Consider the following 114,234-nt stretch of genomic DNA (forward strand, 5'->3'; position numbering starts at 1 on the left):
ACAACGGCACGAAACGTAGGCCCGGTAAGGCGTAGCCGCCACCGGGCTTAACGACATCAGGCTTTCCCCGCTTTCGCCAGCTCCTTCACCAGCGGCAGCATCACCTTCACGACATCCCGGCTGCGGTGCTCAATCCGCTGCGGCAGCGCTTTATCAATGTGCTGCTGATTATCCAGCCGCACATCATGCCAGCTGGTCCCGTCCGGAAAGGCTTTCGATTTGCTGCGCTGCTGATAGCCATCTTTTTTGCCCAGCGCCCAGTTTGTCGCCTCGACGTAAAGCACCGGAATGCCCGCCTTATCAAACACTTCACCGTCATTACAGCAGCCTGTGCCTTTAGGATACTGCGGGTTACCGCCCGGATTTGTCGCGGCATAGACGCCATGCGTGCGGGCAAGCGCCAGCGCGCGGTCGCGGGTGAGTTTACGTACGCTGCTCGGCGTGCTCTGTCCGCTATTAAAATAGAGCTTATCCCCCACGATCAGATTATCGAGGTTAATCACCAGCAACGTATTTTTCTTCTCCTCAGCGCTCATGCGCTTAAGGAGATTCTCAGCGCCGAGTTTTCCTTCTTCTTCGCCGCTGGTCGCAACAAAGCGAATGCTGTATTTCGTCGGAATATTCTTCAGGCGTTCGGCCAGCTCAAGCATCACGCCCAGACCCGCCGCATTGTCATCCAGTCCCTGAAGCGTCAGCCCGCCGAGGTTATTATCGACATCGGCGTCGCTCAACGGCGTGTAGGTATCAAGGTGCGCCATAATAATAATCTGCTCAGCCGCCTTTCCTTCGTGCGCCGCAATGACCGTGCTGCCGGTTACGTTATGCCAGTTTTGCGTTTTATTGCGTGTGGTATAGATGTAGCGGCTGTGGAAAGCGCGAATGTCGCTCTCATAGCCCATATCCGCAAATTGCTGACGGATATAGTCTGCTGAGAGCATCTCGGCTGGGGTTCCGGTCATACGGCCCGGAAAGACCGTCGCAATATGCCGCGCCTGCATACTGGCTATTTCACCGTAAGATTGATTTTTTGCCTGAGCCGGAAGGATAAAGCAAACGCCGAGCGCCAGGGCAACGAATCGGTGGCGCATTGCGGAAAACATAGTGAGTCCTTAAAAACAGAGCAAAATTTTAACCCGCATAGTATGAAACTGTGATCGGGTAGACACAATTTGAATTGCTCCTAAATGCCCGAAATTTCGCGTGTTAAGCACTTTTTGATATTTGCTTTTCCACGGCGTTATTCCATTGAGTAACTACTCATTCCAATTCGTAATTTCATTCGATCTAAGCCGCCCCCTATAGTCCCTTTATTCGTGGTTGTTAGTGAGTTGTTGCCTGTGGACTATCTCCCCCTTTTTGCTGCCTTAAAAGACCGACCGGTACTGGTTGTCGGGACGGGTGAAATTGCCGATCGCAAAATCGCCTTCCTGCAACGCGCCGGGGCGCAGGTGCAGATTGTTGCAGAGGCGGATTTTGAAGAGTCTCAGATCGACAGCGTGGTGCTGGTGATTGCGGCAACCGAAGATCGGGCGCTCAACCGCCGCATCTCCGACGCAGCCCAGGCCCGTCACCGTCTGGTGAACGTGGTAGACGACCAGCCGTTATGTTCATTTATCTTCCCGTCGATTGTCGACCGCTCGCCGTTGCTGGTGGCGATCTCCTCCGGCGGCACCGCCCCGGTGCTGGCGCGCGTGCTGCGGGAAAAAATCGAAGCGCTGCTGCCGACCAGCCTCGGACGCATGGCGGAGAAGGCCAGCTACTGGCGCAACCACCTGAAAACGCGTCTGACCAGCGTGACGGAACGCCGTCGCTTCTGGGAGCGTGTGTTTCGCGGCCGCTTTGCCAGCCTGATGCAGGCCGGTAACGAGACGGCGGCGCAACAAATTCTCGAAGACGAACTGGATAACCCCGGCAGTACGGGCGGGGAGATCATTCTGGTGGGCGCCGGGCCGGGCGATGCCGGGCTGCTCACGCTGCGTGGCCTCCAGGTTCTTCAGGATGCGGATGTCGTGTTCTATGACCACCTGGTCACCGACGGTATTCGCGAGCTGATCCGCCGTGACGCGGAGCAAATTTGCGTCGGCAAACGTGCCGGCGAGCACTCCGTGCCCCAGCACGACACCAACCAGATGCTGATTGCCGCTGCGAAAGCGGGCAAGACCGTGGTGCGCCTGAAAGGGGGCGACCCGTTTATCTTCGGTCGTGGTGGCGAGGAGTTGCAGGCGGCAGCCGAAGCGGGCGTTCCGTTTCAGGTGGTCCCAGGCATTACGGCGGCGTCTGCCGTTACGGCCTACGCCGGTATTCCGCTGACCCATCGCGATTACGCTCAGAGCGTGACCTTTGTGACCGGGCACTATAAAGCCGACAGCACGCCGTTTGACTGGTCGCATCTCGCCCAGAGCCGACAAACGCTGGCGATTTATATGGGCACGATGAAAGCGGCAGACATCAGCGAACAGCTTATTCAGCACGGTCGCGATGCGACGACGCCGGTAGCGGTGATCTCCCGCGGGACACGCGTCGATCAGCATGTCGCCATCGGCACCTTACAAGACCTTGCAACCCTGGCGAAAGACGCCCCAATGCCCGCCCTGATCGTGGTGGGAGAAGTGGTGCAGCTGCACAGCACGCTCGCCTGGTTCCAACACACAACCGACACAGAAGGCTTTGGCGCTTCTGTTATAAATTTGGCTTAAGGAACGGTTATGGACCAAAAACGACTTACTCACCTGCGGCAGCTCGAAGCGGAAAGTATCCACATTATCCGCGAAGTGGCCGCCGAGTTTTCTAACCCGGTGATGATGTACTCCATCGGTAAAGATTCCAGCGTCATGCTGCACCTGGCGCGTAAAGCGTTTTATCCGGGTACGCTGCCGTTCCCGCTGCTGCACGTGGATACCGGCTGGAAATTCCGCGAGATGTACGAGTTTCGTGACCGTACCGCCAAAGCCTACGGCTGCGAGCTGCTGGTGCACAAAAACCCGGAAGGGGTGGCGATGGGCATCAACCCGTTCGTGCACGGCAGCGCCAAGCATACCGACATCATGAAAACCGAAGGGCTGAAGCAGGCGCTGAATAAATACGGTTTTGATGCGGCCTTCGGCGGCGCGCGCCGTGACGAAGAGAAATCCCGCGCCAAAGAGCGTATCTACTCCTTCCGCGACCGCTTCCACCGCTGGGACCCGAAAAACCAGCGTCCGGAGCTGTGGCACAACTACAACGGCCAGATCAACAAGGGCGAAAGCATTCGCGTCTTCCCGCTCTCCAACTGGACCGAGCTGGATATCTGGCAGTACATCTATCTGGAAAATATTGAGATCGTTCCGCTGTATCTGGCGGCCGAACGCCCGGTGCTGGAGCGCGACGGCATGCTGATGATGATCGACGACGATCGCATTGATTTACAGCCGGGCGAAGTGATCAAAAAACAGATGGTCCGTTTCCGCACCCTCGGCTGCTGGCCGTTAACCGGCGCGGTGGAATCCAGTGCGCAGACGCTGCCGGAGATCATCGAGGAGATGCTGGTGTCGACCACCAGTGAGCGACAGGGCCGCGTGATTGACCGCGACCAGGCAGGCTCCATGGAGCTGAAGAAACGTCAGGGTTATTTCTAAGGAGCCGCCATGAATACGACTATTGCCCAACAAATTGCCGATGAAGGCGGCGTAGAAGCTTATCTGCACGCCCAACAGTACAAAAGTCTGCTGCGTTTCCTGACCTGCGGCAGCGTCGATGACGGGAAAAGTACCCTGATTGGTCGTCTGCTGCATGACACGCGCCAGATCTACGAAGACCAGCTCTCTTCCCTGCACAATGACAGTAAACGCCACGGCACCCAGGGCGAAAAACTCGACCTGGCGCTGCTGGTGGACGGCTTGCAGGCGGAGCGCGAGCAGGGCATTACCATTGATGTCGCCTATCGCTACTTCTCTACCGAAAAGCGCAAATTTATTATCGCCGACACCCCGGGGCACGAGCAGTACACCCGTAACATGGCGACCGGCGCGTCCACCTGTGACCTGGCGATCCTGCTGATCGACGCCCGTAAAGGCGTGCTGGATCAGACTCGTCGTCACAGCTTTATCTCTACGCTGCTGGGGATCAAGCATCTGGTGGTGGCGGTGAACAAAATGGATCTGGTGGACTACAGCGAAGCGCGTTTCGACGAGATCCGCCAGAGCTACCTGACCTTTGCTGAACAGCTGCCGGGCAACCTCGATATTCGCTTTGTGCCGCTGTCGGCGCTGGAAGGGGATAACGTCGCCTCTCAGAGCGCGAACATGCCGTGGTACAGCGGCCCGACGCTGCTGGAAGTGCTGGAAACCGTTGAAATTCAGCGCGTGGTCGATACCCAGCCGATGCGCTTCCCGGTGCAGTACGTGAACCGTCCGAACCTCGATTTCCGCGGCTTCTCGGGCACGATTGCCTCCGGCGCAGTGAAGGTGGGCCAGCGCGTCAAGGTGCTGCCGTCCGGCGTGGAATCGGCCATTGCCCGAATCGTCACCTTTGATGGCGATCTGGACGAAGCCGGGGCAGGTGAAGCGGTAACCCTGGTACTGAAAGACGAAATTGATATCAGCCGCGGCGACCTGCTGGTCGACGCGCAGGAAACGCTGGCGGCGGTGCAGGGCGCATCCGTGGACGTGGTGTGGATGGCGGAACAGCCGCTGACCGCAGGCCAGAGCTATGACATTAAAATCGCCGGCAAGAAAACCCGCGCCCGCGTGGACGGCATTCAGTTCCAGGTGGACATCAACAACCTGACCCACCGTGACGTGAGCGAGCTGCCGCTGAACGGCATCGGTCTGGTGGACCTGACCTTCGACGAGCCGCTGGTGCTGGATCCGTATCAGCAGAACCCGGTGACGGGCGGGCTGATCTTTATCGACCGCCTGACGAACGTCACCGTCGGTGCCGGGATGGTGCGTGAGCCAAACGCGCAGGCTGCCGTGGCCTCTGAGTTCAGCGCGTTTGAGCTGGAGCTTAACGCGCTGGTGCGTAAGCACTTCCCGCACTGGGGCGCACGCGATCTGCTGGGAGGCAAGTAATGGCTGCCCATGATGAGAACGTCGTCTGGCATCCTCATCCGGTCACCGTCGCCCAGCGCGAACAGCTCCACGGTCACCGTGGGGTTGTGCTGTGGTTTACCGGGCTGTCTGGCTCCGGTAAATCCACGGTGGCAGGCGCGCTGGAAGAGGCGCTGCATCAGCAAGGGGTGAGCACCTACCTGCTGGACGGCGACAACGTGCGTCACGGCCTGTGCAGCGATTTAGGGTTCAGCGATGAAGACCGTAAAGAGAACATTCGTCGGGTAGGAGAGGTCGCCAGCCTGATGGCGGATGCCGGGCTGGTGGTGCTGACGGCGTTTATCTCACCGCACCGCGCCGAACGTCAGATGGTGCGCGAGCGTGTGGGGCAGAATCGCTTTATTGAAGTGTTTGTGGATACGCCGCTGGCAATCTGCGAAGCGCGCGATCCAAAAGGGCTGTACAAAAAAGCCCGCGCGGGAGAGCTGCGAAACTTCACCGGCATTGACTCGGTTTACGAAGCGCCTGAATCCCCTGAGATTCATCTGGAAGGCCAACAATTGGTAACAAATTTAGTAAGCCAATTATTAGACCTGCTCAGACGGGACGATATTATCAGATCCTGAGACGGTATCGTTCGGGAGCTGTCTTCCCGAGCGATGAGTCACGGTCACAGGATTAGCTATGCGCAACAGTGAAAACTACATGATTACCACCGGGTCGGAACCGTTAACGACCGACGACGAGACGACCTGGTCCTTCCCTGGGGCGATAGTCGGCTTCGCGTCGTGGTTACTGGCGCTGGGTATCCCGTTTTTGATCTATGGTGGTAACACCCTCTTTTTCTTCCTCTACACCTGGCCTTTCTTCCTGGCGCTGATGCCCGTTGCGGTGGTTGTGGGCGTGGCGCTGCACTCCCTTTTCAACGGCAAGCTCCTGTATAGTACGTTCATCACTATCGCCACCGTTGTGGTTATCTTTGGCCTGCTGTTTTTATGGCTGATGGGCTAACTTACGGCATAATTAAAACCCCGCAGTAGAGTCCAGCGGAAAGTTATGGGATGATGATGCCGTTTTTTCAGGGGGCAGGATGGGTAAACTAACGCTGCTGTTGCTGGCTTTGCTGGTCTGGCTGCAATATTCGCTGTGGTTCGGCAAAAACGGACTGCACGACTACAGCCGGGTGAGCGATGACGTCGCGGCACAGCAGGCTACAAACGCCAAACTTAAAGCGCGTAACGATCAACTTTTTGCTGAAATTGATGACCTCAATGGCGGCCAGGAGGCGATTGAGGAACGCGCACGCAATGAACTCAGTATGACTAAGCCGGGCGAAACGTTTTATCGCCTGGTTCCGGATGCGTCTAAACGCAATCAGGGCTCCGCACAAAACAATCGATAATCAGGCCCAGGATTACGACATGGCAGCAACTTTTTCGGACGTCTGTGCCGTGGTGCCGGCCGCAGGTTTTGGCCGGCGCATGCAGACAGAATGTCCTAAGCAGTACCTCTCAATTGGCGATAAAACGATCCTCGAGCACGCCGTGGCAGCGCTGCTGGCGCATGCCCGGGTGAAACGCGTGGTTATTGCCATCAGCCCCGGCGATGCGCGTTTTGCGCAACTCCCGCTGGCAAATCATCCTCAGATTACCGTTGTTGACGGCGGCGCCGAGCGGGCCGACTCTGTTCTGGCGGGCATTCAGGCTGCCGGGAACGCGCAGTGGGTGCTGGTGCACGATGCCGCGCGTCCCTGTCTGCATCACGACGATCTGTCACGTCTGCTGGCCCTGAGTGAAACCAGTAACGTGGGCGGCATTCTGGCCGCCCCGGTGCGTGACACCATGAAGCGTGCCGAACCGGGTAAACCGGCGATTGCCCACACCGTCGAGCGCGTCGATCTCTGGCACGCGCTGACGCCACAATTTTTTCCCCGCGAATTACTCCACGACTGCTTAACGCGTGCGCTTAAAGAAGGTGCGACCATTACGGACGAAGCCTCGGCGCTGGAGTATTGCGGTTTTCACCCAACGCTTGTTGAAGGGCGCGCTGATAATATAAAAGTGACGCGCCCGGAAGACTTACAGCTCGCGGAATTTTATCTTACCCGTACGACCCCTCAGGAGAAGGCATAATGCGTATTGGACACGGTTTTGATGTACACGCCTTTGGCGGCGTTGGCCCAATTATCATTGGCGGCGTGCGCATTCCTTACGAAAAAGGTCTGCTGGCGCATTCTGATGGCGACGTGGCGCTGCATGCGCTGACCGACGCGCTGCTGGGTGCCGCCGCGCTGGGCGACATTGGCAAACTGTTCCCGGACACCGATCCTGCTTTTAAAGGCGCAGACAGCCGCGAACTGCTGCGCGAAGCCTGGCGTCGTATTCAGGCCAAAGGCTACACCCTCGGCAACGTTGATGTGACGATCATTGCTCAGGCACCGAAGATGCTGCCGCACATCCCTCAGATGCGCGTGTTTATCGCTGAAGATCTGGGCTGCCATATGGACGACGTCAATGTCAAAGCGACTACCACGGAGAAGCTGGGCTTTACCGGTCGTGGCGAAGGCATTGCCTGTGAAGCCGTGGCGCTGCTGGTGAAGGCGGCCAAATGACGGATTTCGACAACCTGACGTATCTGCACGGTAAACCGCAGGGCAAGGGGCTGCTGAAAGCCAACCCTGAAGATTTCGTGGTAGTGGAAGATCTGGGTTTTGAGCCGGACGGCGAAGGCGAGCACATCCTGGTGCGCATTCTGAAAAACGGCTGCAACACCCGCTTCGTGGCGGACGCGCTGGCAAAATTCCTCAAAATCCACGCCCGCGAAGTGAGCTTTGCCGGTCAAAAAGATAAACATGCCGTGACCGAACAGTGGCTTTGCGCACGCGTGCCCGGCAATGCCATGCCCGATTTAAGCAAATTTGAGCTTGAGGGCTGTAAGGTACTGGAGTATGCCCGCCACAAACGCAAATTGCGTCCGGGAGCGTTGAAAGGCAACGATTTCACGCTAGTGCTGCGTGAAGTGGCCGACCGCGATGACGTTGAAAAACGCCTGAAGGCCATTACCGAACGCGGCGTGCCAAACTATTTTGGCGCACAGCGCTTTGGCATTGGTGGCAGCAACCTGCTGGGCGCGCTGCGCTGGGCGCAAAGCAGCGCGCCGGTGCGCGACAGGAATAAACGCAGTTTTTGGTTGTCGGCAGCCCGCAGTGCGTTGTTTAATCAGATTGTGAGCGAACGGCTGAAAAAACCGGACGCGAATCAAGTTGTTGTCGGCGATGCGCTACAATTAGCGGGACGCGGAAGCTGGTTTGTGGCAACGGCCGATGAGATGGCCGATGCCCAGTCGCGCGTGGACGCTAAAGCGCTGATGATTACCGCCGCCTTGCCGGGCTCAGGCGACTGGGGAACCCAGGGCGAGGCGCTGGCCGCTGAGCAGTCAGCGGTGGCGGATGCGCCAGAATTACAATCATTGCTGGTGCGGGAAAAAGTCGAGGCGGCGCGCCGTGCGATGCTCCTCTACCCGCAACAGCTGAGCTGGAACTGGTGGGATGACGTAACCGTCGAGTTACGCTTCTGGCTGCCGGCAGGTAGCTTTGCCACCAGTGTTGTCAGGGAACTTATCAACACGTCGGGTGATTATGCGAATATTGCTGAGTAACGATGACGGGATCCATGCGCCAGGTATTCAGACGCTGGCGAAACACCTCCGCGAATTTGCGGATGTGCAGGTCGTGGCTCCCGATCGTAACCGCAGTGGCGCGTCTAACTCATTGACGCTGGAGTCTTCACTTCGCACCTTTACCTTTGAGAATGGCGATATTGCCGTCCAGATGGGGACGCCGACCGATTGCGTGTTTCTGGGCGTAAATGCGCTGATGCGCCCGCGGCCGGATGTTGTGGTCTCCGGCATCAATGCCGGGCCGAATCTTGGCGATGATGTGATTTACTCCGGCACCGTGGCCGCGGCGATGGAGGGGCGTCACCTGGGGTTCCCGGCGCTGGCGGTCTCGTTAAACGGCCACACCCACTATGACACTGCCGCCGCGGTAACCTGCTCTATTCTCCGTGCGCTTGGCCGCGAGCCGCTGCGTACCGGACGTATCCTCAATATTAACGTGCCGGATCTCCCGCTGGACGAGATTAAAGGGATCCGCGTGACGCGCTGCGGCAGTCGCCATCCGGCCGATCAGGTTATTCCCCAGCAGGATCCGCGCGGCAATACCCTGTACTGGATCGGCCCGCCGGGAGATAAATGCGATGCCGGGCCAGACACCGACTTCGCTGCGGTGGATGAGGGTTACGTTTCCGTTACGCCGTTGCACGTAGATTTAACCGCTTATAGCGCGCATGATGTGGTGTCGGACTGGTTAGATCGGGTCGGAGTGAACGCGCAATGGTAAGTAAACGTGTACAAACTCTTCTGGAACAATTACGCGCACAGGGGATCGCCAACGAGCAGGTGCTGGATGCGCTTGCCCAGGTTCCCCGTGAGAAGTTTGTAGATGAGGCGTTTGAACACAAAGCGTGGGAAAACGTGGCGCTGCCCATCGGGCAAGGCCAGACGATTTCGCAGCCTTACATGGTGGCGCGTATGACGGAGCTTCTGGAGTTAACGCCAGACTCCCGGGTGCTGGAAATTGGCACCGGTTCAGGGTATCAGACCGCGATCCTGGCCCACCTTGTGCACCATGTCTGTTCCGTGGAACGGATTAAAGGCTTGCAGTGGCAGGCGCGCCGTCGCCTGAAACAGCTTGATTTACATAATGTATCGACACGCCACGGCGATGGATGGCAGGGTTGGCAGGCTCGCGCCCCGTTTGACGCCATAATAGTCACGGCCGCGCCACCTGAAATTCCCGCTGCACTTCTCTCGCAGCTGGACGAGGGCGGCATTCTAGTTTTGCCCGTCGGCGATGAGCAGCAGCTTTTAAAGCGCGTTCGTCGACGCGGCGGCGAGTTTATTATCGATACCGTGGAAGCCGTGCGCTTTGTGCCTCTGGTTAAGGGCGAGCTGGCCTGAGACTCGGATTTTTCCAGGGTTATTGAGGCAAATTCAGCGTATGGTGTGGCGCGATAGGTTCGTGCCATCACGGTTATTTTTAAGTCACTGGTAGTTAACACATTCCTGGGGGATAAATGAGCGCGGGAAGCCCAAAATTCACCATCAGCCGTGTTGCGGCATTATCACTGGTTTCGCTCTGGCTGGCAGGCTGTACAAGTTCTGACAATGCACCTGCGCCCGTCAGTTCCGTCAATGGAACCAGCGGCTCGGGTAACACGTCCAGCGGAATGTTGATTACCCCTCCGCCTAAAATGGGCACGTCCACGGCGCAGCAAACTCCGCAGATCCAGCCGGTTCAGCGTCCAGTTACGCAGCCTTCGCAGATTCAGCCAGTGGATCAGCCTGTTCAGACCGAAAATGGCCGCATAGTGTATAACCGTAAGTATGGGAACATTCCGAAAGGTAGCTATACCGGCGGCAGCACCTATACCGTGAAGCGCGGCGATACGCTGTTCTATATTGCCTGGATCACCGGGAACGATTTCCGCGATCTGGCACAGCGAAACAACGTCCAGGCCCCGTATGGTCTGGAAGTCGGGCAAACGCTTCAGGTTGGCAACGCGACGGGGACACCGCTTACGCCAGGCAACACCGTTTCAGCGGCCGACGTAACTGCGCAAAATAACAGCGTCACCCCTGCACAAAAAACCACCACGGTGGTTGCTTCACAACCTGTAATTACGTATTCTGAGGATTCAGGTGATCAGAGTGCTAACAAAATGTTGCCGAATAATAAAGGTACTGCGACTGTTGTCACAGCACCGACTACGGCACCTGTGGTTAGCTCTACTGTACCGACTGCAAGCAGTCAGAATGCCAGCTCGTCAATCACCACCTGGCGCTGGCCAACTGACGGCAAGATTATCGAGAACTTCGCTACCTCTGAGGGGGGCAACAAAGGGATCGATATCGCAGGCAGTAAAGGACAGGCAATCATCGCGACCGCAGACGGGCGCGTTGTCTATGCCGGTAACGCACTGCGCGGTTACGGTAATCTTATTATCATCAAACATAATGATGATTACCTGAGTGCCTACGCCCATAACGACAGTATGCTGGTCCGGGAACAACAAGAAGTTAAGGCGGGGCAAAAAATCGCTACCATGGGTAGCACCGGAACCAGTTCTACACGCTTGCATTTTGAAATTCGTTACAAGGGGAAATCCGTAAACCCGCTGCAATATTTACCGCAGCGATAAATTGATGGGACATGCCAGCCAGGGTGTCTCGTCCAGGGATCACGGGTAGGAGCCACCTTATGAGTCAGAATACGCTGAAAGTTCATGATTTAAATGAAGACGCGGAATTTGATGAGAACGGAGCAGAGGCTTTTGACGAAAAAGCCTTAGTAGAAGAGGAACCCAGTGATAACGATTTGGCTGAAGAAGAGCTGTTATCGCAGGGTGCCACACAGCGTGTGCTGGACGCGACTCAGCTTTACCTTGGGGAGATTGGTTACTCCCCACTGCTAACGGCCGAAGAAGAAGTCTATTTCGCACGTCGTGCTTTGCGTGGTGATGTTGCCTCGCGTCGTCGCATGATCGAAAGTAACCTGCGACTGGTCGTGAAAATTGCCCGCCGTTACGGCAATCGTGGTCTGGCTCTGCTGGATCTGATTGAAGAGGGCAACTTAGGTCTCATCCGCGCAGTTGAGAAGTTTGACCCGGAACGCGGGTTCCGTTTCTCAACCTACGCGACCTGGTGGATTCGTCAGACCATCGAACGGGCTATTATGAACCAGACCCGTACGATTCGACTGCCGATCCACATCGTCAAAGAGTTGAATGTTTATCTGCGTACCGCGCGCGAGTTGTCCCATAAACTGGACCACGAGCCAAGTGCGGAAGAGATTGCAGAGCAACTCGACAAACCGGTTGATGACGTAAGCCGTATGCTGCGTCTCAACGAGCGCATTACCTCGGTTGACACCCCGCTGGGTGGCGACTCCGAAAAAGCGCTGCTGGACATCCTGGCCGATGAAAAAGACAACGGCCCGGAAGACACCACGCAGGACGATGACATGAAACAGAGCATCGTCAAATGGTTGTTCGAACTGAACGCCAAACAGCGTGAAGTGCTGGCACGTCGTTTCGGTTTACTGGGGTATGAAGCTGCGACACTGGAAGACGTCGGCCGTGAGATTGGCCTGACCCGTGAACGTGTTCGTCAGATTCAGGTTGAAGGACTACGCCGCCTGCGTGAAATCCTGCAAGGGCAAGGTCTGAATATCGAAGCGCTGTTCCGCGAGTAAGCAACCATTCGTCAGAAAAGGCCCGTCGTGAGACGGGCCTTTTTTATGCCTTACGGCTGCGCCGTTTCGTGCAGCAAACGCCAGGTGATGTTATCCCCTTCCTGATTAAGCACTGCGGTTGACCAGCGCACGTTGACGGGCTGGCCTGGCCGGGTTTGCGTCTCCCGGTAATGGAGCACTGCGCCGTTGTCCCATGTCTGAAGCGTTGTTAACGCATCAATGTCGATCCTGAGCCCCGGTCGGGTTCCCCGCTGCGCATATAAAAATTGGGCAAGCGCGTGATGATCTAAAGGGTTGCCACTCGGTGGAACCATCAGAAAATCCGGACGGAAACGGGCGAGCAGGGCGTCCCGATCGCCTTCGCCTGCACCTAACCAGTTTTCAAGGGCGACGTGAATGTCGAGGATCTCTTGTTCGAAATGGGTCATGGTTGCTCCTGTTGCAGTTGCGCAAGTAACTGCGTGTTGTTAAGACGGTAGACGTACAGTACGGGCAGTAGGGTGATGACTGCGGCAAAAACAAACATCCCGTGCCAGGCGGCCAGCGGCGCGACATAATCCTGCATGAAGCTCAGCGCCTGCGCCAGCAGCAGAGCGCCCGCAAAAAAGCTCAACTGACGATTCAGATTCCATAGCGCGCTGGCATCGGGCATATCTTCCGGTCGCATCGTCAAAAACGCGCTGCTCTGAGCCGTACTGCTGCAAAGGCTTCCCCCCGCGCCCATCAGCGCAAACGCAACGGCAGGTAGCAGCATTGCCGGGCCGACGTTAACTAAAAGCAGAATGCCTGTCGCCTGCAAAAGGCAACCGATGACCACCAGCGGCCGGGGGCCGATACGGTTGAAATAGAGTCCTGTCGCGGTGATAGCCAAAAACGAAGCCACAGACCACGGCAGCATAAGCATGCCCGTTGCGGCGGGTGTCATATTGGCCTCGCTCTGGAGGTAATACATGCCCGTTACGTTCACGCCGATAAAAATGCCGGGTACGCACACATAGATAAGCATGGATAAGCGCAACAGCGGATCCGTCAGCAAAGACAGGTTTACTGTCCTGGTGGTGTTTATCGGCGACGGTTCTGTTTTAAGCCACGCGCAGGCCAAAGCAAAGGTGACAATGGCGACGGGCAGGGTGGCAAAAAATATCCAGCGCCAGCTGAATGTCTGAACCAGCATACCGCCCACAGCCGGTGAGCACGCGGGGGCAAGCAGTGCGATCAGCATCACCGCCGAGGAGAGTCTGGCCCGCTCATGAGGCTTAAACTGTTGCCAGGTCAGCGCCTGACCAACCGGGATCAGTAAACCCCCTCCGGCGCCCTGTACGACTCGCCAGGCAATCAGACTTTCCAGCGAAGATGAGAGACCCGCCGCAACGGAGGCCGCGCTAAAGAGAAGCAGTGAGAGCAGGATAACGCGCTTCGGCCCGACGCGGCGCGTCAGGATACTGCTGAAAGGGCTGACTAGCGTCAGCCCGGCAATGTATCCGTTACTTACCCAGGCAAGCGCGGAAGGTGTGGTATTGAAAGCACGAGCCATCGCCGGAAAGGCGATACTGGCAATAAACATGTTTATCAAATCAAGGAAAAAGCCGAGCAGAAAGACGACGGCGATTTTGCTGCGATACGTCATGGAAGTTCCTCCGGTGAGGTGGCGTATCGTATCGGCCCGCGCGTTACGGATAAACGCGACAAAGCACGATATACTGTCAACATTATTTTGACAGTTAACCAGGCAAGCGATGCTTAATTTACAGCGTACGGCGATGTTTATCGCCGTAGCGGACACCGGCAGTTTCACCGCCGCAGCGGAGGCGATGGGGCTGACAAAAGCGGTGGTCAGCTTTCATATTCGTCAGCTTGAAGAGGAGCTGGGCGTCACCCTGTTGCTGCGAACCACCCGACGCCTTACGCTGACCGAGGCGGGGAAGCTCTTTCATCAACGAAGCGTGATGCTGTTACGGGATGCAGAGCGATTGCAGGATGATGTTCGCGCCAACCACGCCGGGCTGACGGGAGAACTGCGGATCACCACCACGCCCGAATATGGCTCGCAGGTGGTGGTGCCTTTGCTGGCTGAATTTAGCCAGTTGCACCCGGACCTTCGCGTGCGGCATGTCTCGTCCTCTTTGCATGCCGATCTTATCGCCGAGCGCTTCGATGTCGCTATCCGGCTCGGCACGCTTGCAGATTCGCGCTACCACGCCGCGTTGATGACCTCCTTCACCATCCTGCCCGTGGCAACGCCAGGCTGGCTGGCAAACCATCCGGTTAACTCGCTGGAGCAGCTGGCGGAAGCGGACTGGATCATTCACGAGCGTTTAACCTCGCCGCTGCGCTGGCAGGTGAGAGGCGTTGATCGGCATCCGGTTTCCTTTGAGATCAAGAAAGCGCCGCGCCTGTATGCAGACAGCGCCCAGGCGCTGATGGCTTTTGTCCTCGCGGGATGTGGAGTGGCGCTGCTGCCGGAGTGGCTGGTGCGAAACGCACTGGATGCAGGGGAACTGGTCTCGCTGTTACCGGCGTACACGTTCGCTCAGCAGGGCATCTATGCCGTTTATCCTGATGCCCGGCATGTGCCCGCGAAAGTGCGAACATTTATTGATTTTATGCGCGTCAGGGTTACTTAATCCTGCATCATCTTTTTAATGAGCGCTGAAAATTGCTCTCTTTCCGCGCCGTTAAGGCGCCCTAAAAACGCCTCATCCACCTCATTTCCAATCGGTTTACTGCTCTCAAGCAGGGCCTCACCTTCGGCCGTCAGAAAGACAAACCGACGGCGCTTGTCCGCCGGATCGTGCTCGCGCCTGACCAGGCCGCGTGCTTCCATGCGGCTCAGCATTTCTGCCAGCGTCGCTTTGGTGCTCACCGCGACTTCAGTCAGGGCAACCTGCTCAATGCCAGGATTTTCAGCAATTGACCGCATCACCGCATACTGTGGCTTTGTCAGTTCGGGCAATGCGTGCTGCCACTGGGCGGTATGCTGTTGAAAAAGCTGACGTAGCAGGTGGAAAGCTTCTTGTCTTAACTCCATGGACACTCCGACGGAAAAATACTCCCTCTATGATAGCCGCTCTCGGGCTGAATTTTAACGCGAGAGTTTTTTAGCGATTAGTGTGATCGTATACGAACGATCTTGTCAGCAGCAGGATCAAGGCGTAGTTTAATTAATATGTTCGTACACGAACAAACTAATTGAGGTGCTGAATGAGATTGATTGTGGGAATGACGGGCGCAACGGGTGCGCCATTAGGCGTGGCGTTGTTGCTGGCGCTGCGGGAAATGCCGGAGGTGGAAACGCATCTGGTGATGTCGAAGTGGGCAAAAACCACGATTGAGCTGGAAACGCCCTTCACTGCGCATGACGTTGCTGCCCTGGCGGATGTCGTCCATAGCCCGGCCGATCAGGCTGCCACCATCTCCTCCGGCTCGTTTCGCACCGACGGCATGATCGTCATCCCGTGCAGCATGAAAACGCTGGCGGGTATCCGCGCGGGCTACGCCGAAGGGCTGGTAGGGCGTGCGGCAGACGTGGTGCTGAAAGAGGGACGCAAGCTGGTGCTGGTTCCCCGTGAGACGCCGCTCAGCACCATCCATCTCGAGAACATGCTTGCCCTTTCCCGCATGGGCGTGGCGATGGTGCCGCCTATGCCTGCGTACTACAACCACCCGCAAACCGCCGATGACATTACCCATCATATCGTGACCCGCGTTCTCGACCAGTTCGGTCTGGAGCATAAAAAAGCCCGACGCTGGGAAGGTTTGCAGGCAGCGAAACATTTTTCACAGGAGAATAAAGATGGCATTTGATGATTTGAGAAGCTTCTTGCAGGCGCTCGATGAGCAAGGGCAGCTGCTGAAAATTGAGGAAGAGGTAAACGCTGAACCGGATTTAGCGGCGGCCGCCAACGCTACCGGGCGCATTGGCGATGGCGCGCCTGCGCTGTGGTTCGATAATATTCGCGGTTTCACCGATGCCCGTGTGGTGATGAACACTATCGGCTCGTGGCAAAACCACGCTATTTCGATGGGGCTGCCGGCGAATACCCCGGTGAAAAAACAGATCGACGAGTTTATTCGTCGCTGGGACAAATTTCCCGTCGCGCCAGAGCGTCGTGCAAACCCGGCCTGGGCGCAGAACACGGTGGACGGGGAAGACATTAACCTGTTCGACATTCTGCCGCTGTTCCGCCTGAACGACGGTGACGGGGGCTTTTATCTCGATAAAGCATGCGTTGTCTCCCGCGATCCGCTCGACCCCGATCACTTCGGCAAGCAGAACGTCGGGATCTATCGTATGGAAGTGAAGGGCAAGCGTAAGCTCGGCCTGCAACCGGTGCCGATGCACGATATTGCGTTGCATCTGCATAAGGCAGAAGAGCGCGGCGAAGACCTGCCAATTGCCATTACGCTGGGTAACGATCCGATCATCACTCTGATGGGCGCCACGCCGCTGAAATACGATCAATCCGAGTATGAAATGGCCGGTGCGCTACGTGAAAGCCCGTATCCGATTGCGACGGCTCCGCTGACCGGTTTCGATGTGCCGTGGGGGTCGGAAGTGATCCTGGAAGGGGTGATTGAAGGCCGGAAACGTGAAATTGAAGGGCCCTTCGGTGAGTTTACCGGTCACTACTCCGGCGGGCGCAACATGACGGTTGTGCGTATCGACAAAGTTTCTTACCGCACTAAACCGATTTTCGAATCTCTCTACCTGGGCATGCCGTGGACCGAGATTGATTATCTGATGGGGCCCGCCACCTGCGTACCGCTCTATCAGCAGCTGAAGGCTGAATTCCCGGAAGTGCAGGCGGTAAACGCCATGTACACCCACGGTCTGCTGGCGATTATCTCCACTAAAAAGCGTTACGGCGGTTTTGCCCGTGCGGTCGGGCTCCGCGCCATGACCACGCCACACGGTCTGGGTTACGTGAAGATGGTGATTATGGTGGATGAAGATGTCGATCCGTTTAACCTGCCGCAGGTGATGTGGGCGCTGTCATCGAAGGTCAATCCGGCAGGCGATCTGGTACAGCTACCGAATATGTCTGTGCTCGAGCTTGACCCCGGCTCCAGCCCGGCGGGGATCACTGACAAGCTGATCATTGATGCCACCACCCCTGTTGCCCCGGACAACCGTGGTCACTACAGCCAGCCGGTACAGGATCTCCCTGAAACCAAAGCCTGGGTCGAAAAACTGACCGCGATGCTGGCGGCACGTCAATAAGGAGGAAAAAATGATTTGTCCACGTTGTGCCGATGAACATATTGAAGTGATGGCAACATCACCTGTGAAAGGTGTCTGGACGGTATACCAGTGTCAGCACTGTCTGTATACCTGGCGCGATACCGAACCGCTGCGCCGTACCAGCCGCGAGCATTACCCGGAAGCGTTCCGCATGACGCAGAAGGATATTGATGAGGCGCCGCAGGTGCCGACAATCCCGCCGCTGCTGTAAAAAAGCCCGGTGGCGGCTGCGCTTACCGGGCGATAATATTGTGCGGTCCTTTGCCCGGTGGCGCTACGCTTACCGGGCCTACGGGTTTTGTAGGCCGGGTAAGGCGAAGCCGCCACCCGGCAAAAAAGACCGCAGAGAACTAAACCAGACTCTTCAACCGATAAATCCACTCCAGCGCCTGTCGCGGCGTCAGGGAATCCGGGTCGAGATTTTTCAGCGCTTCCACGGCCGGAGAGGTCTCTTCCGGGACCGCCAGCAGTGACATCTGCGTACCATCTATCTGCGTCGCCGCCGCATTCGGTGACAAACTTTCCAGTTCACGCAGTTTCTGACGCGCGCGCTTGATCACCTCTTTTGGCACGCCCGCCAGCGCCGCGACGGCCAGACCATAACTCTTGCTTGCCGCGCCGTCCTGCACCGTGTGCATAAAGGCGATGGTGTCGCCGTGCTCAAGCGCATCAAGGTGGACGTTAGCCACGCCTTCCATTTTCTCTGGCAGCTGTGTCAGTTCGAAATAGTGCGTTGCGAACAGCGTCAGCGCCTTGATTTTATTTGCCAGACTTTCCGCGCACGCCCAGGCCAGGGACAGGCCGTCATAGGTGGAGGTACCGCGTCCTACTTCGTCCATCAACACCAGACTGTTCTCTGTCGCGTTATGCAGAATGTTGGCGGTTTCGGTCATCTCGACCATAAATGTAGAGCGACCGCTCGCCAGATCGTCCGCCGCACCCACACGGGTGAAGATACGGTCGATAGGGCCAATCTCAACCTTCTGCGCCGGAACGTAGCTGCCGATGTAGGCGAGCAGCGCGATAAGGGCTGTCTGGCGCATATAGGTGCTTTTACCGCCCATGTTGGGGCCGGTAATGATCAGCATTCTTCGCTGCGGTGACAGGTTCAACGGGTTGGCAATAAACGGTTCGTTCAGCACCTGCTCAACCACCGGGTGGCGGCCTTCGGTAATGCGAATGCCGGGTTTGTCAGTAAAGGTCGGACAGGTGTAATTCAGCGTATCGGCGCGCTCGGCCAGGTTTACCAGGACATCCAGCTCGGCCAGCGCAGCGGCGCTCAGTTGCAGGTCAGCCAGGTGCGGCATCAGGATGTCGAACAGCTCGTCATACAGCTGTTTCTCCAGCGCCAGCGCTTTACCTTTCGACGTGAGCACTTTGTCTTCGTACTCTTTCAGCTCGGGAATAATGTAGCGCTCGGCATTTTTCAGCGTCTGGCGGCGAACGTAGTGAATAGGTGCCAGGTGGCTCTGCCCACGGCTGATCTGGATATAGTAACCGTGTACCGCGTTGTAGCCGACTTTCAGGGTGTCGAGCCCCAGACGTTCACGCTCGCGGATTTCCAGCTTATCCAGATAATCCGTCGCGCCATCGGCCAGCGCACGCCATTCGTCCAGCTCTTCGTTATAACCTGGAGCAATAACCCCGCCATCCCGCACCAGAACAGGCGGCGCATCAATGATGGCGCGTTCCAGCAGTTCGCGAAGCTCGGTAAATTCGCCCATGGTTTCGCGCAGCTTCTGCACTGGCGCGCTGTCGATCTCTCCCAGCTGGGCGCGCAGTTCCGGCAACTGCTGGAACGCGTGGCGCATACGGGCGAGATCGCGTGGACGCGCGGTGCGCAGTGCCAGGCGCGCCAGGATACGCTCAAGATCACCCACCTGACGCAGCACCGGCTGCAAGTCGGTGTAACGATCCTGCAATGCGGCAATGGTTTGCTGGCGGCCGATCAGCGTGTCGGTATTGCGGATCGGCATATGCAGCCAGCGTTTGAGCATACGGCTGCCCATGGGGGTAACCGTGCTGTCGAGAACCGACGCCAGCGTATTTTCCATGCCGCCAGCGAGGTTCTGAGTGATCTCCAGGTTGCGGCGCGTGGCGGCATCCATGATGATGCTGTCCTGCTGACGCTCCATGGTAATGGAACGGATATGGGGCAGGGCGGTACGCTGCGTATCCTTAACGTACTGCAACAGGCAGCCTGCGGCACACAGCCCGCGCGGGGCGTTTTCTACGCCAAAGCCAATCAAATCGCGCGTGCCAAATTGCAGGTTCAGCTGCTGGCGCGCGGTATCAATTTCGAACTCCCACAGTGGACGACGACGCAGGCCGCGGCGACCTTCAATCAGCGCCGTCTCGGCGAAATCCTCTGCATAAAGCAGTTCTGCCGGATTGGTGCGCTGTAGTTCAGCCGCCATGGTTTCACGGTCAGCCGGTTCACTCAGGCGAAAACGACCGGAGCTGATATCCAGCGTGGCGTAGCCAAACCCTTTACCGTCCTGCCAGATCGCCGCCAGCAGGTTATCCTGGCGCTCCTGAAGCAGGGCCTCATCGCTGATGGTTCCCGGCGTCACGATGCGTACGACCTTGCGCTCAACGGGGCCTTTCGACGTGGCCGGGTCGCCAATTTGTTCGCAGATAGCGACAGACTCACCCTGGTTCACCAGCTTCGCCAGATAGTTTTCAACCGCGTGATGCGGGATACCTGCCATCGGGATGGGCTCGCCTGCCGACGCGCCACGTTTCGTCAGGGAAATGTCGAGCAGCTGAGACGCACGTTTCGCATCGTCATAAAAAAGCTCGTAAAAATCGCCCATACGGTAAAACAGCAAAATTTCCGGATGCTGTGCTTTCAGCTTCAGGTACTGCTGCATCATTGGGGTGTGCGCGTCGAAATTGTCGATTGTGCTCATGGAGTTATGATATCCATTTCTTTGAAAATATTACGCTTTGAGCGGCTCAATGGCCGATTGTTCCTTCTATTGTCGCATGAAAAAAAGGTGCGGCGCAGAAAAAAGTCACGACTTTACGAGGCATCTTCCACCATTAATTCAATGATGATTTTCCCGTGCTCGACGCCCACCCGAACCTGCGAGTTGGTGGTAAATCCCGCTTGCTCAAGCCAGTCGCCTTTCAGGCTCAGCGCTGCGTGTACGCTGTAGCGTTTTGGAATTTTCGTTTTACGGTCTTCATGACGTTTTCTGAAGTAACCCACTTTCAAGTGACGATAGGGTTTGGCGATCGCGATCTCTTGCATAAGCTCTCCGGTGAATGCGGTCAAAGGTGGTTATTTATGCCTGTATAAAATACCAGTAAAACGCAGCGGGGGGCGGGGTAATTCTGGAAGGGCGCTTCAGAAAATGGAATGCAATGACTGAAAATGTGCGGATAAAAGGGTATTATAAATGCACTTTATTGTTGAGGACGACGTTATGTCCGGTAAACGTATTTCACGAGAAAAAAAGACGATCGCCAGAATGATCGCCCTGTACGAAAACAGGTGTCCGCACGCCATAAAAGAAGAGGGGCACTATTCGGCGCTCAAGGCTTATGCCGATAAGCGGCTGGATAAATGCGTGTTTGGTGAGGAAAAACCTGCCTGCAAACAGTGCCCTGTGCACTGTTATCAGCCCGCCCGACGGGAAGAGATGAAGCAGGTGATGCGCTGGGCAGGGCCACGTATGTTATGGCGCCATCCGATTCTGACCATCCGTCATCTGATCGACGATCGCCGTCCGGTTCCGGAATTACCCGAAAAGTATCGGCCCAAAAAATAACCGGCTCCGCGCCGCAGTGGGCGACAAATTACGCGCAGGGCGACGTCGCCGGAATGACGGGTTAATTCAGACTCTCTTTATCGATTCCCAGACGCTTCATGCGCGAGAGCAGGGTGGTACGCTTCAGCCCCAGCCGTTGCGCCGCACCTTTCGGTCCGGCTACCACGCCGTTGGTCTCCTTCAGCACTCGCATAATGAGCTGATATTCATCTTCTCCCTCTTTCGCAAGCTCGGTTGCGGTCACGGTCGTTTCAGAGAGAGTAACCTCTGGCAGGGAGAGCTGGAGCACGTTCCCGCGCGTCAGCAGGACCGCGCGCTCAATGACGTTTTCCAGCTCGCGCACGTTCCCCGGCCACTCCATCGCCGAGAGTGTGCGTAGCGTTTCGGCAGGAATACTGTCGATATTTCGCCCCATCCGGCGGGCAATCTTCGCGGTAAAGGCTTTCACCAGCAGCGGAATATCTTCCGGGCGCTCGCGCAGCGGCGGCAGGCAGATCGGGAAGACGTTCAGGCGATAGTAAAGATCGCTGCGAAACTCGCGGTCGGCGACCATTTTTTTCAGATCGCGATTGGTGGCGGCAATCAGACGCACGTCGGTCTGGATCAGCTTGTTGCTGCCGAGGCGCTCGAACTCCTGCTCCTGCAAAACGCGAAGCAGCTTGGGCTGAAGCTCCAGCGGCATATCGCCCACTTCGTCTAGGAACAACGAGCTTTTATCCGCCAGTTCAAAACGGCCCAGCCGCTGGCTGCTGGCGCCGGTAAAGGCGCCGCGCTCGTGGCCGAACAGGTCGCTTTCCAGTAAGCCCGCAGGCATCGCCGCGCAGTTCATCTTCACCATCCGGCGGCTATTGCGGTTGCTCAGATTGTGGATCGCCCGGGCAATCAGCTCTTTCCCGGTACCGGTTTCACCGAGGATCAGCACCGTGCTGTCGCTCTGCGCCACCATTTCCACCTGCTTAAGGACGCTGTACATGGCATCGCTGCGCCCGATGATTTCGCCAAACTCGCTGTCCACGTTGTTGAGCTGCTCGGTCAGCGCCAGGTTTTCGTCCACCAGCCGCTCCTTCAGGCGGTGGATCTCCTGATAGGCGAGGGCGTTATCCAGCGCAATGGAGATACGCTCGGCGATCTGGCGCAGCAGCTTCAGGTTAGCGGTGGTAAATACGGCTTCATCGCACTGCGCCAGTTTAAGCACGCCGAGCATGGTGTTGCCGGACATCAGCGGCAGCAGGCACAGGGTCTGGATCTTGTTGCCCCAGGTGTTGAACAACATCCGCTCGTAGGGGGCTACCGGATCCTGTTCATTGAGATTGAGCAGCAGGATCTCTTTGCTTTTAAATACCCGCTCGGACAGCGTTCCCGCTTCGTCCACTTCGCTCTGCTCGTGCGCCGGGTTGGCTTCATCAAGGTAGTGGGTGGAGTAGATGTTCAGCTTGCCTTTCCGGTTGCCGCGTAGCGCAATGCTGATGGCATCGATTTTAAAATAGTGATGGATCTCTTTTGACACTTCGCTGACCAACTCATCCATGTCCAGGCGGGAGAGCACGGCGTTGGTGATGGCAACCAGAATGCGGAAGTTATCGCGCTCGCGGCTCAGCAGGTCGTAGTCCACGTTATTGGTGACGCGGCTTTGGATCTGCTCCGCGACAACGGCCACAATCTGGGTAAAGGTGTGCAGGCGTTCGTACTCCGCCTCGCTCCAGGGCTGGTCGGTATCGCGGATAAACTCGCAGCCGCCAAAAATTTGCCCTTCCACCGCCAGCGGCAGCATGCTGTAGTGGCCGAACGGGTGGTAAAGATTGCTCTCTGCCAGCTTCGGCCAGGCCTGGCGAAACTGGTCAAAATTGCAGTGCAGCGCTTCCGGGCGGGAGAGGATACGCCGCACCGGGCCGTGGGCCAGAAACGTTTCATCTTCATATTCGAAGATTTTGCCGTTATCACGCGTTGAGAAATAGCTCGCGCGGTGGGTTGCGCTATGCCAGAGCACAATGGCGGCGCTGTCCGCCAGCGCTGATTGCCTGACCAGCCGCGTCAGGGCATCGCTCAGCGCGCCGAGATCGGGCTGTTGTAAAAGTGTGCGCGTGATGTCAAACAGGCCCTGCTGTCCAAGATCGCTCATCGGTGTATACGGCATTATTGCTTTCCAATAGAAACTGGCAAAAAGAGAAATTCAGCGCTGACCGCTTTTGGCGCGGTCTAGCAAATTCGGGGTAACGGTTCAGCGTGCGGCAGATCCAGCGTGCGCTTCACGCCGTAAAGCCCGGTCAGGCGCACCCCTTTGCGCTCAACCACGTCGCCGATGATGGCCGCGTCTTTCCCTAAAGGATGCGCGCGCAGCTGTGCAAGTACGGCTTCCGCCGCCGCGCGTTCCACGCCGATCACCAGCTTGCCCTCATTGGCAAAGTTAAGCGGGTCTAGCCCTAATAGCTCGCACAGCCCGCGCACGGCGGGCTTAACGGGCAGGCCGCGCTCGGTCAGCTCAATCCCGCAGCCGCAGCTTGCCGCGAACTCGTGCACGACGGCATTCACGCCGCCCCGCGTGGCGTCGCGCAGGGCTTTTACGCCCGGCATGTCGCGCAGCGTCTGGATCAGCGGCGTGAGTACCGCGCAGTCACTGCGCAGCTCGCCATCCAGCCCCAGGCCTTCGCGCAGGTTCAGGATGGTTGCCCCGTGGCAGCCCAGCGTGCCGCTGACAATCAGCACGTCGCCTGCGCAAAGCTGCTGCGCGCTCCAGTGAATGTCGGCAGGGATCGCCCCCATCCCGGCGGTGTTGATGAAGAGCTTATCAGCCGCGCCGCGCTGTACCACCTTGGTATCCCCGGTGACGATGGCGATCCCCGCCTCGCGGGCGGTGTGCGCCATGCTGTTGACCACCGCCGTGAGCGTCTCCATCGGTAACCCTTCTTCGAGGATAAACCCGCAGGAGAGGTAGCGGGGGATCGCGCCGCTGACGGCGACGTCGTTTGCCGTGCCGCAGACGGCGAGCTTGCCGATATCGCCTCCCGGGAAGAACAGCGGGTCAATCACGTAGCTGTCGGTAGAGAACGCCAGCCTGTCACCGTGGGCGGTCAGGGCCGCGAGGTCAATACGCGCCTGATCTTCCTGCTCGGCGAGCCAGGGGTTATTAAAGGCTTCCATAAACAGCCGGTTAATCAGCTGCTGCATCGCCTGTCCACCGCTTCCGTGCGCCATTTCCACCGTGTTCATGCTTCACACTCCTGGTTGCGATAGTGATACCACGCGGCGCATGCCCCTTCGGAAGAGACCATCAGCGCGCCAAACGCGGTTTGCGGGTTACAGGCGTTGCCAAATAACGGGCAGTGATGAGGTTTGCATTTGCCGGTGAGTACGTCGCCACAGCGGGCGCGGGGATCGTCGCACACCTGCTGCGGCTGCGGGCGGAAATGCGCTTCGGCGTCGAAGGCGCGATACGTGGGCGTCAGGTGCACGCCGGATTCGGCAATCAGCCCCAGTCCGCGCCACTCGCTGTCGCCTTCGACGCTAAACACGTCGGCTATGGCCTGCTGTGCCCGTCTGTTACCTGCATCGGGCACCACGCGACGATACTGATTTTCCACCGCACTCAGGGCCGCTATTTTCTGCTCAACCAGCATGGTCACGCCTTGCAGTAGATCAAGTGGCTCGAAACCAGCCACCACTAACGGACGATTGTACTGTTCAGCGATAAAACCGTAGGCTTCTGTGCCGATCACCATGCTGACGTGGCCCGGCGCCAGAAACGCGTCGATACCGTTATCCGGCGCTTCAAGCAGGCTGCGCAGCGTGGGAATAAGCGTGATGTGCTGGCAGAAAAAGTAAAAGTTAGTGACGTTGCGGGCTTTCGCCTGCTGGAGGGTAATGGCGGTGGCGGGCATGGTGGTTTCAAAACCCAGCCCGAAAAAGACGACCTTACGCTCAGGATTAGCCATCGCCAGCGTCAGGGCATCCATCGGTGAGTAGACGATCCGCACGTCTGCGCCGCGCGCCTTCGCCTGGAGCAGCGAGCCATTTTTTCCCGGTACACGCATGGCGTCGCCAAAGGTGCAAAAAATCACACCGGGGCGGCTGGCGATGTCGATACAGCTGTCGATGCGCCCCATCGGCAGCACGCACACCGGGCAGCCGGGGCCGTGGATAAACTCGATGTTCTCCGGCAGCAGCTGGTCGAGGCCAAATTTAAAGATGGCGTGTGTGTGTCCGCCGCACACCTCCATGATCCGCAGCGGTTTTTCTTTCGTGTAGTCCAGCAGCGAGGCGCGGGTTTTCAGGCGATCGATAAGCTGCAACACCTGCTCCGGCGCGCGATATTCATCAACGTAACGCATGTGTTATCGCTCCTCGCCATACAGCAGGGCGCCCACGTCCGGCTCGACGTCAAACATATTCTGTAGCGCATCCAGCGTGTCGCGGGCTTCTTCCTCATTAATCACGCTCATGGCAAAACCCACGTGGACCAGCACCCACTGGCCGAGACGCGTTGCGCCGGTCTCATCGTGGCTGCCTACCAGCGTCAGGTCGACATCGCGCAGGATGCCGCAGACCTCCACTTTGGCCTGATTGCCGTCGAGGGAATGAATTTGTCCGGGGACGCCTATGCACATCGTTCGTTCTCCAGCCAGTTCAGCCAGGCGTCCATCCCGTCGCCGCGCGTGGCGGAAACCAGCAGGATCTCAATGTCCGGGTTCACTTCCCGGGCGTAAGCCAGGCACTTATCCACGTCGAAATTCAGGTACGGCAGCAGGTCGACCTTGTTCAGCAGCATGAGGGAGGCGGCGGCAAACATATGCGGATATTTAAGCGGCTTGTCTTCCCCTTCGGTCACCGAGAGCACCGCCACTTTATGCCGCTCGCCGAGGTCGAAGCTTGCCGGGCAGACCAGGTTGCCGACGTTTTCAATAAACAGGATACCGTTATCCGCCAGCGGCAGGCGCGGGGCGGCGTCGGCAATCATCTGCGCGTCCAGGTGGCACCCTTTCCCGGTATTGACCTGAATCGCAGGCGTACCGGTTTCGCGGATGCGCGCCGCGTCGTTTACCGTTTGCTGGTCACCTTCGATCACGGCGCAGGAGACGCGTTTATTCAGCCGTTTGAGGGTTTCGGTCAGCAGCGTGGTTTTACCGGAGCCGGGGCTGGAGACCAGGTTCAGCACCAGCTGTTCGCGCGCGGCAAAGCGGGCGCGATTGCGGGCGGCGAGCTGGTTATTCTTGTCCAGCACGTTGATCTCCACCTCCAGCATCTGGCGCTGGCTGATGCCCGGCGCGTGCGTACCCGCTTCGCCGTGGCCGTAATGGAGGTCGCCCGCGTCGGAACGCTGCGGGGCAAAGGTGATGCCGGTCAGGGCCGCCGCGGGACGCGGGGCAGGAGAAAAGGGTGCGGAGCGAAACGCGGAGTGGGGACGGTGTTCATCCCCTTCTATATACAGGTTGCCTTCAGCGCAACCGCAGGTACTACACATACATTACTCCTTCTCGATTTCGAGGCGTTGGATCTGCATACCGTCATCCGCCACGATGCGCAGCCCGCTGCTCTGGCACTGCGGACAGCGCTGTACCTTCGATGACAGCAGCGTGACGTACTGCTGACACTGCTCGCACCAGCACTCCGCCTGCTGCTCGTCGATATGCAGCTCGCACCCTTCCGCCAGCGTGCCGCGGCACACCAGCTCAAAACAGAAGGTGAGGGCGCTGGTCTCGACGCAGGAAAACGCCCCGACCTTCAGCCAGACGCCGGTGACGCGTTTCGCGTGGTTTTGCACTGCCTGCTGTTCGATAAGTTCCAGTGCCCGCTGGCAGAGGGTGATTTCGTGCATGACGCCTCCTTAATGAATTGCCCCTTCAATGCAATAACGGTGCCAGCTTGATTTGCGTTACGGCGTGACGATGTCAACGCTGTCGAAATGACACGTCGACACTGCGGCGGTGACAGTGCACATCTCTTTAAAATCCATTTAAATCAATAAATTAAAAACTGGCACGAAATCTGCTTAACAGCCGCTAACTCCATTAACCGGATACCTTTTATGACTATTTGGGAAATTAGCGAAAAAGCGGATTACATCGCGCAACGTCATCAGCAGCTCCAGGAGCAATGGCACCTGTACTGCAATTCACTGATCCAGGGGATCACGCTGTCGAAGGCCCATCTGCATCACGCCATGAGCTGTGCGGCGCAGGGGGATATGCGTTTTGTCCTGTTCGGCCACTTTACGATTTACGTCACCCTGGCGGAGACCTTCAACAGCCACACGATTGAGTACTACGTCGAGACGAAAGAGGGCGACAGGCACTGCATCGCCCGGGCGCAGCTGATGGCGGACGGCATGGTGGACGGTCACGTCAGCAACCGCGATCGCCAGCAGGTGCTGGAGCACTATCTGGAGAAAATCGCGCCGGTTTACAACGGCCTCTACGCCGCCGTTGAGCATGACAGGCCAGTCAACCTGAAACAGCTGATCGACGGAAAATCCTCCGCGAACGTGGCCTGAAAAACGAGTGTCGAGAAGTGTCGATAAGACAGTTTTTTTTCGTCAAAAATGACCATCACCAGAGGATGACCCGGTGAACCGTTTTGTAATTGCTGACTCGACGGTCTGTATTGGCTGTCGGACCTGTGAGGCGGCGTGCTCGGAAACGCACCGCCTGCACGGGCTACAGTCCATGCCGCGCCTGCGCGTCATGCGTAATGAGAAAGAGTCTGCCCCGCAGCTCTGTCACCACTGTGAAGACGCCCCGTGCGCGGGCGTCTGTCCTGTCAATGCCATCACCCGCGTTGACGGCGCGGTACAGCTGAACGAAAGCCTGTGCGTGAGCTGCAAGCTGTGCGGCATCGCCTGTCCGTTCGGTGCCATTGAGTTTTCCGGCAGCCGTCCGCTGCATATTCCGGCGAATGCTAATACTGCAAAAGCGCCGCCTGCGCCACCGGCTCCGGCACGCGTGAGTACGCTGCTGGACTGGGTGCCGGGCATTCGCGCCGTTGCGGTGAAGTGCGACCTGTGCAGCTTCGATGAGCAGGGTCCGGCCTGCGTGCGGACCTGCCCGACCCGGGCGCTGGTCCTGGTCAACATCCGCGATATCGCTCGCACCAGCAAACGCAAGCGCGAGCTGACCATCAATACCGACGTCGGCGATCTTTCGCTGCTGCGGGCGCTTAACGAGGGGGCGAAATGAACGCGATAGTTATGATGACCAGCGGCGTGGCCTGGTTTGCCGCCGCCGCTGTCCTGGCGCTGCTCCTCTCCTTCCATAAAACGCTGAGCGGGGCGATCGCCGGTATCGGCGGGGCGGTCGGCAGCCTGATGACGCTGGCGGCGGGCGGGGTTGTCCTGATCGACGGCCAGTCCGTCGACACCCTCATCCCGCTGATTCACCACGCCGTTGAGCTTACGCCGCTGAACGCCATCTGGCTGATAACCTTTGGCCTGTGCGGGCTGTTTATCAGCCTGTTTAATATCGACTGGCACCGCCATCAGCACACCAACGCCAACGGCCTGCTGGTTAACCTGTTGATGGCCGCCGCGGTCTGTACCGTTGTCGCCAGCAACCTCGGCGCGCTGGTGGTGATGGCAGAAATCATGGCCCTGTGCGGCGTGTTCCTGACCGGATGCAGCGCCTCCGGCAAGCTGTGGTTTGCGCTGGGACGTCTCGGCACGCTGCTGCTGGCGCTGGCCTGCTGGCTGGTGTGGCAGCGTTTCGGCACGCTGGATTTTGCCGCGCTTAACGGTCAGCCGCTGGGCAACGACGTCTGGCTGTTGGGCGTAGTCGGTTTTGGCCTGCTGGCCGGGATAATCCCGCTGCACGGCTGGGTGCCGCAGGCGCATGCCAATGCCTCAGCCCCGGCCGCTGCACTGTTCTCCACCGTGGTGATGAAGGTCGGTCTGTTCGGCATCCTGATGATAACCCTGACGGGCGATCAGCCGCCGCTGTGGTGGGGCGTGGCGCTGCTGATTGCGGGGATGATCACCGCGTTCGTCGGTGGCCTCTACGCGCTGATGGAGCACAACATCCAGCGTCTGCTGGCGTACCACACCCTGGAGAACATCGGGATTATCCTGCTCGGCATGGGCGCGGGCGTCACCGGGCTGGCGCTCAACCAGCCGGCGCTGATTGCCGCCGGGTTTATTGGCGGTCTGTATCACCTTATCAACCACAGTCTGTTTAAAAGCACCCTGTTCCTCGGTGCGGGCAGCGTCTGGTTCCGCACCGGGCACCGCGATATTGAAAAGCTCGGCGGGATTGGCAAAAAAATGCCCGTCATTTCGCTGGCGATGTTGGTCGGGCTGATGGCGATGGCTGCGCTGCCGCCGCTGAACGGCTTTGCCGGCGAGTGGGTGATTTACCAGTCCTTCTTCGCCCTCGGCCAGAGCGAGGCGTTTATCGGGCGTTTACTCGGCCCGCTGCTGGCGGTGGGCCTGGCGATCACCGGCGCGCTGGCGGTGATGTGTATGGCGAAGGTTTACGGCGTCACCTTCCTGGGCGCGCCGCGCACCCGCGAAGCGGAAAACGCCTGCTGCACCCCGGTACTGATGGCCACCAGCGTGGTCGCGCTGGCGCTGTGCTGCATCGCGGGCGGGGTTGCCGCGCCGTGGCTGCTGCCGCTGCTGGGCCACGCCATTCCGCTGCCGCTGGTCACGGCGCATACCGTCGTTTCCCAGCCGATGATGGCGCTGCTGCTGATTGCCGCGCCGCTCCTGCCGTTCGTGCTGATGCTGTTCTTCAGACGCGACCGTCTCGCCTCCCGCTCGCGCGGCGCGGCGTGGGCCTGCGGCTACGAACATGAGCAGTCGATGGTCATCACCGCCCACGGTTTCGCTATGCCGGTGAAGGAGAACTTTGCCGCCGTGCTGAAGCTGCGCCACTGGCTGAACCCGGTGGGCTGGGTGCCGGGCTGGCAGGGTGCCGCCGTGCCCGTACTGTTCCGCCGCCTGGCGCTGATCGAGCTGGCGGTGCTGGTGGTGATTGTCATTTCACGAGGAGCCTGACATGAGTCTGTTACTGGCAATTCTTCAGGCGCTGGTGCTGTTCGCCGCCGCGCCGCTGCTGTCGGGCATCACGCGCGTGGCGCGCGCCCGGCTGCACAACCGTCGCGGACCTGGCGTGCTCCAGGAGTACCGCGATCTCTTCAAACTGCTTTCCCGTCAGAGCGTCGCGCCGGACGCCGCAGGCTGGGTGTTCCGCCTGACGCCGTTTGTGATGGTGGGCGTGATGCTGACCATCGCCACCGCGCTGCCGGTGGTGACGGTGGGCTCGCCGCTGCCGGTGCTGGGCGATCTGATTACGCTGATCTACCTCTTCGCCATCGCGCGTTTCTTCTTTGCGATTGCGGGTCTGGATACCGGCAGCCCGTTTACGGGTATCGGCGCCAGCCGCGAAGCGATGCTCGGCGTGCTGGTTGAGCCAATTCTGCTGCTGGGGCTGTGGGTTGCCGCGCAGGTTGCAGGCTCGACCCATATCAGTTTTATCACCGACACCGTTTACCACTGGCCGGTTTCACGTTCTCTCCCGCTGGTGCTGGCGCTCTGCGCCTGCGCGTTCGCCACCTTTATCGAGATGGGCAAGCTGCCGTTCGATCTCGCGGAAGCGGAGCAGGAATTACAGGAGGGGCCGCTTACCGAATACAGCGGCTACGGCTTTGCGGTGCTGAAGTGGGGCATCAGCCTCAAGCAGCTGGTGGTGTTGCAGATGTTCGTCGGCGTTTTCTTCCCGTGGGGGCAGATGACGCACTTCTCTGCGGGCGGCCTGCTGCTGGCCGTGGTGGTGGCTGCGCTCAAGCTGATTTTCGGCGTGCTGGTGATTGCCCTGTTTGAAAACAGCATGGCGCGCCTGCGTTTTGTCGAAACGTCACGCATCACCTGGGCCGGTTTTGGTTTTGCATTTTTAGCGTTCGTCTCCTTGCTGGTGGCGTGATTAAAGAGAGTGTTTATGTCTGAAGAAAAGAAAGGTCAGCAGTATCTCGCCGCGTTGCATCAGGCTTTCCCGGGCGTGGTGCTGGAGGAGTCCTGGCAAACCAAAGACCAGATCACCGTCACCATTAAGGTGAACTATCTGCCGGAAGTGGTGGAGTTTCTCTATTACCAGCAGGGCGGCTGGCTGTCAGTGCTGTTCGGCAACGACGAGCGTCAGCTGTGTGGCAACTATGCGGTGTACTACGTGATGTCGATGGAGCAGGGGGAGAAGTGCTGGCTCACCGTGCGCGTAGAGGTCGATCCGGCTAAACCGGAATACCCCTCCGTCACGCCGCGCGTGCCTGCCGCCGTCTGGGGCGAGCGCGAAGTGCGTGACATGTATGGTCTGGTGCCGGTTGGCCTGCCTGACGAGCGTCGCCTGGTGCTGCCGGACGACTGGCCGGATGAACTCTATCCGCTGCGCAAGGACAGCATGGACTACCGCCAGCGCCCGGCCCCGACCACCGACAGCGAAACCTACGAGTTCATCAACGAGCTGGGCAGCAAGAAGAATAACGTGGTGCCGATTGGCCCGCTGCACGTTACCTCCGACGAACCGGGCCACTTCCGCCTGTTCGTCGACGGCGAGAACATTATCGACGCCGACTACCGCCTGTTCTACGTCCACCGCGGCATGGAGAAGCTGGCGGAGACCCGCATGGGCTACAACGAAGTCACGTTCCTCTCTGACCGCGTATGCGGCATCTGCGGCTTTGCCCACAGCACCGCCTACACCACCTCTGTGGAAAACGGCATGGGGATCGTGGTGCCGGAACGCGCGCAGATGATCCGCGCCATTCTGCTGGAGGTGGAGCGCCTGCACTCGCACCTGCTCAACCTCGGCCTGGCCTGCCACTTCGTCGGCTTTGACTCCGGGTTTATGCAGTTCTTCCGCGTGCGCGAGGCGTCGATGAAGATGGCGGAGATCCTTACCGGGGCGCGTAAAACCTACGGCCTGAACCTGATCGGCGGGATCCGCCGCGACCTGCTGAAAGACGACATGATCCAGACCCGCCAGCTGGCGCAGCAGATGCGGCGGGACGTGCAGGAGCTGGTGGACATGCTGCTCAGCACGCCAAACATCGAGCAGCGCACCGTGGGCATCGGCCGTCTTGACCCGGAAATCGCCCGCGACTTCAGTAACGTTGGTCCGATGGTGCGCGCCAGCGGCCACGCCCGCGATACCCGCGCCGATCACCCGTTCGTCGGCTACGGCCTGCTGCCGATGACCGTGCACAGCGAGCAGGGCTGCGACGTTATCTCCCGCCTGAAGGTGCGCATCAACGAGGTATTCACCGCGCTGAACATGATCGACTACGGCCTCGATAATCTGCCGGGCGGCCCGCTGATGGTGGAAGGCTTCACCTACATTCCAAACCGCTTTGCCCTCGGCTTTGCCGAAGCGCCGCGCGGGGACGACATCCACTGGAGCATGACCGGCGACAACCAGAAGCTCTACCGCTGGCGCTGCCGCGCGGCGACCTACGCCAACTGGCCAACCCTGCGCTACATGCTGCGCGGCAATACGGTCTCTGACGCGCCGCTGATCATCGGCAGCCTCGACCCGTGCTACTCCTGCACCGACCGCATGACCGTCGTGGACGTGCGCAAGAAGAAAAGCCAGGTGGTGCCGTACAAAGAGCTTGAGCGCTACAGCATCGAGCGTAAGAACTCGCCGCTGAAATAAGGATTCGCCATGTTTACCTTCATCAAAAAAGTGATCAAAACCGGCGCGCAGACCAGCAGTTATCCGCTGGAGCCGATCCCGGTGGATAAAAACTTTCGCGGCAAGCCGGAGCACAACCCGCAGCAGTGCATCGGCTGCGCGGCCTGCGTCAACGCCTGCCCGTCGAATGCCTTAACGGTGGAAACGGACCTGAAAACCGGCGAGCTGGCCTGGCAGTTTAACCTCGGGCGCTGCATCTTCTGCGGCCGCTGCGAGGAGGTCTGCCCGACGGTGGCCATTCGCCTGTCTCAGGAGTACGAGCTGGCGGTGTGGAAAAAAGAGGACTTCCTCCAGCAGTCGCGCTTTGCGCTGTGCAACTGCCGCGTCTGCAAGCGTCCGTTCGCCGTGCAAAAAGAGATCGACTACGCCATCGCGCTGCTGAAGCACAACGGCGACGTCCGCGCGGAGCATCACCGTGAAAGCTTCGAAACCTGCCCGGAGTGCAAGCGTCAGAAATGCCTGCTGCCGTCCGACCGTATTGATATCACCCGCCATATGAGAGAGGCCAGCTGATGGAAAACTTACTCGGCCCGCGCGACGCTAACGGCATTCCGGTGCCGATGACGGTGGACGAATCCATCGCCAGCATGAAGGCGTCGCTGCTGAAAAAAATCAAACGCTCGGCCTACGTCTACCGCGTGGACTGCGGCGGCTGCAACGGCTGCGAGATCGAGATCTTCGCCACGCTGTCACCGCTGTTTGACGCCGAGCGCTTCGGCATCAAAGTGGTGCCGTCTCCGCGCCATGCGGACATTCTGCTGTTTACCGGGGCCGTCACCCGCGCCATGCGATCCCCCGCGCTGCGCGCCTGGCAGTCCGCGCCGGACCCGAAAATCTGCATCTCGTACGGTGCCTGCGGCAACAGCGGCGGCATCTTCCACGACCTGTACTGCGTCTGGGGCGGCACCGACAAAATCGTGCCGGTGGACGTCTACATTCCGGGCTGCCCGCCGACGCCCGCCGCCACGCTGTACGGTTTTGCCATGGCGCTCGGCCTGCTGGAGCAGAAAATCCACGCCCGCGAGCCGGGCGAGCTGGACAACCAGCCAGCCACTATCCTGCACCCGGATATGGTGCAGCCGCTGCGGGTGAAGGTTGACCGCAAGGCGCGGAAACTGGCGGGCTATCGCTATGGCCGCCAGATTGCCGACGATTATCTGCGCCTGCTGAGCCAGGGCGACCATCAGGTGGCGCGCTGGCTGGAGGCGGAAAACGATCCGCGACTCAATGAGATCGTGGCGAACCTGAACAGCATCGTGGATGAGGCGCGTATCCGATGAGTGAAACGGTGGTGTTCAGCCAGCTGAGCCGTAAGTTTATTGATGAGAACGACGCCACGCCGGATGCGGCGCAGCAGGTGGTCTATTACAGTCTGGCGATTGGGCACCACCTCGGGGTGATCGACTGCCTGGAGGCGGCGCTGAGCTGCCCGTGGGCCGATTACCTGGCGTGGATCGCCACGCTGGATGAGGGCAGCACGGCGCGGCGCAAAATGGAAGGCGTGCCGAAGTACGGCGAGATCGTGATCGACGCCAACCACATCACGATGCTTGCCAACGCCTTTGACGCGGCGCTGAGCGTACAAACCCCGGTGCAGCAGGCATGGAGCAAAACGCTGCTCGGCATGCTGCACGATATTCATCAGGAGAGCGCCATCTACCTGATGGTGAGGAGATTACGTGACTGACGTTTTACTGTGTGTCGGCAACAGCATGATGGGCGACGACGGCGCGGGTCCGCTGCTGGCGGAACTGTGCGCCGCAAACCCGCCGGGCAGCTGGGTGGTGATTGACGGCGGCAGCGCGCCGGAAAACGACGTGGTGGCCATTCGCGAGCTGCGCCCGGACAGGCTGTTAATCGTTGATGCCACCGATATGGGGCTCAACCCCGGTGAGATCCGCCTGATTGACCCGGACGACATCGCCGAAATGTTTATGATGACGACGCACAATATGCCGCTGAACTACCTGGTCGATCAGATTAAAGACGACGTGGGTGAGGTGCTGTTTCTGGGGATTCAGCCGGACATTGTCGGGTTCTATTACCCGATGACGCCGCCGGTGAAAGAGGCGGTGGACGTGGTCTATTCACGGCTTGCCGGGTGGGTTGGGGATGGGGGATTTTCTCAGCTCTGAGCAGTGCCGGGTGGCGGCTTCGCCTTACCCGGCCTACCAAACCCATCCCCCTCTCCCTGTGGGAGAGGGCTGGGGTGAGGGCAACAGGCTACTCCAGATCCCCCCCGTTACTCGCAATCACCTTCTTATACCACCAGAATGATTTCTTGCGCTTGCGGTCCAGCGTGCCGTTCCCGGCGTCGTCCCGGTCGACGTACACAAACCCGTAGCGCTTGCTCATTTCCCCCGTTGAGGCCGAGACAAGGTCAATGCAGCCCCAGGTGGTGTAGCCCAGCAGCGGTACGCCGTCCTCAATCGCATCAGCCATCGCGCGAATATGCTCGCGCAGGTAGCTGATGCGGTAGTCGTCGTTGATCTCGCCGTTTTCATCAATGACGTCCTTCGCTCCAAGGCCGTTTTCCACCAGGAACAGCGGCTTCTGGTAGCGGTCATACATCATGTTCATGGTGATGCGCAGGCCGAGCGGGTCGATGCCCCAGCCCCACTCGCTCACCTGAATATGCGGGTTGCGCAGGGACTTCACGATGTTCGCCGCGCTGGTGTTTCCCGCGTTCATGTCCGCCGACGCGCAGCGCGAGGCGTAATAGCTGAACGAGACAAAGTCGACGGTGTTTTTCAGCAGTTCATCGTCGCCCGGGTCTTTCACAATCACCACGCCTTTCTCGCGGAACACGCGGGCAGAGTAAGCCGGATAGCTGCCGCGCGCCTGCACGTCGATAAAGAACAGGTTCTCGCGGTCTTTTTCCAGCGCCATCCACACGTCTTCCGGCTTGCAGGACCAGGGGTAAAAATTGCCGCCCGCCAGCATACAACCGACCTGGTTTTCCGGGTTCACCTCGTGGGCAATTTGGGTCGCCAGCGCGCTCGCCACCAGCTCGTGGTGCGCGGCCTGGTACTTCACCTGGTCCTCGTTTTCACCTTCTTCAAATACCAGCCCCGCGCCGGAGAACGGGCTGTGCAGCATGATGTTGATTTCGTTGAAGGTCAGCCAGTATTTCACCAGCCCGTTAAACGCCTCGAAGCAGGTGCGGGCGTAGCGGGCGAAGAAATCCACCATCTTACGGTTGCGCCAGGAGCCGTACTCCGTCACCAGGTGCATCGGCACGTCGAAGTGGCAGAGCGTCACCAGCGGCTCGATGTTGTACTTTTTACACTCCTCGAACACCGCGCGGTAGAAGGCAATGCCTTCCTGATTCGGCAGCGGTTCGTCGCCGTTCGGGTAGAGGCGGCTCCAGGCAATCGAGGTGCGGAACACCGTAAAGCCCATCTCCGCCATCAGGGCGATGTCTTCTTTGTAGCGATGGTAAAAATCAATCGCCTCGTGGCTCGGGTAGAATTCGTCGTCCCGCAACGAAAACCGTTTTTCCTTGCCGACTTTTACCGCCAGACGGTTTGCGCCGTGGGGGATCATGTCGACCGTCGTCAGTCCTTTGCCGCCTTCACGGTAAGCCCCTTCACTCTGGTTGGCGGCAAGCGCGCCGCCCCATAAAAATCCTTGTGGAAAAACAGACATTCTTACCTCGCTTTCAGTTTATGCTTCTGCTGCTTTGTTCTGTACCGGTGCGGTTTGCAGGGCGCGTGCTTTTTCGGCTTCGTCTTCTACCGGGATATCCTCAAACCCTAACAGCAGGGTTAGCACAAACGACAGCACTACCGCCAGACCCATCACGCCAAACACCCAGACGATGGTCATCGGGTTGGCCGGGTCGAAGAACTGCACGCTGGTAAACAGCCCCGGCGCCGCCATCGAATGGCTGGCAAGGCCTGCCATGCCTGCCACCGCGCCGCAGATAAAGCCGCTGATCAGGCTCGCAATCAGCGGACGCTTCAGGCGTACCGCTACGCCGTACAGGGCCGGTTCAGAGATCCCCGCCATGATGGCGGAGGCCGCCGCGGCCAGCGCCGTCTGGCGCAGCTCCGGATTTTTGGTTTTCCACGCCACCGCCAGCGACGAACCGCCGAGCGACAGGTTGGCGCCGATTTCCGACGGCATCACCATCCCTTCTTTGCCCGTTTCGGCAATGGTCTGGATGATGGTCGGCGTAAACACGCGGTGCATCCCGGTCATCACCAGCAGCGGCCACAGCGCGCCCATAATGGCAACGGAGAGCCAGCCCAGATAGCCGTGAATGGTGTAGACCAGCGCGGAGATGGCGCTGCCGATCCAGATCCCGAGCGGGCCAATCAGTACGATGGCGAGCGGGGCGGCAATCAGCACGATCAGCATCGGCTTGAGGAAGTTTTTGGTTACCGCCGGGGTGATGCGATCCACCCAGCGTTCGATGTACGACAGGCACCAGGTCATCACCAGCGCCGGGATAACGGTGTAGGTGTATTTCACCGCCGTCACCGGAATGAAGGCGAACTCAACGTGCTCACCCTGCGCGGCCTTGGCCATCAGCTCGATAAAGCTCGGGTGAACCAGTACGCCCGCGATAGCAATCGCCAGCGACATGTTGGTTTTGAACTTCACCGCCGCGGACGCCGCCACCATCAGCGGCAGGAAGAAGAACGCGCCATCGCCGATAACGGTCAGGATCGTCAGCGTCGGGTCGCCTTTGCCCAGCACGCCGGTCATCTCAAGGATCATCGCCAGCAGCTTGACCATCGACCCGCCGATGATCGCCGGGATCAGCGGAGACATGGTGCCGATCAGCGCGTCGAGGATCCCGGCGCCAATCCGGCGCAGCGTGAGCTTCTGTGGACCTTCCGCTACGGCAGGTTGCAGGTTAGCGGGCAGCAGGCTCACCACTTCACGGTATGCCTGGGACACGGTGTTGCCGATGATCACCTGACACTGGTTGTCGTTGCGCACCACGCCGAGCACGCCGCTGATGCTTTTCAGGCGTGCGGCGTCGGTGAGGCTTTCGTCTTTCAGGACGAAGCGCAGTCGCGTCATACAGTGGGTGACGGCGACGATGTTCTCTTTGCCGCCCAGCGCGCTAACGACGTCGGTCGCCAGCGCAGCGTAATTTTTTGCCATCGGATGTGATCCTGTTATCGTTGTGAGAAGTGTAGGAAACCGGTTTCACACAATCATCATGAGTTTCTTTTAATGAAACAAGACCACTTTTTATGCATTTTTTCGTTTCGTGATGACGATCACTCGTGGCCGTAAAAAGCGTGATAACGCCGCTGCGACAATTTTTCTGCGGTGCAGTACACTGCGCCCATCAGGTTCAGACGGAATAATAATATGACCACGATGCTGGAAGTGGCGAAGCGGGCAGGCGTATCAAAAGCGACGGTCTCCCGGGTACTGTCGGGGAACGGTTACGTCAGCCAGGAGACGAAAGACCGGGTTTTTCAGGCCATCGAAGAGAGCGGGTATCGCCCCAATCTGCTGGCGCGAAACCTGGCGACCAAACGCACCCAGACTCTGGGGCTGGTGGTGACGAACACCCTGTACCATGGGGTCTACTTTAGCGAGCTGCTGTTTAACGCCGCGCGGATGACGGAAGAGAAGGGGCGTCAGCTGATCCTGGCGGACGGTAAGCACAGCGCCGAAGAGGAGCGCGAGGCGATCCAGTACCTGCTCGACATGCGCTGCGACGCGGTAATCATATATCCGCGTTTTCTGAGCGTGGAAGCGCTGGACGAGATCATTGAGAAATGCGAGCAGCCGATCATGGTGCTCAACCGCCGTTTGCGGAAAAACAGCAGTCACAGCGTCTGGTCCGATCATAAAGCGTCGTGTCAGGACGCAGTATCGCAGCTGATCGCGAAAGGCCACCGGGAGATTGCGTTTATCACCGGTTCGCTGGATTCCCCCACCGGGGTGGAGCGTCTTTCCGGCTACAAGGACGCGCTGGCGCAGCACGGGATTGCAGTTCGCGACGCGCTGATCGCCGAAGGGAAGTGGAACCCGGCCAGCGGCGCGGCGGCGGTCTCTCAGTTGCTCACCTGCGGCGAAACGTTTACCGCGCTGGTGGCGAGTAACGACGATATGGCGATTGGCGCCATCAGGCAGCTGCACGAGAGCGGCGTCGCCACGCCGGGCGCAGTGTCCGTCATCGGCTTTGACGACGTGGCAATCGCGCCCTATATCGTGCCGTCCCTCTCCAGCGTGCGTATTCCGGTAACGGAGATGATTCAGGAGACCATCAGCCGTATGATTTTCATGCTCGACGGCGGTGAGTTTAAGCCTCAGCAAACCTTCTCCGGCGAGCTTATCCTGCGCGACTCCGTCATTGACGGCCCGCATCGCTGACGTCGACATCTGTCATCGTCACTAATGACGATGACAGATCCTTCTCTTTTAAATTTCCCTATAAAATCAATGCATTAAATATTGGCACGGTTTATGAATAGCTTCGCGCATAACAGTTATGCCGGAGAAGCAGATGAACCGTTTTATTATGGCCGATGCCAGCAAATGCATTGGTTGCCGTACCTGTGAAGTGGCGTGCGTGGTGTCCCATCAGGCAGAGCAGGATTGCGCCTCTCTCACCCCTGATACCTTCCTGCCGCGCATCCACGTCATTAAAGGCGTGAATATTTCTACCGCCGCTATCTGTCGCCAGTGCGAAGACGCGCCGTGCGCCAACGTCTGTCCGAACGGGGCGATTAAGCGCGAAAAAGGCTTCGTGCATGTGATGCAGGAGCGCTGCATCGGGTGCAAAACCTGTGTGGTGGCGTGTCCGTATGGCGCGATGGAGGTGGTGGTTCGCCCGGTGGTGCGCAACAGCGGTATCGGGCTGAACGTACGCGCGGAGAAAGCCGAAGCCAATAAATGTGACCTCTGCTACCACCGCGATGCCGGTCCGGCGTGTATGGAAGCCTGTCCGACGCATGCGCTGGTCTGCGTCGATCGCGACAAGCTCGAACAGATGAGTGCCGAAAAACGCCGCCGCGCGGCGTTCGACACCTCATCATCGCTGCTGTTTTAAATTGCGATGCGCGTTAACGGCGTACAGCTTCGGGTGCGCGGCAAGGTGCAGGGGGTAGGATTTCGTCCCTTCGTCTGGCAGCTTGCGCACCAGCTGGGGCTGGCAGGCGACGTCTGCAACGACGGAGAGGGTGTCCTGGTGCGTCTCGCGGGCAGTGGGGGTGACTTTACCGCGAGACTGCGCCAGGACTGCCCACCGCTGGCGCGCATCGATCGCATTGAAACGCAGCCGTTCAGCTGGACGACGCTGCCGGACGAGTTTGTCATCCGCCACAGCGAGAGCGGGGCGATGGACACGCAAATCGTCCCGGATGCCGCCACCTGTCCCGCATGCCTGGTGGAGATGCGCGATCCCCGCGAACGTCGCTACCGCTACCCGTTTATCAACTGCACCCACTGCGGGCCGCGGTTTACCATTATCCGCGCCATGCCCTATGACCGCCCGGCCACGTCAATGGCGCCATTCCCTCTCTGTGTGCCCTGTGAAACGGAGTACCGCAACCCGGCTGACCGGCGTTTTCACGCCCAGCCGGTGGCCTGCCCGGATTGCGGACCGCAGCTGGAGTGGCGAGCCGGGGAGGCTGCTGCCACCCGCGAATCGGCGTTAAGCGCGGCGGTGGCGATGCTGGAAGGCGGCGGGATTGTGGCGGTCAAAGGGCTGGGCGGTTTTCACCTGGTCTGCGACGCGCTTAACCCGCAGGCGGTTCGGAAATTACGGGCACGCAAGCAGCGCCCGACCAGGCCGCTGGCGGTGATGATCCCGCATGCGGACGATCTGCCGGAGGCCATCCAGACGCTGTTACGTTCACCCGCTGCGCCGATTGTGCTGACGCCAAAAGCCTGCCTTCCTGCGTTTCCTGAGGAGATTGCGCCGGGGCTGGATACGGTCGGCGTGATGCTGCCTGCGAACCCGCTCCAGCATTTGCTGATGCTGGACTGCCAGCGCCCGCTGGTGATGACCTCCGGCAACCTCAGCGGCCATCCACCCGCCATAAGCAACCAGCAGGCGCTGGAAGAACTCAGTGACATCGCTGACGGCTTCCTGCTGCACAACCGCGACATCCTGCAACGGATGGATGATTCAGTGATGGACCAGGAGGGCACGATGCTGCGTCGCGCACGCGGTTTTGTGCCGGATGCCATCACATTGCCCGCCGGATTCCGCGACATCCCGCCCATGTTATGCACCGGCGCGGAGATGAAAAACACCTTCTGCCTGGTGCGTGGCAACCAGGCGGTACTGAGCCAGCATTTTGGCGATCTGAGCGACGAGGGGGTAGAGGCGCAGTGGCGCAGTGCGCTCTCGACGATGCAGGACATCTACGCCTTTCAGCCTGAGCGCGTGGTGTGCGATGCCCATCCGGGATATCACGCCCGACAGTGGGCCCGGACGCAGGCGCTGCCCGTTGAGACCGTGCTGCATCATCATGCGCATGCGGCAGCGTGTCTGGCGGAGAATGGCTGGCCGCTCGACGGCGGGGATGTTATTGCCCTGACGCTGGACGGGATCGGCATGGGCGAGAACGGCGCGCTGTGGGGCGGCGAGTGCCTGCGGGTGAACTATCGCGACTGCGAACGGCTGGGCGGTCTGCCAGCCGTTGCGCTGCCGGGGGGCGATCTGGCGGCAAAACAGCCGTGGCGCAATTTGCTCGCCCACTGTCTGGCGTTCGTACCTAACTGGCAGCAGTACCCGGAAACAGAGGTGGTACAGCGTCAAAACTGGCCGCTGCTGGCAACGGCTGTGTCGCGCGGTATCAATGCGCCGCGGGCCTCCTCCTGTGGTCGTCTGTTCGACGCCGTGGCCTGTGCGCTGGGCATTGAAACGCAACGCTATGAGGGCGAAGCCGCGTGCCGGCTGGAGGCGCTGGCCGAACGCTGCGCAGGGGTTGATCATCCGGTGACGCTCCAGACGGATAACCTTGCGCTGTTCTGGCAACAGTGGCTTACCTGGCGGGCGGAACCCGGCGAGCGTGCCTGGGCTTTTCACGATGCGCTGGCAAAAGGGCTGAGCGAACTGGCGGCAACGCATGCCCGCCGACGGTCGCTCTCTACGGTGTGCTTCAGCGGCGGCGTCCTTCACAACCGCCTGCTGCGCGCGCGCCTTCGTCACTACCTTTCTGATTTCACGCTTCTTTTTCCTTCGCGCCTGCCCGCAGGCGACGGAGCGATCTCCTTCGGGCAGGCGGTGGTTGCTGCCGCCCGATCATGTTCACAAGGGATTTAAAATGTTACGACTTTTACGCAATGAACCTCGTGCAGCGTGCCTGCTGCTGGCTCTCGGGATGGCTAACCTGCTGGCCTGGGGGCTGGCGTGGCACACCTTTAGCGGCAGTACGGCGCTGATGGCGGCCAGCCTGCTGGCCTGGTGTTACGGACTGCGTCATGCGGTGGATGCCGACCATATCGCCGCGATTGATACCGTGACGCGTAAGATGATGCAGCAGGGTAAGCGCCCGTCCGGCGTGGGCGCATGGTTTTCACTCGGACACTCCACCATCGTGGTGCTGGCCTCCATTGCCATCGCCGCTACCGCCACGGCGTTTCAGAAAAACATGGCATGGTTCCACGAAACCGGCAGCCTGATTGGCACCGCCGTCTCCGCCACCTTCCTGCTGGCGATGGCGCTGGTGAATATGGTGATCCTGCGCGGCGTCTGGCGCAGTTTTCAGGCGCTGAAACACGGCAGGCCGGTGCAGGGCGACATCACGCTGCCTGCACAGGGTGGCGTCATGAACTGGCTGTTCGGCAAAACCTTCAGCCTCGTCAATAAAAGCTGGCAGATGTACCTGGTCGGTTTCCTGTTCGGCCTGGGGTTCGACACCGCCACCGAAATCGGCGTGCTGGGGATCTCCGCCGCCAGCGCCTCCAGCGGGATGTCGGTGTGGTCGATCATGATCTTCCCGGCGCTCTTCGCCAGCGGCATGGCGCTGGTCGATACGCTCGATAACCTGCTGATGGTGGGTGCCTACGGCTGGGCGTTTAACAAGCCGCAGCGCAAGCTGTACTACAACATGACCATCACCGGGACTTCGGTGGTGGTGGCGCTGTTTATTGGCGGCCTGGAAGCGCTGGGTCTGCTGATGGACAAGTTCTCCCTCAGCGGCGGCGTGTGGGATCTGATTGGCGCGGTGAACGATAACCTGGGCGACGCCGGATTTGTGGTGGTCGGGCTGTTTGTCGCCTGCTGGCTGATCTCGATGGCGAACTATCGCTGGCGCGGTTATGACGCGCTGGTGGTGCGCCCCTGACGCTGAAAGTGTAGCGATAAAAAAAAGCCCCGGGACATCGGGGCGGTGGACAATAAAATCCAAAGGTTAAGTAAGCGTGGCAGTACTGTAGGCCGGGTAAGCTGAGCGCCACCCGGCATGACGAGGGTTAAGCTGGTAGCGATTTCAGCAGCGCGAAGGCCTCCTTCATTCTGTCTTCGCTGACGACAAAGGCGCGCATCTGACCGTCGGTATCGGTGCCGCGCGCCACCATGCCCTGAGGCGAAAGGACAATCTCCCAGTCCAGATCCTGACGCTGCGTTTCACCTGCGAGATGCAGCGGTAGTTCCGGCGTTTTTACCTTCACCAGCATGGCGGGTAATTTCACCGGGGCGTTGCCGCCGAGCAGGTTTTTCGCCAGGAACATGGCGCTTAACTGAATCGGTTGCAGGAACGGCAGCACCTGGCCGTTAATTTCCGCACAGTCGCCCAGGGCATAAATGTCCGGCCGGGTGGTTTGCAGGTAGCTGTCCACCTTCACGCCGCGATTGATCTCTGCGCCCGCGCGGTGCGCCAGCGCGGTTTCCGGGCGCAACCCCGTCGCCGCAATAACCACATCCACTTCCACGCTGCGGTTGCGGTCGAGCGTCGCACAAATGCCGGTTTCGGTTTTGCTCAGGCTCTGTAACTGCGATTTCAGCAGCAGATGTACGCCCATGTCGGTCAGACGATGCTGTAAGCGACTGCTTACTTCTGCCGGCATCAGCGCTGACAGAATGCTGGCCGCGTGGTCAACCAGGGTGACGGATTTTCCCGCCCGGCAGAAGTCCATCGCCAGCTCGGTGCCAATCAGTCCGCCGCCGACAATCATCACCCGCGTGGCGTCGCGTAACAGGGTCTCGCTGGCCTGATACTCCTGCTGGCTGTTGAGCGTGACCATCAGCTCGCGGCCCTCAACCGGCGGCACAAACGCCGATGCCCCCGTCGCCAGCACCAGTTTGTCGTACTGCCAGGTTTTATCTTTCGCGTTCACCACGTGGGCGTCGGCGTCGATATCGGTGACCCAGGTGTACGGAAACAGACGCAGGTTAAACTGTTCTGCGAACTCCCCCGCCGTCTGGCGGGTGAGATCGTCGGCGCGCTGATTCTGGCTAATGACGTGGCTTAAATCAGGCTTGTTGTACTCATCCATGCTGTCGGCGGCGATCACCGTCAGCGGCACGTTAGCATCCTGTTTGCGGATATTTTTCACCAGCTGGCGGGCGGCAAAGCCCGAGCCGATAATGACGATGCCGTGGCTCATTTTGCCTCCGTTGCCAGTTCATCAAAGACGTCTTTCCCGAGGGAACATTCCGGGCAGAGGAAGTTGTCCGGCACCTCGCTCCACGGCGTACCCGGCGCGACATCCTGCAACGGCTCGCCCAGCTCAGGATCGTAAATCCACTGGCAGACGCTGCACTGCATGCAAGGGCCGAGGTCGGCAGCGGCAGGAGCGGCTTCTGCTACAGCTTTCGGCGTAACCGCCGCGGCGGGTGCGGTTTCCGGCAGCGGCGCAAGCGCCCACTGGCGGGCAATGTCGCGACCGTGCTGACGACAGATTTCCAGCGCGTCGAGATCCGGACGCCATTTCGCCTTCAGGCTCAGGGACATCTCAAAACCAGCATCCTGTAAACGGGTGGAGAGACGGTCTACCGCGCCGCCGCTCCAGCCGTGTGAACCAAAGGCGCTGGCGCGTTTGTTACGAAAGCGCAGGCCGGTCATCTCTTCTACCAGTCCGGCAATTTTCGGCATCATCACGTTATTCATGGTGGAGGTACCCACCAGCACGCCTTTGGAGCGGAAGACGTTGGTCAATACCTCATTCTTATCGCTGCGCGCCACGTTGAAGATTTTCACCGCCACGTTCGGGTCAACTTCGTTGATGCCCTGGGCAATGGCGTCCGCCATCATGCGGGTGTTGTTGGACATGGTGTCGTAGAAGATGGTGATGCGATCTTCCTGATAGTCCGCCGCCCACTTCAGGTACAATTCGACAATCTGGGTTGGATTTTCACGCCATACCACGCCGTGGGAGGTGGCAATCATATCCACCGGCAGGTTGAAGCCGAGGATCTCGGTGATTTTTGGCGTGACCAGACGGCTGAACGGGGTCAGGATGTTGGCGTAGTAGCGCTGGCACTGTTCGAACAGCTCGGTCTGATCCACTTCGTCGTTGAACAGACGTTCGTCGCAGTAGTGCTGGCCGAAGGCGTCGTTACTGAACAGCACCGCGTCACCGGTCATGTAGGTCATCATGCTGTCCGGCCAGTGCAGCATTGGGGTTTCCACGAAGATCAGCTGTTTGCCATTGCCGATATCCAGCGTGTCGCCGGTTTTCACGGTGTGGAAGTTCCACTCCGGATGGTGGTGGTGGCCGTTGATGGAGTCAATGGCGTTGGTGGTGCAGTAGATCGGGGTATCCGGAATGTGGGACATCAGCTCGGTCAGCGCCCCGGCATGATCCTCTTCCGCGTGGTTGATGATAATGTAGTCGATGTCATTCAGATCGATTTCGCTGCGCAGGTTCTGCACGAACTCGCGGCTGAATTTGTGATCGACGGTATCGATCAGGACGTTTTTACCTTCACGAATGAGATAGCTGTTGTAGCTGCTGCCGCGCAGCGTTTTGTATTCCGTCCCGTGAAAATCACGTACTTCCCAGTCACGTTGACCCACCCAATGAATGTTATTTTTAACCAGAATAGACATAGCAACCTCAACTTAATACGGCGTTTTCAAATAAGATGACTGTCATATATCAAGTTGCGTGCCAACTTTTTAACTTGTTGAAAATAATGTGTTTTCGTTTCGATGCCCCCTAATGGGTAGTCATTTTGACTATCTTAAAAATTGTCAATATGACACTATGTATTGTCAAAATGACAGTGAGGCAGAGATGAGCTTTTCCGTAGATGTGCTGGCGAAGATCGCCATAGAACTGCAAACCGGTATTGGTCATCAGGACCGCTTTCAGCGGCTGATCTCCACGTTGCGCCACGTGCTGGATTGCGATGCGTCGGCGCTGCTGCGTTACGAAGGGCGGCAGTTTATTCCGCTGGCTATCGACGGTCTGGCGAAGGACGTACTCGGGCGGCGCTTTACCCTGGAGGGCCACCCGCGTCTGGAAACCATCGCCCGCGCGGGTGACGTGGTGCGTTTCCCGGCAGACAGCGATCTGCCCGATCCGTACGACGGCCTGATCCCCGGACAGGAGAGCCTGAAGGTGCACGCCTGTATCGGCCTGCCGCTGTTTGCCGGGCAGAACCTGATTGGCGCGTTAACCCTCGACGGCATGTCGCCGGATCAGTTCGATACCTTCAGCGACGAAGAGCTACGGCTGATTGCCGCGCTGGCGGCCGGGGCGCTGAACAACGCCCTGCTGATAGAACAGCTGGAGAGCCAGAATATTCTTCCGGGTAGCCCGACGGCGTTTGAGCAGGTGGCGCACACCGAAATGATCGGCCTTTCGCCGGGCATGGCGCAGCTCAAAAAAGAGATTGAGATTGTCGCCGCGTCTGATTTGAACGTGCTGATCTTCGGGGAGACCGGCACCGGTAAAGAGCTGGTGGCAAAAGCGATCCTCGAAGCCTCGCCCCGTGCGGTGAATCCGCTGGTCTATCTCAACTGCGCGGCGTTGCCGGAAAGCGTGGCGGAAAGCGAGCTGTTCGGACACGTCAAAGGGGCCTTTACCGGGGCGATCAGCAACCGCAGCGGCAAGTTCGAAATGGCTGATAACGGCACGCTGTTCCTCGATGAAATTGGCGAACTCTCCCTTTCGCTTCAGGCCAAACTGCTGCGGGTGTTGCAGTATGGCGATATTCAACGCGTGGGAGACGATCGCAGCTTACGCGTGGATGTGCGCGTGCTGGCGGCGACGAACCGCGATCTGCGCGAAGAGGTGCTGGCGGGGAATTTCCGCGCCGATCTGTTCCACCGTCTGAGCGTGTTCCCGCTCACGGTGCCGCCGCTGCGCGAGCGGGGCGAGGATGTGGTTCTGCTGGCGGGCTTTTTCTGCGAACAGTGTCGGCTCAAAATGGGGCTTTCCCGCGTGGTGCTAAGTCCCGGCGCGAGGACGCACCTGCTGAGCTACGGCTGGCCGGGTAACGTGCGTGAACTGGAACATGCGATCCACCGCGCGGTGGTGCTGGCGCGGGCAACGCGTTCGGGGGATGAAGTGGTTATTCATGCGCGCCATTTCGCGCTGCATGAGGAAACGATGCCGCCCGTGAAGCCGGTGATACCTGAGAGCGTGAACGAAAACCTGCGCGAGGCGACGGATGCGTTCCAGCGTCAGATGATCGCCCGCGCGCTGGAGCAGAATAACCGCAGCTGGGCGGCGTGCGCGCGGGCGCTGGAGATGGACGTCGCCAACCTTCACAGGCTGGCGAAACGTCTGGGGCTGAAGGGTTAAATAATCCCCGCCTGGTAGAAGTCTTGCAGGTTGATCGCGCCGCACAGCCTGCCGTGCTCGTCCACCACCGGCGCGGCGGTGATTTTGCGCTTCATCAGCACCTCTTTGGCTTCAATCGCGCGGCTGTCGGCATTCAGCGTCAGCCCGCCCTGGGTCATTGCTTCGGATACCCGCGCCTCCAGCTTGCCGCCGCCCACCAGCCAGCGGCGCAGGTCGCCGTCGGTGAAGACGCCCTTCACCTGGCGGTCATTGTCGCATACCGCAACCAGCCCCAGCCCGGTGCGGCTCAGCTCCAGCATGGCGTCCATCACGCTGGTGTCGAGTTTGACCTGAGGAATGGCATCGTCCGTGCGCATCAGGTGGTGAACTTTGTTGAGCAGACGAGCCCCAAGCGCGCCCGCAGGATGGGAACGGGCGAAATCTTCCTCATTAAAACCGCGCGCCTGCATCACCGCCATCGCCAGGGCGTCACCCATCATCAGCGTGTTGACGGTGCTGGAGGTCGGTGCCAGGTGCATCGGACAGGCTTCGCGCTCAACGGAAATATCCAGCGTTGCTTTCGCGGCCAGCGCCAGCGGCGAACGGGATTTGCCGGTCATCGCTAACAGGGCCACCGATTTTTCTTGCAGGCGAGGGATGATGAGATCCAGCTCTTTGGCTGAACCGGAGTAGGAGATAAACAGCATCACGTCGCGGCTTTCGATCATCCCCAGATCGCCGTGCAGCGCTTCGGCAGGATGCACGAAGAACGCCGGGGTGCCGGTGCTGGCAAGCGTCGCGGCAATCTTCTTGCCGATATGACCGGATTTACCGATACCCGCCACGATCACTTTGCCCTCGCAGTGGATAATGGTGTTGGCTGCACGAACAAAATCCTCACCCAGACGTTCCGGCAGGCGGCTGGCTTCCTGTAGCTCCAGCAGCAGGGTCTGACGGCCTGCGTTTAACAGAAAATCACTCATTTTTCTCTCCGGTTACGATCACGTCGATGCCCTTCGCTTCCAGCGCTTTTTTAAATGCCGGATCGATACCTGCGTCGGTAATCAGCTTATCGACGCTTTCAAGGCTACAGACAATGTTGGGGCTTTTACGGCCAAATTTCGACGAGTCCGCCATCAAAATCACTTCCCGCGCGGCGTTGCACATCGCTTTGCTGACGCTGAACACCTCGTTGAAGGTGGTCACGCCCGCGTTGAGGTCGATGCCGTCCGTGCCCATAAACAGCTTATCGAAGCTGAAGTGGTCGAAGGCATTCTCCGCCAGCTGCCCGTGAAACGACGCGGATTTTTTACGGAAGGTGCCACCGGGCATCAGGATGGTCTGCTCGCTGTCGAACTCTGACAGGGCATTGACGATGTGCAGGCTGTTGGTCATCACGGTGATGTTATTAAAGCGGCTGAGCAGCGGGATCATCTGTAGGACGGTACTGCCTGCGTCGAGGATAATGGAATCGCCGTCCTGGATAAATTTGACGGCGGCTTCGGCAATCAGCGCTTTCTGGTGAGTATTGATCAGCGTTTTGTGGTCGATAGGCGGGTCGGCTTCGTCTTTATTGAGCACCACGCCGCCGTAGGTACGAATGACGGCGCCGGAGTTTTCGAGCAACACCAGGTCCTTGCGTATTGTCGTGCCGGTGGTGTCAAAGTAGTGGGCCAGATCCTCTACCGAGCACTTTCCCTGCTTTTGCAGATGCTCAAGTATGGCCGCCTGCCGCTGACGTGGTTTCATAGGCGCTTCGTTCCTTACGTTGCGAAATGATAATTCCGCAAGTTTATAACTTTCACAACGAAATTATCCATGTTTCAGATTAAGCGCTAATGATAGTGCATTCTGACAGAGTGAATCATGGGGGAAGATCACATCAGGTTGTAATTCATGCAGCGAAATGCCGTCGATCGCCTGGATTTTGGTCGGACGGGCAAACACCGTTACGCCGCGCATGATGAGGGAATCGCAAACCATATTGTTTTCATCCAGCGCAACAGCGACGACAACCCGCGGTTTGAAGCGTCCCCCGGAACGCCCGACGCCCACGCGTCCCTTCTGACACAGGGCATCAAAGGCGCGGTTAAACTGACGGATTTGCCAGCCGCCAAACGCCATCTGGCAAAGCCAGGCGAGGGCGGCGACGGTGATGAGTGCAGTGACCATATCGGCTCCTTAACTGCCGGGTGCGTCTTACCCGGCCTACGGGGATTGTAACCCCGGTAAGCGCAGCGCCACCGGGGAATGAACTCAGAACATCACCTGCCCACCGGTAACGTTAATCGACTGCCCGGTGCAGTACGAGGCTTTCGGGCTGGCGTAAAACAGCAGCATGTTCAGCACGTCCTGATAATCGCACCCGCGCTTCAGCGGCACTTTGTCGATGTAGTACTGTTCGACGTCCTCTGCTTTGATGCCAAGTTTGGCGGCATACTGCGGCAGCAGGGACTGGAACATCGGGGATTTCAGCAGATTACCCAGCATCAGCGCGTGCACGGTTATGCCGTATTCGGCCAGATCCAGCGCCAGAGACTGCGTCAGCCCGACGCCGCCAAACTTCGCCGCGCTGTAGCCGGAGTTGTGCTTGCTGCCCACTTTCCCCGATTTTGAGTTGATCTGAATGATGCGACCCTGAATACCGTCGCGGATCATCAGACGGGAAAATTCGCGGGCGCAGAGGAAATAGCCCACCAGATTCACCTGCAACGAGCGATCAAAATCCCCCAGTTCGAAATCGCTGATAAAGGCCGCTTTCGCAATCCCCGCGCTGTAGACCAGCAGATCGGTGCGACCAAAAATCTCATCCACGCCGCGGGCCAGCGCCATCACGCTCTGCTCGCTGGTGGCGTCGGCGCCAAATCCATACGCCATCCCTTCGCCAAATTCGGTGTTGATGGCGTCCGCTACGCGGGCGGCTTTCTCACTCTGAATATCCACGACCGCCACGCGGTAGCCCTCTGCGGCAAGCCCATGGCAGAGGAACTCGCCTAAGGTTTGTCCCCCACCAATGACAACGGCAACCTGACTCATGTGTCTCTCCTTTATTACGAAATAAATTTTAACGTGCAGCCTGGGGTGACAGCCTGCGGAGCCGGCCCCTCAACGTGAACCGTGCCGGGATACTCCGCCCGCGGCTGGCCGTCGAAACGCAAGGTGATGTGCCCCAGCTCGCGCAGGTTTTGCTCGGCGACGTCACCGACGGCGGTTACGGCATAGCGCGCCTTGCCCAGCTCCAGCTGGCCACCGGCCTTCAGCTCGCCGTTTAACTCGCCGTGGCAGTGGATAAAGCAAAACTCTTCGATATCTGCCGGGGCGCCTTCGCGGAAGGTGATCAGCATCTGGTCGCTCAGCGCATCGGCCGCGCTCTGGCCGATGCGGGTAATGGTGGTCTGGTAAATCACGGTCATGGCAGGAACCTCTTATTGATAAATAAAGCCGGAGACAAACCAGGCAATTAGCACCGTTGGCGCGCCCGTCAGGAAGCGGCTCACCAGCACGGAGGGGACGCCCACGCGCACGGTCTCCTGGCGCGCTTCCGCCAGCGACAGCCCGACGGGGATGAAGTCGCACGCCGCCTGAGCGTTAATGGCAAACAGGGCGGGCAGGGCGAGGTGCGGGGGAATATTCCCCAGACCAATCTGCACGCCAATCAGCACGCCGATGACCTGGGCAATCACCGCGCCCGGGCCAAGAAACGGCGACAGCAGCGGGAAGGAGCAGATCAGCGCCAGCGTCACCAGGCCGAGCGGGTGGCTGGCGAGCGGGGCGAGGCCGTGGGCAATCCAGTCGCCGAGGCCGGAGGCCATGATGATGCCGATCAGCGCCGAGACGAACGCCATAAACGGCAGAATGGTTTTCAGCACCGTGTCGATGGTGTCGCGCCCGGACTGAAACAGCACCGCCACGGCGGACCCCATCCCCATCCCGACCTTCGCCAGCAGGCCGTCGCTCTGCTCGGTGATTTTTTTGCTGGTGTCGTAGTCGCGCGGGGATGCTTTTTGCGGCGCGGGTGTGCCATTCACCAGCGTGATGTTGTCCTCCTTCACGCCCGAGACATAAATGTCCTCAAGGATGTACTGCGCCAGCGGGCCTGATTTGCCCGTGGAGTGAATATTCACCGTCGGAATGCGGCGCTTCGGGTAGATGCCGCAGCGCAGGGTGCCGCCGCAGTCGATTACCGCCACGCCGATTTCCGCTTCCGGCGGCTCGCCTTCCTTGAAGCCGTCGACCGCTTCCCAGCCGGTCAGCTCGCGCAGCCTGTCGACGATCGCCGGGCGCGTGCCCGCGGTGATGTAGACGATCTTTTTGCCTTCGGTGGCGTCGAACTCCAGCGGGCCGCCCCAGCCGCCCGTGCCTTTATCTATGCGGATCCGGTTCATACTGTGGCTCCCGAAAGCTGGACTTTCTCATCAAGCTGAATGCCCATTTTTTTCTCAAAAATGGCGGTAGTGAGGTCCGTTACCCAGCCGCGGAAGAAGTTGGTCACCAGGCCGACCAGCAGATAGCTCACCGCCAGCGGGCCGAGCGGCAGTCCCAGCGTAGTGAGACCGCTGGCAATCCCGAGGTAAACAAACAGCTCGCCGGGGTTAATGTGCGGGAACAGGCCGTTCATTGAATGGCAGCTGTAGGAGGCGGCGGCGTAATAACTCGGCTTGTACTTCTCTGGCATAAAGCGGCCGAGGCTTAAGGTCATCGGGTTGCAGAACACAAAGGTGCCGATGAAGGGCAGGATCAGGTAGCGGGACAGCGGATTGCCGGCACAGCGCTGGGCGAAGCGTTCAATACGCTGCTGGCCGATAAAGTTAATCAGGGCGTTCATGATCACCAGCAGGCTGATCAGCAGGGGCAGGATCCCGGTCACCATGCCGGTGAATACCTCGCCGCCTTTCTGAAACAGCCCGATGAACCACTCGGCGCCGTGGGTGATGGTTTCTATCATTCTTCTCTCCTGTAGGGCGTTTGTTTTTGTCTATCTGCGGCTAATAATAATCACTTTGAAAGGTTTTAAAGTGTTAATAAGATCTCACAATGAAAGAAAAATGTATTATTTTGAAAGTTTATTGGTGAGGTGAATAATTTTTGGTGGAAAAAAGCGCGGATTTGCGTCGGGGAGGTGCGTACCGCTTCCTTGAGGAGTTGGGGATGCTTTACCATACTGGGTTCTTACCGAACTCGTTAAATGGATGCCACATGTTCAAGCGTCGTTATGCAGCGCTGTTGCCTGCGCTTATTCTCCTGTCCGCCTGTAGTAGCAAACCCAAGACCGAAGCCGCTCAGCCAACGGCGGGCGCGCCTTCCGGAGGATTCCTGCTGGAGCCGCAGCACAATATGATGCAGATGGGCGGCGACTTCGCGAATAACCCTGCGGCCGAACAGTTCATCGATAAAATGGTGAGCAAGCACGGTTTTGACCGCCAGCAGCTGCATGCCATTTTGTCTCAGGCGAAGCGTCTGGACTACGTGCTGCGCCTGATGGACAGGCAGGCGCCGACAGCCCAGGTGCCGACCGGGCCAAACGGCGCGTGGCTGCGCTATCGCAAACAGTTTATTACCCCGGACAACGTGCAGAATGGCGTGGTGTTCTGGAATCAGTATGAAGACGCCCTGAACCGTGCGTGGCAGGTCTATGGCGTGCCGCCGGAGATCATCGTCGGTATTATTGGGGTCGAGACCCGCTGGGGACGCATTATGGGTAAAACCCGCATCCTTGATGCGCTGGCGACGCTCTCCTTCAACTACCCGCGCCGCGCCGAGTATTTCTCTTCCGAGCTGGAAACCTTCCTGCTGATGGCGCGAGACGAACAGGACGATCCGCTCGATCTGAAAGGGTCGTTCGCCGGGGCAATGGGCTACGGCCAGTTTATGCCCTCCTCCTATAAGCAGTACGCGGTAGATTTTAACGGGGATGGTCACATCAACCTGTGGGATCCCGAAGACGCCATTGGCAGCGTGGCCAACTACTTCAAAGCGCATGGCTGGACGCCGGGCGGCCAGGTGGCGGTGCAGGCGAACGGCGAGGCGTTTGGTCTGGAAAACGGATTTAAAACCAAATACAGCGTGGCGCAGCTGGCAGCGGCAGGCTTAACGCCGTCGCAGCCGCTGGGCAATGTTGACCAGGTGAGCCTGCTGCGCCTGGATGTCGGAACCGGTTATCAGTACTGGTTCGGGCTGCCGAACTTCTACACCATTACCCGCTACAACCACAGCACGCACTATGCGATGGCGGTGTGGCAGCTGGGGCTGGCGGTGTCTCAGGCGCGTGTGCCGGCAGCGTCACCGTTTAGCCAGTAAGTTACCCTGACGGGTAGGCCGGTTAAGGCAACGCCGCCACCCGGCATGGCTGCATGCACGGTGCGGCCTGATGCCCTCACCCTGACCCTCTCCCACGGGAGAGGGGAATTTTGCAGAAACATTTCGCCACACTCCCATTTCACTCCCACCGTTTACATCTTAATCGACTTTCATTATTGTTATGTTATAACATTATTTTTGAATTGAGATATCCATGTCCCTGTTTTCTCTCTCATCCCCGGTTCGGCTGCTGCTGGCGCTGGTGCTCATTCTGTTTCTCGGCCTGGCCGTGCGCTGGGCGGTGGCGTTGCCATGATCGTGATGAACGACCTGGTGGCGGGTTACGATCGCCAGCCCGTTACGCGCGCGCTGTCCGGCGTGATTGAACGCGGGAGCATGACCGCTATCGTCGGGGCCAACGGCTGCGGCAAATCCACGCTGCTGAAAACGCTCGCCGGCTTTATTCCGCCCGTCAGCGGTACGTTTCGCTGGCAGGGGAGACGTCCGGTGGTGGGCTGGCTGGCGCAGCGTCACGCGCTGGAGGCGCAATTTCCTCTGACCGTGCAGGACGTGGTGAGTATGGGCTGCTGGCCAGCAATCTCACTGTTTGCCGGTTTTCGTCGGGATACCCGCATGCGCATTGCCGGCGCGCTGGAGCGCGTGGGGCTGGAGTCCATGGCGTTCTCTACCATAGATGAACTTTCCGGCGGCCAGTTTCAGCGCATGCTGTTTGCCCGCGTTTTGGTGCAGCAGGCGCCCCTGGTGATGCTGGATGAGCCTTTCACCGGCGTCGATGAAGCGACCTGCAACGTGCTGATGGATCTGATGCTGGAGATGTATATGCAGGGGCAGACCCTGCTGGCGGTACTGCACGACAGCGAACGCGTCTCGCGCCACTTCCCACAAACGCTGCGGCTGGATGCTGATACGCCGCACTGGAAAACCGAGCGGGTGAGGGTGGCATGATCTGGCATCTCTTCTTCCAGCCGTTTATTGAGTACGGCTTTATGCGGCGCGCGCTGGTGGTTTGCCTGGCGCTCTCCGTCAGCACCACTGCGCTGGGCGTATTTCTTCAACTGCGTCGGATGAGCCTGATGGGGGACGCCCTTTCTCACGCCATTTTGCCGGGTGTCGCGGTGGGCTATCTGCTCAGCGGGATGTCGCTGCTGGCAATGACTGTCGGCGGGTTTATTGCCGGGATCGCCGTTGCGCTGGTGGCCGGGCTGGTCAGCCGCCGCACGCCGCTTAAAGAGGATGCCAGCTTCGCGGGGTTTTACCTGGGCTCGCTGGCGCTGGGCGTCACGCTGGTGTCGCTGCGCGGTTCAAATGTCGATCTGCTTCATCTTCTGTTTGGCTCCATTCTCGCCGTGGATAGCGCGTCAGCCCTGTTCGTGACGGGCGTTTGCATGTTCACGCTCCTCACGCTGGCGATTTTTTATCGGGGGCTGGTCAGCGAAGCGTTTGATACCGCGTGGTTGCAGGTGAACGCGCGCTGGCTGCCCGGGATGTTACACGGTCTGTTTCTGGCGCTGCTGGTGCTCAACCTGGTAGCCGGTTTTCAGGTGCTCGGCACGCTGATGGCCGTCGGGCTGATGATGTTACCCGCCGTGGCGGCACGCTGCTGGGTGCGCACACTGCCAGGGTTACTTTTGATGGCGGGTATCAGCGGTATTTTTTGCGCGTGGCTGGGCTTAAGCCTTTCCTGGGCAGTGAGTCTGCCCGCCGGGCCCTCCATTGTGCTGACCGCCAGCGCATTGTTCTTTATTTCAGTTTTATTTGGCACGCGCAGCAGGCTGGCGGATAGCCTGCGGGCGCTTTTTTAACGCAAGGGGAAACGATGAAACGTACAGGATTAGCCGTGGCGCTCGCGCTCGGCATGATGACGCACGGCGTAATGGCGAAAACGCTTAATGTGGTGACCAGCTTTTCCATCCTGGGAGACATCACGCAGCAGGTTGGCGGCGATCGTGTGAAGGTGACGACGCTGGTGGGGCCGGACGGTGATCCCCATACTTTCGAACCTTCGCCCAAAGACAGCGCGGCGCTGAGTAAAGCTGACGTGGTGGTGGTCAATGGGCTGGGGCTGGAGGGCTGGCTCGACCGTCTGGTGAAAGCCTCCGGATTCAAAGGCCAACTGGTGGTTGCTTCGGACGGCGTGAAAACGCACACGCTGGAAGAGGACGGTAAAACCGTGACCGATCCGCACGCGTGGAACAGCGCGGCGAACGGCGCGCTGTATGCGCAAAATATTCTCTCAGGGCTGGTGAAGGCCGATCCTGAAGATACGGCGGCGCTTGAAGCTACCGGTAAACCCTATATTGCGCAGCTCTCTCAACTGGACGGTTGGGCTAAAAAGCGTTTCAGCGACATCCCACAGGCGAAGCGCAAAGTGCTGACCAGCCACGACGCCTTCGGCTATTTCAGCCGCGCCTACGGCGTGACGTTTATGGCGCCGCAGGGGCTGTCGTCTGAGAGTGAAGCCAGCGCGGCGCAGGTAGCGGAGATCATCAATCAGATTAAAGCTGACGGCGTGAAAACCTGGTTTATGGAAAACCAGCTTGACCCACGCCTGGTGAAGCAGATTGCGACCGCCACGGGCGCCCAGCCGGGTGGTGAACTTTACCCGGAAGCGCTGTCCGCGAAGGGCGGCGTGGCGGACACCTACGTCAAGGCGTTTCGCCACAATGTGGACACCCTCGCTAACAGCATGAAATAAGCGTCTCTCTGGCCGATGCGTCCGCATCGGCTTTTTTCTGAAGCCCCCTCGTAAAACCCGACGCGCATCCCCATATTTGATGAGAAAGTGCTATCTTGTGCTGCATGTTTTTCTAAGGCCTGGAGCGAGAATGACTGACCATGAATTGATGCAGCTAAGCGAAGTGGTGGGGCTGGCGCTGAAACAGCGCGGCGCGACTCTCACGACCGCAGAATCCTGCACCGGCGGCTGGGTGGCGAAAGCAATTACCGATATTGCTGGCAGTTCCGCCTGGTTTGAACGCGGCTTTGTGACCTACAGTAACGAGGCGAAAGCGCAGATGATCGGCGTGCGTGAAGCCACGCTTGAGCAGCATGGCGCGGTCAGCGAGCCGGTGGTGATCGAGATGGCGATTGGCGCGCTGAAAGAGGCGCGCGCAGATTACGCTATCTCCATCAGCGGTATCGCGGGGCCGGACGGCGGCAGCGACGTGAAGCCTGTCGGCACCGTCTGGTTTGGCTTTGCCACCTCAAAAGGTGAAGGGATCACCCGCCGGGAATGCTTCAGCGGCGACCGCGAAAGCGTGCGTCGTCAGGCAACGGAATACGCGTTAAAAACGCTCTGGCAACAATTTCTACAAAATACTTGATACTGTATGACTATACAGTATAATTGCCTCAACAGAACAGAAGTCCATGGTGAAGCGCAGTTGCTTCTCCCGGCATGACAGGAGTAATAATGGCTATCGACGAAAACAAACAGAAAGCGTTGGCGGCAGCACTGGGCCAGATCGAAAAGCAATTCGGTAAAGGCTCCATCATGCGCCTGGGTGAAGACCGTTCCATGGATGTGGAAACTATCTCCACTGGTTCGCTTTCTCTTGATATCGCACTGGGCGCTGGCGGTTTGCCGATGGGCCGTATCGTAGAAATCTACGGTCCGGAATCCTCGGGTAAAACTACCCTGACGTTGCAGGTTGTTGCGGCGGCACAGCGCGAAGGTAAAACCTGTGCGTTTATCGATGCCGAGCACGCGCTGGACCCGGTCTATGCCCGTAAACTGGGCGTTGATATCGACAACCTGCTGTGCTCCCAGCCGGACACCGGCGAGCAGGCACTGGAAATTTGTGACGCGCTGGCGCGCTCAGGCGCGGTTGACGTGATCATCGTCGACTCCGTTGCGGCGCTGACGCCAAAAGCGGAAATTGAAGGTGAAATCGGTGACTCTCACATGGGCCTCGCGGCACGTATGATGAGCCAGGCGATGCGTAAGCTGGCGGGTAACCTGAAGCAGTCCAATACGCTGCTGATCTTCATCAACCAGATCCGTATGAAAATTGGTGTAATGTTCGGTAACCCGGAAACCACCACCGGCGGTAACGCACTGAAATTCTACGCTTCTGTCCGTCTGGATATCCGCCGTATCGGCGCGGTGAAAGAGGGGGATAACGTAGTCGGTAGCGAAACCCGCGTGAAGGTTGTGAAGAACAAAATCGCAGCACCGTTCAAACAGGCTGAGTTCCAGATCCTCTACGGCGAAGGTATCAACTTCCTCGGCGAGCTGGTTGACCTGGGCGTGAAAGAGAAGCTGATTGAAAAAGCGGGCGCATGGTACAGCTACAACGGTGACAAGATTGGTCAGGGTAAAGCGAATGCTATCTCCTGGCTGAAAGAGAACCCGGCGGCGGCGAAAGAGATTGAGAAGAAGGTGCGTGAACTCCTGCTGAACAACCAGGACTCTAAACCTGATTTCGTGGTCGACGGCGCGGATGCTGAAGAAACCAACGAAGACTTTTAATCCTCTCGGATAAAAATGAAGGGCTGCTGATGCGGCCCTTTTTGCATTTCTGAATCGACAGGTTTTTTATGAGTGAACCGACATCACGCCGACCAGCCTACTCACGCTTGCTGGATCGGGCCGTGCGTATTCTTGCCGTGCGTGACCATAGCGAACAGGAGCTGCGGCGGAAACTGTCAGCGCCCGTCATGAGCAAAAACGGTCCGGAAGACATTGATGCCACCGCGGAAGATTATGACCGCGTGGTTGCCTGGTGCTACGAGCATCACTATCTGGATGACGGCCGTTTTGCCGCTCGCTTTCTTGCCAGCCGTGGTCGTAAAGGCTATGGGCCAGCGCGTATCCGCCAGGAGCTGAACCAGAAAGGGGTAGCCCGTGAATCGATTGAAAAAGCCATGCGCGAAAGTGAAATTGACTGGTGCGAACTGGCGCGTGAGCAGGCGGTACGAAAGTACGGTGAGCCGCTGCCGCGTGAATTTTCAGAAAAAGTTAAAATCCAGCGCTTTTTGCTCTACCGCGGCTTCCTGATGGAAGATATTCAGGATATCTGGCGTAATTTTACCGATTGAACGCATGCGGGATTTTACTTCCCACTAAAGAAAACTTATCTTATTCCCACTTTTTCCAGTAGCTGGTCCGTCCAACTGTTTACAGATACAGATCTGCTGCGACATTTCGTTAGCTTGATTTCAGGATAATTATGAGCAAGAGCACCGCTGAGATCCGTCAGGCGTTTCTCGATTTTTTCCATAGTAAGGGACACCAGGTTGTTGCCAGCAGCTCCCTGGTACCGAACAATGACCCGACTCTGCTGTTTACCAACGCCGGGATGAACCAGTTCAAGGATGTGTTCCTTGGTCTCGACAAGCGTAATTATTCCCGCGCCACAACCTCACAGCGTTGCGTGCGTGCGGGCGGTAAACACAACGATCTGGAAAACGTCGGTTACACCGCGCGCCACCACACCTTCTTCGAAATGCTGGGTAACTTCAGCTTCGGCGACTATTTCAAACACGACGCCATTCAATACGCGTGGGAACTGCTGACCGGTGAAAACTGGTTCAATCTGCCGAAAGAGCGTCTGTGGGTGACCGTGTATGAGACCGATGACGAAGCGTTCGACATCTGGGAAAAAGAAGTGGGTATCCCGCGCGAACGTATCATCCGTATCGGTGACAACAAAGGCGCGCCTTACGCGTCTGATAACTTCTGGCAGATGGGCGACACCGGCCCTTGCGGTCCGTGCACCGAGATCTTCTACGATCATGGCGACCACATCTGGGGTGGCCCTCCGGGAAGCGCGGAAGAAGATGGCGATCGCTACATTGAGATCTGGAACATCGTCTTCATGCAGTTCAACCGTCAGGCCGACGGCACCATGGAGCCGCTGCCAAAACCGTCCGTAGATACCGGTATGGGCCTTGAGCGTATCGCGGCCGTTCTGCAACACGTTAACTCCAACTATGAGATTGACCTGTTCAGCACCCTGATCAAAGCCGTTGCTGAGGTAACGGGCGCAACCGATCTGAGCAACAAATCACTGCGCGTTATCGCAGACCATATTCGTTCCTGTGCGTTCCTGATTGCTGACGGCGTTATCCCGTCGAATGAAAACCGTGGCTATGTGCTGCGTCGTATCATTCGTCGTGCGATCCGCCATGGCAACATGCTGGGCGCGAAGGACACCTTCTTCTATAAACTCGTTGGGCCACTGATTGGCGTGATGGGCTCTGCCGGTGACGAGCTGAAACGCCAGCAGGCGCAGGTTGAACAGGTTCTGAAAACCGAAGAAGAGCAGTTTGCCCGTACGCTGGAACGCGGTCTGGCGCTGCTGGACGACGAGCTGGCGAAACTCAAGGGCGACACGCTGGATGGCGAAACCGCTTTCCGCCTGTACGACACCTACGGCTTCCCGGTTGACCTGACCGCGGACGTTTGCCGCGAGCGCAACATCAAAGTTGACGAAGCAGGCTTTGAAGCCGCAATGGAAGAACAGCGTCGTCGTGCGCGTGAATCCAGCGGTTTTGGCGCGGACTACAACGCGATGATCCGCGTTGATAGCGCGTCTGAATTTAAAGGCTACGAAGAGCTGGCCCTGACCAGCAATGTGACCGCGCTGTTTGTTGACGGTAAAGCCGTAGACAGCATTAGCGCGGGCCAGGAAGCGGTTGTTATCCTGGATAAAACGCCGTTCTATGCGGAATCGGGCGGTCAGGTTGGCGATAAAGGCGAACTGAAAGGCAATGGCTTCAGCTTCAGCGTAAGCGATACCCAGAAATACGGTCAGGCGATTGGTCACCAGGGCAAACTGGTTTCCGGCTCTCTGAAAGTGGGCGAGGGCGTTCAGGCCAACGTTGACGAGGCTCGCCGCGCGCGCATTCGTCTGAACCACTCGGCAACCCACCTGATGCACGCAGCCCTGCGCGAAGTGCTGGGTACGCACGTTGCACAGAAAGGTTCTCTGGTTAATGACAAAGTGCTGCGTTTCGACTTCTCGCATTTTGAAGCGATGAAGCCGTCTGAAATTCGTGCGGTGGAAGACCTGGTGAATGCCCAGATCCGCCGTAACCTGCCAATCGAAACCCACATCATGGATCTCGAGGCAGCGAAGAAGAAAGGTGCGATGGCGCTGTTTGGCGAGAAATATGACGACCGCGTTCGCGTGCTGAGCATGGGCGACTTCTCTACCGAACTGTGTGGCGGTACTCACGCATCCCGCACCGGTGACATCGGCTTGTTCCGCATCGTTTCCGAGTCGGGGACGGCGGCAGGCGTGCGCCGTATTGAGGCGGTGACCGGGGAAGGCGCGATTGCCAGCCTGCATGCGCAGAGCGACCAGCTGCACGAGATCGCGCAGCTGCTGAAAGGCGATAGTCAGAACCTGGGCGAAAAAGTGCGTGTCGCGCTGGATCGTACCCGTCAGCTGGAAAAAGAACTCCAGCAGCTGAAAGAACAGGCTGCGGCGCAGGAGAGCGCAAACCTCTCCAGCAAAGCGGTAGACATTAAGGGCGTCAAACTGCTGGTCAGCGATCTGGCGGGCGTTGAGCCTAAGATGCTGCGTACCATGGTCGACGATCTGAAGAACCAGCTTGGTTCGACGGTTATCGTGCTGGCAACGGTCGCAGAGGGTAAGGTTTCTCTGATTGCGGGCGTCTCTAAGGATGTGACGGATCGTGTTAAAGCAGGGGAACTGATTGGAATGGTCGCCCAGCAGGTGGGTGGCAAAGGTGGCGGTCGTCCGGACATGGCGCAAGCCGGTGGTACGGATGCGGCGGCACTTCCCGCGGCATTAGCCAGCGTTGAAAGCTGGGTAAGCGCGAAACTGTAATAACTACAAAGCACAAGCAGACGCCATAGCGGTAACGTTATGGCGTCTTGCTCACTGCGCTATCGATAACGATAAAGTCAGGTTGAGTTTGTGTATATCGGCTAAACTTACGTTTAACAGAATGTGATGCCGTGACTGCTTACACTTTACGTGTTTGTCATCGCTTACTTTTTGGCGTTATATGATGGATAATGCCGGGATACAAGAGACCCGACTCTTTTAATCTTTCAAGGAGCAAAGAATGCTGATTCTGACTCGTCGAGTTGGTGAGACCCTCATGATTGGGGATGAGGTCACCGTGACAGTTTTAGGGGTAAAGGGTAACCAGGTACGTATTGGTGTTAACGCTCCTAAAGAAGTATCTGTCCACCGTGAAGAGATCTACCAGCGTATCCAGGCTGAAAAATCCCAGCAGTCCAGTTACTGATATTGTCGCGTCTCGCTGTCGGGCGAGACGCAACCCTCCTGCTATTTTTCCTGCATAAAGTTACCGTTCTATTTCAAACGCTTCGTTTTTGACCACTCTCATAATCTTATCTCATCCAAAAGACGCGCTTCTCTCAACACAATTCTGTGAAGATGCCTGCAAAATCCGCTTATAAAACACTCTCTTTGCGGCTTTTACATGCGAATTGCGTGCGAATTGTGCAAACGAAAAAAGCATGTGGAAAATTGTTTGACTTATAAGTCCCAGAAAGTAATATATGCGCCACGCAGCGACGAGAAGCTCTTAACGAGTTGCTCGAAGCACTCGAAAGAGGCGTTGTGTGGTGAGGTGGCCGAGAGGCTGAAGGCGCTCCCCTGCTAAGGGAGTATGCGGTCAAAAGCTGCATCCGGGGTTCGAATCCCCGCCTCACCGCCATTTTGCATCCGTAGCTCAGCTGGATAGAGTACTCGGCTACGAACCGAGCGGTCGGAGGTTCGAATCCTCCCGGATGCACCATCTATTACTTCATATTGCTTTCGAAGTGATATGAATATCGAGCAGTACAGTAGTAAATCCCGATGCATCCGTAGCTCAGCTGGATAGAGTACTCGGCTACGAACCGAGCGGTCGGAGGTTCGAATCCTCCCGGATGCACCATCTATTACTTCATATTGCTTTCGAAGTGATATGAATATCGAGCAGTACAGTAGTAAATCCCGATGCATCCGTAGCTCAGCTGGATAGAGTACTCGGCTACGAACCGAGCGGTCGGAGGTTCGAATCCTCCCGGATGCACCATTTTTTACTTCATATTGCTTTTGAAGTGATATGAGTATCGAGAAGTACAGCAGTAAATCCCGATGCATCCGTAGCTCAGCTGGATAGAGTACTCGGCTACGAACCGAGCGGTCGGAGGTTCGAATCCTCCCGGATGCACCATCTCTTCTTGTGATCCCCTTCGATGTTTAGTTCTTAATCACTCTCATTGTTATCACTTCGCAATCAGCGACAAAAATCCCCTTTTACGATAAAGTAATGCTTTGTTAATCGTTTAGCGAGAGCACGATGTACGCACAGTATGACGGTTTGATCTTCGACATGGACGGCACCCTCCTGGATACCGAACCCACGCATCGTCAGGCCTGGACCGAAGTCCTGGGCCGTTACGGTATGCGTTTCGATTTACAGGCGATGATTGCCCTCAATGGATCGCCCACCTGGCGTATCGCACAGGCCGTGATTGAGCTGAATCAGGCCGATCTCGACCCGCATCAGCTCGCGCGTGAAAAAACCGACGCGGTAAAAGCCATACTGTTAGACACCGTGCAGCCTTTACCACTCATTGACGTCGTCAAGGAGTGGCACGGGCGTCGTCCTATGTCTGTCGGTACGGGCAGCGAGAGCGCGATTGCTGAAGCGCTACTCAACCACCTTGGCCTGCGCCACTATTTTTCTGCCGTCGTTGCCGCCGATCATGTTAAACATCACAAACCCGCACCGGATACCTTCCTGCTCTGTGCAGAATTAATGGGTGTTCCACCTGTAAAATGCGTGGTGTTTGAAGATGCTGATTTTGGCATTCAGGCCGCGCGTGATGCCGGAATGGCGGCGGTGGACGTTCGCTTACTGTGAGTGACGCGCTGTCACTCGCTTCATTATTCGCCAGCAGTTTTTTAAGCTCCACCCTCTTACCGGGGAATTCGGAAGTGGTGCTGGTGGCGATGCTGTTGTCCGGCGTAAGTCAGCCCTGGTTGCTGGTCTTAATAGCAACAATGGGTAATAGCCTTGGAGGGCTGACTAACGTTATTCTTGGACGTTTCTTTCCGCTACGCGAAAAATCTCGCTGGCAGGAAAAGGCAGTCGGCTGGCTAAAACGCTATGGCGCTGCCACGCTGTTATTAAGCTGGATGCCTGTAATAGGCGATTTACTGTGTCTGCTGGCGGGATGGATGCGCATTTCCTGGGGACCGGTGCTCTTTTTTTTGTGCCTTGGCAAGGCGTTACGCTATGTTTTACTGGCATGGGTAACACTACAGGGTATGACGTGGTGGCACTAATTGGTGGAATGAATTCGCGACCTTCAATCGTCAACCATTACAATTATGCTGAGTGACAATTTTTTGACAGGCGGGAGGTCAAATTGATCCCGGACGTATCACAGGCGCTGGCCTGGCTGGAAAATCACCCTCAGGCACTGAAGGGTATTCAGCGTGGGCTTGAGCGCGAAACGCTGCGCGTAAATGCGGATGGTAGCTTAGCGACTACGGGACACCCGAAGGCGTTAGGCTCGGCGCTGACACATAAATGGATCACAACCGATTTCGCCGAAGCGCTGCTGGAGTTCATCACGCCAGTAGACGGTGATATTGATCATATGCTGACGATCATGCGCGACGTGCATCGCTTCACCGCCCGCAACCTCGGCGACGAGCGTATGTGGCCGCTCAGCATGCCGTGCTATATCGAGCAGGGGCAGGATATCGAGCTGGCGCAGTACGGCACCTCGAATATTGGTCGGCTGAAAACGCTGTATCGCGAAGGACTGAAAAATCGCTACGGCGCACTGATGCAGACGATCTCTGGCGTGCACTACAACTTTTCTCTGCCGATGGCGTTCTGGCAGGCGAAGTGCGGTGAAACGGATAAAGAAGCGATCTCCGCGGGTTACTTCCGCCTGATCCGCAACTACTACCGTTTTGGCTGGGTTATTCCGTATCTGTTCGGCGCGTCACCGGCCGTCTGTTCTTCGTTCCTGCAAGGGAAACCGACCACGCTGCCGTTCGAGAAGACCGAATGTGGCATGTATTACCTGCCGTATGCGACCTCCCTGCGCCTGAGCGACCTTGGCTATACCAATAAATCGCAAAGTAATCTCGGAATTACGTTTAACGATCTGCACGAATATGTGGCAGGCTTGAAGCGGGCGATAAAAACCCCGTCGGAAGAGTACGAAAAAATCGGCCTCGAAAAAGACGGTAAGCGCCTGCAAATTAACACTAACGTGTTGCAGATTGAAAATGAACTGTATGCGCCGATTCGTCCGAAGCGCGTGACGCGCAGCGGTGAAACGCCGTCGGATGCGCTACAGCGCGGCGGGATCGAATACATTGAAGTGCGCTCGCTGGATATCAACCCGTTCTCACCGATTGGCGTTGACGAGCAGCAGATTCGCTTCCTTGACCTGTTTATGGTCTGGTGCGTACTGGCGGATGCGCCGGAAATGAGTTCCGACGAACTGCTGTGTACCCGTGCCAACTGGAATCGCGTGATTCTGGAAGGGCGCAAGCCGGGTCTGACGTTAGGTATTGGCTGTGAAACGGCTCAGTTCCCACTGTCTAAGGTAGGGAAGGATCTGTTCCATGACCTGAAGCGCGTAGCCCAGACGCTGGACAGCGTGTACGGCGGCGAAGCTTACCAGAAGGTCTGCGACGAACTGGTTGAAAGCTTTGATAACCCGGAACTGACATTCTCAGCACGTATTCTGCGTTCTATGATTGAGCAGGGAATTGGTGGCACAGGGCGTTCACTCTCAGCGGAGTACCGTGAGATGCTGATGCAGGAGCCGTTAGAGATCCTGAGCGAAGCGGATTTTGTGACAGAGCGTGATGCGTCCGTTGTGCGTCAGAAAGAGGTCGAAGCGGCGGATACGGAGTCGTTTGAGGCGTTTCTGGCGAAGCAGGCCTGAACCAAAAAGAAAAAGGCCACATCGCTGTGGCCAAAATATACATCTCTGAATTCAGGGATGATGATAACAAATGCGCGTCTTTCATATACTCAGACGCGCATTCTGTAGAAGAGTTCAGTTTATTTTAAAAAAATCACTATCGGAGGTGACGTATGCCGTTATTAGATAGCTTTACTGTCGACCATACCCGTATGGAAGCACCAGCAGTCCGCGTGGCGAAGACCATGAACACGCCGCACGGCGACACGATCACCGTTTTCGACCTGCGCTTCTGCGTGCCCAATAAAGAAGTGATGCCAGAGAAAGGCATTCACACGCTGGAACACCTGTTCGCCGGATTCATGCGCGACCACCTGAACGGCAACGGCGTGGAGATCATCGATATCTCTCCGATGGGCTGCCGCACCGGTTTCTACATGAGCCTGATTGGTCAGCCTGATGAGAAACGCGTCGCGGATGCGTGGAAAGCGGCGATGGAAGACGTGCTGAAGGTGAAAGAGCAGAACCAGATCCCTGAGCTGAACGTTTACCAGTGCGGCACTTACCAGATGCACTCTCTGGAAGAAGCTCAGGAGATTGCCCGTCATATCATCGAACGTGATGTTCGTGTAAACAGCAATGACGAGCTGGCCCTGCCAAAAGAAAAACTTCAGGAACTGCACATTTAGTATCGTGCCTGTGGATGCCCGGTGGCGCTTCGCTGACCGGGCCTACAATCCTGATGACGACAACCACCACCTTCTCCTTTACCCATCGCCCGCTTGTGCCGTTTTCGCATGATTATGCTCATGGCGACAGCGAGCCGTGGCATCAGCACGACTGCGCGCAGCTCCTGCACAGCCTCACCGGCGTCGTGCGGGTCGATACCGCATCCGGCTGCTGGGTGGTGCCGCCCGGTCGCGGCGTCTGGCTACCTGCGGGTACGCAGCACGCCTTGCGCATCACCGGCAACGTTGCTGCCCGCACGCTGTTTATCGACCCGCTGGCGCGCGCCGATCTTCCGGCGACCTGCCAGATCGTGCAGATCTCGCCCCTGCTGCGCGAGCTGATCCTGACCTCCCTTACGCTTCCTGAATCTTACGCACCCGGAAGCCGCGATGAACGTGTTTATGAGCTGATCCTCGATGAAATTCGCCTCATGCCGGTACTGCCGTTTCACCTGCCCGAGCCGGAAAGCGAAGCGCTGCGCCACCTCTGCCAGCAGATTCGAATGGCCCCGGGAGAAAGCTGGAGCAGCGCCCAGGCCGCAGGTATTGTGGGGATGAGCGAACGCACGCTGAACCGCCATTTTCAGCAGCAGACAGGCCTGAGCTACGGCGAGTGGGTGAGAAGGGCGCGACTGCTGGAAGCCTTAGTGCGGCTGGCGCAGGGCCAGCCGGTATTACGCGTGGCGCTGGATCTGGGGTATGGCAGCCACAGCGCCTTTACGGCAATGTTTCGCCGGGTAATGGGTCTCTCACCCAGCGATTACTTCAGGAACGACTGACCGCGTTAAAAAGCGCCTGAATCGACGCGCGTGCCACGTCGCTGTCGATGCCCACGCCCCAGCGGCTGGTCCCATCCTGGAACAGGCAGCGGATATAGGCCACCGAGCGGCTGTCGCTGCGTTCGCCTAACGTATGTTCGTGATAATCCTTGATCACAAACGGTGCGTTGATCCAGCGGCTTAAGCCGTGAGCGGCGGCGGAGAGCAAACCGTTTCCCTGGCCTTCCAGCTGGCGGGTGCCCCCTTGCGTGGCGACGCTTGCCGTCAGCCGCAGCTGGCCGTCCTGCTGGCTGTCGCTGCGGTACGATTGCAGCGCTAATGGCGGGCTCGCCACCAGGCCGTAGCGGGCGCGGAACAGCTGCCAGAGCGCATTCTGCGTCATCTCTTTTCCATGGTTATCCGTTTCCTGCTGCACGTGCTGGCTAAAATCCTGTTGCAGGGCGCGAGGCAATTTCAGGCCGTGGTTTTGCTCAATAAGCCAGGCGCTTCCGCTTTTTCCTGACTGGCTGTTCACGCGGATCACCGCTTCATAGGTACAGCCAATATCCTGCGGGTCGACGGGCAGATAGGGCATCTCCCAGCGTTCGCCAGGCTTACGGGCATCGAAACCTTTCTTGATGGCATCCTGGTGCGAGCCGGAGAAGGCGGTGTAAGCCAGACGACCCGCCCACGGATGGCGCGGATGGACGGGCAGCTGGTTGCAGGTTTCTACCGTTTCAACCACCCGATTCATATCACTGAAATCCAGATTCGGGCTAATGCCCTGGCTGTAGAGGTTCATCGCCAGCGTCACCAGGCAGACGTTGCCCGTGCGCTCACCGTTACCAAACAGGCAGCCCTCCACGCGGTCAGCCCCGGCCATGACGGCCAGCTCTGCGCTGGCGACGCCGGTACCGCGATCGTTATGCGGGTGCACGCTGATACAGACGTCACTGCGGCGGCTGAAGTGGCGGCAGAAATACTCGATCTGGTCGGCATAGACGTTCGGCGTGCTCACTTCGACGGTAGCGGGCAGGTTGACGATCATCGGACGCGCCGCGCACGGCTGCCAGATCTCCGCTACGGCTTCACAAATCTCCAGCGCAAACTCCGGTTCGGTAAAGCAGAAGGTTTCCGGGGAGTACTCGTACTGCCAGCGGGTGTCAGGGTTCTCTTCACACAGCTGACGAATCAGGCGCGTCGCGCGCGTCGCCAGCTCGACGATTTGCGCTTTCTCCATGCCGAATACCAGACGGCGGAACAGCGGGGCGGTGGCGTTATACAGATGGACGGTGGCCTGTTTCGCACCGCGCAGGGAGTCGAAAGTGCGACGGATAAGATCGTCCCGCGCCTGCGTTAACACCTGAATGGTGACGTCATCCGGGATGCGGTTCTCCTCAATAAGCTGACGCACAAAATTGAAGTCCGTCTGCGAGGCGGACGGGAAGGCGACTTCGATTTCTTTAAACCCGCAGCTCAGCAGCAGATCCCAGAATTGCAGCTTGCGCGCGCTGTCCATCGGCTCGGCCAGCGCCTGGTTACCGTCGCGTAAGTCGGTCGAGAGCCAGCGCGGGGCGCGGGTGATAATCTGCTCCGGCCAGCGGCGGTCGGGCAACGAAAGGGTGGGGTAAGGCTGGTATTTGTCGGCGGGTGTGTTCAGCATGGTGCGCTCCTGTTGTCTTTTCACTATCGTGAATCGATTTCAGGCGCGCTGCTTTATCGGAACTGACAATCGCTGTCGCGTTTTGGACAAGGGGGGCGATTGTTGCCCGGTGGCGCTGCGCTTACCGGGCCTACGATCGTAGGCCGGGTAAGGCGTAGCCGCCACCCGGCAACCCGTGCACAGGGCTAGTGCGCCCCACCGCCCCCGCTACCGGCCCCAAACGGTGGTTTGGCAAACCACACCAGCCCCAGCAGGACGATGAAGATCCCCGCCGATATCCAGAAAATCTCGTTTGCCGAGATAATCAGCCCCTGGTTGGTGATCTGCTGGGCAAGCCAGCCGGACGCCTGCTGCTCCGTCATCCCCATCCCCTCAAGCTGGCTATACATCTGCTGAGCGTTAGGGTTGAACGGGTTCACCGCTTCGGTGAGTTGAGCATGGTGCATCGATTCCCGGTTGGTCCACAGCGTGGTGGTGATCGAAGTCCCGATGGAGCCCGCCAGCGTACGGGTGAAGTTCGACAGGCTCGATGCCGCCGCCATCCGCTCAGGCGGTAAGCCGGAAAGCGTAATGGTGGTCAGCGGCATAAAGAAGCACGCTACGGCGAAGCCCTGAATAAACTGCGGCCACGCGGAGGCGCCAAAGTCCATTCCCGGTTCAAACGTATACGCGCGCCAGTAGAAGCACACGGCGTACATGATGAAGCTGAACGTCACCAGCCTGCGCATGTCGAGCTTATGGGCGAAACGGCCAATAATCGGCGACAGCAGAACCGGAATTAACCCCACCGGCGCGGAGGCCAGCCCCGCCCAGGTTGCGGTATAGCCGTACACCTCCTGCAACAGCTGCGGCAGCAGAACAATCGCGCCGAAGTAGAGCATATAGGCGAGACTGATACAGAGGCAGCCGATGGTGAAGTTTCGCGATTTAAACAGCGAGAGGTCGACTATCGGATTATCGTCCGTCAGCTCCCAGACAATCAGGAAGCTGATGGCCACCACGGCGACCACCGTCAGCACAATGATTTCCGTAGAGGCAAACCAGTCCAGCTCTTTGCCGCGGTCGAGCATGATTTGCAGGCTGCCGATGCCGACAACCAGCAGTGCCAGCCCGATGCCGTCGATCCGCCGCTGTTCGGTCCGCGTTTCGCGACCACGCAGAGACTGTAGCGTCATCAGCACCACCAGCGCACCGATGGGCACGTTGATGAAGAAGATCCAGCCCCAGTGATAGTTATCGCTGATATAGCCGCCGAGGATTGGCCCGCAAATTGGGGCGACGATCACCGTCATCGACCACAGCGCGAGCGCGATGGAGCGCTTGGCGGGCGGATAGTTGTTCAGCAGCAAACTCTGCGACAGCGGAATCAACGGCCCGGCGACAATCCCCTGGATGACGCGGAAGAAAATCAGCATCGTCAGGCTGCTGGACATGCCGCAGGCCCAGGAGGCCAGCACGAACAGGATCGTCGACCAGAGGAACAGCTTCACTTCACCGACGCGCTTCGCCAGCCAGCCGGTGATGGGAATGGAGATGGCGTTCGCCACCCCGAACGAGGTAATGACCCAGGTCCCCTGGCTCAGCGATGAGCCAAGGTTCCCGGCGATCGTAGGGATCGCCACGTTTGCGATGGTGGAGTCCAGCACCTGCATGAATGTCGCCAGCGACAGCGCAATGGTCATAATGACCAGCTGCGCCCCCTCCAGCGGTTTTTGCGGCTTTTGCTGTTGCATAACGCTCACCTTCGGCTTAACCGGCGTTTGCCTTCACGATGTCATCGATCAGCTTATTGACCGGATCGAGGCTAATTTCACGGGCGTTACTTTCATAAGCTGGCGTACTGCGCACCTGGCTTGCGAGGATCTGACCGTCGCGGTTGGCGGTATCGACCGTCACCAGCGTGGAAAGGCCAATTCGCAGCGGATGGTCTGCCAGCTGCTTAGGATCCAGCTCGATACGCACAGGCAAGCGCTGTACCACTTTGATCCAGTTGCCGGTGGCGTTCTGTGCAGGCAGCAGGCTGAACGCGCTGCCGGTCCCCATGTCCAGACCGACCACTTTTCCGGTGTACTTGACGTCATCGCCGTAAATATCGCTGACCACGGTCGCGGTCTGGCCGATACGCATATGCGCCAGCTGGGTCTCTTTGAAGTTCGCATCGACCCACAGATTGTTTGCCGGAACGACCGCCATCAGCGGCGTGGTGGTGCTAATCTGCGCCCCTGGCTGTACGGAACGACGGGAAACGTAGCCGGTCATCGGGCTGACGATTTTGGTACGTTGCAGGGCAAGCCATGCGTTACGCACTTCGGTCGCCGCCTGTTTCACCGCTGGCTGGTTTTCCAGAGAGGTACCCAGCACCATCGCCTGATTAGCGTTGTACTGTTGGATCGCCACGTCCAGTTGCGCCTGTGCGCTGGCCACCGCGTCGCGGGCGTGCTGCAACTCTTCACGGCCAATCAGGTTGGCGGTGCCGAGAGGAACACGACGATTGAGGTCGCTCTGCGCCTGAGCCAGGGCCGTTTTCTGCACGTCGATATTGGCCTGAAGCTGCTTGCTGTTGATCATCAGCTGGCGGGTCTGGCGAACGCTGGAGGCCAGCGCCGTCTGTGCTTTTTCAAACGCCTGTTGGGCGTCGGTCGGGTCGAGCGTGACCAGCACATCGCCTTTTTTCACAAAGTCGGTGTTATCAGCCCAGACTTTCGTCACGCTGCCTGACACCTGGGCCATGATTTGAACCTGATTCCCTGCCACGTATGCATCGTCTGTCTCTTCAACATGACGCAAGACTAAAAACCAATAGATCCCATATGCCACGGCAATAATAATAAAGAGCAAGGTCAGCAGAATAAGGGCGCTCTTACGTTTGCCCTTTTTGTTGGCCGGTTGCTGCGGGAGGGTGTTCTCCGCATTTGCGCTCATTGTTGTTCTCCACGATCTTTTTATTTTCACATCGGCTGAGCCGACCTGTTGTCAGAAAGGCCAGCAGTTTCACGTGCTGGCCTGTCAGTTTTTCTTTTTAGCAATCTGGAATGTTGAGCGGATCGTCGCGTTAGCGCAGCGCCTCAAGGATGACGCCGTCTTCATCCATCTGGTCCAGACGGGTGAGCAGCTTGCGAGTAATGTGCTCAAGCTGGTCGCGCTCGGCGGTGCTGAGGGCAGACCAGAGCTGGTGCAGGCAGTTGTGCTGCGGTGGCAGCACTTCGCGCAAGAATTCGTGACCTTTCTCGGTCAGTTGCAGATGCAGGCAGCGGCGATCGTTATCGCTTTCACGGCGTTCAATCCAGCCGCGCTTTTCCAGTTCATCCGCGATACGGGTCGCATTGGTACGGGATGACCCCAGCGCACAGCTCAGTTCCGACGGCTGAATGCTGTGATTTTCCTGAGACTCCAGCGTAATCAACGCCATAAACAACGTCTCGTTAATCCCCTGCGCTTTCAGCATCTTGTTACGATTTTCCAGCAGCTTACCCTGCATGTGCATGCACAGGCGGGTCAGCAGGATTTCCTGATACGGGAAGTCCTCATGACGACTGGCGCGGAACTTAAGCATTTGTTCAATGGGCGTAAACGAACTATCCATTTTGGGCATAACCTCATTAATTACAGCCGATATAGTAACGACAGTGACAAATAATGTAAATGAATTATTTGTGCGGTTATATCCGCCAAACGTATGTCACCATCAGAAAGCGCCGGGTAAATCCGTGACCCGGTGAGCACAGAGAGCGTGGGGTGTGTACCCGCGAAAGAGGGGATGTGAGGACAGGGGTCTGAACTATTCATGCCGGTAGTAAATATGTCACCCACAGTAAAATTTCTGGGATAAATGATTACCGTTACCTTAACAGATGCAGGCCCCCTTTACACCCCAGGGGGCCCAAAGCAATGTAAAACTTAGTGAATTGCTTCCTGACGGTGATAGCCGCGCCACCATACCAGCAGATTTATCGCCGCGACGATGGCGCCGATGGCGCATACGCCCGTCCAGCCCGCGTGCTGCCAGGCGGAGGCTGAGATTAGCGAGCCCGCCGCGCCGCCGATAAAGTAGCTGGTCATGTACCCGGCCGTCAGACGGTTACGGGCATCCGGCTTCACGCGGTAAATCACGGTCTGGTTGGTGATATGTACACCCTGCACGGTGAGGTCGAGCACCAGAATACCGACAATCAGCGCCAGCACGGAGACGTGTCCGTACCAGATGGCCGCCCAGGAGAGCAGGAGTAAAACCAGCCCTGCGGAGGTGGTCATATGAGATTTGCCTTTGTCGGCCAGCCCACCCGCCGGGCGCGCGCCCAGTGCGCCAGCCGCGCCTGCCAGCCCGAAAAGGCCAATCACGCCTTCTGAGTAGTTAAACGGCGGTGCGGCGAGCAGAAACGCCATCGACGTCCATAAGATGCTGAAGTTAGCGAAGGTGAGACACCCCAGAATGGCGCGCGTGCGCAGGAGTTTATCCCGGGTAAAGAGGCTGAAAACGGAGGCGAGGAGCTGCGGATAGTTCAGGTGATTTTCCTGCTTCACCCTTGGCAGGCCGCGCCACAGGGCCAGCGCCATGATAACCATCAGCACGCTCGCCACCCAGTAAACGGTGCGCCAGCCGCCGAGGCTCGCCAGCAGCCCGGCAACGGTTCGCGCCAGCAGGATGCCCAGCAGCAGGCCGCTCATGATAGTGCCGACCACTTTGCCGCGTTTTTCCGGGGAAGCCAGCGTCGCGGCGAGGGGAACCAGAATTTGCGCCACCACCGAGAACAGCCCCGTCAGCGCGGTGCCGATAATCATCATCGTTAACGACTGGCTGCTGGCGGTGATCAACATCCCGCCCGCCGCCAGCAGCGTCATGGAGACGATAAGCATCCGGCGCTCAAACATATCGCCTAATGGCACCAGGAACAGCAGCCCGGCCGCATAGCCGAGCTGTGCGGCGGTGACAATAAACCCGGCGGAGCTGGCTGAAAGATCGAAGGCGCGTGCGATGGTGTCGAGCAGTGGTTGTGCGTAATAGTTGCTGGCGACGGCCAGACCCGTTGCCACGGACATTAAAAGGATGAGTGCGGGGCTAAGCCCTTGAGTTGTTTTTGTCATTAGTTTCAGGAATCGTGAGTTAAGTGATTATTTTTCCGGAAACATAATAACCAATGATGGTGAATGTTGGGGAATTGTTACGTGGTGGATTGTGCGGTTAAGGTTGGGGGCGGTTTGATCCCCTCACCCCGACCCTCTCCCAGGGGGAGAGGGTGGTCATCGTTCCCTCTTCCCCTGGGAGAGGGTTAGGGTGAGGGAAAATGTTTTACTTCTGCGCCTCAAGCGCCTCTTTCACCCAGCCATCGAACTGCTGCTGGTGGGCTTTGATCCAGCCATCCACGTGGCCTTTGATATCAGCTTCGGATGATTTACCCGCGTGCATCATCGCGTTCTGGGCGTTAATGTCTGCCAGCGGCAGTTTCATCACCGAGAACAGCTTCGCCGCCGCCGGGTTTTTCTCGGCCCAGGCTTTGTTCGCCACAATATGCATGGTGTTCACCGGGAAGCCATAGTTCATGCCGTTTGGCAGTTTGGTGTCGATATCTTTCTGCTCGCCTGGCAGGGAGGAGAAGGGCACCTGCAACCACACCACGTCTTTGCCCGGCTTCAGCACGTCGCTCACCCAGTACGGCGTCCAGGTGTAGTAGATCACCGGCTTGCCTTCTTTAAAGCGGGCGATGGTGTCGGCCATCATCGCAGAGTAATTGCCGTGGCTCACGTCGACGGTCTTCGCCAGATCGAAGGCTTTGTTCTGGTGGTTAATCACCGCTTCACAGCCCCAGCCCGGCGAACAGCCCATCATGTCGGCTTTACCGTCACCGTTGGTATCAAACAGTTTTGCGATCTTCGGATCTTTCAGCTGTTCAATATTGGTGATGTGATATTTATCGGCGGTTTTCTTGTCGATCAGATATCCCTGCGCAGCGCCGGTCACAAAGGTGCCTTCGCGGTAGAATTTCTTGTCACCGCCTGCGGCGGCATACATGTCGTCGTGCAGCGGCTGCCAGTTCACGGCGGTAAAGGTGGCGTCACCGGAGGCAATGGAGGTATAGCCCACGTTGTAATCCACTTCGCTGGCGGTATTCACCGTATAGCCCAGTTTCTCCAGCGCACGGCTGACAATCTGGGTCTGGAAGGACTCTTCCGAAATGGTGCTCTGCACCGGCTGCACGGTAATGCCTTTGCCCGGCAGGTCAGCGGCAACTGCGCTGGTGGAGACAAGGGTCGCAAACGCTGTGGCAAAAAGTACGTTATGTCGCATCGTTGTTCCTTATTTTGTAAATGGGCGGGTGAGTAACCCGACAGGGCCGGTGGTGTACCAGCGACGGTTGCCGCGACTACGTGAATCACGACCGACAGCCTGGGTCAGGCGGTCAAGAATGATGGCGAGGATCACAATCCCGACGCCGCCGACGGTCGCCAGCCCCATATCGAGACGGCCAATGCCGCGCAGTACCATCTGACCTAACCCGCCAACGGCAATCATCGAGGCGATCACCACCATCGACAGCGCCAGCATCAGCGTCTGGTTAACACCTGCCATAATGGTCGGCATCGCCAGCGGAAGCTGAACCTTAAACAGCATCTGACGCGGGCTGGCGCCGAACGAGCGCGATGCCTCTATCAGATCCGCAGGCACCTGGTTAATGCCCAGAATGGTCAGGCGAATAATCGGTGGCAGGGCGAAGATAATGGTCACGACCACCCCCGGTACGTTACCGATGCCGAACAGCATGACGATAGGCACCAGGTAAACGAACGCTGGCGTGGTCTGCATCGCATCCAGCAGCGGGCGAATAATCTTCGCGGCCCGGGGGCTGCGCGCCAGCCAGATCCCCATCGGCAGGCCGATCACCACGCAGAACAGCAGGGCGGTCAGCACCAGCGCCAGGGTGATCATCGCCTGAGACCACGCGCCAATCGCGCCGATGGCAATCAGGGAGATGAGCGTGGCGATCCCCATACCCGCGCTGCCGAACTGCCATGCGATCAGCGAGAACAGGATAATCGCCACCGGCGCGGGCATGCCCAGCATCAGCTGCTGGAAGCCGTTCAGGATGTAATCCACCGGGATGCGGATCCCCTGGAACACCGGACGGAAGTGGGTAACGACCCAGTCGATCCCCTCCGTTACCCAGCTATCCAGCGGGATCAGCGTCTTGTGGAACGGATCCATAATATTGAAATGCTCTGGGGCAGGCGCTGGTGCGCTGTTGAGCCAGTCTGCCGCGCCGCCGCCATCGGCAGGCGCAGGCGTCGACCCCCACGCATCGGCAGATTGCGCCGCGCTGTCCGCTGCTTCAGTGGTGCCCCATGGGTTTGATTGATCAGCCATTGTTTGTCCCCTCGCGATCTAAAGCCTGTAGCAGCATCCGTTTTGAGATGATGCCAACGTACTGTTGTTCTTCACCGACGACCGGCACGGCGCACGGCGCCTGACCCACGTGAGAGAGCAACTCGCTGAGCGGCGTTTCGGCGTCCACGGCAAGCGGAGCGTCAATCAACGCCGCATCGATTCCCTGGTTTTCGCTCAGGGCGGTTTTCAGAGAGTCAATGGAGACCACGCCGACAAATTTATTGCCGCGTTCAACCAGATAACCGTATTCACGGTCTTCGTCCTGCAACAGCTTCAGCGCGGAGCGCGGGCCAAAACCTGGCGTTTTACGAATAATGCCGTTTGGTGTTCGACGGGCAATATCTTTCGCACTGAATACGTGGCTAATATCCACGCCGCGGAAGAAGGTGCGCACATAATCATTCGCCGGATTATTGAGAATTTCATCCGGTGTGCCGACCTGCACCACTTCACCATTTTGCATAATGGCGATACGGTCGCCAATACGCATGGCTTCATCCAGATCGTGAGAAATAAAAACAATGGTGCGCTGATGTTTGGCCTGTAATTTTACCAGCTCATCCTGCATCTCGGTGCGAATTAAGGGATCGAGCGCTGAGAAGGCTTCGTCCATTAATAAGATGTCCGGATTAATCGCTAATGCGCGCGCTAATCCCACACGCTGACGCATACCGCCGGAGAGTTCATCCGGATACGCATGAGCATAATTTTCCAGCCCGACCTGACGCAGTGCATCAAGGGCTTTTTCCTGACGTTCCTGAGCGGGCGTGCCGGCTAACTCCATGCCAAAGGCGGTATTATCGAGTACCGTCATGTGCGGCATCAGTGCAAATGACTGAAACACCATCGCAATTTTCTTTCTGCGCACCTCGCGGAGATCTGCGTCTGATATTCTGGCGATATCCACGCCGTCTATCAGCACCTGTCCGCGGGTGGGTTCAATCAGGCGATTGAGAAGGCGAACCATAGTGGATTTACCCGAACCGGATAATCCCATGATGACAAAAATCTCGCCTTCTTCAATGGCCAGACTGGCGTCTTTAACGCCAAGCGATAGCCCGGTTTTTTCCAGAATTTGCTCTTTCGTAAGGCCTTTCTCAATATATTTGAATGCGCGCTGCGGGTGCTCGCCAAATACTTTATAAAGATTTTTCACTTCTAATTTAATTGCCATGCAATAGAGAGTGTCCTGTTATTTGTTTATGTCGATATGATTACCATGGTAAATAGTTAACTGGCATTACCCTAACATACTCAGAATCTGAGACAACCCTGGACCGGCCTGAGGGCGGAATTTTGCCGCAAGCGAAACGGCTGAATTTCCCATGAATAAAGGGCTGAGGGCGGTTTGAATTTTTCTCAATTTTTTGCTGCTGCATCGGGAAATTTCGCCTGAATCGGTGTGATTCAGGCGAATATGACGGGGAAATTACAGTGTAGTACGTAGTGGAATATTCGGCTGGAAATAATGAAATGCAGAGTTAATTAATGAACGTTAATTCATTCATTAAAAATCCCAGTCCTCGTCTTGCGTTTCCACCGCTTTACCCATCACGTACGACGAGCCGGACCCGGAAAAGAAGTCGTGGTTTTCATCGGCGTTGGGCGACAGCGCCGCGAGGATCGCCGGGTTCACCTCCGCCATTTCTGGTGGGAATAACGCTTCGTAGCCCAGGTTCATCAGCGCCTTGTTGGCGTTATAGCAGAGGAAGGCTTTTACGTCCTCTTCCCAGCCCGTTCCGGCGTACAGCTCTTCGGTATAGCTCAGCTCGTTGTCATACAGATCCATCAGTAAATCGAGGGCAAAACCTTTGAGTTCCTCGCGTTTTTCCGCGCTGACTTTCTCCAGCCCTTTCTGATACTTATAGCCGATGTAATACCCGTGTACCGCTTCATCGCGGATGATGAGGCGAATCAAATCGGCGGTGTTGGTGAGCTTGCCCCGGCTCGACCAGTACATAGGCAGCCAGAAGCCGGAATAGAAGAGGAAAGATTCCAGGAACACGCTGGCGATCTTCTTCTTCAGCGGCTCGTCGGCCCGGTAATATTCCAGCACCAGATCTGCCTTGCGCTGCAATGACGCGCTCTCTTCACTCCAGGCGTAGGCCGCGTCCACGTCTCTGGTCTGGCACAGGGTGGAGAAAATCGAGCTGTAGGAGCGGGCATGGACCGCCTCCATAAAGCTGATATTCGACATTACCGCCTCTTCGTGCGGGGTCAGCGCATCACTCATCAGCGCGGGCGCACCCACGGTATTCTGAATGGTGTCCAGCAGCGTCAGGCCGGTAAAGACGCGGATTGTCAGCTGCTGCTCGGCATGGCTCAGGGTTTGCCAGGCCGGAATATCGTTGGAGAGCGGGACCTTTTCCGGCAGCCAGAAGTTGCTGGTCAGGCGGTTCCAGACCTCCAGGTCTTTATCATCCTGAATTTTGTTCCAGTTAACGGCACTTACGCGTGACAGTTTCATCCTTTCTCCTTACAGCGCGCAGGACACGCAGCCTTCAATTTCGGTGCCTTCCAGCGCGAGCTGGCGCAGGCGAATGTAGTACAGCGTTTTGATGCCTTTCTTCCAGGCGTAGATCTGCGCTTTGTTGATATCCCGCGTGGTGGCGGTGTCCGGGAAGAAGAGCGTCAGTGACAGCCCCTGATCCACATGTTTAGTCGCCTCGGCGTAGGTATCAATGATCTTTTCCGGGCCAATCTCATAGGCGTCCTGGTACAGCGCCAGATTCTCGTTGGTCATAAACGGGGCAGGGTAGTAGACACGCCCGGTTTTGCCTTCCTTACGGATTTCAATCTTCGACACGATGGGGTGGATGCTCGACGTGGCGTGATTGATATAGGAAATGGAGCCGGTTGGCGGCACCGCCTGAAGGTTCTGGTTATAAATGCCGTAGCGCATCACCTCTTCACGCAGCTGTTGCCACATCTCACGCGTCGGCAGGGTGATGCCAGCGCGGGCAAACAGCGCGCGTACTTTTTCGGTTTTCGGCTGCCAGTCGCCTTCCAGGTACTGGCTGAAATACTCTCCGCTGGCGTAGCGGGACTGCTCAAAGCCTGCGAACCGCTGGTGGCGTTCGCGCGCCAGCATCATCGAGGTATGCAGCGCATGCCATGTGATGGTGTAGAAATAAAGGTTGGTGAAATCCAGCCCTTCCGGGCTACCGTAGGCGATGCCCTCCCGCGCCAGATAGCCGTGCAGGTTCATCTGCCCAAGGCCGATGGCATGCGACGCAGCGTTGCCCGCCTCAATGGACGGTACGCTGCGGATGTGGCTCATGTCCGATACCGCCGTCAGCCCGCGAATGGCGGTCTCTACCGTGCGGCCAAAATCGGGTGAATCCATGGTATGGGCAATATTCAGCGACCCGAGGTTACAGGAGATATCCTTGCCCACGTCCGCGTAGTCGAGGTTCTCGTCGTAGCTGGACGCGCTGTTGACCTGCAAAATCTCCGAGCACAGATTGCTCATGTTGATGCGCCCGGCAATCGGGTTCGCGCGGTTCACCGTGTCCTCGTACATGATGTACGGATAGCCGGACTCAAACTGAATTTCAGCCAGCGTCTGGAAGAAATCGCGGGCGTTGATGGTTTTTTTGCGAATGCGATCGTCGGCCACCAGCTCGTCGTACAGCTCGCTTATCGCCACGTCGCCAAAGGCTTTGCCGTAAATCCGCTCAACGTCATACGGTGAGAAGAGCGCCATGTCGGCATTCTCTTTAGCCAGCTTAAACGTGATATCCGGGATCACCACGCCGAGCGACAGGGTTTTGATGCGGATCTTTTCGTCGGCGTTTTCACGTTTGGTATCCAGAAAACGCAGAATGTCCGGGTGGTGCGCGTGCAGATAAACCGCACCCGCGCCCTGACGTGCGCCAAGCTGGTTGGCGTATGAGAAGGCATCTTCCAGCATCTTCATCACCGGGATGACGCCGGAAGACTGGTTTTCGATGCGCTTAATCGGCGCGCCCGCTTCCCGCAGGTTCGAAAGCAGAAACGCCACGCCGCCGCCGCGTTTCGAAAGCTGTAGCGCCGAATTCACCGCACGGCCAATCGACTCCATATTGTCTTCAATACGCAGCAGGAAGCAGGAGACCAGTTCGCCGCGCTGGGCTTTCCCACAGTTAAGGAACGTTGGCGTGGCGGGCTGGAAGCGACCGGAGAGGATCTCCTCCGTGAGTCTTTCGGCTAGCGCTTCATCGCCCTGCGCCAGCGTCAGCGCCACCATCACCACCCGATCTTCAAAGCTTTCTAAATAGCGTTTGCCGTCAAAGGTTTTCAGGGTGTAGCTGGTGTAATACTTCCACGCGCCGAGAAACGTCTGGAAGCGAAAACCGCTGGCGTGCGCCCGTTCAAACAATGCCACCACGAAGGCGCGGTCGTAGCGTGTCAGGACACGCTCTTCGTAATAACCCTCTTTTACCAGCCAGTCGAGACGTTCCTGCTGGCTGCCAAAGACGACGCTGTTCGGGCGTACATGAGCGGCAAAAAAGGCGTCCACCGCCTCATGATCTTTGCCAAACTGAATGCGCCCCTCGCGGTCATAGAGGTTTAGCATGGCGTTTAATGCGTGGTAATCCGGCGTCGCCTGAATCACGCGTTCTGCGGTTGTCGTTGCCAAAATTCGTTCACTCCTTTACGCACGTTCTCTACGTCCTGCTGTGTCCCCATCAGTTCAAAACGATAGAGATACGGCACGCCGCATTTTTGAGAGATGACATCCCCGGCGCGGGCAAAGGCCTCGCCGAAGTTGCGATTGCCTGCGGCGATCACGCCGCGAATCAGCTGCCGGTTATGGGGATCGTTTAGAAAGCGGATCACCTGACGAGGCACAGCCCCTGCGGTGCCGCCACCTCCATAGCTGGGCACCACCAGAATGTAGGGTTCGTCTACCTGAATACGCTCCCGCTCGTTCAGCGGAATGCGTATCGCGGGCAGCCCGAGACGCTCCATAAACCGAAGCGTGTTTTCCGAGCTGCTGGAAAAGTAGACCAGCGTGCTCATGCACTGACGCCCTGAGCGGCAAGGCGGTTGATCATGTCCGGACGGAAGCCAGACCAGCTGGTGTCGCCGGCAACGACAACCGGAAGCTGACGGAAACCCTGCGCCCGCAGGGTGTCTGCCGCGTCGGGTACCTGATCAATATTGACCATCTCAAATGCCACGCCGCGGCTCTCCATCGCCCGTTTCGTGGCGTGGCACTGAACACAATCGTTACGAGTGTAAATAATAATGCTCATGATTCGTATTTCCATTTAGAATGAGAGAACGGCGCGAGTAAACGCGTCATGTTGTGTGTGTCTTTCTAAAGGGAATACTAGATGTAGTTGCGATAAGTTTCAACCACACAAGATATGGGAAATACAGATTAATAAGGCCCCAACGATGAGCCTGGCGGGGCAGGGCGGGCTGTGCGGGTTTTTCAGGCTGTCAGGCAAAGAAAAGCCCCGGCGCCTGAGGCGACCGGGGCTGAGAACGCGCGCTTACTTACGCAGGCTAAGCAGGGCGCCGACAAAAATCCCGACCGCCGCGACCGTTCCCAGCGTACAAAGTGGTTTTTCACGTACGAAGGTGGTGGCGCAGCTGGCCATGTCGCAGGCCGCCTGAGTGGTACGTGAGCGGCCATTCATCCTTGCCCGCGTTTCACGCAGCAGAGACTGAGCCTTACGTTTCGCGGCATCTGCTTCGTCCTTCGCGTCAGAGCCCCAGGATTTCAATACGGCTTCCAGCGTGTCCGCTAATTGGCTGACATCGTTACGAATATCCTGTGTGTCGTCATTAATATCGTTTCGGTTCGGTCTGTTAAACATACGATCCTCCATAATTTGTGTTCCCGTTTAGTTTAGTCCAGAAATGTAATATCTGAAGCGAGTCACGGCTTATCGGGCAGTTTATGGAATATTCTGAAAGCCCTGCTAATGCTGAATACTGTAAGGTTGCCGGGCAGGAATGATAATGAGGAAAAGATATGTATTTACGACCCGATGAGGTGGCGCGCGTTCTTGAAAAAGAAGGGTTCACCATGGATGAGGTAACATCAAAAGCGTACGGATATCGCCGTGGTGAGAATTATGTTTACGTCAACCGTGAAGCCAGAATGGGGCGTACTGCTCTCATTATTCACCCGACACTCAAAGACAGAAGCCTGTCATTTGCTGAGCCCGCCTCGGATATTAAAACCTGCGATCATTATCAGCAATTTCCGCTCTATTTAGGCGGCGAGACGCATGAACATTATGGTATTCCGCACGGTTTCAGCTCGCGTATGGCGCTGGAGCGGTTCCTGAAAGGGCTGTTTGGCGACGTACAATAACTCTGCGACTGGCCTGAGCCAGTCGCCTTACCTTACGCTTTTGCCTGGCTATAAGGACTGACTTTAAACAGGCGGCGGCAGTAGTCAAGAAAGTAACCGTACACCGCACCCATCAGCATAGATACCACGATATTTGAACTTACCGCAGCGGCGATTTGATGCCAGTCTGCGCCCACCGTCAGCAAAATAACCACATATACCGGGGACTGGAACGTCACGTAAGCCAGCACGTCCGCCAGGTTTTTTACCCAACCCGCCGGGCTAATACGCCGGGCTAAACGCATCACTGCATCGCGATACAGGCCGTACGGCCAGGCAATCATGATATTCACCGGAATGGCCACCAGGCGCGACGAGAGGGATTGCTCAAAGGACATTCCCGACAGGAAAATTTCAATCAGCATATTCACGACGGAACAGTAAACGACCATCGCGAACGTATCCGCTACCGCATGGCGCAGGCGAGACTGCGGTGAGAACATGTCTGAACTCCTCGAACAGGACAAAAAAGTGGCGTTTTACCTGCGGCCTTTAGTGCTTTAGGTTGGTTTGTTATGAGTGTATAGCGTATCTCTCTGGCTTTTAACTAACAAGTAGTGATTAATTTTTATTTGCTGGCGCTTTAGCCATAAAATTCTCTAAAGTTGTGCGTTTTTTGCGCGCTTCGTTATTTTCTCTCCTTGTCCATATTTTATTAAAATAAATCAACGGATTAGTTTATCAGTGCGCGTGTAAAACCTCTGTTGTGTGGGAGAGTGGAGGCGGTTTTTTGAACTGTTTTAAACAGGGGTTTTTGGCCTGGGGAAGGGCGGTATATTACGCATTAAAACAGACATATATTTCGGGGTTATATTAACGGGATATTCTAAAACATTTACAATAATGTCAAAACGTCAGGGTGGGTAGATATCAGAACAAAAATCAATTATTCTGTTGCCTGATTTATGTTATACACACGAAGAAAGGTTTTTCATTATTATGGCTTTAACGTTACAGAATCTTAATAATATTCGTACCCTCCGGGCGCTGGCACGTGAATTATCCATGGATGTTCTGGAAGATGTGCTGGAAAAATTCCGGATTGTCACTGAAGAAAAACGCAGCGAGCAGGCTGAATTAGAGCGTCAACGCGCTGAACAGCAGGATAAAATTAATGCTCTGCTGGAACTAATGAAAGCTGACGGTATTTCTCCGAGCGATCTGTTAGGCAGTGATCTGGCGCAGGCGGGTCAGCCGACGAAAAAACGTAAAGCGCGTGCGGCGAAATATCGTTTTACTGACGCGAACGGTGAAGAAAAAACCTGGACCGGCCAGGGGCGTACGCCAAAGCCAATTGCAACCGCACTGGCAAACGGTAAATCGCTGGACGATTTCCTGATCTGATGATTATTCGGGCGGTGTATTCCGCCCGTTTATTGACTTAGCAGACGCCAAAGTCACCTTCTTCGGAGTACAGAACCACGTCCGCCGCTTTCAGGTGATATTTCTCGCCCTGCTCATTGCTGGCCTGCACAGCCACAATGTTTTCACCATTCACTTCGAGCACTTTCAGTTTCGGACCGCCCTGACGCGGTTGGACATAATCACCGACAGAAAACATAGCACCTCCTCATCATTGTCATGATCTTCACCATAGCCCACGTCCGGGGGCGGGGTACAGCCTAATCTTTCAGATACTCCTTATCAGGTACGTCGGTTCCACGGCATCACTTTCAGCAATCAGCGCGTTTGCCTGCTGCGGCGAAATAAGAGGAAGAGACATTGCGTTTCCTTACCGTCAATTTCAGAACAGTAGAGCATTTAAGGCGGGGGTTTAAGCCAGTGTAAAGAGGGTAAAGGCAGGTAAAAGCGCGAGAGACGCATGGCAGTTAACCGTAAACTGGCTACGCTTAGAGAAGTGTCTTTTATAATTTTCAATTGGTTAGCTTGCACGGAGTTTTTTATGGGTTTTTGGCGCGTTGTTTTTACGATTATTCTCCCGCCGCTGGGCGTGCTGCTTGGCAAGGGGCTGGGCTGGGCGTTTATTCTGAATATCCTTCTGACCATCCTGGGCTACTTCCCCGGTCTTATCCACGCGTTTTGGGTTCAGACGAAGAGCTAGGTACGCCACAGTAAGTCACTGTAGATCCGGGTCAGCACGCCTTCCGGGCCAAACTGCTGTTTGATCCAGCGCGTGACCTGACCGGTCGCCGCATGCTGCGTGGCGAGCAGCATGCGCGAATCCTGACGAGGATTATTGATCCGCCGCGTTACCAGCAGCCCGTCCTCCACCGCCTCACGCGTCATATATTCCGGTAAAAAGCCAATACCTTCCCCCAGGATCTGACACTGGCATTTCGTGTTGAAGTCCGGCACCAGAATCGCCTCCTGACCGTGAAGCAGCCAGCCCACCTTCTTGTTGATGGTATGCGCGGTGTCCTCGACCATGATATTGGGATACAGACGCAGCTGACTTTCGGAAATGGGCTCCGGGGCGAACGCCAGCGGATGCGTGGGCGCGATGGCAAATACCCAGCGGATCGCCCCTATCTCGGTGTAATCAATGCCGCCGCCGTCCAGCAGCGTATCCGGCGCGCCAATGGCGATATTGGCCTGATTATTAATGATGGAATCCCAGACGCCGTTATACACCTCGGTCGTCACTGTGATCTGGCAGGTGGGAAACTGTTTTTTCAGCACCTGGAGCAAACGCGCGGTATGGCGTGGCGTATACAAAAGCTGATTTATGCAGATGCGCACCCGCGTCTCAATGCCCTGAGAAATGGTATCAATCCCGCGCTTGATGGCATGAAAGTCATTCAGCAGGTCGGTCGCTTTACGATAAAAATAAAAACCGGATTCGGTCAGCTCAATGCTGCGCGTGTTGCGTACAAACAGCACCACGTCCAGTCCGGTCTCCATGCGTTTGATGGTGTAACTGATGGCGGAGGTGGTCACGCCCAGCTCGGCAGCCGCTTTGCTAAAACTGCCAAAACGTGCCGCGGTGGTGAAGGCCAGCAAATTCTCTTCGGTAAAGATGGAATTCATATTATGGCTCCTGGTGACCATCAGTTTTGAACATATTTTAACAGCGGCGTTACATCATAGTTGATGTCGATCACAGTTCTGGATTTTTACGTAGATCCGCGCTGTGTAAGGCTTTTTCAGCCATAAGGATAATGCAGCCTGAAGCGCGTAAAAGCGGTAAAACATAAGAAAAAGGTTGCACAGACGCACATTTCTCCAGGACTGTTGAATTTAACTCAACAATGAATTGCGTGTCGATGAATCATTTTTAAGCGGATTCTTTTATGACCAGGCTGTTGCTATTCTCAGGTCATCAGAAGTGAAACATAGGGAGTCTGAATATGTCTGCAACTGCACTGGTTACAGAATTTCTGCTGGCGGCAGAAGAGGGCAATATCGACGCGCTAAAAGCCTGCCTGGAGAAAGGCGTGGATATTAACGCGACCAACCGCCAGAAAAGAACCGCCATTATTATTGCCAGCCTGAAAAAGCATTACGCCTGTGTGGAGTTTTTAATTGCCGCCGGGGCGGATATCGATAAACAGGACCAGACCTGTTTTAACCCCTTCCTGATCGGCTGCCTGACCAATGATTTAACCCTGCTGCGCATTGTCCTTCCGGCAAATCCGGATCTCGATCGTCTGACGCGCTTTGGCGGCGTGGGCATTACCCCTGCCAGTGAAAAAGGGCACGTTGAAATCGTGCGTGAGCTGCTGGAAAAAACCGACATCAACGTCAACCACACCAATTTTGTCGGCTGGACGCCGCTGCTGGAGGCCATCGTATTAAACGACGGCGGCGCAAAGCAGCAGGAAATTGTGAAGCTGCTGCTCGATCACGGCGCGAACCCGCACATGACCGATAAATACGGTAAAACCCCGCTCGAACTGGCGCGGGAAAAAGGCTTCAACGCGATCGCAGACCTGCTGCTGGCGGCAGGCGCATAGTGCATTCGGTCAGCCTTCCCCTGGCTGGCCGTTAATCAATAAACGCATTGTTACCGACGTGCATTTAGCACGACGGCGGCCCCCTTTTATCTTAAACAGGTGAAAATAATGCCAACCAAAATCGTCATAAAAAAGAATACGTATTTCGATTCGGTTTCCTTAATGTCGGTTTCCACCAAAGCCAATAAATTGCCGGGCGTCGAGCAGGCGTTTGTGGCGATGGCGACGGAAATGAACAAAGGGGTATTAAAAAACCTCGGGCTATTAACGCCGGAATTAGCGGACGCGAAAAACGGCGACCTGATGATCGTTATTAAAGGCGACGCGGCGAATGAGGAAACCCTGGCCGCCATTGAAGCGTTATTCACGCGTAAAGAGCGCACTGGCTCCCATGAAGCACGCTACGCGACGATTGCCAGCGCCAAAACCCATCGTCCGGACAGCAACCTTGCGGTGATTTCCGTCAACGGCACCTTCGCCGCACGGGAAGCGCGCCAGGCGCTGGAAAACGATCTTAACGTGATGCTGTTCTCCGATAACGTATCGCTCGACGACGAGCTGGCGCTGAAGCAGCTGGCGCATGAAAAGGGTCTGCTGATGATGGGGCCAGACTGCGGCACCGCCATTATCAACGGCGCGGGGCTGTGCTTCGCCAATGCGGTGCGTCGCGGGCAGATTGGCATCGTTGGTGCCTCCGGCACCGGCAGCCAGGAGCTGAGCGTGCGCATTCACGAGTTCGGCGGCGGCGTGTCGCAGCTGATTGGCACCGGCGGACGCGATCTCAGCGAGAAGATCGGCGGCCTGATGATGCTCGATGCCATCGACATGCTGGAGGCCGACGACGCGACCCGGGTGATAGCGCTCATCTCCAAACCGCCTGCACCCGCGGTGGCTGGGAAAGTACTGGCCCGGGCACGCGCCTGCCGCAAGCCTGTGGTTGTGTGCTTCCTGGGCCGCAACGAACCGCCAGCCGATGAAGACGGTTTACAGTTTGCTCGTGGCACTAAGGAGGCGGCCCTGAAAGCGGTGCTGCTTACCGGCATTAAAAAAGACGACCTGGATTTACATCCGCTCAACTGGCCGCTGATCGAAGAGGTACGCGCCCGCCTGACGCCGCAACAGAAGTACATTCGCGGCCTGTTCTGCGGCGGCACCCTGTGCGACGAAGCGATGTTTGCCGCGCTGGAGAAATTTGACGATGTTTACAGCAACATCCAGCCGGATCCGGCCAGGCGTCTGAAAGACATCAGCGTCAGCCAGGCCCACACCTTCCTTGATTTCGGTGACGACGACTTCACCAACGGCAAGCCACACCCGATGATCGACCCGACCAACCGCATCAGCCGCCTGCTACAGGAGGCGCGCGATCCGCAGGTGGGGGTGATCGTGATGGATTTCGTGCTTGGCTTTGGCGCGCATGACGATCCGGTTGGGGTGATGATCGAGGCGATCAAAGAGGCACAGGCGATCGCGAAAGCCGACAACCGTCCGCTGGAAATTCTCGGCTACGTGCTCGGCACCGATCAGGATCCGCAGTCGCTGGCGCAGCAGTGCCAGCTGCTGACTGACGCAGGCGTCATCTGGGCCAGCAGCAGCACCAATACCGGATTACTGGCACGCGAATTTGTCTGCAAAGGGGAGAGAGCATAATGACGACCTTATTCAACCAGCCGCTGAACGTGATTAACGTCGGGATTGCGATGTTCAGCGACGACCTCAAAAAACAGCACGTTCCCGTAACCCAGCTCGACTGGACGCCGCCGGGGCAGGGCAATATGCAGGTGGTGGACGCGCTCGACCAGCTGGCGGAAAAACCGCTGGCGGAGAAAATTGCCGCCGCGAACAAAATTGCCCTTGAGCGGATTATTCAGTCCCATCCGGTGCTGGTGGGCTATGACCAGGCCATCAACGTGGTGCCGGGCATGACCCGCACGACCATTCTGCACGCCGGTCCGCCTGTTACCTGGGAAAACATGTGCGGGGCGATGAAAGGCGCGGTTACCGGCGCGCTGGTGTTTGAAGGGCTGGCGACGGATCTGGACGATGCGGCAAGGATCGCCGCCTCCGGAGATATTACGTTCTCGCCTTGCCACGAGCATGACTGCGTGGGCTCGATGGCGGGCGTCACCTCCGCGTCGATGTTTATGCACATCGTTGAGAACAAAACCTACGGCAACCGCGCCTTCACCAACCTCAGCGAGCAGATGGCGAAGATCCTGCGCATGGGGGCTAACGACCAGAGCGTGATCGAGCGCCTGAACTGGATGCGCGACGTGCTCGGCCCGATGCTGCGCGACGCGATGAAGATTATCGGCGAAATCGACCTGCGCCTGATGCTGGCCCAGGCGCTGCACATGGGCGACGAGTGCCACAACCGCAACAACGCGGGCACCACGCTGCTTATTCAGGCGCTGACGCCGGGGCTGATCCAGGCGGGCTATCCGGTGGCGCAGCAGCGTGAAGTGTTCGAGTTTGTCGCCAGCAGCGACTACTTCTCCGGTCCGACGTGGATGGCGATGTGTAAGGCCGCGCTGGATGCCGCCCACGGCATTGAGTACAGCACCGTCGTCACCACCATGGCGCGCAACGGCTACGAGTTCGGCCTGCGCGTTTCCGGCCTGCCGGGGCAGTGGTTCACCGGCCCGGCGCAGCAGGTGATCGGCCCGATGTTCGCGGGCTATAAGCCGGAAGACTCCGGGCTGGATATCGGCGACAGCGCGATTACCGAAACCTACGGCATCGGCGGCTTTGCAATGGCGACGGCCCCGGCCATCGTTGCGCTGGTGGGCGGCACGGTGGAGGAAGCCATCGATTTTTCTCGCCAGATGCGCGAAATCACCCTCGGCGAAAACCCGAACGTCACCATTCCGCTGCTGTCGTTTATGGGCATCCCGACCGCCATCGACATCATGAAGGTCGCGGGCAGCGGCATTCTGCCGGTCATTAATACCGCCATTGCCCACAAGGACGCCGGGATCGGCATGATTGGGGCGGGCATTGTTCACCCGCCGTTTAGCTGTTTTGAAAAGGCGCTGTTAACCTTCCGCGATCGCTACGTTCTATAAGGTATGCATCCATGAAAAACATGAAACTGGAGTGGAAAAGAGGTGACTGGGCAGCTTATTTCGGGTTGATGACCAACAACCTGACCAATTTGCTGACCATGATGGGGCTGCTCATTTTTGTCGTCGGCATCCCGAAGGAGATTGTTTATGGACGCATCGCGCCAGCCTTCGGGCTGGCGGTGCTGGTGGCGAGTCTTTGCTATACGTGGTTTGGCCTGCAAATGGCGCGCGCCACCGGACGAACGGACGTCACCGCGCTGCCGTCCGGCCCAAGCGCGCCGTCGATTTTTACCGTGACCTTCCTGGTCTTAATGCCGGTTTACCAGCAAACCGGCGATGCGGATTTCGCGATTCAGATTGGCCTGGTGTGGTGCTTTGTGGAAGCGATGATCCTCGCGGGCGGTTCCTTCCTGGGGGAAACCATCCGCAAGATGATCCCGCGTACCGTGCTGCTGTCGTGCCTGTCCGGTCTTGGCCTGCTGCTGCTGGCGATGAACCCGATGTTGCAGGCGTTCGAAGCGCCGACCGTGTCGTTTATCGTCCTGCTGCTGATCTTCATTAACTGGTTCGGTAAAAAGCCGATTTTTGCCAAAATCCCGACCGGCCTGCTGCTGTTAATTGCCGGTACTCTGCTTGCGTGGATCTCCGGCCTGCAAAGCCCGGATGCCATTAAAGCGTCCATGTCATCATTCGGCTTTAACCCGCCAGAAGTGCACGTGGACAGCTTCATGCAAGGACTGCCGCACGCGCTGCCGTATCTGGCGTCCGCCGTACCGCTGGGGCTGGCGAACTACATCTTTGACCTGGAGAACATCGAAAGCGCCCACGCGGCGGGGGATGAATACCCGACCCGCAAGGTAATGCTGGCGAACGGTCTGGCCTCGATGCTCGGCTGCCTGATGGGCAATCCGTTCCCGGTCACGGTCTACGTCGGCCATCCTGGCTGGAAAGCGATGGGCGCCAGCATCGGCTACACCCTGGCGTCCGGCGTGACCATGTTCATCGTGCCGCTGTTCGGGCTGGGGGCCTTTATGCTCGCCATCATACCGATGACCGCCATCGTGCCGATTCTGGTGTTTATCGGCGTCGTCACCGCCAACCAGGTGGTGAGGGAGACCCCGAAAGTGGAGGTACCCGTCATCTTCATCTGCCTGTTCCCGTGGATCGCCAACTGGGCGCTGACCATGATGAACAGCGTGATGAGCGCGGCGGGGACCAGCGCGGCGAAAATCGGCACCGACGTGCTGCACAGCAAGGGGATCTACTACGAAGGCCTGATGCATCTCGGCAACGGCGCACCGCTCGCCAGCATGCTCTGGGGCTGTATCGCCATCTTCGCCATTATCAACAAACCGCTGCGTGGGGCCGTCGCGGCGGCCGGTGGAGCGCTGCTGGCGCTGTTTGGGGTGATCCACGCGCCGGTGGTGGGCTTTGCCGAGGGCAGTTCCCTGATGTTCGTCACGGCCTACCTGATGATGGGCGGGATGTTTGTGGTGAAGCATGTGCTGGATACCTCTGTTAATCCCCCTCTCCCTGTGGGAGAGGGCCGGGATGAGGGCACCAGAACGCACCTTCTAAAGGAAACAAAATGAAAGAGCTTATGGTCGTCGCCATCGGCGGCAACAGCATTATCAAAGACAACGCCAGCCAGTCGATTGAGCATCAGGCGCAGGCGGTCAAAGCGGTGGCAGAGTCGGTGCTCGAAATGCTGGCCTCGGACTATGACATCGTGCTCACCCACGGCAATGGCCCCCAGGTGGGGCTGGATCTGCGCCGCGCCGAAATCGCCCACGAGCGGGAAGGGCTGCCGCTGACCCCGCTGGCAAACTGCGTGGCGGATACCCAGGGCGGGATCGGCTACCTGATCCAGCAGGCGCTCAACAACCGCCTGGCGGCGCGCGGGGAACAAAAAGCGGTCACGGTCGTCACCCAGGTGGAGGTGGATAAAAACGATCCTGGTTTTACGCACCCGACGAAACCCATCGGCGCGTTTTTCAGCGAGGCGCAGCGCGACGAACTGCAACTTGCGCACCCGGACTGGCATTTTGTTGAGGATTCAGGCCGGGGCTATCGCCGCGTGGTGGCTTCACCGCAGCCGCGGCGCATCGTTGAGTCGGATGCCATCAAGGCGCTGACGCAGAAAGGATTTGTGGTGATCGGCGCGGGCGGCGGAGGCATTCCTGTGGTGCGCAGTGAACAGGGCGATTACCAGAGCGTGGACGCGGTGATAGATAAAGATCTCTCTACCGCGCTGCTGGCGCGCGAGATCCGCGCCGACGTGCTGGTGATCACCACCGGCGTGGAGAAAGTGTGCATCCACTTCGGCAAGCCAAACCAGCAGGCGCTGAGCACGGTGAACGTGGCGCAGATGACGCGCTACATGGAAGAAGGGCATTTTCCGGCGGGCAGCATGTTGCCGAAAATCGTCGCCTCGCTGGAATTTTTACGCCATGGCGGCAGGCGGGTGATCATTACCTCGCCGGACTGCCTGCCCGCGGCGCTGCGCGGTGAAACGGGTACCCACATTATTAATGAAGGAAGATAAGATGAGTGAGAATAAAAGCCGCCGCGAGTTTATCAGCCAGAGCGGCAAAATGGTTACCGCCTGCGCGCTGTTTGGCGCCACGGGTTCCGTCGCGTATGCTGCCGATTCTGCAAAGGCAACCTGCGAGACGGGTAAACCGATGAACATCACCGCAAAACATTACTATCTCGACAACGTGCTGCTGGAAGCCGGGTTTAACTTCGACGGCAGCGTGGCGACAAGTACCCGCACCGAGCTGAAAACGCTGGAAATCAAAGACGGGAAAATCGTCGCCCTGCGCGACAACAACAGCCACGCGGACGCGACCCTGCCGCACTTCGACGCGGGCAAAAAGCTGATGCTCCCGGCGATGCGCGACATGCACATCCATCTGGATAAAACCTTCTACGGCGGCCCGTGGCGCTCCCTGAACCGTCCGGCGGGCACCACCATTCAGGACATGATCCGCCTGGAGCAGAAGCTGCTGCCGGAGTTACAGCCCTACACGCAAGAACGCGCCGAAAAGCTGATCGACCTGCTCCAGTCCAAAGGGTCAACCATCGCCCGCAGCCACTGCAACATAGAGCCGGTTTCCGGCCTGAAAAACCTGGAAAATTTGCAGGCGGTACTGGCGCGCCGGGGCGCAGGCTTTGACTGCGAAATCGTTGCCTTCCCGCAGCACGGCCTGCTGCTGTCTCATTCTGAAAAGCTGATGCGCGAGGCGATGCAGGCGGGGGCGCATTACGTGGGCGGGCTGGACCCGACCAACGTCGACGGCGCGATGGAGAAATCCCTCGACACCATGTTCCAGATTGCGCTGGATTATGACAAAGGGGTGGATATCCATCTGCATGAAACCAGCCCGGCGGGCGTGGCGGCGGTGAACTACATGGTCGAAACCGTGGAGAAAACGCCTGCGCTGAAGGGGAAGCTGACCATCAGCCACGCCTTCGCCCTGGCGACGCTTAACGAGCAAGAGGTGGATGAGATCGCCACCCGCATGGCGGCACAACAGGTGACCATCGCCTCCACCGTGCCGATTGGCACTCTGCACATGCCGCTGAAGCAGCTGCGTGATAAAGGCGTGTTTGTCATGACCGGTACCGACAGCGTGATCGACCACTGGTCGCCGTACGGTCTGGGGGACATGCTGGAGAAAGCCAACCTCTATGCACAGCTCTATATTCGCCCGAATGAGCAGACGCTTTCGCGTGCGCTGGGCATCGCCACCGGCGACGTACTGCCGCTGAACGACAAAGGCGAGCGCGCGTGGCCGAAAGCGCAGGATGACGCCAGCTTTGTGCTGGTGGATGCCTCCTGTTCCGCCGAGGCCGTGGCACGCATCTCTCCGCGTACCGCGACGTTCCATAAGGGGAATCTGGTCTGGGGCTCTGTGGGTTAATGTGGTGCCGGGTGGCGCTGCGCTTACCCGGCCTACGGTTCGGAGATTTTGTAGGTCGGGTAAGGCGAAGCCGCCACCCGACAATGCAGTATACTGCTATGCACATTCTTAAAGAGGGATCTGCCATGGCACAAAACATCTACGACAATCCGGCGTTTTTCGAAGGCTACGCTCAGCTTCCGCGCTCGGTGCAGGGGCTGGACGGCGCGCCGGAGTGGCCTGCGCTCAGGGCGATGCTGCCGGATTTAACCGGCAAATCGGTTATCGATCTCGGCTGCGGCTATGGTTGGTTCTGCCGCGCGGCGCGTGAGCTGGGCGCGTCTGACGTCACGGGCGTGGATATCTCCGAAAAGATGCTCGCTCGCGCAGTGGAGCTCACCGCCGATCCACTGATTCACTATCAGCGTAGCGATCTGGAGTCTCTCAAGCTCAACGAGAACAGCCTCGATCTGGTCTACAGCTCGCTGGCGCTGCACTATCTGCCGGAACTGAACACATTATTTGCCCACGTTCAGCGCGCGCTTAAACCCGGCGGTTGCCTGGTCTTCTCAATGGAGCACCCGATTTACACCTGCGCCTCCCGTCAGGGCTGGCTGACGGACAACAGCGGCGAGCGGTTCTGGGGCGTGAACCATTATCAGGACGAAAGCCAGCGCGTCAGCAACTGGCTGGCAGACGGGGTGATTAAATACCACCGTACGCTGGGCACCACGCTTAACGCGCTGATCAAGGCCGGATTAACAATAAGCGAAGTCAATGAGTGGGGACCAACGCAGGCGCAAATTGACGCCTGGCCCGCGCTGGCAGAAGAGGCAGAGCGCCCGATGCTGGTGCTGATCGCCGCCCGTAAGGTTCAATAACCGACCTTATACACCCGCCCGCTCTGCACCCCTTCCACGCTGCGGCGGTAAGTCTGCGCAACGGTCGCGGCGGGAACGCTTTCAAAGCCCGGGAAGAAGCCGTCGTACGCTTCGGCGGATTCGGTCAGCACCGTCGGGCTGATCAGATTAATGCGAATACCGCGCGGCAGTTCACAGGCCGCGGCGCGCACAAACCCTTCCAGCGCGGCGTTAACCGTGGTGGCATTCACGCCCTGGGCAATCGGCTCGTGCGCCACAATCCCGCTTATCAGCGTAATCGAGCCACCTTCGTTCAGGTAGTGCTGGCCGGTCAGCGCCAGACGAACCTGCCCCAGCAGCTTATCCTGCAAACCCTGGTTGAACTCGCCGTCGGTCATGGTTGAGAGCGGGCCGAAGTGCAACCCTCCGCTGGCGGAGACAATCGCATCCACCGGACCGATCTTTTTGAACAGCGCCTGCACGCTCGCCTGCGAGGTGATATCCACCTGATGATCGCCCTGCGTGCGACCCACGCGGATCACCTCGTGGCGACGGCTTAGCTCTTCTGTCACAGCACGACCGACGGTACCGCTGGCACCAATAATGACGATTTTCATAGAAGACTCCTTATGTTGTGAGCCTTCATTCTTTAATAAATAAAAATTCAGATAAACTGGGCTGATGTTAGAAGATTGCTAACCAGAGGTTCGTAATATGGATAAGCTTCGCGGCATGGAGACGTTCATCGCGGTGGTGGAAAGCGGCAGCTTTACCGGCGCGGCGGCCCGGCTGGAAATGTCGGCGGTAATGGTCGGGAAGTATATTGCGCAGCTGGAATCGCAGCTCGGTACGCGGCTGCTGGAGCGCAACACCCGTCGCCAGAGCCTGACGGATGCCGGACGCGTTTATTTCGAAGAGGCCAGGCGCGTGCTGGAGCAGGTCTCGATTGCTGAAAACGCGGTTGAGCGTCTGCGAGCCACGCCCGCCGGCACCCTGCGCGTGACGGCGCCTACCTCGTTTGGCGGCTGCGTTATCGCGCCTCTGACGGCCACGTTTTTGCAGCGTTACCCGGAAGTGCGCATCGAACTGGATCTCACCAACCGAATGGTGGATCTGGTAGAGGAAGGGGTCGATCTGGCCATTCGTATCGGTGAGATCCGTAATGAGGATCTGGTGGCGAAATACCTGTGTCCCTACAACATGGTGATCTGCGCCGCGCCGGATTATCTGGCGCGTCACGGTACGCCGCAAACGCCAGCCGATCTGGTGGATCACCTGTGCCTGTCGCACACGGTCTGGACGGCGCGTAACGAGTGGCGGCTGCCGGGAGTGGAAGGCGAAGTGCGCTGGAAGCGTGATGCCGTCTTACGATGCAATGACGGCTACGGCTTACGCATGGCGGCGCGAGCCGGGGCGGGACTCCTGCTGCAACCGGAAGTGCTGGTGGCGGAAGAGCTGGCGAGCGGCAGGCTGGTTCGGGTTCTGGAAGCGTTTACGCCCGCGCCGAGGCCGGTGCATTTACTGTGGCGTCAGGATTTGCGGCCGCTGCCTAAGCTAACGGAATTTATTGCCCATATTCTGCTAAGATTGGGCACAATATAAAAAAGAAGGTAAGTAAAGAATGTCTGCAAACAAACTCGCTAGCAGCGCGCAGGGCCTGCAATCCTCTGCCATCCGTGAATTATTAAAACATAGCAAAATGGCAGGCGTGATTTCGCTGGGTGGCGGTATTCCAAATCCGGACCTGTTCGATCATGAGGGTTTAAAAATCGCTGCTGATGCCGTGCTGTCTCAGCATTTTGGCGAAGCGTTCCAGTACGGCCTGACGGAAGGCGTCCCGGGGCTGCGCGAAGAGATCCAACGCATCTGTGAAGGTCGCGGCATCGCCTGTAAAGCCGATGACGTGGTCATTACTTCCGGCTCGCAACAGTCGCTTGACGTGCTGGCGCGGGCGTTAATTAACCCGGGCGATACGGTCGTCGTGGAGCGGCCTACCTACCTCGCCGCGTTGCAGGTCTTTGGCCTGGCGCAGGCGAATTTTGAATCCGTCGGCACCGACGGTGACGGCATGAAAGTGGATGAACTTGAAGCGCTGGTAGCCACCAAAACCATCAAAGCGGTTTATATCGTGCCAACCTTTGGTAACCCGGGCGGCGTGACGCTCTCCGAAGCGCGTCGTAAACAGCTGGTGGAATTATCGAAGCGCTATGACTTCGTGATTATCGAAGACGACCCGTACAGCGAGATCAACTACACCGACGAAGCGTTCCGCCCGCTGATTGCTCATGCCAAAGATATCGGCAATGAGGATAACGTGGTGTACACCTCCACCTTCTCTAAAATCCTCGCGCCGGGCACCCGCGTGGGCTGGGTGCTGGTGCCGGAGTGGCTGAAGCGCGCGGTGGTGAACCTCAAGCAAACCACCGATCTGCACACCAGCACGCTGTCGCAGCTGATGACGTACGAGTATCTGAAAACCGGTCGTCTGGCGAATCAGATTAAAATGATCCGCGAAGCCTATCGCCAGAAATACCAGACCTTTGCAACGGAACTGGAAGCGGAGCTGGGCGATGTGATGTCGTTCCACAAGCCAAAGGGCGGCATGTTCCTGTGGGCGAAAATGAACAACGGCATCAATACGACGAAATGGCTGGAAAAAACGTTGAGCAACGGCGTCGTGTTTGTGCCGGGTGAGTTCTTCTACTGCAACGAGCCGGACCATACCACGCTGCGCATGTCTTTCGTTACCCCAACGGATGAGCAGCTTAAAGAAGCGGTTCGACGCCTCAAAATTTCCCTGTAACAGGATGCGCATAATGGCAGATGCCGTTATGCGCTGTTCCCGTGCAGGGTAACGTCTGGCTTGCCGGATTTTCGCTTCGCCATGACTTCCGCAACGGTTTTTATCCGGCTTAACTCCTCCTGCGTGCGGGAGTTAGATTGCGCTTCCCAGATATCAACGTTTAGCTGTAAGTTCAGCCAAAATTCAATAGTGGTATTAAAGGCTTTTGCCAGTTTGATCGCCATATCGGCAGTAAGTTTGCGATTGTTATTGACCAACGCGCTTACGGTATTGCGGTGTACATTTAGCATCTCTGCCAGATCGTTGATTTTCAGATTGAGCGGTTCAAGATACTCATACTGCAACACCTCGCCCGGCGTGGTGGGTTTGCGGAGTGCCTGTTGAAGTGTCATAGGTGATGCCTCACTTGTGTTGCGTGTACTTGTGTGGAGAGAGATAGAGATCGTCTGCTTTTCCCTCTGACCAGCGAAATACAAGCCTGTATTGTCTGTTTACCCGGATAGAGGAATATCCCTTCAACGGAGGACTCAATGCTTCATACATATTGCCCGGTGGCGATCGTAAATCCAGGTGCGACATGGCCGCATTGATGATGTCGAGCTTTCTTGCAAGCGCTGTTTCCAGATTCAAAGGAATAACATTGCTCGATCTCCCGTAGAGAAAAAAATCCTCAAGCCATTGATCCCGAAAATGATTAATCATAATGCTGGTAAGCTCCAGTCCTTGAAGCTGAGTGGATAGTAATGCACTCCTGCACTGTGCGCAAGTGCGTTTTGTCTGCGAGTAATATTACCCTGGTCATGGCTGAAGGGAAGTGTGATGCATGACTAAAGGTTAATTCTTCGAGGCGGATTCCACGTCTTGCGTGCGGATTAATGCCCGGCGGCGCTGCGCTTGCGCGGGCCTGCGAGAATGTAGGCCGGGTAAGGCGCAGCCGCCACCCGGCGTTTGACTACCGCTCCCTCAGCGCCTCCTTCGCCCGGTTAAACGGTTTGATCATATAATCCAGCACCGTTTTCTCCCCGGTCTTAATATCCACCGTCGCTATCATCCCCGGCACGATCGAGAAATGCCTGCCCGCCTTATTCACCAGATAATCCTGGCTGGTACGGATAAACACCCGGTAATAGAACACCTCCGGCTTCGCTTCGTCCTGAATAGTGTCCGGCGAAATGGTCTCCACCACCCCGTGTAGCCCACCGTAAATCGCGTAATCGTAGGCGGTGATTTTCACCAGCGCCTCCTGATTAGGGTGGATAAAGGCGATATCCCGCGGCGAGAGGCGGGTTTCAATCAGCAGGTGGTCGTCCACCGGCACAATTTCCATCAGCTCACCGTTGGGCGGGATCACACCGCCAATCGTTGTCACTTTGATGTTTTTCACGATCCCGCGCACCGGAGACTTCACCGTCAGACGGGTAACGGAATCCTCGCGGCCTTTCAGGATCGCTGACACCATATCCACCTCGGCGTTGGCCTTCGACAGCGCTTCACGGGCCTGCACGTAATACTGGGAACGCACGTCGGTGAGCTTCAGCTCCAGGTCGCTTTTCTGCCGTTGCAGGCGCAGCACTTCCACGTGGCTGGCGGCCCCGGTTTTTACCAGCCGCTGGGTGATCGCCAGCTCTTTGTTCGCGAGATCTAACGCGGCGCGCAACTCCCGCTGGGTATCCTCAAGCTGGGCGCGGCGCGAGTTGTAGAGCCGCGTTTCAGCGGCGGTCAGGTCGGTCCATTTCGCCAGGGACGGCGGGAATTTAAGCGGCAGATCGTTCACCTCGGCATACAGACGCGCGCTGGAGGCCAGCGACGCGCGGTAACGCGCCGCGCTTTCGCCGACGTTGGATTCCGAGCGGGTAGGATCCAGTCGCGCCAGCACCTGTCCGGCCTGCACCTGATCCCCTTCGTGCACGTTCAGCTCGGTGAGGATGCCCCCATCCAGCGACTGCAATACCTGCTCGCGTGAACTGGGGATCACTTTCCCGGTGCCGGTTGAGACTTCGTCCAGCACCCCGAACCACGCCCAGACGCCAAGCACCACAAACATCAGCAGGGAGAAGAAAACAATGCGCCGGGCACCGGTATAACCGCTTTCGGAGTCGAGCGCGTTATCCAGATCTTCTACTGCGGCAACGTCACGCTGACTGATTTTCATTTTTCCACTCCCGTCCGGTTGCCTGCTGCTGTTGCTGCATTCGGCTGTTGTTCAGCGCCTGGGCTTTTGGCGCGTCCATCACCAGCATGCCATCTTTGAGTACCACCACGCGCTCCACCAGCTCCAGCACCGGCACGCGGTGGGTCGCGACAATCAGCGTGCGGTTGCCAAGCCACGCTCCGAGGCGCTGAATAAATTCCCGCTCGGTATGCTCATCAAGGGAAGCGGTCGGTTCATCCATCAGCACGATATTCGGATCGCGCAGTAGCATCCGTGCCAGCAGGATGGACTGCCGCTGCCCGCCGGACAGCCCGACACCGTTCTCCATAATCGGGTAATCCAGCCCCTTCGGCAGCTTCTGCACAAAGCTGGCCGCGCCGCACATCTCCAGCACCTCGAAGATCTCTTTATCGGTGGCGCGCGGCATGCCGAGCGTGATGTTCTCGCGCAGGGTGCCGTAAAACAGCCGGGCGTTCTGGGTCATAAAGCCGACGTTTCGCCGCACGTCAGCCACGTCCAGATGCGGCAGGCTGAGGTTGTCGAGCCGCAGTTCACCGCCCGCCAGATCCATCCCGCCCGCCATCGCCTGCAACAGGGTTGATTTGCCCGCGCCGTTGCGCCCGAGGATCGCCACTTTCTCGCCCGCTTTGATCTCCAGACGGTTAATGCGCAGCGCCATGCGCGGATCTTCCGGGTGATAGCGGAACTGCGCCTGCTCGAACAGGTAATGTCCGCGCAGCACGTCCTGACGGATCGGCGTCTCTTCGCGCTGATTCTCGGTCGGCAGCTGCATAATGCTGTCCAGCCCCTCTTTGGCCGCCTTCACCTGCTGCCAGCGGGCCAGCACGCCGCACAGCGTCGCCATCGGGGCGATCATCCGTGAGGCGAGCATTGAGGCGGCCACCACTGAACCGGTGGTTAAGGTGCCGTCGATCACCATCGGCGCGCCCACCACGATCACTCCGGCATACACCAGGCTCTGAATGGTCATCCCCCAGCTGATCAGGTTCTGCGTCAGCTCGCGGGTGCGCAGGCCGGATTCGGCGGTGATCTGGATATAGCTGTTCCACTGCTGCAAAAAGCGGTTCTCCGCCTGCATCAGCTTGATGTCCTCCAGCCCCTGCACGCTCTCCACCAGCACCGCGTTGCGCAGGGTCGATTCATGCGCCGACTGCTTCGCCAGCTCCGCCAGCTTCTTTTGCAGCAGCAGGCCAGGCAGGACCATGATCACCGCCGCCACCGGGGCGATCCACGCCAGCTGCGGGGCGATGATCGCCAGCACAATCACAAACAGGATAAAAAACGGCAGATCGACGATGGTGGAGATGGTGGAGGAGGTGACCATCTCGCGGATCTGCTCCAGCTCGCGCAGCTGGGAGATAAAGCTGCCGGTGGATCGCGGAATGGCGCTGTGGCGCAGCCGCAGCGCGTGGCCGAACACCCGATCCGAGACGCGCAGATCCGAGCGTTTACCCAGCAGATCCATAATGTGTCCGCGCGCTACACGCAGCACAAAGCCAAACAGCGTGGCGATCAGCACCCCGATGGTCAGCACATAGAGCGTCGGATAGGACTGGGCGGGGATCACCCGGTCATACACCTGCATGGAAAAGACGATGCCCGAGAGGGAGAGCACGTTAATGAACAGTGCCGCCAGCATTACCCAGCTGTAAGGGCGAAGGTCGCGCATCACCAGCCGGTAGAGCCAGTCCGGGCGGTATTTGGAGATATAGGCATCCACGCGGCTGTCCTTCAGCGCCGCCAGCGGACGCAGGGCAATGACGTGGCGGATGGCAGGCAGCATCGCGCTCATCGACAGGCGGTTGGTGTGCGTGCTGTCGTCGAAAAAGCTGACCTCAAGCGTATCCTCGCCGTCGAAATTGTCGATCACGCCGATTTTACCGTCGTTCAGCTCAACCACCACCGGCAGACGCCAGCTGTTGATAGCGTGCTGATCGGCCGTCAGCAGCTGGAATGTCAGCCCGGCTTCACGGGCGAGCTGCGTCAGCGCGGGCACCATCGGTTTGCCTTTCAGCCACGGCGCGCCGGCGATCAGCGAGCCTGGCGAACAGGCAACGCGATAGCGCGTCGCCACATAGCCAAACGCCTGCGCCCACTGCTCCAGCGCCTCATCCGTCATATTTTCACCCTGCGGAATATCGCGTTGCTTCATGGCTGGATCTCCACGGTCTGGATGGTGCGGTTTTCAAGATCGAACGCGTGACGCAGGCGCCCGGTGTTGTACAGACAGTTGAGCTGAAGCTGATGCAGCTGTCCGGCGGTTTGCTGTTGGGTAAAGCGCGCCTGATACACCTCCTGCTCGGCGTTGAGCACGTCGAGCAGCGGGCGGGAACCAAGATCGAGATACTGCTGCTGATACAGCTCGCGGGTGCGGGCGCTGAGCGCTTCCTGACGGCCCTGGATCTGAAGCGTGCTCATCAGGCTCATCACCTGGCTGCGCGCTTCCAGCAGTTTTTGCCGCACCTCAAGACGGGTGCGCTGGATGGTGGACTGGGCGGATTCCACCGCGTGTCCGGCAGCGTTACGCCGGGCGGTGAGGCCGCCGCCCTGATAGAGCGGCATCTGCACTTTTACCCACGCGGAGTACTGGGTGCGGTCCCGCGTTTCGTTGCCGGCGTAGCGGTCGTTCAGGTAGTGACGAACTTCCGGCTCCAGCGAAACGGTAGGGGTCATTTGCGCGTTGGCATAGTCGAGATTAGCCTGCGCGACGTTGGCCTGCGCCCAGGCCGCTAATACCGAGGGCACCAGACGATCGTCCGGCTCGGCGATGTCGCAGCTGCGGGCCAGGCTCTGCGGAAAGTCATTGCTGACCGCGTTCAGGCTGTCCCAGCCCAGCAGGCTCATCAGCGTGGCGCGCGAGCTGTCGAGGCTGGCCTGATACTGCATCAGCTGCGCACGCGCCCCTTCGATGCGGGCGTCGGTCTGCACCACGTCAGAGAGTGACGTTGCGCCTTCATCATTACGTTGTTTCGTCAGGGTGCCGATGGAGGACAGGGCATCCAGCTGTTCTTTGGCGGTCTCGACCATCTGCTGCCAGGTCTGCACCTGCACCATGGCGATGGCGGTATCGTGGGCGATGGTGTCGATGCTCACCAGCACGTTGGCCTGCTGCTGGGCGACGCCCGCGTTTTCGGCGCGTACCTGGCTTGCGACTTTGCCGAAGTCGTAAAGCATTTGCGAAAGAGAAAGCACCAGCGAAGGGGTAAAGCCATTATCGTCACCGTCGTGGCTATAACCGTTATCCATGCCGGCGTTAATTTGCGGATAATATTTCGATTTGGCGACGTCCACATTTTCGCTCTGCTGATAAAGTTTGCCGACGGCTTCACTGATGGCCGGATGCCAGGTCACGGCGCGGTTAACCGCTTCATTCAGCTGTAGCGTGCCGGGGGCGGCTTTGCTGGCTACGGGCGCCACGCGACCATTTAAAGAGGGGAGTTCCTGCGTTTCGCTTAATTGTCCGGTATTAATCATCGCCGCAGGGTTTGCCGCGATAGCGGGCACAGATATCAGGCAGCACGAGAGCCACCAGTAAGGCATCTTCTTTCCCATGTCTTGTCCCTAATAAAAAAGTACTGCTTTTTTGTTTATGCCCGGGCGCTGTGCGCGCCCGGGTCATTTCTTGCAGGTGCTATCAGGTAATGATGTGTTGCTGGTTTACAAGCTCGTCGTAGGTGGTCTGAACGTTGTCCAGCGTAACGAGCGCAGATTTAGTGTAGGCGGCTCCCGTGCCGTCACGGTCGATGGAGATCACAGTATTGTTACCGCTTTGTGAAACAGACACATAGTTCCCCAGCGTCGACGCACTACCGTTCCAGCCCACCAGCAGATCGCCAATGTCGATCTTGTCTCCCTGCGTGAGGGAGAAGTTCGTCCAGTGGTCGCCCGTGCTGTTACCTGCGGTAGCGTTACCCGCCGTATTGTTCAACACCTGATAAATCAGCGTGTCGCCGTAGGCCGTGCCGCTAATCACATCGTTATGCTCCGAACTGACAAATTTCGGCGCCATGTCAATGGTCAGCGACGCGGTATCCGTGGCGCCGCTGGCATCGGTCAGGGTGTAGTTAAAGACCTCCTTGCTGGTAATGGTAGAGAGCGAGATCCCCGGGTTGAGGGTATAGGTGTAACTGCCGTCAGCGGCAATCGCCAGCGTCCCGTAGTGGCCCGTGATGTTTGACATCGTGCTGCCGGTGTACGGATCCAGCGTGGTGGTAACGCCGTCGTAGCCGGTAATGCTCACGCGGGTATCCACCGAGTGCAGCTGGTCCATCGCCCCTGCGGAACCGGTGCCGTCGAAGATATTGCCGTCAACGGTGTGGGTGCCTGTGGCGTCGAACTGCGACAGGGAGTAGGTCGTGCCGTTTACGCTTGGGGTAATGGTGATGTTCCCCACGCTCAGCCCCGGTACGCTGCCGGTAAAGTTCAGCGTATAGGTCCCGGCGTTGAGATCCAGCCCGGTCAGCGGAACGTCGATGTTGCCGCCCAGCAACGAACCTCCGCTGAAGGAGCCGCTGCGAATCACATTCGTCCCGTCAGTGATTGACCAGTTCACCGTCAGCCCGCCCAGTGCCAGCAGCGAGGCCACGTTAAAGTGCAGCGAGGCGTTATGCAGCGCGGTGTTTGCATCCACCACGAAGGTCCCGCTTCCGCTGCCCTGCGTTGACCCCAACAGGGCGGTAGTCCAGCTGGCGGTGCCGACGGAGGTATCCGTATAGGTTGACGTATGGTGAACCGACGTGACGTCCATCGCGGTGCTGACATCGTTTACCGCATCCATTGGGCGCGCGGTTGGGGTGATGTTCAGCGATGCCGTGTCCTTCGAGCCGTCAGGCGCGGTGATGGTGTAGACGAAGGTATCCGGCGTGCTGATATGGTCCGCGCCGACCCCGCTGTCCAGGGTGTAGGTGTACTCCCCGGCCGCGTTGATCCGCAGCGTACCGTACTCGCCGGTGATCTCCGTCAGGCCGCTGCTGTTCACCGCCACGCCGTTCACGTCAGAGACCACGGTACCCGCTGGTGCAATATCATCCGCCAGCACATCCCCAGTGGTGCTCTCGCTCACGCTTGCCACGCTGTAGACATGATCCTGCAAGACGTTCAGCGTGTAGGCCGTCAGCGCGGTGATCCCCGCCGCCGTATTGAGCAGGAACAGGTACTCACCGGCAGGCAGATTCAGCGTCAGCTGCGAGGAGGTGCCCCCCAGCAGCGGCGCGCGCAGCCAGCCGGGTTCAACGCGCATCTGCTCGAAGGTCTGCGTCGCATTGTTGAACTTATAGATGTAGAGGTCGAACACCGAGGCCAGCGCCACGCCGCCCACGGACGCCTGAACGGTCATGGTGCGGGTGGTGCCTTCTTCTACGGAGTAGATGATCGGGTTGGCCAGATCGTCCAGCAGGTTCAGCCCCAGCGTATTGCCAAGGTTGATCCCCACCAGGGTAAAGCCGCCCTGCGACGAGGTGCCGTTGTTGATCGCCTCCACGGTGGTATCGAAGGTCAGCGAGGCGGTATCGTCCACGGCCACGATACCGCTGCTGCTGGTGCCTTCGCCCAGCGACAGTACCAGATTTGCCGAGGCGCTGGTGCCGTTGTGGGTGATGGTGTAGGTAAAGTTCTCCGTGCGCCCAATGACGGCGGCGCTGGTGTTGGTCAGGTTATAGATATAGCTGCCGTCCAGGTTGATGGTCAGCGTGCCGTACTGCCCCTGAATCACCGTGCCGTCAGCCGTGACGCTGGTGGTGGTGCCCTGGGCGTTGGTGACCGCGGTGACGGTGGTGCCCGCCGGGGCGTTGTCGCTGCCTGCGGTTGGGTCCACGTCGGTGATGACGTTCCCGACAACGCTGGTCTCGCCGGACACGGTGCCTGCGCTGGTCTCTTTCACCGCCACATCGAGGCTGGTGTAAGAGCCGGTTGCCAGCAGGTTAGTGTTGTAGCTCAGGACGCGATACTGACCATCCGCCAGGCCGGTCAGGTTCAGCGACACCCCCGTCGCGCCGAGGGTCAGCAGGTCAGCGAACTGCGGCTGTCCGGTGTCGACCACGGTGGTCCAGGTGTTGTTGGCGGCGTCAAAGCGCTGTACCACCAGCTCAAGGGTATTGAGCAGGGAGAGTACGGCCCCCGTGGCGTTGGCGTTCACGGCAATATCCGCACTGCCGCCGCTGCCGACGGTGAAACCTACCTGCGCGGTGTCGTTGCCGAGCAGCGTCAGCACGTTACCTACGGCGCCCACCAGCAGGAAACCATAGTCGCTGTACTGCGAGTTGGTCACCGTTGCGGTGGTTGTCAGCGCCAGCTCTTCAACGTTGGTGCTGGCTGAGAGCGGCACCACCGGCGCAAGGGCTGAGCCGGGCAGCGAGACGTTGCCTGCCGCGTCGGTGGCGGTGATTTGCAGCGTCTGGCCTTCCGTCTGTTTATTGAGGAAGGTGTAGCTCCAGGAGCCGTTGCTGTCTGCCGTGGCGGTGACCGTTGAGTTATCCGCCAGACGGATGGTGACGGTACTGCCCGCTTCGGCGCTACCGGTCAGTACACTGCCGTCTGCGTTGAAGGTCCCGGTCGGGGCCGTTGGCGCAGTGAGATCGACAATGACGGTGGTCGAGGTGGAAATCGGGCTGGTGCCCGAGCCGTTGCTCGCCGTGGCGGTGAAGGCATGCGGCCCTTCGCTCAGCACCGGCGTGGTGAAGCTCCAGTTGCCGCTGGCATTTGCGGTGACCGTGCCCATCAGCACCCCGTTGTTATAGAGGGTGATAGTCGCGTTTGGCTGCGCCGTGCCGCTCAGGGTTGGCGTGGTGTCATCGGTGGTTTTCCCGTTGGTCAGGTTGCCCGTCACCGTGCCGACGTTATCGTCGATGTTAGCGATAACCGGCGCGTTCGGGATCGTGGTGATCGGAGCAATCACGGAGGTGGTGATACCCGCGTTACCGGCCTTATCGGTAGCAAAGACAATCAGTGACTCCCCGCCGGTCTGTGGAGGGGTGAGGGTGGCGCTGAAGTTTCCGCTGCCGTCCGCGACGGCGGTACCAAGCACGGTTCCGGTGCTGCTGGTGATGGTGACGGTACTTCCCGCTTCCGCCGTACCGGTAACCTGCGTCCCGTTGGTGATCACCGCCAGCCCGGTTGGGGCTGGTGGCGGCGTCAGGTCAACGTTGATCGTGATAATCGGCGATGGCGCGCTGGTATTGCCCGCGGCATCGGTGGCGGTGGCGGTGAAGTTATGCGCGCCTTCGGTCAGCGTGGTGCTGGTTTGCGGCAGCGTCCAGTTGCCGTTGGCATCGGCAGTGACGGTTCCCACCAGCGTCGTGCCGTCGTAAATACGTACGGTGGCATTGGCTTCCGCCGTACCGTTTAAGGTCGGACGGGTGTCGTTGGTTGGGTTGGTGCCGGTGACAGGGCCGGTGACGGTTCCCACATCATCCACAATCGAGGTGATTGCCGGTGCGACAGGGGCGGTGGCATCCACATTGATGGTGTAACCCCCGGTCTGCGCGCTGGCGTTGCCCACGGCGTCGGTGGCGGAGAAGGTCAGATTATGCGGCCCGTCAGCCAGCGGGGTGGACGGCGTAAAGCTCCACGCGCCGCCGGTGGCGATCGCAGTGCCAATCTGTACCCCATTGTCATAGATGGTTACCGTCGCGCCAGCTTCTGCCGTACCGGTGAGCGTTGGACGTGCATCGTTGGTTAACCCGCCGTTGGCGACAGGCGTCGCAGCATTACCGACGTCGTCGGTGATGCTGGTCAGTACCGGTAGCGCTGGCGGCGTGGTGTCAATGGTCAGGCTGAAATCGGCGGACGGCGCGCCGGTGTTCCCCGCCTGATCCGTTGCTTCTGCGGTAAAGGTGTGTGACCCGGTGCCCAGCGGCACGGTGATATCCACGGTCCAGTTGCCGTTAGCATCGGCAGTACCGGTGCCCACCAGCGTAGTGCCTTCGTAGATATTCACGGTGGCCAGCGGCTCGCTGGTCCCCACCAGGCGCGGGAGAGGATCGTTCGTGGTCTGGCCGGAGCCAATCGCCCCGGTGATGGTGCCAACATCGTCAATCGCCTGGGTGATAACCGGCGCGGCAGGCGCAGTCGTATCCACCACCAGCGTAAAGCCTGGTGAGGCAGGACTGACGTTGCCCGCGGCATCGGTTGCCGTGGCTGTCCAGGTGTGGCTGCCGTTTGCCAGCGTGCCGGTGGTGAAGCTCCATACGCCGTTGGCATCAGCCACGGCGGTGCCCACCTGCTGACCATTCTCATAGATGGTGATGGTCGCGTTGGCTGCCGCGGTGCCGTTCAGCGTTGGCGTGGTGTCGTCTGTGCTTTGTCCCGAGGCGACCGGGCCCAGCACGGGACCGGCATTGTCGGTGGCAGGGGTAAAGGCCGGTGCGTCGGGCACCGACGTATCCACCGTCAGGTTGAACGGTGGCGAGGTGACCCCGGTATTGCCTGCGGCATCGGTGGCGTTGAAGGTAATGGTATGCGGCCCTTCACCCAGCGCGGTGGTCGGCGTGAAGGTCCAGTTACCCTGGGCGTTGACGACCGCCGTGCCGATTTCCACATCATCGACAATAACGTGCACCGTTGCGCCCACTTCCCCCGTACCGTTGAAGGTTGGACGGGTGTCGTTGGTGGAACCGTTGCTGGCGATGATTCCCGTTCCCGGGCTGACATCGTCTATCACCGTGGTAACCACCGGGGCCGCAGGGCCAGTGGTATCCACCGTAAAGGCGAATACTGGCGAGTTGGCGGAGACGTTTCCGACATCATCGCTGGCGTTGACGCGCAGGTTATACGTCCCGTCCGTCAGAACCGGGTCCGGCGTAAAGGTCCAGTTACCGTTGCCGTCGACCGTAGTGGTACCAATCTCCACGCCGTTATTCAGAACGTGAATGGTGGTACCCGCCTGGCCGGTGCCGCTCAGGGTTGGCGTGGTGTCATTGGTGACCTGCCCGGCGGTAAGCGGGCCGGTTACGCCACCCGGAGCGTTGTCGCTGACCGTATCGATCGTCGGCACCTGTGGCGCCGTCAGATCGATATTGATGCTCCAGACGCCGGACGGCTGGCTGACGTTGCCCTGCGGATCCGTCGCTCTGACCGTAAAGTCATGCGTTCCTTCCCCGAGGGCGGTTTCAGGGGTAAATGTCCAGGCGCCGGTACCGTCTGCCGCCACCGTACCAATCTGCGTGGCGCCATCAAAAATGGCGACGACGCTGTTCGGCTCGGCGGTACCGGTCAGGGTTGGCGTGGTGTCGTTGGTTGGATCGCCGCTTGGGACAGGCGTTGCCGCATTGCCTGCGTTATCCGTCACGCTGGTAATCACCGGCGTGGTGGAGACGGTGTCGACCACAATGGTGATCCCGGCCGACGGGGTGCTCTCATTGCCCGCCGGGTCGGTGGCGGTCACGGTCAGGGTGTGGCTGCCGTCGTCCAGCGCAGGCGGCGTGTAGCTCCAGGTGCCGGTCGGACCGACAACAACGGTGCCCAGCGGGTCGCCGTCATCGTACACCGTAATAGTGTCCCCGGCCGTGCCTGTCCCGGTCAGGGTAGGACGGTTGTCGTTGGTGCTCTGCCCGTCGGCGATTGGGCCGGTGATCGGACCTACGTCATCAGTCACCGCACCGATGGCTGGCGCTGTCGGGGCGGTAAGGTCGACGGTGACGGTCGCAATCGGCGACTGTCCGCTGGTCTCGCCGGTGGTGGTATTCGTGGCGGTCACGGCAAAGGTGTGTGGCCCTTCCGTCAGCGGCAACAGCGGCGTGTAGCTCCAGTTGCCGTTATCATCCGCAACAACGTTCGTCAGCGGAACCAGCGCCCCATCCTGATAAATGGCGATCACGCTGCCCGGATCGGCGGTGCCGGTAAGGGTAGGCGTGACGTCATTGGTGGTTTTATCTTTCACGTCGCCCGTGACGGGATCGGCGTCATCGTTGATCGCCGTAATCACCGGCACCGCAGGCAGCTCGAGCGGAGAGTCCGGCACGTCAAAGGTGGTTGACGGGCTGGCATTGCCTGCGGGGTCCGTGGCGGTGAGCGTCAGCGTCGCGGCATCCAACTGGGCCGGGGAGAGGGCGATGGTGAAGGAGCCTCCCGTCGCGACCCCGGTCCCGATGATATTGCCGTTGGCGTCACGAACCGTCACCGTGGTTCCGTCATCTGCCGTACCGGTCAGCGGGGTGCCCTCCGCGGCAATGGCGATATTAGTTGGCGTTGCAGGCGGCAGGGTATCCACCGTTACGCTGAGATCCCCGGAGCTGGCGGAGGTATTTCCCGCCGCGTCACTCGCGGCCACGGAGAAGGTATGCGGCCCCTCGGTAAGCGCAGGGTCGGCGGTCCAGGACCATGTCCCGTTCGGCTGAACCTCCACGACCACCGGCGAGGCGACACCATCAACAGAAACGGTGACGCTCGAACCCGGCTCGCCAATCCCGGTGAGGGTTGGCGTACCGTCGCGGGTGTAAAGCACGCTGTTGGTCAGCTGGCTGTCAGAGACGGCGTCAATTTGCGGCACGGTTGGCGCCTGCGTATCAACCTCCACCGTAAAGACCGGGCTTACCGGGCTAACGTTACCGGCATCGTCCACCGCGGCGACGGTGATATTCAGCGGGCCGTCGGTCTGCGTCGGCAGGGTATAGGACCATCCGCCATTGACGACTTCAACGCGATCCACTTCCACGCCGTTGTTGTAGATGATCACCGTCTCGCCGGTGGTGCCGGTTCCGCTCAGGGTCGGTGTGGTGTCGTTAGTGGACCCGCCGTTCTGCGCGCCGGCGATGTCGCTGATAACAGGGGTGTCCGGGGCGAGGGTATCGACCGTTATCGTGATACCGGCTGATGGCACAGATTCGTTCCCGGCTTCATCGGTGGCGGTCGTCGTGTATTCGTGCGTCCCTTCGCCAATGTTGCTCTCAGGACGCCAGCTCCAGTTACCGTTACCGTCCACCGTAACGCTGCCCACGGCCTGCGGCTCGCCTGTACCCACCTGGTCATAGATGGTAATGACGTCATTCGGCGTACCGGTGCCGCTCAGGACCGGACGCGGATCGTTGGTGGATTCGCCATCCAGCACGGGACCGGTGATCTGGCTTACGCTGTCTGTCACCGTTGGGGTTCCCGGCTGGGCAGGCGCGTCGGTATCAATGGTAATGGTCACCGGCGTGGACGGCGCGCTTTCGTTCCCGGCGCTGTCCTGGTTGGTCACCGTCAGGGAGAGATCGTAGGTGCCGTCAGGCAGCGGAGTGGTGGGTGTCCAGCTCCAGTTACCGTCGCCATCGATCTCGGCCTCACCAATTTTGGTGGCGCCATCGTAAATGTTCACGGTATCCCCCGGCGTGCCCGAGCCGCTCAGGGTTGGCGTGGTATCCCGGGTGGTCTCCCCAGGATTCAGGGCCGTCCCCGGCGTGCCGCCGTCCGGGTTGACGGTGATCTCAGGAATATCCGGCGTTGCAGGCGCGGTGGTGTCGATCGCCAGTTCAAACGGCGGCGAAATGGTGGTGTTACCCGCCTCATCCGTTGCGTGGACCGTCAGCGAGTGCGGGCCGTCCGTCAGCGGCGTGGTTGGCGTGAAGCTCCAGCCACCGCTGCCGTCGAGCACGGCCGTGCCGAGCAGGGTGGTTCCGTCATAGATCGTGATGGTGGTGCCTGCCGGTGCGGTTCCCTGCAACTGCGGCAGCGTGTCGTCGGTGGTGTCCCCGCTGTTAAGAGGAAGCTGCACCGGCCCCACGTTATCGGAGACGGTGTCAATGGTGGCTGCCGGTGGCGGGGTGGTATCGACGGTAAGGGTAAAGCCGGCTGATGGTGCGCTGGCGTTACCGGCTGCATCGCTCGCGACGACGGTGAAGGTATGCTGCCCGTTCACTAATGGGGTAGTAGGCGTGAAGGTCCATGCGCCACCGCTGTTAACAACGGCAGTACCAATATCCTGTCCGTCCAGGCGGATCGTCACGGTGGAGCCCGGCTCGCCGGTACCGTTCAGCGTCGGGAGAGTGTCGTTGGTGGTTTCATTGTTGTCGAGCGCACCCGTGCGACCCGGTACGTCATCAATGACCTGCGTAATGGCTGGCGCGCCCGGGGCGGCGGTATCCACCGTGATGCTCCAGGTGTTCGATGTCCCGCTGAGGTTATTGTTGGCGTCAACCGCCGTCGCCGTCAGTACGTGCCCGCCGTCCGGTAGCGCGGTTTCCAGCGTGATGGACCACTGACCGTTCGCCGACACGACTGCGGTGCCAATTTCGGTAGTACCGCTGTAGAGGGTGATGGTGGTGCCAGGCTCGCCCGTTCCGTTGATGGTAGGCGTGCTGTCGTTGGTGAGACCGTTCTGGCTGACAGGACCGGTGACGCCGGGGGCATCATCCACCACGCCCGTGATGACCGGGGTTTGTGCCGCGGTGATGTCCGGCGCGTCAAAAGGCGCTGTCGGACCGGTGTTTCCGGCGGTATCAGTGGCATCGGCGGTCAGGGCTTCGCCGTTGGCTTTCGGCGGGATCAGATCTACGCTGAAATTCCCCTGATCGTCGGCGACCGCTTCCCCGACCTTCACGCCATTTTCACGAATGGTGACGGTACTGCCCGGCTCGGCTGTACCGGTTACGGTGGTGCCGTCGGCAGAGATCACCACGTTTTCCGGCGCCAGCGGTGGGGTGCTGTCTGGCGCGTCGGCAAAGCCAGACGGGCTGGTGTTGCCGCTGCCGTCGGTGGCCGTCACTTCAAGGGCTTCGCCGTTGGTCTGGGCTGGCGAAATCGGGATGGTAAATGTGCCGTCCGGACCGGCGGTGGCCTGGCCGATGATCGTACCGTCCGGCGCTTTAATGATGATTGTGCTGTTTGGCTCGGCGGTTCCGCTGACGCTGGCCCCGTCTTCCGCCACCACCAGGTTGCCCGGTGCGGCAGGCGGGGTGATATCCGCTGCGTTAACCAGCGCCGGTGAGCTCTGGTTGCCTGCGGCATCGGAGGCGACCACGGAGATAATCTCACCGTTGGTCTGCGCAGGGTTCAGGTTGGCGACATAGTTGCCGTTGCTGTCGGCAGTGGCGGTCCCGATTTGCAGCCCGGCATTGTTGGTGATGACGATTTTACTGCCCGGCTCGGCGGTACCGGTGATCTGGGTGCCTGCGGAGTTGAGCGTCGCAACCGGCATGTCTGGCGGCGTAAGATCGACGGTAAAGTTGATCGGCTGAGACAGACCGCTCTGGTTGCCTGCCGCATCGGTTTCCCGCAGGGTAATCGAGTGTGTGCCTTCTGCCAGTGGACTCGTCGGCGTGATGCTCCAGGTACCGTTCGGCAGAACGGTGGTGGTGCCGATAACAACGCCGTTATCGTAAACCGTGATCGTGCTGCCCGGTTCGCCTCTGCCCGTCAGGCGCGGCTCTGAGGCATCGGTAAATTGCCCGGCACCGATCGCCCCTTTCAGTACGCCCGTGTCGTCGTTAATGATAAATCCGGAAGGCGTTTGCGGCGCGGTGACATCTACCGTGACGGTAAAGACCGGCGAGGCCGGGCCAGTGTTACCGGCGACGTCGGTGGCGCGCACGGTAAGCTGGTGGCTGCCTTCGCTCAGATTCACCGACGGCGTAAAGCTCCAGCTTCCGTTACTGCCCACAGCCGCTGTGCCAATGGCAATGCCGTTATCATAGATGGTGACCGTCGAGCCCGCTTCCGCCGTGCCGGTGAGCTGTGGCCGTGGGTCGTTGGTGCTGCTTCCACTCCCGAGCGTGCCGGTGCCAGGCGCAACATCATCGGTGATGCTGACGATCGCTGGCGCGCCAGGCGCGACGGTATCGACCACGAAGGTTACCGCCGTGGACGCCGGGCTGGTATTGCCTGCGGCATCGGTCGCGGTGGTGGTAATGGCGTGGCTGCCTTCAGACAGGTTGGTCGACGGGGTAAAGCTCCATTTCCCGGTGGCATCGGCTGTGGCGGTGCCAATCGGTTTCCCGTTGTCATAGAAGGTAATGACGGTGCCGGCTTCACTGATGCCGCTGAACGTCGGACGCGCATCGTCCGTGCGTTGTCCGTTGCTCAGCGGGCCTGTTTCGGCACCCACGTTATCATTGACGGTGACAATCTCGGGTGCATCCGGCGCGGTGAGATCCGGTGCCGTGACCTGAACGCCCGGGCTGGTATTGCCGGACGGATCGGTGGCGGTAGCGGTGATCTGTTCCCCGTTGGTGAGCGGCGTACCGAGATCAATCGTAAATTTCCCGTCGCTGCCCGCTTTGCCCGTTCCGATGGTGTTGCCATCGGCATCTTTCAGGGTAACGGTGCTGCCCGGCTCAGCGGTACCGGTGACGGTTTTGCCGTCAGGAGAGACCTCCAGATTGGCCGGGGCATCCGGCGCGGTGAGATCCGGTGCCGTAACCTGACCGCCCTGGCTGGTATTGCCGGACGGATCGGTGGCGGTGGCGGTGATCTGTTCCCCGTTGGTGAGTGGCGTACCGAGATCAATCGTAAATTTCCCGTCGCTACCCGCCTTGCCCGTTCCGATGGTGTTGCCATCGGCATCTTTCAGGGTAATCGTGCTGCCCGGCTCAGCGGTACCGGTGACGGTTTTGCCGTCAGGTGAGACCTGTAGATTGGTGGGGGCATCCGGAGGCGTGGTATCTGGCTCGGAAGGATTTCCCGGATTGCCGGGATTCGGACTGTTGTTATCGTCATCCCCGCCACCTCCACCGCCGGTTCCTGCCGCAATGGCAATCCCACCTGCGACGGCCAGGCCACCCAGCACCCAGGGCCACGCTGCGGCGCCGCCGGTATCACTCCCTGACGCCGCCAGTAG

The 114,234-nt window shown here is 58.5% G+C and carries 105 protein-coding genes and 5 tRNA genes (1 of these 110 only partly in view); 63 read left to right on the forward strand and 47 right to left on the reverse strand.

Features of this window, described 5'->3' with window-relative positions; genetic code table 11:
- Positions 1-56: 56 nt before the first annotated feature.
- Entirely contained in the window at positions 57-1,100 is a 1,044-nt protein-coding gene (locus SK58_RS06715; protein WP_015571715.1) for an aminopeptidase, read from the reverse strand.
- Between the two features lie 237 nt (positions 1,101-1,337).
- Here SK58_RS06715 and cysG point away from each other — a divergent pair, with 237 nt between their 5' ends.
- The 11 genes from cysG to SK58_RS06770 all read left to right on the forward strand — a co-directional run bounded on the left by cysG (position 1,338) and on the right by SK58_RS06770 (position 10,046).
- Positions 1,338-2,696, forward strand: coding sequence for a siroheme synthase CysG (gene cysG / locus SK58_RS06720; protein WP_023304331.1), 1,359 nt, complete (start codon positions 1,338-1,340; stop codon positions 2,694-2,696).
- Positions 2,697-2,705: 9 nt separating this feature from the next.
- The gene (cysD, locus tag SK58_RS06725; protein WP_006811770.1) at positions 2,706-3,614 is read left to right on the forward strand and encodes a sulfate adenylyltransferase subunit CysD; all 909 of its coding nucleotides are present in this window, start codon (positions 2,706-2,708) and stop codon (positions 3,612-3,614) included.
- 9 nt (positions 3,615-3,623) lie between these two features.
- The gene (gene cysN, locus SK58_RS06730; protein WP_047738387.1) at positions 3,624-5,048 is read left to right on the forward strand and encodes a sulfate adenylyltransferase subunit CysN; all 1,425 of its coding nucleotides are present in this window, start codon (positions 3,624-3,626) and stop codon (positions 5,046-5,048) included.
- Positions 5,048-5,653, forward strand: a complete 606-nt coding sequence (gene cysC, locus SK58_RS06735; RefSeq protein ID WP_015571713.1) for an adenylyl-sulfate kinase — start codon at positions 5,048-5,050, stop codon at positions 5,651-5,653. The genes cysN and cysC overlap by 1 nt, the downstream gene beginning before the upstream one ends.
- A 58-nt stretch (positions 5,654-5,711) precedes the next feature.
- Positions 5,712-6,038 carry a DUF3561 family protein gene (locus tag SK58_RS06740; protein ID WP_032649313.1) on the forward strand — a complete coding sequence of 109 codons (327 nt, stop codon included), beginning with the start codon at positions 5,712-5,714 and terminating at the stop codon, positions 6,036-6,038.
- A gap of 79 nt (positions 6,039-6,117) precedes the next feature.
- On the forward strand, positions 6,118-6,429 hold the full coding sequence (gene ftsB, locus SK58_RS06745) for a cell division protein FtsB (RefSeq protein ID WP_003862095.1): 312 nt from the start codon (positions 6,118-6,120) through the stop codon (positions 6,427-6,429).
- A gap of 19 nt (positions 6,430-6,448) precedes the next feature.
- On the forward strand, positions 6,449-7,159 hold the full coding sequence (ispD, locus tag SK58_RS06750; RefSeq protein WP_017692759.1) for a 2-C-methyl-D-erythritol 4-phosphate cytidylyltransferase: 711 nt from the start codon (positions 6,449-6,451) through the stop codon (positions 7,157-7,159).
- On the forward strand, positions 7,159-7,638 hold the full coding sequence (ispF, locus tag SK58_RS06755; protein WP_003862097.1) for a 2-C-methyl-D-erythritol 2,4-cyclodiphosphate synthase: 480 nt from the start codon (positions 7,159-7,161) through the stop codon (positions 7,636-7,638). The genes ispD and ispF overlap by 1 nt, the downstream gene beginning before the upstream one ends.
- Positions 7,635-8,684: a tRNA pseudouridine(13) synthase TruD gene (gene truD, locus SK58_RS06760; protein WP_039269910.1), complete on the forward strand. Its 1,050-nt coding sequence runs from the start codon at positions 7,635-7,637 to the stop codon at positions 8,682-8,684. Before ispF ends, truD begins: the two co-directional genes overlap by 4 nt.
- The gene (surE, locus tag SK58_RS06765) at positions 8,665-9,426 is read left to right on the forward strand and encodes a 5'/3'-nucleotidase SurE (protein WP_017382816.1); all 762 of its coding nucleotides are present in this window, start codon (positions 8,665-8,667) and stop codon (positions 9,424-9,426) included. Before truD ends, surE begins: the two co-directional genes overlap by 20 nt.
- The gene (locus SK58_RS06770; protein ID WP_015571709.1) at positions 9,420-10,046 is read left to right on the forward strand and encodes a protein-L-isoaspartate(D-aspartate) O-methyltransferase; all 627 of its coding nucleotides are present in this window, start codon (positions 9,420-9,422) and stop codon (positions 10,044-10,046) included. Before surE ends, SK58_RS06770 begins: the two co-directional genes overlap by 7 nt.
- A 94-nt stretch (positions 10,047-10,140) precedes the next feature.
- On the opposite strand, the gene SK58_RS23160 is transcribed toward SK58_RS06770, so the two are convergent.
- Positions 10,141-10,281 carry a peptidase gene (locus tag SK58_RS23160; RefSeq protein WP_223230135.1) on the reverse strand — a complete coding sequence of 47 codons (141 nt, stop codon included), beginning with the start codon at positions 10,279-10,281 and terminating at the stop codon, positions 10,141-10,143.
- Here SK58_RS23160 and nlpD point away from each other — a divergent pair.
- Together nlpD and rpoS are read left to right on the forward strand one after the other, a co-directional pair.
- On the forward strand, positions 10,214-11,287 hold the full coding sequence (gene nlpD, locus SK58_RS06775) for a murein hydrolase activator NlpD (RefSeq protein WP_225986322.1): 1,074 nt from the start codon (positions 10,214-10,216) through the stop codon (positions 11,285-11,287). The two genes, SK58_RS23160 and nlpD, sit on opposite strands and share 68 nt — an antisense overlap.
- A 59-nt stretch (positions 11,288-11,346) precedes the next feature.
- The gene (rpoS, locus tag SK58_RS06780; protein WP_013098493.1) at positions 11,347-12,339 is read left to right on the forward strand and encodes an RNA polymerase sigma factor RpoS; all 993 of its coding nucleotides are present in this window, start codon (positions 11,347-11,349) and stop codon (positions 12,337-12,339) included.
- A 50-nt stretch (positions 12,340-12,389) separates the two neighbouring features.
- Here the strand turns inward: rpoS and SK58_RS06785 are convergent, their stop codons facing one another.
- Positions 12,390-12,767, reverse strand: a complete 378-nt coding sequence (locus SK58_RS06785) for a DUF4440 domain-containing protein (protein ID WP_015571707.1) — start codon at positions 12,765-12,767, stop codon at positions 12,390-12,392.
- A complete protein-coding gene (locus SK58_RS06790; RefSeq protein WP_048219567.1) occupies positions 12,764-13,966 on the reverse strand; it encodes an MFS transporter in 1,203 nt (400 codons plus the stop codon). Before SK58_RS06790 ends, SK58_RS06785 begins: the two co-directional genes overlap by 4 nt.
- Before the next feature lie 109 nt (positions 13,967-14,075).
- Here SK58_RS06790 and SK58_RS06795 point away from each other — a divergent pair, with 109 nt between their 5' ends.
- Complete coding sequence (locus tag SK58_RS06795) at positions 14,076-14,963, forward strand: LysR family transcriptional regulator (protein ID WP_045615863.1); 888 nt, start codon at positions 14,076-14,078, stop codon at positions 14,961-14,963.
- Here SK58_RS06795 and SK58_RS06800 read toward each other — a convergent pair.
- Entirely contained in the window at positions 14,960-15,367 is a 408-nt protein-coding gene (locus tag SK58_RS06800) for a MarR family winged helix-turn-helix transcriptional regulator (protein WP_015571704.1), read from the reverse strand. The genes SK58_RS06795 and SK58_RS06800 overlap by 4 nt on opposite strands.
- A gap of 173 nt (positions 15,368-15,540) precedes the next feature.
- Here SK58_RS06800 and SK58_RS06805 point away from each other — a divergent pair, with 173 nt between their 5' ends.
- Genes SK58_RS06805 through SK58_RS06815 form a run of 3 tightly spaced genes read left to right on the forward strand, consistent with a single transcriptional unit; the run spans position 15,541 to position 17,792 of the window.
- A complete protein-coding gene (locus SK58_RS06805) occupies positions 15,541-16,143 on the forward strand; it encodes a non-oxidative hydroxyarylic acid decarboxylases subunit B (protein WP_017382811.1) in 603 nt (200 codons plus the stop codon).
- A complete protein-coding gene (locus SK58_RS06810; protein ID WP_045338387.1) occupies positions 16,133-17,560 on the forward strand; it encodes a non-oxidative hydroxyarylic acid decarboxylases subunit C in 1,428 nt (475 codons plus the stop codon). Before SK58_RS06805 ends, SK58_RS06810 begins: the two co-directional genes overlap by 11 nt.
- A gap of 10 nt (positions 17,561-17,570) precedes the next feature.
- A complete protein-coding gene (locus SK58_RS06815) occupies positions 17,571-17,792 on the forward strand; it encodes a non-oxidative hydroxyarylic acid decarboxylases subunit D (RefSeq protein ID WP_003862116.1) in 222 nt (73 codons plus the stop codon).
- Between the two features lie 139 nt (positions 17,793-17,931).
- Here the strand turns inward: SK58_RS06815 and mutS are convergent, their stop codons facing one another.
- Together mutS and SK58_RS06825 are read right to left on the reverse strand one after the other, a co-directional pair.
- Complete coding sequence (gene mutS / locus SK58_RS06820; protein WP_048219569.1) at positions 17,932-20,493, reverse strand: DNA mismatch repair protein MutS; 2,562 nt, start codon at positions 20,491-20,493, stop codon at positions 17,932-17,934.
- 113 nt (positions 20,494-20,606) lie between these two features.
- Positions 20,607-20,837: a SymE family type I addiction module toxin gene (locus SK58_RS06825; RefSeq protein ID WP_017692767.1), complete on the reverse strand. Its 231-nt coding sequence runs from the start codon at positions 20,835-20,837 to the stop codon at positions 20,607-20,609.
- Positions 20,838-21,012: 175 nt separating this feature from the next.
- Between SK58_RS06825 and SK58_RS06830 the strand changes: the two genes are divergently transcribed.
- On the forward strand, positions 21,013-21,357 hold the full coding sequence (locus SK58_RS06830; RefSeq protein WP_022649174.1) for a nitrous oxide-stimulated promoter family protein: 345 nt from the start codon (positions 21,013-21,015) through the stop codon (positions 21,355-21,357).
- A gap of 61 nt (positions 21,358-21,418) precedes the next feature.
- Here the strand turns inward: SK58_RS06830 and flhA are convergent, their stop codons facing one another.
- The 6 genes from flhA to hypA all read right to left on the reverse strand — a co-directional run bounded on the left by flhA (position 21,419) and on the right by hypA (position 27,166).
- Positions 21,419-23,491, reverse strand: coding sequence for a formate hydrogenlyase transcriptional activator FlhA (gene flhA, locus SK58_RS06835; RefSeq protein ID WP_032669319.1), 2,073 nt, complete (start codon positions 23,489-23,491; stop codon positions 21,419-21,421).
- 62 nt (positions 23,492-23,553) lie between these two features.
- A complete protein-coding gene (gene hypE, locus SK58_RS06840; protein ID WP_023295335.1) occupies positions 23,554-24,564 on the reverse strand; it encodes a hydrogenase expression/formation protein HypE in 1,011 nt (336 codons plus the stop codon).
- The gene (gene hypD, locus SK58_RS06845) at positions 24,561-25,682 is read right to left on the reverse strand and encodes a hydrogenase formation protein HypD (RefSeq protein ID WP_032671927.1); all 1,122 of its coding nucleotides are present in this window, start codon (positions 25,680-25,682) and stop codon (positions 24,561-24,563) included. The genes hypE and hypD overlap by 4 nt, the downstream gene beginning before the upstream one ends.
- A gap of 3 nt (positions 25,683-25,685) precedes the next feature.
- On the reverse strand, positions 25,686-25,958 hold the full coding sequence (locus tag SK58_RS06850) for a HypC/HybG/HupF family hydrogenase formation chaperone (protein WP_015571696.1): 273 nt from the start codon (positions 25,956-25,958) through the stop codon (positions 25,686-25,688).
- Positions 25,949-26,812, reverse strand: a complete 864-nt coding sequence (gene hypB / locus SK58_RS06855; RefSeq protein WP_015571695.1) for a hydrogenase nickel incorporation protein HypB — start codon at positions 26,810-26,812, stop codon at positions 25,949-25,951. The genes SK58_RS06850 and hypB overlap by 10 nt, the downstream gene beginning before the upstream one ends.
- Positions 26,813-26,815: 3 nt before the next feature.
- Positions 26,816-27,166 carry a hydrogenase maturation nickel metallochaperone HypA gene (hypA, locus tag SK58_RS06860; protein WP_015571694.1) on the reverse strand — a complete coding sequence of 117 codons (351 nt, stop codon included), beginning with the start codon at positions 27,164-27,166 and terminating at the stop codon, positions 26,816-26,818.
- A gap of 210 nt (positions 27,167-27,376) precedes the next feature.
- On the opposite strand from hypA, the gene hycA reads away from it, so the two are divergent.
- The 9 genes from hycA to hycI all read left to right on the forward strand — a co-directional run bounded on the left by hycA (position 27,377) and on the right by hycI (position 35,158).
- Entirely contained in the window at positions 27,377-27,841 is a 465-nt protein-coding gene (gene hycA / locus SK58_RS06865) for a formate hydrogenlyase regulator HycA (protein ID WP_017382804.1), read from the forward strand.
- 73 nt (positions 27,842-27,914) lie between these two features.
- A complete protein-coding gene (locus SK58_RS06870) occupies positions 27,915-28,523 on the forward strand; it encodes a 4Fe-4S dicluster domain-containing protein (RefSeq protein WP_017382803.1) in 609 nt (202 codons plus the stop codon).
- A complete protein-coding gene (gene hycC, locus SK58_RS06875; RefSeq protein WP_015571692.1) occupies positions 28,520-30,334 on the forward strand; it encodes a formate hydrogenlyase subunit 3 in 1,815 nt (604 codons plus the stop codon). The genes SK58_RS06870 and hycC overlap by 4 nt, the downstream gene beginning before the upstream one ends.
- Before the next feature lies 1 nt (position 30,335).
- Complete coding sequence (locus SK58_RS06880) at positions 30,336-31,259, forward strand: respiratory chain complex I subunit 1 family protein (RefSeq protein ID WP_015571691.1); 924 nt, start codon at positions 30,336-30,338, stop codon at positions 31,257-31,259.
- Between the two features lie 15 nt (positions 31,260-31,274).
- Entirely contained in the window at positions 31,275-32,984 is a 1,710-nt protein-coding gene (gene hycE, locus SK58_RS06885) for a formate hydrogenlyase subunit HycE (protein WP_015571690.1), read from the forward strand.
- Between the two features lie 9 nt (positions 32,985-32,993).
- Complete coding sequence (locus SK58_RS06890; RefSeq protein ID WP_015571689.1) at positions 32,994-33,536, forward strand: formate hydrogenlyase complex iron-sulfur subunit; 543 nt, start codon at positions 32,994-32,996, stop codon at positions 33,534-33,536.
- Positions 33,536-34,303 carry an NADH-quinone oxidoreductase subunit B family protein gene (locus SK58_RS06895; protein WP_015571688.1) on the forward strand — a complete coding sequence of 256 codons (768 nt, stop codon included), beginning with the start codon at positions 33,536-33,538 and terminating at the stop codon, positions 34,301-34,303. The genes SK58_RS06890 and SK58_RS06895 overlap by 1 nt, the downstream gene beginning before the upstream one ends.
- Positions 34,300-34,710 carry a formate hydrogenlyase maturation HycH family protein gene (locus SK58_RS06900; RefSeq protein ID WP_015571687.1) on the forward strand — a complete coding sequence of 137 codons (411 nt, stop codon included), beginning with the start codon at positions 34,300-34,302 and terminating at the stop codon, positions 34,708-34,710. Before SK58_RS06895 ends, SK58_RS06900 begins: the two co-directional genes overlap by 4 nt.
- The gene (hycI, locus tag SK58_RS06905; protein ID WP_023295326.1) at positions 34,703-35,158 is read left to right on the forward strand and encodes a hydrogenase maturation peptidase HycI; all 456 of its coding nucleotides are present in this window, start codon (positions 34,703-34,705) and stop codon (positions 35,156-35,158) included. Before SK58_RS06900 ends, hycI begins: the two co-directional genes overlap by 8 nt.
- Positions 35,159-35,246: 88 nt before the next feature.
- Here the strand turns inward: hycI and SK58_RS06910 are convergent, their stop codons facing one another.
- Entirely contained in the window at positions 35,247-36,671 is a 1,425-nt protein-coding gene (locus SK58_RS06910) for a 6-phospho-beta-glucosidase (protein WP_015571685.1), read from the reverse strand.
- Positions 36,672-36,689: 18 nt separating this feature from the next.
- Complete coding sequence (gene ascF, locus SK58_RS06915; RefSeq protein WP_017382795.1) at positions 36,690-38,141, reverse strand: PTS cellobiose/arbutin/salicin transporter subunit IIBC; 1,452 nt, start codon at positions 38,139-38,141, stop codon at positions 36,690-36,692.
- Between the two features lie 189 nt (positions 38,142-38,330).
- On the opposite strand from ascF, the gene SK58_RS06920 reads away from it, so the two are divergent.
- From SK58_RS06920 to SK58_RS06935, 4 genes are all read left to right on the forward strand, one after another.
- Entirely contained in the window at positions 38,331-39,368 is a 1,038-nt protein-coding gene (locus SK58_RS06920; protein WP_341843856.1) for a LacI family DNA-binding transcriptional regulator, read from the forward strand.
- 133 nt (positions 39,369-39,501) lie between these two features.
- A complete protein-coding gene (gene hydN / locus SK58_RS06925; protein ID WP_039269940.1) occupies positions 39,502-40,047 on the forward strand; it encodes an electron transport protein HydN in 546 nt (181 codons plus the stop codon).
- A 6-nt stretch (positions 40,048-40,053) separates the two neighbouring features.
- Entirely contained in the window at positions 40,054-42,270 is a 2,217-nt protein-coding gene (hypF, locus tag SK58_RS06930) for a carbamoyltransferase HypF (protein WP_039269941.1), read from the forward strand.
- A 1-nt stretch (position 42,271) separates the two neighbouring features.
- The gene (locus tag SK58_RS06935; RefSeq protein WP_032669326.1) at positions 42,272-43,294 is read left to right on the forward strand and encodes a HoxN/HupN/NixA family nickel/cobalt transporter; all 1,023 of its coding nucleotides are present in this window, start codon (positions 42,272-42,274) and stop codon (positions 43,292-43,294) included.
- Between the two features lie 127 nt (positions 43,295-43,421).
- On the opposite strand, the gene norW is transcribed toward SK58_RS06935, so the two are convergent.
- Together norW and norV are read right to left on the reverse strand one after the other, a co-directional pair.
- A complete protein-coding gene (gene norW / locus SK58_RS06940; RefSeq protein WP_039269942.1) occupies positions 43,422-44,555 on the reverse strand; it encodes an NADH:flavorubredoxin reductase NorW in 1,134 nt (377 codons plus the stop codon).
- The gene (gene norV / locus SK58_RS06945) at positions 44,552-46,000 is read right to left on the reverse strand and encodes an anaerobic nitric oxide reductase flavorubredoxin (protein ID WP_015571679.1); all 1,449 of its coding nucleotides are present in this window, start codon (positions 45,998-46,000) and stop codon (positions 44,552-44,554) included. The genes norW and norV overlap by 4 nt, the downstream gene beginning before the upstream one ends.
- A 187-nt stretch (positions 46,001-46,187) precedes the next feature.
- On the opposite strand from norV, the gene norR reads away from it, so the two are divergent.
- The gene (gene norR / locus SK58_RS06950; protein WP_048219574.1) at positions 46,188-47,702 is read left to right on the forward strand and encodes a nitric oxide reductase transcriptional regulator NorR; all 1,515 of its coding nucleotides are present in this window, start codon (positions 46,188-46,190) and stop codon (positions 47,700-47,702) included.
- On the opposite strand, the gene gutQ is transcribed toward norR, so the two are convergent.
- The 7 genes from gutQ to srlA all read right to left on the reverse strand — a co-directional run bounded on the left by gutQ (position 47,699) and on the right by srlA (position 52,626).
- Complete coding sequence (gene gutQ / locus SK58_RS06955; protein ID WP_015571677.1) at positions 47,699-48,664, reverse strand: arabinose-5-phosphate isomerase GutQ; 966 nt, start codon at positions 48,662-48,664, stop codon at positions 47,699-47,701. The genes norR and gutQ overlap by 4 nt on opposite strands.
- Positions 48,657-49,430, reverse strand: a complete 774-nt coding sequence (locus tag SK58_RS06960) for a glucitol operon DNA-binding transcriptional repressor SrlR (protein ID WP_015571676.1) — start codon at positions 49,428-49,430, stop codon at positions 48,657-48,659. The genes gutQ and SK58_RS06960 overlap by 8 nt, the downstream gene beginning before the upstream one ends.
- 63 nt (positions 49,431-49,493) lie before the next feature.
- Positions 49,494-49,853 (reverse strand): transcriptional regulator GutM, encoded by a 360-nt coding sequence (gutM, locus tag SK58_RS06965; RefSeq protein ID WP_015571675.1) that lies wholly within the window; start codon positions 49,851-49,853, stop codon positions 49,494-49,496.
- Between the two features lie 84 nt (positions 49,854-49,937).
- Positions 49,938-50,717, reverse strand: coding sequence for a sorbitol-6-phosphate dehydrogenase (gene srlD, locus SK58_RS06970; RefSeq protein WP_017382786.1), 780 nt, complete (start codon positions 50,715-50,717; stop codon positions 49,938-49,940).
- 14 nt (positions 50,718-50,731) lie between these two features.
- Positions 50,732-51,094 carry a PTS glucitol/sorbitol transporter subunit IIA gene (srlB, locus tag SK58_RS06975; protein WP_048219576.1) on the reverse strand — a complete coding sequence of 121 codons (363 nt, stop codon included), beginning with the start codon at positions 51,092-51,094 and terminating at the stop codon, positions 50,732-50,734.
- A 12-nt stretch (positions 51,095-51,106) separates the two neighbouring features.
- The gene (locus SK58_RS06980) at positions 51,107-52,066 is read right to left on the reverse strand and encodes a PTS glucitol/sorbitol transporter subunit IIB (RefSeq protein ID WP_023304307.1); all 960 of its coding nucleotides are present in this window, start codon (positions 52,064-52,066) and stop codon (positions 51,107-51,109) included.
- On the reverse strand, positions 52,063-52,626 hold the full coding sequence (srlA, locus tag SK58_RS06985; RefSeq protein ID WP_015571673.1) for a PTS glucitol/sorbitol transporter subunit IIC: 564 nt from the start codon (positions 52,624-52,626) through the stop codon (positions 52,063-52,065). The genes SK58_RS06980 and srlA overlap by 4 nt, the downstream gene beginning before the upstream one ends.
- Positions 52,627-52,877: 251 nt before the next feature.
- On the opposite strand from srlA, the gene mltB reads away from it, so the two are divergent.
- The 19 genes from mltB to SK58_RS07080 all read left to right on the forward strand — a co-directional run bounded on the left by mltB (position 52,878) and on the right by SK58_RS07080 (position 67,396).
- Positions 52,878-53,978: a lytic murein transglycosylase B gene (gene mltB, locus SK58_RS06990; protein ID WP_015571672.1), complete on the forward strand. Its 1,101-nt coding sequence runs from the start codon at positions 52,878-52,880 to the stop codon at positions 53,976-53,978.
- Between the two features lie 312 nt (positions 53,979-54,290).
- A complete protein-coding gene (locus tag SK58_RS06995) occupies positions 54,291-54,944 on the forward strand; it encodes a metal ABC transporter ATP-binding protein (RefSeq protein ID WP_017382783.1) in 654 nt (217 codons plus the stop codon).
- Complete coding sequence (locus SK58_RS07000; protein WP_015571669.1) at positions 54,941-55,801, forward strand: metal ABC transporter permease; 861 nt, start codon at positions 54,941-54,943, stop codon at positions 55,799-55,801. Before SK58_RS06995 ends, SK58_RS07000 begins: the two co-directional genes overlap by 4 nt.
- A 14-nt stretch (positions 55,802-55,815) precedes the next feature.
- Positions 55,816-56,694, forward strand: coding sequence for a metal ABC transporter substrate-binding protein (locus tag SK58_RS07005; RefSeq protein ID WP_022649141.1), 879 nt, complete (start codon positions 55,816-55,818; stop codon positions 56,692-56,694).
- Positions 56,695-56,824: 130 nt separating this feature from the next.
- Complete coding sequence (gene pncC / locus SK58_RS07010) at positions 56,825-57,322, forward strand: nicotinamide-nucleotide amidase (protein ID WP_003862172.1); 498 nt, start codon at positions 56,825-56,827, stop codon at positions 57,320-57,322.
- 89 nt (positions 57,323-57,411) lie between these two features.
- The gene (gene recA, locus SK58_RS07015) at positions 57,412-58,470 is read left to right on the forward strand and encodes a recombinase RecA (RefSeq protein ID WP_015571667.1); all 1,059 of its coding nucleotides are present in this window, start codon (positions 57,412-57,414) and stop codon (positions 58,468-58,470) included.
- Between the two features lie 68 nt (positions 58,471-58,538).
- A complete protein-coding gene (gene recX, locus SK58_RS07020; protein ID WP_017382782.1) occupies positions 58,539-59,039 on the forward strand; it encodes a recombination regulator RecX in 501 nt (166 codons plus the stop codon).
- A 131-nt stretch (positions 59,040-59,170) separates the two neighbouring features.
- Complete coding sequence (gene alaS / locus SK58_RS07025; RefSeq protein WP_015571666.1) at positions 59,171-61,798, forward strand: alanine--tRNA ligase; 2,628 nt, start codon at positions 59,171-59,173, stop codon at positions 61,796-61,798.
- A 241-nt stretch (positions 61,799-62,039) separates the two neighbouring features.
- Positions 62,040-62,225 carry a carbon storage regulator CsrA gene (gene csrA / locus SK58_RS07030; RefSeq protein ID WP_000906486.1) on the forward strand — a complete coding sequence of 62 codons (186 nt, stop codon included), beginning with the start codon at positions 62,040-62,042 and terminating at the stop codon, positions 62,223-62,225.
- 342 nt (positions 62,226-62,567) lie between these two features.
- Positions 62,568-62,660, forward strand: a tRNA-Ser gene (locus SK58_RS07035).
- A 4-nt stretch (positions 62,661-62,664) separates the two neighbouring features.
- A tRNA-Arg gene (locus SK58_RS07040) sits at positions 62,665-62,741 on the forward strand.
- Positions 62,742-62,805: 64 nt separating this feature from the next.
- Positions 62,806-62,882 (forward strand) — tRNA-Arg (locus SK58_RS07045).
- 64 nt (positions 62,883-62,946) lie between these two features.
- Positions 62,947-63,023, forward strand: a tRNA-Arg gene (locus tag SK58_RS07050).
- Between the two features lie 64 nt (positions 63,024-63,087).
- A tRNA-Arg gene (locus SK58_RS07055) sits at positions 63,088-63,164 on the forward strand.
- Between the two features lie 126 nt (positions 63,165-63,290).
- Positions 63,291-63,857: a fructose-1-phosphate/6-phosphogluconate phosphatase gene (gene yqaB, locus SK58_RS07060; protein WP_045338889.1), complete on the forward strand. Its 567-nt coding sequence runs from the start codon at positions 63,291-63,293 to the stop codon at positions 63,855-63,857.
- A complete protein-coding gene (locus tag SK58_RS07065) occupies positions 63,854-64,282 on the forward strand; it encodes a YqaA family protein (protein WP_017692791.1) in 429 nt (142 codons plus the stop codon). Before yqaB ends, SK58_RS07065 begins: the two co-directional genes overlap by 4 nt.
- An 83-nt stretch (positions 64,283-64,365) precedes the next feature.
- Positions 64,366-65,910: a glutamate--cysteine ligase gene (gene gshA, locus SK58_RS07070; protein WP_023304302.1), complete on the forward strand. Its 1,545-nt coding sequence runs from the start codon at positions 64,366-64,368 to the stop codon at positions 65,908-65,910.
- Between the two features lie 152 nt (positions 65,911-66,062).
- Positions 66,063-66,578: an S-ribosylhomocysteine lyase gene (luxS, locus tag SK58_RS07075; RefSeq protein WP_017382778.1), complete on the forward strand. Its 516-nt coding sequence runs from the start codon at positions 66,063-66,065 to the stop codon at positions 66,576-66,578.
- A 53-nt stretch (positions 66,579-66,631) separates the two neighbouring features.
- Positions 66,632-67,396 carry an AraC family transcriptional regulator gene (locus tag SK58_RS07080; RefSeq protein WP_003862181.1) on the forward strand — a complete coding sequence of 255 codons (765 nt, stop codon included), beginning with the start codon at positions 66,632-66,634 and terminating at the stop codon, positions 67,394-67,396.
- On the opposite strand, the gene leuA is transcribed toward SK58_RS07080, so the two are convergent.
- The 13 genes from leuA to SK58_RS07145 form a co-directional block, all read right to left on the reverse strand.
- Complete coding sequence (gene leuA, locus SK58_RS07085; RefSeq protein ID WP_032649278.1) at positions 67,383-69,038, reverse strand: 2-isopropylmalate synthase; 1,656 nt, start codon at positions 69,036-69,038, stop codon at positions 67,383-67,385. The two genes, SK58_RS07080 and leuA, sit on opposite strands and share 14 nt — an antisense overlap.
- 185 nt (positions 69,039-69,223) lie before the next feature.
- On the reverse strand, positions 69,224-70,771 hold the full coding sequence (gene emrB, locus SK58_RS07090; RefSeq protein ID WP_006811709.1) for a multidrug efflux MFS transporter permease subunit EmrB: 1,548 nt from the start codon (positions 70,769-70,771) through the stop codon (positions 69,224-69,226).
- Between the two features lie 16 nt (positions 70,772-70,787).
- The gene (gene emrA / locus SK58_RS07095) at positions 70,788-71,960 is read right to left on the reverse strand and encodes a multidrug efflux MFS transporter periplasmic adaptor subunit EmrA (RefSeq protein WP_017382776.1); all 1,173 of its coding nucleotides are present in this window, start codon (positions 71,958-71,960) and stop codon (positions 70,788-70,790) included.
- Between the two features lie 130 nt (positions 71,961-72,090).
- A complete protein-coding gene (emrR, locus tag SK58_RS07100; protein ID WP_017694792.1) occupies positions 72,091-72,621 on the reverse strand; it encodes a multidrug efflux transporter EmrAB transcriptional repressor EmrR in 531 nt (176 codons plus the stop codon).
- Positions 72,622-72,935: 314 nt separating this feature from the next.
- Positions 72,936-74,120 carry an MFS transporter gene (locus SK58_RS07105; RefSeq protein WP_023304299.1) on the reverse strand — a complete coding sequence of 395 codons (1,185 nt, stop codon included), beginning with the start codon at positions 74,118-74,120 and terminating at the stop codon, positions 72,936-72,938.
- 205 nt (positions 74,121-74,325) lie between these two features.
- On the reverse strand, positions 74,326-75,321 hold the full coding sequence (gene proX, locus SK58_RS22825; protein WP_017382774.1) for a glycine betaine/L-proline ABC transporter substrate-binding protein ProX: 996 nt from the start codon (positions 75,319-75,321) through the stop codon (positions 74,326-74,328).
- Between the two features lie 9 nt (positions 75,322-75,330).
- Complete coding sequence (gene proW, locus SK58_RS22830) at positions 75,331-76,395, reverse strand: glycine betaine/L-proline ABC transporter permease ProW (RefSeq protein WP_015571659.1); 1,065 nt, start codon at positions 76,393-76,395, stop codon at positions 75,331-75,333.
- Positions 76,388-77,590 (reverse strand): glycine betaine/L-proline ABC transporter ATP-binding protein ProV, encoded by a 1,203-nt coding sequence (gene proV, locus SK58_RS07120; protein WP_015571658.1) that lies wholly within the window; start codon positions 77,588-77,590, stop codon positions 76,388-76,390. Before proV ends, proW begins: the two co-directional genes overlap by 8 nt.
- A 333-nt stretch (positions 77,591-77,923) precedes the next feature.
- On the reverse strand, positions 77,924-78,883 hold the full coding sequence (nrdF, locus tag SK58_RS07125) for a class 1b ribonucleoside-diphosphate reductase subunit beta (RefSeq protein WP_017382773.1): 960 nt from the start codon (positions 78,881-78,883) through the stop codon (positions 77,924-77,926).
- A 9-nt stretch (positions 78,884-78,892) separates the two neighbouring features.
- On the reverse strand, positions 78,893-81,037 hold the full coding sequence (gene nrdE / locus SK58_RS07130; RefSeq protein WP_032669334.1) for a class 1b ribonucleoside-diphosphate reductase subunit alpha: 2,145 nt from the start codon (positions 81,035-81,037) through the stop codon (positions 78,893-78,895).
- Positions 81,010-81,420 carry a class Ib ribonucleoside-diphosphate reductase assembly flavoprotein NrdI gene (gene nrdI, locus SK58_RS07135; RefSeq protein ID WP_015571656.1) on the reverse strand — a complete coding sequence of 137 codons (411 nt, stop codon included), beginning with the start codon at positions 81,418-81,420 and terminating at the stop codon, positions 81,010-81,012. The genes nrdE and nrdI overlap by 28 nt, the downstream gene beginning before the upstream one ends.
- Positions 81,417-81,656, reverse strand: a complete 240-nt coding sequence (gene nrdH, locus SK58_RS07140) for a glutaredoxin-like protein NrdH (protein WP_017382770.1) — start codon at positions 81,654-81,656, stop codon at positions 81,417-81,419. The genes nrdI and nrdH overlap by 4 nt, the downstream gene beginning before the upstream one ends.
- 243 nt (positions 81,657-81,899) lie before the next feature.
- On the reverse strand, positions 81,900-82,226 hold the full coding sequence (locus SK58_RS07145; RefSeq protein WP_017382769.1) for an ElaB/YgaM/YqjD family protein: 327 nt from the start codon (positions 82,224-82,226) through the stop codon (positions 81,900-81,902).
- A 158-nt stretch (positions 82,227-82,384) separates the two neighbouring features.
- On the opposite strand from SK58_RS07145, the gene SK58_RS07150 reads away from it, so the two are divergent.
- A complete protein-coding gene (locus tag SK58_RS07150; protein ID WP_006811693.1) occupies positions 82,385-82,729 on the forward strand; it encodes a DUF2002 family protein in 345 nt (114 codons plus the stop codon).
- A 32-nt stretch (positions 82,730-82,761) separates the two neighbouring features.
- Here the strand turns inward: SK58_RS07150 and alaE are convergent, their stop codons facing one another.
- Complete coding sequence (gene alaE / locus SK58_RS07155) at positions 82,762-83,211, reverse strand: L-alanine exporter AlaE (RefSeq protein WP_015571653.1); 450 nt, start codon at positions 83,209-83,211, stop codon at positions 82,762-82,764.
- A 496-nt stretch (positions 83,212-83,707) separates the two neighbouring features.
- Between alaE and stpA the strand changes: the two genes are divergently transcribed.
- Positions 83,708-84,112, forward strand: coding sequence for a DNA-binding protein StpA (gene stpA, locus SK58_RS07160; RefSeq protein WP_048219578.1), 405 nt, complete (start codon positions 83,708-83,710; stop codon positions 84,110-84,112).
- Between the two features lie 37 nt (positions 84,113-84,149).
- On the opposite strand, the gene SK58_RS07165 is transcribed toward stpA, so the two are convergent.
- Positions 84,150-84,329, reverse strand: coding sequence for a YodC family protein (locus SK58_RS07165; protein WP_006811690.1), 180 nt, complete (start codon positions 84,327-84,329; stop codon positions 84,150-84,152).
- A 342-nt stretch (positions 84,330-84,671) separates the two neighbouring features.
- On the opposite strand from SK58_RS07165, the gene SK58_RS07170 reads away from it, so the two are divergent.
- Positions 84,672-84,830 carry a YqaE/Pmp3 family membrane protein gene (locus SK58_RS07170; protein WP_003862203.1) on the forward strand — a complete coding sequence of 53 codons (159 nt, stop codon included), beginning with the start codon at positions 84,672-84,674 and terminating at the stop codon, positions 84,828-84,830.
- On the opposite strand, the gene SK58_RS07175 is transcribed toward SK58_RS07170, so the two are convergent.
- Entirely contained in the window at positions 84,827-85,756 is a 930-nt protein-coding gene (locus tag SK58_RS07175; protein WP_015571650.1) for a LysR substrate-binding domain-containing protein, read from the reverse strand. The genes SK58_RS07170 and SK58_RS07175 overlap by 4 nt on opposite strands.
- Positions 85,757-86,076: 320 nt before the next feature.
- Between SK58_RS07175 and SK58_RS07180 the strand changes: the two genes are divergently transcribed.
- From SK58_RS07180 to SK58_RS07210, 7 genes are all read left to right on the forward strand, one after another.
- Complete coding sequence (locus SK58_RS07180; RefSeq protein ID WP_015571649.1) at positions 86,077-86,682, forward strand: ankyrin repeat domain-containing protein; 606 nt, start codon at positions 86,077-86,079, stop codon at positions 86,680-86,682.
- A gap of 108 nt (positions 86,683-86,790) precedes the next feature.
- Complete coding sequence (gene fdrA, locus SK58_RS07185) at positions 86,791-88,332, forward strand: acyl-CoA synthetase FdrA (protein ID WP_048219579.1); 1,542 nt, start codon at positions 86,791-86,793, stop codon at positions 88,330-88,332.
- Positions 88,332-89,747, forward strand: coding sequence for a YlbE family protein (locus SK58_RS07190; protein WP_048219581.1), 1,416 nt, complete (start codon positions 88,332-88,334; stop codon positions 89,745-89,747). The genes fdrA and SK58_RS07190 overlap by 1 nt, the downstream gene beginning before the upstream one ends.
- Positions 89,748-89,758: 11 nt before the next feature.
- Positions 89,759-91,339, forward strand: a complete 1,581-nt coding sequence (locus SK58_RS07195) for a hypothetical protein (protein WP_023295308.1) — start codon at positions 89,759-89,761, stop codon at positions 91,337-91,339.
- Positions 91,336-92,292, forward strand: coding sequence for a carbamate kinase family protein (locus tag SK58_RS07200; protein WP_017382762.1), 957 nt, complete (start codon positions 91,336-91,338; stop codon positions 92,290-92,292). The genes SK58_RS07195 and SK58_RS07200 overlap by 4 nt, the downstream gene beginning before the upstream one ends.
- 1 nt (position 92,293) lies before the next feature.
- Positions 92,294-93,673 (forward strand): amidohydrolase family protein, encoded by a 1,380-nt coding sequence (locus SK58_RS07205; protein WP_017692799.1) that lies wholly within the window; start codon positions 92,294-92,296, stop codon positions 93,671-93,673.
- Between the two features lie 125 nt (positions 93,674-93,798).
- A complete protein-coding gene (locus SK58_RS07210) occupies positions 93,799-94,533 on the forward strand; it encodes a class I SAM-dependent methyltransferase (RefSeq protein WP_017692800.1) in 735 nt (244 codons plus the stop codon).
- Here the strand turns inward: SK58_RS07210 and SK58_RS07215 are convergent.
- Positions 94,527-95,129, reverse strand: coding sequence for a short chain dehydrogenase (locus SK58_RS07215; protein WP_045328299.1), 603 nt, complete (start codon positions 95,127-95,129; stop codon positions 94,527-94,529). The genes SK58_RS07210 and SK58_RS07215 overlap by 7 nt on opposite strands.
- A gap of 97 nt (positions 95,130-95,226) precedes the next feature.
- On the opposite strand from SK58_RS07215, the gene SK58_RS07220 reads away from it, so the two are divergent.
- Both SK58_RS07220 and SK58_RS07225 read left to right on the forward strand, forming a co-directional pair.
- Positions 95,227-96,114, forward strand: coding sequence for a LysR family transcriptional regulator (locus SK58_RS07220; RefSeq protein ID WP_015571641.1), 888 nt, complete (start codon positions 95,227-95,229; stop codon positions 96,112-96,114).
- A 19-nt stretch (positions 96,115-96,133) separates the two neighbouring features.
- Positions 96,134-97,315 (forward strand): aminotransferase-like domain-containing protein, encoded by a 1,182-nt coding sequence (locus SK58_RS07225; protein ID WP_017382758.1) that lies wholly within the window; start codon positions 96,134-96,136, stop codon positions 97,313-97,315.
- Positions 97,316-97,341: 26 nt separating this feature from the next.
- Here SK58_RS07225 and SK58_RS07230 read toward each other — a convergent pair whose 3' ends face one another.
- From SK58_RS07230 to SK58_RS07255, 6 genes are all read right to left on the reverse strand, one after another.
- The gene (locus tag SK58_RS07230) at positions 97,342-97,707 is read right to left on the reverse strand and encodes a HigA family addiction module antitoxin (protein ID WP_015571639.1); all 366 of its coding nucleotides are present in this window, start codon (positions 97,705-97,707) and stop codon (positions 97,342-97,344) included.
- Positions 97,708-97,717: 10 nt separating this feature from the next.
- Complete coding sequence (locus SK58_RS07235; protein ID WP_015571638.1) at positions 97,718-98,017, reverse strand: type II toxin-antitoxin system RelE/ParE family toxin; 300 nt, start codon at positions 98,015-98,017, stop codon at positions 97,718-97,720.
- 250 nt (positions 98,018-98,267) lie between these two features.
- Positions 98,268-99,467 (reverse strand): HlyD family efflux transporter periplasmic adaptor subunit, encoded by a 1,200-nt coding sequence (locus SK58_RS07240; protein ID WP_017382757.1) that lies wholly within the window; start codon positions 99,465-99,467, stop codon positions 98,268-98,270.
- A complete protein-coding gene (locus SK58_RS07245; protein ID WP_017692801.1) occupies positions 99,448-101,640 on the reverse strand; it encodes a type I secretion system permease/ATPase in 2,193 nt (730 codons plus the stop codon). Before SK58_RS07245 ends, SK58_RS07240 begins: the two co-directional genes overlap by 20 nt.
- On the reverse strand, positions 101,637-103,040 hold the full coding sequence (locus SK58_RS07250; protein ID WP_023295304.1) for a TolC family outer membrane protein: 1,404 nt from the start codon (positions 103,038-103,040) through the stop codon (positions 101,637-101,639). Before SK58_RS07250 ends, SK58_RS07245 begins: the two co-directional genes overlap by 4 nt.
- Positions 103,041-103,122: 82 nt before the next feature.
- A protein-coding gene (locus tag SK58_RS07255) for a BapA/Bap/LapF family large adhesin (protein WP_048219584.1) crosses the window boundary here: on the reverse strand, positions 103,123-114,234 show its 3' portion. It continues 312 nt past the right edge of the window; the window shows 11,112 of its 11,424 coding nt (coding positions 313-11,424); its start codon lies beyond the right edge, outside the window; the stop codon is at positions 103,123-103,125.

This window comes from Enterobacter sp. BIDMC93 (assembly GCF_001037805.1).
Classification (GTDB): domain Bacteria; phylum Pseudomonadota; class Gammaproteobacteria; order Enterobacterales; family Enterobacteriaceae; genus Enterobacter; species Enterobacter hormaechei_C.

What these genes read in the sequence shown, in the direction of transcription:
- SK58_RS06715 (WP_015571715.1), bottom strand. Translation starts at nt 1,100, where the DNA reads ATGTTTTCCGCAATGCGCCACCGATTCGTTGCCCTGGCGCTCGGCGTT.
- cysD (WP_006811770.1), top strand. Translation starts at nt 2,706, where the DNA reads ATGGACCAAAAACGACTTACTCACCTGCGGCAGCTCGAAGCGGAAAGT.
- cysN (WP_047738387.1), top strand. Translation starts at nt 3,624, where the DNA reads ATGAATACGACTATTGCCCAACAAATTGCCGATGAAGGCGGCGTAGAA.
- cysC (WP_015571713.1), top strand. Translation starts at nt 5,048, where the DNA reads ATGGCTGCCCATGATGAGAACGTCGTCTGGCATCCTCATCCGGTCACC.
- SK58_RS06740 (WP_032649313.1), top strand. Translation starts at nt 5,712, where the DNA reads ATGCGCAACAGTGAAAACTACATGATTACCACCGGGTCGGAACCGTTA.
- ftsB (WP_003862095.1), top strand. Translation starts at nt 6,118, where the DNA reads ATGGGTAAACTAACGCTGCTGTTGCTGGCTTTGCTGGTCTGGCTGCAA.
- ispD (WP_017692759.1), top strand. Translation starts at nt 6,449, where the DNA reads ATGGCAGCAACTTTTTCGGACGTCTGTGCCGTGGTGCCGGCCGCAGGT.
- ispF (WP_003862097.1), top strand. Translation starts at nt 7,159, where the DNA reads ATGCGTATTGGACACGGTTTTGATGTACACGCCTTTGGCGGCGTTGGC.
- truD (WP_039269910.1), top strand. Translation starts at nt 7,635, where the DNA reads ATGACGGATTTCGACAACCTGACGTATCTGCACGGTAAACCGCAGGGC.
- surE (WP_017382816.1), top strand. Translation starts at nt 8,665, where the DNA reads ATGCGAATATTGCTGAGTAACGATGACGGGATCCATGCGCCAGGTATT.
- SK58_RS06770 (WP_015571709.1), top strand. Translation starts at nt 9,420, where the DNA reads ATGGTAAGTAAACGTGTACAAACTCTTCTGGAACAATTACGCGCACAG.
- rpoS (WP_013098493.1), top strand. Translation starts at nt 11,347, where the DNA reads ATGAGTCAGAATACGCTGAAAGTTCATGATTTAAATGAAGACGCGGAA.
- SK58_RS06785 (WP_015571707.1), bottom strand. Translation starts at nt 12,767, where the DNA reads ATGACCCATTTCGAACAAGAGATCCTCGACATTCACGTCGCCCTTGAA.
- SK58_RS06790 (WP_048219567.1), bottom strand. Translation starts at nt 13,966, where the DNA reads ATGACGTATCGCAGCAAAATCGCCGTCGTCTTTCTGCTCGGCTTTTTC.
- SK58_RS06795 (WP_045615863.1), top strand. Translation starts at nt 14,076, where the DNA reads ATGCTTAATTTACAGCGTACGGCGATGTTTATCGCCGTAGCGGACACC.
- SK58_RS06800 (WP_015571704.1), bottom strand. Translation starts at nt 15,367, where the DNA reads ATGGAGTTAAGACAAGAAGCTTTCCACCTGCTACGTCAGCTTTTTCAA.
- SK58_RS06805 (WP_017382811.1), top strand. Translation starts at nt 15,541, where the DNA reads ATGAGATTGATTGTGGGAATGACGGGCGCAACGGGTGCGCCATTAGGC.
- SK58_RS06810 (WP_045338387.1), top strand. Translation starts at nt 16,133, where the DNA reads ATGGCATTTGATGATTTGAGAAGCTTCTTGCAGGCGCTCGATGAGCAA.
- SK58_RS06815 (WP_003862116.1), top strand. Translation starts at nt 17,571, where the DNA reads ATGATTTGTCCACGTTGTGCCGATGAACATATTGAAGTGATGGCAACA.
- mutS (WP_048219569.1), bottom strand. Translation starts at nt 20,493, where the DNA reads ATGAGCACAATCGACAATTTCGACGCGCACACCCCAATGATGCAGCAG.
- SK58_RS06825 (WP_017692767.1), bottom strand. Translation starts at nt 20,837, where the DNA reads ATGCAAGAGATCGCGATCGCCAAACCCTATCGTCACTTGAAAGTGGGT.
- SK58_RS06830 (WP_022649174.1), top strand. Translation starts at nt 21,013, where the DNA reads ATGTCCGGTAAACGTATTTCACGAGAAAAAAAGACGATCGCCAGAATG.
- flhA (WP_032669319.1), bottom strand. Translation starts at nt 23,491, where the DNA reads ATGCCGTATACACCGATGAGCGATCTTGGACAGCAGGGCCTGTTTGAC.
- hypE (WP_023295335.1), bottom strand. Translation starts at nt 24,564, where the DNA reads ATGAACACGGTGGAAATGGCGCACGGAAGCGGTGGACAGGCGATGCAG.
- hypD (WP_032671927.1), bottom strand. Translation starts at nt 25,682, where the DNA reads ATGCGTTACGTTGATGAATATCGCGCGCCGGAGCAGGTGTTGCAGCTT.
- SK58_RS06850 (WP_015571696.1), bottom strand. Translation starts at nt 25,958, where the DNA reads ATGTGCATAGGCGTCCCCGGACAAATTCATTCCCTCGACGGCAATCAG.
- hypB (WP_015571695.1), bottom strand. Translation starts at nt 26,812, where the DNA reads ATGTGTAGTACCTGCGGTTGCGCTGAAGGCAACCTGTATATAGAAGGG.
- hypA (WP_015571694.1), bottom strand. Translation starts at nt 27,166, where the DNA reads ATGCACGAAATCACCCTCTGCCAGCGGGCACTGGAACTTATCGAACAG.
- hycA (WP_017382804.1), top strand. Translation starts at nt 27,377, where the DNA reads ATGACTATTTGGGAAATTAGCGAAAAAGCGGATTACATCGCGCAACGT.
- hycC (WP_015571692.1), top strand. Translation starts at nt 28,520, where the DNA reads ATGAACGCGATAGTTATGATGACCAGCGGCGTGGCCTGGTTTGCCGCC.
- SK58_RS06880 (WP_015571691.1), top strand. Translation starts at nt 30,336, where the DNA reads ATGAGTCTGTTACTGGCAATTCTTCAGGCGCTGGTGCTGTTCGCCGCC.
- hycE (WP_015571690.1), top strand. Translation starts at nt 31,275, where the DNA reads ATGTCTGAAGAAAAGAAAGGTCAGCAGTATCTCGCCGCGTTGCATCAG.
- SK58_RS06890 (WP_015571689.1), top strand. Translation starts at nt 32,994, where the DNA reads ATGTTTACCTTCATCAAAAAAGTGATCAAAACCGGCGCGCAGACCAGC.
- SK58_RS06895 (WP_015571688.1), top strand. Translation starts at nt 33,536, where the DNA reads ATGGAAAACTTACTCGGCCCGCGCGACGCTAACGGCATTCCGGTGCCG.
- SK58_RS06900 (WP_015571687.1), top strand. Translation starts at nt 34,300, where the DNA reads ATGAGTGAAACGGTGGTGTTCAGCCAGCTGAGCCGTAAGTTTATTGAT.
- SK58_RS06910 (WP_015571685.1), bottom strand. Translation starts at nt 36,671, where the DNA reads ATGTCTGTTTTTCCACAAGGATTTTTATGGGGCGGCGCGCTTGCCGCC.
- ascF (WP_017382795.1), bottom strand. Translation starts at nt 38,141, where the DNA reads ATGGCAAAAAATTACGCTGCGCTGGCGACCGACGTCGTTAGCGCGCTG.
- hydN (WP_039269940.1), top strand. Translation starts at nt 39,502, where the DNA reads ATGAACCGTTTTATTATGGCCGATGCCAGCAAATGCATTGGTTGCCGT.
- hypF (WP_039269941.1), top strand. Translation starts at nt 40,054, where the DNA reads ATGCGCGTTAACGGCGTACAGCTTCGGGTGCGCGGCAAGGTGCAGGGG.
- SK58_RS06935 (WP_032669326.1), top strand. Translation starts at nt 42,272, where the DNA reads ATGTTACGACTTTTACGCAATGAACCTCGTGCAGCGTGCCTGCTGCTG.
- norW (WP_039269942.1), bottom strand. Translation starts at nt 44,555, where the DNA reads ATGAGCCACGGCATCGTCATTATCGGCTCGGGCTTTGCCGCCCGCCAG.
- norV (WP_015571679.1), bottom strand. Translation starts at nt 46,000, where the DNA reads ATGTCTATTCTGGTTAAAAATAACATTCATTGGGTGGGTCAACGTGAC.
- norR (WP_048219574.1), top strand. Translation starts at nt 46,188, where the DNA reads ATGAGCTTTTCCGTAGATGTGCTGGCGAAGATCGCCATAGAACTGCAA.
- gutQ (WP_015571677.1), bottom strand. Translation starts at nt 48,664, where the DNA reads ATGAGTGATTTTCTGTTAAACGCAGGCCGTCAGACCCTGCTGCTGGAG.
- SK58_RS06960 (WP_015571676.1), bottom strand. Translation starts at nt 49,430, where the DNA reads ATGAAACCACGTCAGCGGCAGGCGGCCATACTTGAGCATCTGCAAAAG.
- gutM (WP_015571675.1), bottom strand. Translation starts at nt 49,853, where the DNA reads ATGGTCACTGCACTCATCACCGTCGCCGCCCTCGCCTGGCTTTGCCAG.
- srlD (WP_017382786.1), bottom strand. Translation starts at nt 50,717, where the DNA reads ATGAGTCAGGTTGCCGTTGTCATTGGTGGGGGACAAACCTTAGGCGAG.
- srlB (WP_048219576.1), bottom strand. Translation starts at nt 51,094, where the DNA reads ATGACCGTGATTTACCAGACCACCATTACCCGCATCGGCCAGAGCGCG.
- SK58_RS06980 (WP_023304307.1), bottom strand. Translation starts at nt 52,066, where the DNA reads ATGAACCGGATCCGCATAGATAAAGGCACGGGCGGCTGGGGCGGCCCG.
- srlA (WP_015571673.1), bottom strand. Translation starts at nt 52,626, where the DNA reads ATGATAGAAACCATCACCCACGGCGCCGAGTGGTTCATCGGGCTGTTT.
- mltB (WP_015571672.1), top strand. Translation starts at nt 52,878, where the DNA reads ATGTTCAAGCGTCGTTATGCAGCGCTGTTGCCTGCGCTTATTCTCCTG.
- SK58_RS06995 (WP_017382783.1), top strand. Translation starts at nt 54,291, where the DNA reads ATGATCGTGATGAACGACCTGGTGGCGGGTTACGATCGCCAGCCCGTT.
- SK58_RS07000 (WP_015571669.1), top strand. Translation starts at nt 54,941, where the DNA reads ATGATCTGGCATCTCTTCTTCCAGCCGTTTATTGAGTACGGCTTTATG.
- SK58_RS07005 (WP_022649141.1), top strand. Translation starts at nt 55,816, where the DNA reads ATGAAACGTACAGGATTAGCCGTGGCGCTCGCGCTCGGCATGATGACG.
- pncC (WP_003862172.1), top strand. Translation starts at nt 56,825, where the DNA reads ATGACTGACCATGAATTGATGCAGCTAAGCGAAGTGGTGGGGCTGGCG.
- recA (WP_015571667.1), top strand. Translation starts at nt 57,412, where the DNA reads ATGGCTATCGACGAAAACAAACAGAAAGCGTTGGCGGCAGCACTGGGC.
- recX (WP_017382782.1), top strand. Translation starts at nt 58,539, where the DNA reads ATGAGTGAACCGACATCACGCCGACCAGCCTACTCACGCTTGCTGGAT.
- alaS (WP_015571666.1), top strand. Translation starts at nt 59,171, where the DNA reads ATGAGCAAGAGCACCGCTGAGATCCGTCAGGCGTTTCTCGATTTTTTC.
- csrA (WP_000906486.1), top strand. Translation starts at nt 62,040, where the DNA reads ATGCTGATTCTGACTCGTCGAGTTGGTGAGACCCTCATGATTGGGGAT.
- yqaB (WP_045338889.1), top strand. Translation starts at nt 63,291, where the DNA reads ATGTACGCACAGTATGACGGTTTGATCTTCGACATGGACGGCACCCTC.
- luxS (WP_017382778.1), top strand. Translation starts at nt 66,063, where the DNA reads ATGCCGTTATTAGATAGCTTTACTGTCGACCATACCCGTATGGAAGCA.
- SK58_RS07080 (WP_003862181.1), top strand. Translation starts at nt 66,632, where the DNA reads ATGACGACAACCACCACCTTCTCCTTTACCCATCGCCCGCTTGTGCCG.
- leuA (WP_032649278.1), bottom strand. Translation starts at nt 69,038, where the DNA reads ATGCTGAACACACCCGCCGACAAATACCAGCCTTACCCCACCCTTTCG.
- emrB (WP_006811709.1), bottom strand. Translation starts at nt 70,771, where the DNA reads ATGCAACAGCAAAAGCCGCAAAAACCGCTGGAGGGGGCGCAGCTGGTC.
- emrA (WP_017382776.1), bottom strand. Translation starts at nt 71,960, where the DNA reads ATGAGCGCAAATGCGGAGAACACCCTCCCGCAGCAACCGGCCAACAAA.
- emrR (WP_017694792.1), bottom strand. Translation starts at nt 72,621, where the DNA reads ATGGATAGTTCGTTTACGCCCATTGAACAAATGCTTAAGTTCCGCGCC.
- SK58_RS07105 (WP_023304299.1), bottom strand. Translation starts at nt 74,120, where the DNA reads ATGACAAAAACAACTCAAGGGCTTAGCCCCGCACTCATCCTTTTAATG.
- proX (WP_017382774.1), bottom strand. Translation starts at nt 75,321, where the DNA reads ATGCGACATAACGTACTTTTTGCCACAGCGTTTGCGACCCTTGTCTCC.
- proW (WP_015571659.1), bottom strand. Translation starts at nt 76,395, where the DNA reads ATGGCTGATCAATCAAACCCATGGGGCACCACTGAAGCAGCGGACAGC.
- proV (WP_015571658.1), bottom strand. Translation starts at nt 77,590, where the DNA reads ATGGCAATTAAATTAGAAGTGAAAAATCTTTATAAAGTATTTGGCGAG.
- nrdF (WP_017382773.1), bottom strand. Translation starts at nt 78,883, where the DNA reads ATGAAACTGTCACGCGTAAGTGCCGTTAACTGGAACAAAATTCAGGAT.
- nrdI (WP_015571656.1), bottom strand. Translation starts at nt 81,420, where the DNA reads ATGAGCACGCTGGTCTACTTTTCCAGCAGCTCGGAAAACACGCTTCGG.
- nrdH (WP_017382770.1), bottom strand. Translation starts at nt 81,656, where the DNA reads ATGAGCATTATTATTTACACTCGTAACGATTGTGTTCAGTGCCACGCC.
- SK58_RS07145 (WP_017382769.1), bottom strand. Translation starts at nt 82,226, where the DNA reads ATGTTTAACAGACCGAACCGAAACGATATTAATGACGACACACAGGAT.
- SK58_RS07150 (WP_006811693.1), top strand. Translation starts at nt 82,385, where the DNA reads ATGTATTTACGACCCGATGAGGTGGCGCGCGTTCTTGAAAAAGAAGGG.
- alaE (WP_015571653.1), bottom strand. Translation starts at nt 83,211, where the DNA reads ATGTTCTCACCGCAGTCTCGCCTGCGCCATGCGGTAGCGGATACGTTC.
- stpA (WP_048219578.1), top strand. Translation starts at nt 83,708, where the DNA reads ATGGCTTTAACGTTACAGAATCTTAATAATATTCGTACCCTCCGGGCG.
- SK58_RS07165 (WP_006811690.1), bottom strand. Translation starts at nt 84,329, where the DNA reads ATGTTTTCTGTCGGTGATTATGTCCAACCGCGTCAGGGCGGTCCGAAA.
- SK58_RS07170 (WP_003862203.1), top strand. Translation starts at nt 84,672, where the DNA reads ATGGGTTTTTGGCGCGTTGTTTTTACGATTATTCTCCCGCCGCTGGGC.
- SK58_RS07175 (WP_015571650.1), bottom strand. Translation starts at nt 85,756, where the DNA reads ATGAATTCCATCTTTACCGAAGAGAATTTGCTGGCCTTCACCACCGCG.
- SK58_RS07180 (WP_015571649.1), top strand. Translation starts at nt 86,077, where the DNA reads ATGTCTGCAACTGCACTGGTTACAGAATTTCTGCTGGCGGCAGAAGAG.
- fdrA (WP_048219579.1), top strand. Translation starts at nt 86,791, where the DNA reads ATGCCAACCAAAATCGTCATAAAAAAGAATACGTATTTCGATTCGGTT.
- SK58_RS07190 (WP_048219581.1), top strand. Translation starts at nt 88,332, where the DNA reads ATGACGACCTTATTCAACCAGCCGCTGAACGTGATTAACGTCGGGATT.
- SK58_RS07195 (WP_023295308.1), top strand. Translation starts at nt 89,759, where the DNA reads ATGAAAAACATGAAACTGGAGTGGAAAAGAGGTGACTGGGCAGCTTAT.
- SK58_RS07200 (WP_017382762.1), top strand. Translation starts at nt 91,336, where the DNA reads ATGAAAGAGCTTATGGTCGTCGCCATCGGCGGCAACAGCATTATCAAA.
- SK58_RS07205 (WP_017692799.1), top strand. Translation starts at nt 92,294, where the DNA reads ATGAGTGAGAATAAAAGCCGCCGCGAGTTTATCAGCCAGAGCGGCAAA.
- SK58_RS07210 (WP_017692800.1), top strand. Translation starts at nt 93,799, where the DNA reads ATGGCACAAAACATCTACGACAATCCGGCGTTTTTCGAAGGCTACGCT.
- SK58_RS07215 (WP_045328299.1), bottom strand. Translation starts at nt 95,129, where the DNA reads ATGAAAATCGTCATTATTGGTGCCAGCGGTACCGTCGGTCGTGCTGTG.
- SK58_RS07220 (WP_015571641.1), top strand. Translation starts at nt 95,227, where the DNA reads ATGGATAAGCTTCGCGGCATGGAGACGTTCATCGCGGTGGTGGAAAGC.
- SK58_RS07225 (WP_017382758.1), top strand. Translation starts at nt 96,134, where the DNA reads ATGTCTGCAAACAAACTCGCTAGCAGCGCGCAGGGCCTGCAATCCTCT.
- SK58_RS07230 (WP_015571639.1), bottom strand. Translation starts at nt 97,707, where the DNA reads ATGACACTTCAACAGGCACTCCGCAAACCCACCACGCCGGGCGAGGTG.
- SK58_RS07235 (WP_015571638.1), bottom strand. Translation starts at nt 98,017, where the DNA reads ATGATTAATCATTTTCGGGATCAATGGCTTGAGGATTTTTTTCTCTAC.
- SK58_RS07240 (WP_017382757.1), bottom strand. Translation starts at nt 99,467, where the DNA reads ATGAAAATCAGTCAGCGTGACGTTGCCGCAGTAGAAGATCTGGATAAC.
- SK58_RS07245 (WP_017692801.1), bottom strand. Translation starts at nt 101,640, where the DNA reads ATGAAGCAACGCGATATTCCGCAGGGTGAAAATATGACGGATGAGGCG.
- SK58_RS07250 (WP_023295304.1), bottom strand. Translation starts at nt 103,040, where the DNA reads ATGGGAAAGAAGATGCCTTACTGGTGGCTCTCGTGCTGCCTGATATCT.